The sequence below is a fragment of the Deferribacter desulfuricans SSM1 genome, from assembly GCF_000010985.1.
Taxonomy (GTDB): Bacteria; Chrysiogenota; Deferribacteres; order Deferribacterales; family Deferribacteraceae; genus Deferribacter; species Deferribacter desulfuricans.
The window spans coordinates 1,969,762-2,085,104 of sequence record NC_013939.1 but is presented as its reverse complement, the minus strand read 5'-3'; the positions used below and the strand labels follow the sequence as shown (position 1 = coordinate 2,085,104).

Annotated in this window: 113 protein-coding genes (2 of these 113 only partly in view); 62 read left to right on the top strand and 51 right to left on the bottom strand. The window is 31.4% G+C overall.

Annotation, left to right across the window (positions count from 1 at the left end; translation table 11 throughout):
• The 13 genes in view from cbiR to cobJ are tightly spaced (at most 12 nt apart) and all read left to right on the top strand, a layout consistent with a single transcriptional unit that may run on beyond the window.
• On the top strand, positions 1-242 hold the 3' portion of the coding sequence (cbiR, locus tag DEFDS_RS10345; protein WP_013008746.1) for a cobamide remodeling phosphodiesterase CbiR. Its footprint begins 466 nt before the window's first position; the window shows 242 of its 708 coding nt (coding positions 467-708); its start codon lies beyond the left edge, outside the window; the stop codon is at positions 240-242.
• On the top strand, positions 214-711 hold the full coding sequence (gene cobU, locus DEFDS_RS10340; RefSeq protein ID WP_013008745.1) for a bifunctional adenosylcobinamide kinase/adenosylcobinamide-phosphate guanylyltransferase: 498 nt from the start codon (positions 214-216) through the stop codon (positions 709-711). Before cbiR ends, cobU begins: the two co-directional genes overlap by 29 nt.
• Before the next feature lie 12 nt (positions 712-723).
• The gene (cobT, locus tag DEFDS_RS10335) at positions 724-1,797 is read left to right on the top strand and encodes a nicotinate-nucleotide--dimethylbenzimidazole phosphoribosyltransferase (RefSeq protein WP_013008744.1); all 1,074 of its coding nucleotides are present in this window, start codon (positions 724-726) and stop codon (positions 1,795-1,797) included.
• Complete coding sequence (gene cobS, locus DEFDS_RS10330) at positions 1,775-2,500, top strand: adenosylcobinamide-GDP ribazoletransferase (RefSeq protein WP_161595892.1); 726 nt, start codon at positions 1,775-1,777, stop codon at positions 2,498-2,500. The genes cobT and cobS overlap by 23 nt, the downstream gene beginning before the upstream one ends.
• Positions 2,493-3,554, top strand: a complete 1,062-nt coding sequence (locus DEFDS_RS10325) for a pyridoxal phosphate-dependent aminotransferase (protein ID WP_013008742.1) — start codon at positions 2,493-2,495, stop codon at positions 3,552-3,554. The genes cobS and DEFDS_RS10325 overlap by 8 nt, the downstream gene beginning before the upstream one ends.
• On the top strand, positions 3,544-4,989 hold the full coding sequence (locus DEFDS_RS10320; protein ID WP_013008741.1) for a cobyric acid synthase: 1,446 nt from the start codon (positions 3,544-3,546) through the stop codon (positions 4,987-4,989). Before DEFDS_RS10325 ends, DEFDS_RS10320 begins: the two co-directional genes overlap by 11 nt.
• Positions 4,982-5,929 (top strand): adenosylcobinamide-phosphate synthase CbiB, encoded by a 948-nt coding sequence (cbiB, locus tag DEFDS_RS10315; protein WP_013008740.1) that lies wholly within the window; start codon positions 4,982-4,984, stop codon positions 5,927-5,929. Before DEFDS_RS10320 ends, cbiB begins: the two co-directional genes overlap by 8 nt.
• On the top strand, positions 5,910-6,365 hold the full coding sequence (locus DEFDS_RS10310; protein ID WP_013008739.1) for a precorrin-2 dehydrogenase/sirohydrochlorin ferrochelatase family protein: 456 nt from the start codon (positions 5,910-5,912) through the stop codon (positions 6,363-6,365). Before cbiB ends, DEFDS_RS10310 begins: the two co-directional genes overlap by 20 nt.
• Positions 6,362-7,336: a cobalt-precorrin-5B (C(1))-methyltransferase CbiD gene (cbiD, locus tag DEFDS_RS10305; protein WP_013008738.1), complete on the top strand. Its 975-nt coding sequence runs from the start codon at positions 6,362-6,364 to the stop codon at positions 7,334-7,336. The genes DEFDS_RS10310 and cbiD overlap by 4 nt, the downstream gene beginning before the upstream one ends.
• Entirely contained in the window at positions 7,329-7,967 is a 639-nt protein-coding gene (gene cbiE / locus DEFDS_RS10300) for a precorrin-6y C5,15-methyltransferase (decarboxylating) subunit CbiE (RefSeq protein ID WP_013008737.1), read from the top strand. The genes cbiD and cbiE overlap by 8 nt, the downstream gene beginning before the upstream one ends.
• Positions 7,964-8,746 carry a precorrin-4 C(11)-methyltransferase gene (gene cobM / locus DEFDS_RS10295; RefSeq protein WP_013008736.1) on the top strand — a complete coding sequence of 261 codons (783 nt, stop codon included), beginning with the start codon at positions 7,964-7,966 and terminating at the stop codon, positions 8,744-8,746. Before cbiE ends, cobM begins: the two co-directional genes overlap by 4 nt.
• Positions 8,706-9,491, top strand: a complete 786-nt coding sequence (locus tag DEFDS_RS10290) for a cobalamin biosynthesis protein (protein ID WP_013008735.1) — start codon at positions 8,706-8,708, stop codon at positions 9,489-9,491. The genes cobM and DEFDS_RS10290 overlap by 41 nt, the downstream gene beginning before the upstream one ends.
• Entirely contained in the window at positions 9,484-10,215 is a 732-nt protein-coding gene (cobJ, locus tag DEFDS_RS10285; protein ID WP_013008734.1) for a precorrin-3B C(17)-methyltransferase, read from the top strand. The genes DEFDS_RS10290 and cobJ overlap by 8 nt, the downstream gene beginning before the upstream one ends.
• 25 nt (positions 10,216-10,240) lie before the next feature.
• Here the strand turns inward: cobJ and DEFDS_RS10280 are convergent, their stop codons facing one another.
• The gene (locus DEFDS_RS10280; RefSeq protein ID WP_084742563.1) at positions 10,241-10,540 is read right to left on the bottom strand and encodes a BadF/BadG/BcrA/BcrD ATPase family protein; all 300 of its coding nucleotides are present in this window, start codon (positions 10,538-10,540) and stop codon (positions 10,241-10,243) included.
• Positions 10,541-10,858: 318 nt separating this feature from the next.
• Between DEFDS_RS10280 and DEFDS_RS10275 the strand changes: the two genes are divergently transcribed.
• The 5 genes from DEFDS_RS10275 to DEFDS_RS10255 all read left to right on the top strand — a co-directional run bounded on the left by DEFDS_RS10275 (position 10,859) and on the right by DEFDS_RS10255 (position 19,136).
• On the top strand, positions 10,859-14,683 hold the full coding sequence (locus tag DEFDS_RS10275) for an HmuY family protein (protein WP_013008733.1): 3,825 nt from the start codon (positions 10,859-10,861) through the stop codon (positions 14,681-14,683).
• Between the two features lie 94 nt (positions 14,684-14,777).
• Positions 14,778-15,365: a DJ-1/PfpI family protein gene (locus DEFDS_RS10270; RefSeq protein WP_013008732.1), complete on the top strand. Its 588-nt coding sequence runs from the start codon at positions 14,778-14,780 to the stop codon at positions 15,363-15,365.
• 78 nt (positions 15,366-15,443) lie between these two features.
• Positions 15,444-16,376: an AAA family ATPase gene (locus DEFDS_RS10265; protein ID WP_013008731.1), complete on the top strand. Its 933-nt coding sequence runs from the start codon at positions 15,444-15,446 to the stop codon at positions 16,374-16,376.
• A gap of 8 nt (positions 16,377-16,384) precedes the next feature.
• Positions 16,385-17,260: a DUF58 domain-containing protein gene (locus DEFDS_RS12740; RefSeq protein ID WP_013008730.1), complete on the top strand. Its 876-nt coding sequence runs from the start codon at positions 16,385-16,387 to the stop codon at positions 17,258-17,260.
• Complete coding sequence (locus DEFDS_RS10255) at positions 17,247-19,136, top strand: transglutaminaseTgpA domain-containing protein (RefSeq protein WP_041223743.1); 1,890 nt, start codon at positions 17,247-17,249, stop codon at positions 19,134-19,136. Before DEFDS_RS12740 ends, DEFDS_RS10255 begins: the two co-directional genes overlap by 14 nt.
• Positions 19,137-19,334: 198 nt before the next feature.
• Here the strand turns inward: DEFDS_RS10255 and DEFDS_RS12735 are convergent, their stop codons facing one another.
• Positions 19,335-22,445 carry a choice-of-anchor C family protein gene (locus tag DEFDS_RS12735; RefSeq protein WP_013008728.1) on the bottom strand — a complete coding sequence of 1,037 codons (3,111 nt, stop codon included), beginning with the start codon at positions 22,443-22,445 and terminating at the stop codon, positions 19,335-19,337.
• A 705-nt stretch (positions 22,446-23,150) separates the two neighbouring features.
• Between DEFDS_RS12735 and hemW the strand changes: the two genes are divergently transcribed.
• Together hemW and DEFDS_RS10240 are read left to right on the top strand one after the other, a co-directional pair.
• Positions 23,151-24,221: a radical SAM family heme chaperone HemW gene (gene hemW, locus DEFDS_RS10245; protein ID WP_013008727.1), complete on the top strand. Its 1,071-nt coding sequence runs from the start codon at positions 23,151-23,153 to the stop codon at positions 24,219-24,221.
• Positions 24,218-24,478: a hypothetical protein gene (locus tag DEFDS_RS10240; RefSeq protein ID WP_041223996.1), complete on the top strand. Its 261-nt coding sequence runs from the start codon at positions 24,218-24,220 to the stop codon at positions 24,476-24,478. The genes hemW and DEFDS_RS10240 overlap by 4 nt, the downstream gene beginning before the upstream one ends.
• A gap of 3 nt (positions 24,479-24,481) precedes the next feature.
• On the opposite strand, the gene DEFDS_RS10235 is transcribed toward DEFDS_RS10240, so the two are convergent.
• Positions 24,482-25,075 (bottom strand): hypothetical protein, encoded by a 594-nt coding sequence (locus DEFDS_RS10235; protein WP_013008725.1) that lies wholly within the window; start codon positions 25,073-25,075, stop codon positions 24,482-24,484.
• Positions 25,076-25,182: 107 nt separating this feature from the next.
• Between DEFDS_RS10235 and DEFDS_RS13115 the strand changes: the two genes are divergently transcribed.
• From DEFDS_RS13115 to DEFDS_RS10215, 5 genes are read left to right on the top strand one after another with little or no spacing between them, the layout of a single operon-like run.
• Positions 25,183-25,335 (top strand): 30S ribosomal protein S27ae, encoded by a 153-nt coding sequence (locus DEFDS_RS13115; protein ID WP_013008724.1) that lies wholly within the window; start codon positions 25,183-25,185, stop codon positions 25,333-25,335.
• Between the two features lie 9 nt (positions 25,336-25,344).
• Positions 25,345-26,154 carry a transporter substrate-binding domain-containing protein gene (locus DEFDS_RS10230; RefSeq protein WP_013008723.1) on the top strand — a complete coding sequence of 270 codons (810 nt, stop codon included), beginning with the start codon at positions 25,345-25,347 and terminating at the stop codon, positions 26,152-26,154.
• Positions 26,155-26,211: 57 nt separating this feature from the next.
• Positions 26,212-27,153: an amino acid ABC transporter permease gene (locus tag DEFDS_RS10225; protein WP_013008722.1), complete on the top strand. Its 942-nt coding sequence runs from the start codon at positions 26,212-26,214 to the stop codon at positions 27,151-27,153.
• A complete protein-coding gene (locus tag DEFDS_RS10220) occupies positions 27,146-27,883 on the top strand; it encodes an amino acid ABC transporter ATP-binding protein (RefSeq protein ID WP_013008721.1) in 738 nt (245 codons plus the stop codon). The genes DEFDS_RS10225 and DEFDS_RS10220 overlap by 8 nt, the downstream gene beginning before the upstream one ends.
• Positions 27,884-27,890: 7 nt before the next feature.
• Complete coding sequence (locus DEFDS_RS10215) at positions 27,891-29,426, top strand: 2Fe-2S iron-sulfur cluster-binding protein (protein ID WP_013008720.1); 1,536 nt, start codon at positions 27,891-27,893, stop codon at positions 29,424-29,426.
• Positions 29,427-29,594: 168 nt separating this feature from the next.
• On the opposite strand, the gene DEFDS_RS10210 is transcribed toward DEFDS_RS10215, so the two are convergent.
• Positions 29,595-29,837 carry a hypothetical protein gene (locus DEFDS_RS10210; protein ID WP_013008719.1) on the bottom strand — a complete coding sequence of 81 codons (243 nt, stop codon included), beginning with the start codon at positions 29,835-29,837 and terminating at the stop codon, positions 29,595-29,597.
• Between the two features lie 316 nt (positions 29,838-30,153).
• On the opposite strand from DEFDS_RS10210, the gene DEFDS_RS13340 reads away from it, so the two are divergent.
• The 10 genes from DEFDS_RS13340 (at position 30,154) to DEFDS_RS10175 (ending at position 39,701) form a co-directional block, all read left to right on the top strand.
• Entirely contained in the window at positions 30,154-32,550 is a 2,397-nt protein-coding gene (locus tag DEFDS_RS13340; RefSeq protein WP_013008718.1) for a flagellin, read from the top strand.
• Positions 32,551-32,565: 15 nt separating this feature from the next.
• Positions 32,566-32,736: a DUF2292 domain-containing protein gene (locus DEFDS_RS13005; protein WP_153801493.1), complete on the top strand. Its 171-nt coding sequence runs from the start codon at positions 32,566-32,568 to the stop codon at positions 32,734-32,736.
• A 204-nt stretch (positions 32,737-32,940) separates the two neighbouring features.
• Positions 32,941-34,161, top strand: coding sequence for an ATP-binding protein (locus DEFDS_RS10200; protein ID WP_013008717.1), 1,221 nt, complete (start codon positions 32,941-32,943; stop codon positions 34,159-34,161).
• Positions 34,162-34,780: 619 nt separating this feature from the next.
• Complete coding sequence (locus tag DEFDS_RS10195) at positions 34,781-37,108, top strand: flagellin (RefSeq protein WP_013008716.1); 2,328 nt, start codon at positions 34,781-34,783, stop codon at positions 37,106-37,108.
• A 57-nt stretch (positions 37,109-37,165) separates the two neighbouring features.
• Positions 37,166-37,513 (top strand): flagellar protein FlaG, encoded by a 348-nt coding sequence (locus DEFDS_RS10190; protein ID WP_013008715.1) that lies wholly within the window; start codon positions 37,166-37,168, stop codon positions 37,511-37,513.
• Between the two features lie 350 nt (positions 37,514-37,863).
• A complete protein-coding gene (locus tag DEFDS_RS10185; protein WP_013008714.1) occupies positions 37,864-38,151 on the top strand; it encodes a nucleotidyltransferase family protein in 288 nt (95 codons plus the stop codon).
• Positions 38,144-38,407, top strand: coding sequence for a HepT-like ribonuclease domain-containing protein (locus DEFDS_RS13185; RefSeq protein ID WP_013008713.1), 264 nt, complete (start codon positions 38,144-38,146; stop codon positions 38,405-38,407). Before DEFDS_RS10185 ends, DEFDS_RS13185 begins: the two co-directional genes overlap by 8 nt.
• 24 nt (positions 38,408-38,431) lie before the next feature.
• Entirely contained in the window at positions 38,432-38,569 is a 138-nt protein-coding gene (locus DEFDS_RS13180; protein WP_197530225.1) for a hypothetical protein, read from the top strand.
• Positions 38,570-38,734: 165 nt separating this feature from the next.
• A complete protein-coding gene (locus tag DEFDS_RS13060) occupies positions 38,735-39,118 on the top strand; it encodes a hypothetical protein (protein ID WP_161595891.1) in 384 nt (127 codons plus the stop codon).
• The gene (locus DEFDS_RS10175; protein WP_013008712.1) at positions 39,000-39,701 is read left to right on the top strand and encodes a nucleotidyl transferase AbiEii/AbiGii toxin family protein; all 702 of its coding nucleotides are present in this window, start codon (positions 39,000-39,002) and stop codon (positions 39,699-39,701) included. Before DEFDS_RS13060 ends, DEFDS_RS10175 begins: the two co-directional genes overlap by 119 nt.
• Positions 39,702-39,808: 107 nt before the next feature.
• Here the strand turns inward: DEFDS_RS10175 and DEFDS_RS10170 are convergent, their stop codons facing one another.
• The 10 genes from DEFDS_RS10170 to DEFDS_RS10125 form a co-directional block, all read right to left on the bottom strand.
• Positions 39,809-40,801 (bottom strand): NAD(P)H-quinone oxidoreductase, encoded by a 993-nt coding sequence (locus DEFDS_RS10170; RefSeq protein ID WP_041223740.1) that lies wholly within the window; start codon positions 40,799-40,801, stop codon positions 39,809-39,811.
• Between the two features lie 180 nt (positions 40,802-40,981).
• Positions 40,982-41,254, bottom strand: coding sequence for an EscU/YscU/HrcU family type III secretion system export apparatus switch protein (locus DEFDS_RS10165; RefSeq protein WP_013008710.1), 273 nt, complete (start codon positions 41,252-41,254; stop codon positions 40,982-40,984).
• Positions 41,241-42,041 (bottom strand): DUF72 domain-containing protein, encoded by an 801-nt coding sequence (locus DEFDS_RS10160; protein WP_013008709.1) that lies wholly within the window; start codon positions 42,039-42,041, stop codon positions 41,241-41,243. The genes DEFDS_RS10165 and DEFDS_RS10160 overlap by 14 nt, the downstream gene beginning before the upstream one ends.
• Positions 42,038-42,382 (bottom strand): cupin domain-containing protein, encoded by a 345-nt coding sequence (locus tag DEFDS_RS10155; protein ID WP_013008708.1) that lies wholly within the window; start codon positions 42,380-42,382, stop codon positions 42,038-42,040. Before DEFDS_RS10155 ends, DEFDS_RS10160 begins: the two co-directional genes overlap by 4 nt.
• Positions 42,383-42,530: 148 nt before the next feature.
• Positions 42,531-43,904, bottom strand: a complete 1,374-nt coding sequence (locus tag DEFDS_RS10150; RefSeq protein WP_013008707.1) for a CheR family methyltransferase — start codon at positions 43,902-43,904, stop codon at positions 42,531-42,533.
• Positions 43,888-45,264 (bottom strand): hypothetical protein, encoded by a 1,377-nt coding sequence (locus tag DEFDS_RS10145; RefSeq protein ID WP_013008706.1) that lies wholly within the window; start codon positions 45,262-45,264, stop codon positions 43,888-43,890. The genes DEFDS_RS10150 and DEFDS_RS10145 overlap by 17 nt, the downstream gene beginning before the upstream one ends.
• A complete protein-coding gene (locus tag DEFDS_RS10140; protein WP_013008705.1) occupies positions 45,261-46,244 on the bottom strand; it encodes a chemotaxis protein CheB in 984 nt (327 codons plus the stop codon). Before DEFDS_RS10140 ends, DEFDS_RS10145 begins: the two co-directional genes overlap by 4 nt.
• Positions 46,241-48,148, bottom strand: a complete 1,908-nt coding sequence (locus tag DEFDS_RS10135; protein ID WP_013008704.1) for a hybrid sensor histidine kinase/response regulator — start codon at positions 48,146-48,148, stop codon at positions 46,241-46,243. The genes DEFDS_RS10140 and DEFDS_RS10135 overlap by 4 nt, the downstream gene beginning before the upstream one ends.
• A gap of 1 nt (position 48,149) precedes the next feature.
• The gene (locus DEFDS_RS10130; RefSeq protein WP_013008703.1) at positions 48,150-50,222 is read right to left on the bottom strand and encodes a methyl-accepting chemotaxis protein; all 2,073 of its coding nucleotides are present in this window, start codon (positions 50,220-50,222) and stop codon (positions 48,150-48,152) included.
• Entirely contained in the window at positions 50,219-50,632 is a 414-nt protein-coding gene (locus DEFDS_RS10125) for a chemotaxis protein CheW (RefSeq protein WP_013008702.1), read from the bottom strand. The genes DEFDS_RS10130 and DEFDS_RS10125 overlap by 4 nt, the downstream gene beginning before the upstream one ends.
• A 46-nt stretch (positions 50,633-50,678) precedes the next feature.
• On the opposite strand from DEFDS_RS10125, the gene DEFDS_RS10120 reads away from it, so the two are divergent.
• Complete coding sequence (locus DEFDS_RS10120) at positions 50,679-51,713, top strand: AI-2E family transporter (RefSeq protein WP_013008701.1); 1,035 nt, start codon at positions 50,679-50,681, stop codon at positions 51,711-51,713.
• A 5-nt stretch (positions 51,714-51,718) separates the two neighbouring features.
• Here DEFDS_RS10120 and argJ read toward each other — a convergent pair whose 3' ends face one another.
• From argJ to mobB, 4 genes are all read right to left on the bottom strand, one after another.
• Entirely contained in the window at positions 51,719-52,927 is a 1,209-nt protein-coding gene (gene argJ / locus DEFDS_RS10115; RefSeq protein WP_013008700.1) for a bifunctional glutamate N-acetyltransferase/amino-acid acetyltransferase ArgJ, read from the bottom strand.
• A 253-nt stretch (positions 52,928-53,180) separates the two neighbouring features.
• Entirely contained in the window at positions 53,181-53,969 is a 789-nt protein-coding gene (thiD, locus tag DEFDS_RS10110; protein WP_013008699.1) for a bifunctional hydroxymethylpyrimidine kinase/phosphomethylpyrimidine kinase, read from the bottom strand.
• Positions 53,959-57,441: a DNA polymerase III subunit alpha gene (locus DEFDS_RS10105; protein WP_013008698.1), complete on the bottom strand. Its 3,483-nt coding sequence runs from the start codon at positions 57,439-57,441 to the stop codon at positions 53,959-53,961. Before DEFDS_RS10105 ends, thiD begins: the two co-directional genes overlap by 11 nt.
• Positions 57,441-58,067 carry a molybdopterin-guanine dinucleotide biosynthesis protein B gene (gene mobB / locus DEFDS_RS10100; RefSeq protein ID WP_013008697.1) on the bottom strand — a complete coding sequence of 209 codons (627 nt, stop codon included), beginning with the start codon at positions 58,065-58,067 and terminating at the stop codon, positions 57,441-57,443. Before mobB ends, DEFDS_RS10105 begins: the two co-directional genes overlap by 1 nt.
• Positions 58,068-58,131: 64 nt before the next feature.
• On the opposite strand from mobB, the gene DEFDS_RS10095 reads away from it, so the two are divergent.
• The 4 genes from DEFDS_RS10095 to DEFDS_RS10080 are packed head-to-tail and all read left to right on the top strand — an operon-like array spanning position 58,132 to position 61,195.
• Positions 58,132-59,763, top strand: a complete 1,632-nt coding sequence (locus DEFDS_RS10095; protein ID WP_013008696.1) for a ComEC/Rec2 family competence protein — start codon at positions 58,132-58,134, stop codon at positions 59,761-59,763.
• Complete coding sequence (gene thiF / locus DEFDS_RS10090) at positions 59,744-60,550, top strand: sulfur carrier protein ThiS adenylyltransferase ThiF (RefSeq protein ID WP_041223992.1); 807 nt, start codon at positions 59,744-59,746, stop codon at positions 60,548-60,550. The genes DEFDS_RS10095 and thiF overlap by 20 nt, the downstream gene beginning before the upstream one ends.
• A 10-nt stretch (positions 60,551-60,560) precedes the next feature.
• On the top strand, positions 60,561-60,761 hold the full coding sequence (gene thiS, locus DEFDS_RS10085; RefSeq protein WP_013008694.1) for a sulfur carrier protein ThiS: 201 nt from the start codon (positions 60,561-60,563) through the stop codon (positions 60,759-60,761).
• The gene (locus DEFDS_RS10080) at positions 60,761-61,195 is read left to right on the top strand and encodes a TlpA family protein disulfide reductase (RefSeq protein ID WP_013008693.1); all 435 of its coding nucleotides are present in this window, start codon (positions 60,761-60,763) and stop codon (positions 61,193-61,195) included. The genes thiS and DEFDS_RS10080 overlap by 1 nt, the downstream gene beginning before the upstream one ends.
• A gap of 146 nt (positions 61,196-61,341) precedes the next feature.
• On the opposite strand, the gene DEFDS_RS10075 is transcribed toward DEFDS_RS10080, so the two are convergent.
• The 10 genes from DEFDS_RS10075 to rpsF all read right to left on the bottom strand — a co-directional run bounded on the left by DEFDS_RS10075 (position 61,342) and on the right by rpsF (position 68,933).
• Complete coding sequence (locus tag DEFDS_RS10075; protein ID WP_041223738.1) at positions 61,342-62,496, bottom strand: RsmB/NOP family class I SAM-dependent RNA methyltransferase; 1,155 nt, start codon at positions 62,494-62,496, stop codon at positions 61,342-61,344.
• Positions 62,486-63,343: a zinc metalloprotease HtpX gene (htpX, locus tag DEFDS_RS10070; RefSeq protein WP_013008691.1), complete on the bottom strand. Its 858-nt coding sequence runs from the start codon at positions 63,341-63,343 to the stop codon at positions 62,486-62,488. The genes DEFDS_RS10075 and htpX overlap by 11 nt, the downstream gene beginning before the upstream one ends.
• A gap of 64 nt (positions 63,344-63,407) precedes the next feature.
• Positions 63,408-64,340 (bottom strand): methionyl-tRNA formyltransferase, encoded by a 933-nt coding sequence (fmt, locus tag DEFDS_RS10065; protein WP_013008690.1) that lies wholly within the window; start codon positions 64,338-64,340, stop codon positions 63,408-63,410.
• 215 nt (positions 64,341-64,555) lie between these two features.
• Positions 64,556-65,785 (bottom strand): LL-diaminopimelate aminotransferase, encoded by a 1,230-nt coding sequence (locus DEFDS_RS10060; RefSeq protein WP_013008689.1) that lies wholly within the window; start codon positions 65,783-65,785, stop codon positions 64,556-64,558.
• Positions 65,786-65,809: 24 nt separating this feature from the next.
• Positions 65,810-66,724, bottom strand: a complete 915-nt coding sequence (locus DEFDS_RS10055; RefSeq protein ID WP_013008688.1) for a cation diffusion facilitator family transporter — start codon at positions 66,722-66,724, stop codon at positions 65,810-65,812.
• Positions 66,711-66,986, bottom strand: coding sequence for a DUF1844 domain-containing protein (locus DEFDS_RS10050; RefSeq protein ID WP_013008687.1), 276 nt, complete (start codon positions 66,984-66,986; stop codon positions 66,711-66,713). The genes DEFDS_RS10055 and DEFDS_RS10050 overlap by 14 nt, the downstream gene beginning before the upstream one ends.
• Positions 66,979-67,854 carry a DUF2232 domain-containing protein gene (locus tag DEFDS_RS10045; RefSeq protein WP_013008686.1) on the bottom strand — a complete coding sequence of 292 codons (876 nt, stop codon included), beginning with the start codon at positions 67,852-67,854 and terminating at the stop codon, positions 66,979-66,981. The genes DEFDS_RS10050 and DEFDS_RS10045 overlap by 8 nt, the downstream gene beginning before the upstream one ends.
• Positions 67,855-67,896: 42 nt before the next feature.
• On the bottom strand, positions 67,897-68,127 hold the full coding sequence (rpsR, locus tag DEFDS_RS10040) for a 30S ribosomal protein S18 (protein WP_013008685.1): 231 nt from the start codon (positions 68,125-68,127) through the stop codon (positions 67,897-67,899).
• Between the two features lie 22 nt (positions 68,128-68,149).
• On the bottom strand, positions 68,150-68,554 hold the full coding sequence (gene ssb, locus DEFDS_RS10035; protein ID WP_013008684.1) for a single-stranded DNA-binding protein: 405 nt from the start codon (positions 68,552-68,554) through the stop codon (positions 68,150-68,152).
• 1 nt (position 68,555) lies between these two features.
• Positions 68,556-68,933: a 30S ribosomal protein S6 gene (gene rpsF / locus DEFDS_RS10030; protein WP_013008683.1), complete on the bottom strand. Its 378-nt coding sequence runs from the start codon at positions 68,931-68,933 to the stop codon at positions 68,556-68,558.
• Positions 68,934-69,085: 152 nt separating this feature from the next.
• Here rpsF and DEFDS_RS10025 point away from each other — a divergent pair, with 152 nt between their 5' ends.
• From DEFDS_RS10025 to DEFDS_RS09950, 16 genes are all read left to right on the top strand, one after another.
• Positions 69,086-69,994, top strand: a complete 909-nt coding sequence (locus DEFDS_RS10025) for an RluA family pseudouridine synthase (RefSeq protein WP_050742525.1) — start codon at positions 69,086-69,088, stop codon at positions 69,992-69,994.
• Positions 69,995-70,108: 114 nt separating this feature from the next.
• Positions 70,109-70,462, top strand: coding sequence for an NADH-quinone oxidoreductase subunit A (locus tag DEFDS_RS10020; protein WP_013008681.1), 354 nt, complete (start codon positions 70,109-70,111; stop codon positions 70,460-70,462).
• Positions 70,453-70,929, top strand: a complete 477-nt coding sequence (locus DEFDS_RS10015) for a NuoB/complex I 20 kDa subunit family protein (RefSeq protein ID WP_013008680.1) — start codon at positions 70,453-70,455, stop codon at positions 70,927-70,929. Before DEFDS_RS10020 ends, DEFDS_RS10015 begins: the two co-directional genes overlap by 10 nt.
• Positions 70,930-70,937: 8 nt before the next feature.
• Positions 70,938-71,432 carry an NADH-quinone oxidoreductase subunit C gene (locus DEFDS_RS10010; protein ID WP_041223737.1) on the top strand — a complete coding sequence of 165 codons (495 nt, stop codon included), beginning with the start codon at positions 70,938-70,940 and terminating at the stop codon, positions 71,430-71,432.
• Positions 71,433-71,441: 9 nt separating this feature from the next.
• Entirely contained in the window at positions 71,442-72,644 is a 1,203-nt protein-coding gene (gene nuoD, locus DEFDS_RS10005) for an NADH dehydrogenase (quinone) subunit D (RefSeq protein WP_050742524.1), read from the top strand.
• A gap of 9 nt (positions 72,645-72,653) precedes the next feature.
• The gene (gene nuoE / locus DEFDS_RS10000; protein WP_013008677.1) at positions 72,654-73,169 is read left to right on the top strand and encodes an NADH-quinone oxidoreductase subunit NuoE; all 516 of its coding nucleotides are present in this window, start codon (positions 72,654-72,656) and stop codon (positions 73,167-73,169) included.
• A gap of 9 nt (positions 73,170-73,178) precedes the next feature.
• Positions 73,179-74,969: an NADH-quinone oxidoreductase subunit NuoF gene (gene nuoF, locus DEFDS_RS09995; protein WP_013008676.1), complete on the top strand. Its 1,791-nt coding sequence runs from the start codon at positions 73,179-73,181 to the stop codon at positions 74,967-74,969.
• A gap of 15 nt (positions 74,970-74,984) precedes the next feature.
• Complete coding sequence (locus DEFDS_RS09990) at positions 74,985-77,276, top strand: molybdopterin-dependent oxidoreductase (protein WP_013008675.1); 2,292 nt, start codon at positions 74,985-74,987, stop codon at positions 77,274-77,276.
• Positions 77,277-77,298: 22 nt separating this feature from the next.
• Complete coding sequence (gene nuoH, locus DEFDS_RS09985) at positions 77,299-78,282, top strand: NADH-quinone oxidoreductase subunit NuoH (RefSeq protein ID WP_013008674.1); 984 nt, start codon at positions 77,299-77,301, stop codon at positions 78,280-78,282.
• Positions 78,283-78,291: 9 nt separating this feature from the next.
• Positions 78,292-78,753 (top strand): NADH-quinone oxidoreductase subunit NuoI, encoded by a 462-nt coding sequence (gene nuoI / locus DEFDS_RS09980; RefSeq protein WP_013008673.1) that lies wholly within the window; start codon positions 78,292-78,294, stop codon positions 78,751-78,753.
• A gap of 1 nt (position 78,754) precedes the next feature.
• Entirely contained in the window at positions 78,755-79,255 is a 501-nt protein-coding gene (locus DEFDS_RS09975) for an NADH-quinone oxidoreductase subunit J (protein WP_013008672.1), read from the top strand.
• 12 nt (positions 79,256-79,267) lie between these two features.
• Positions 79,268-79,573 carry an NADH-quinone oxidoreductase subunit NuoK gene (gene nuoK / locus DEFDS_RS09970; protein WP_013008671.1) on the top strand — a complete coding sequence of 102 codons (306 nt, stop codon included), beginning with the start codon at positions 79,268-79,270 and terminating at the stop codon, positions 79,571-79,573.
• A 10-nt stretch (positions 79,574-79,583) separates the two neighbouring features.
• Positions 79,584-81,491, top strand: a complete 1,908-nt coding sequence (nuoL, locus tag DEFDS_RS09965; protein WP_013008670.1) for an NADH-quinone oxidoreductase subunit L — start codon at positions 79,584-79,586, stop codon at positions 81,489-81,491.
• 10 nt (positions 81,492-81,501) lie between these two features.
• On the top strand, positions 81,502-83,001 hold the full coding sequence (locus tag DEFDS_RS09960; protein ID WP_013008669.1) for an NADH-quinone oxidoreductase subunit M: 1,500 nt from the start codon (positions 81,502-81,504) through the stop codon (positions 82,999-83,001).
• 10 nt (positions 83,002-83,011) lie between these two features.
• Positions 83,012-84,442, top strand: coding sequence for an NADH-quinone oxidoreductase subunit N (locus tag DEFDS_RS09955; RefSeq protein ID WP_013008668.1), 1,431 nt, complete (start codon positions 83,012-83,014; stop codon positions 84,440-84,442).
• Between the two features lie 10 nt (positions 84,443-84,452).
• Positions 84,453-84,917: a ferritin-like domain-containing protein gene (locus DEFDS_RS09950; RefSeq protein ID WP_013008667.1), complete on the top strand. Its 465-nt coding sequence runs from the start codon at positions 84,453-84,455 to the stop codon at positions 84,915-84,917.
• Positions 84,918-84,942: 25 nt separating this feature from the next.
• On the opposite strand, the gene DEFDS_RS09945 is transcribed toward DEFDS_RS09950, so the two are convergent.
• Complete coding sequence (locus DEFDS_RS09945; RefSeq protein WP_013008666.1) at positions 84,943-85,221, bottom strand: late competence development ComFB family protein; 279 nt, start codon at positions 85,219-85,221, stop codon at positions 84,943-84,945.
• A 48-nt stretch (positions 85,222-85,269) separates the two neighbouring features.
• Here DEFDS_RS09945 and DEFDS_RS09940 point away from each other — a divergent pair, with 48 nt between their 5' ends.
• From DEFDS_RS09940 to DEFDS_RS09915, 6 genes are read left to right on the top strand one after another with little or no spacing between them, the layout of a single operon-like run.
• On the top strand, positions 85,270-86,259 hold the full coding sequence (locus DEFDS_RS09940) for an NAD(P)H-dependent glycerol-3-phosphate dehydrogenase (RefSeq protein WP_013008665.1): 990 nt from the start codon (positions 85,270-85,272) through the stop codon (positions 86,257-86,259).
• A 13-nt stretch (positions 86,260-86,272) separates the two neighbouring features.
• Complete coding sequence (locus DEFDS_RS09935; RefSeq protein WP_013008664.1) at positions 86,273-87,193, top strand: branched-chain amino acid transaminase; 921 nt, start codon at positions 86,273-86,275, stop codon at positions 87,191-87,193.
• Positions 87,190-89,559: a DNA polymerase I gene (polA, locus tag DEFDS_RS09930; RefSeq protein ID WP_013008663.1), complete on the top strand. Its 2,370-nt coding sequence runs from the start codon at positions 87,190-87,192 to the stop codon at positions 89,557-89,559. The genes DEFDS_RS09935 and polA overlap by 4 nt, the downstream gene beginning before the upstream one ends.
• The gene (locus DEFDS_RS09925) at positions 89,556-90,626 is read left to right on the top strand and encodes a sensor domain-containing diguanylate cyclase (protein ID WP_013008662.1); all 1,071 of its coding nucleotides are present in this window, start codon (positions 89,556-89,558) and stop codon (positions 90,624-90,626) included. The genes polA and DEFDS_RS09925 overlap by 4 nt, the downstream gene beginning before the upstream one ends.
• Entirely contained in the window at positions 90,610-91,890 is a 1,281-nt protein-coding gene (gene hisD, locus DEFDS_RS09920; protein WP_013008661.1) for a histidinol dehydrogenase, read from the top strand. Before DEFDS_RS09925 ends, hisD begins: the two co-directional genes overlap by 17 nt.
• Positions 91,880-93,208, top strand: a complete 1,329-nt coding sequence (locus DEFDS_RS09915) for a two-component system sensor histidine kinase NtrB (protein WP_013008660.1) — start codon at positions 91,880-91,882, stop codon at positions 93,206-93,208. The genes hisD and DEFDS_RS09915 overlap by 11 nt, the downstream gene beginning before the upstream one ends.
• On the opposite strand, the gene DEFDS_RS09910 is transcribed toward DEFDS_RS09915, so the two are convergent.
• The 22 genes from DEFDS_RS09910 to DEFDS_RS09805 form a co-directional block, all read right to left on the bottom strand.
• The gene (locus DEFDS_RS09910) at positions 93,205-93,801 is read right to left on the bottom strand and encodes a MarC family protein (protein ID WP_013008659.1); all 597 of its coding nucleotides are present in this window, start codon (positions 93,799-93,801) and stop codon (positions 93,205-93,207) included. The genes DEFDS_RS09915 and DEFDS_RS09910 overlap by 4 nt on opposite strands.
• Positions 93,798-94,208 (bottom strand): SoxR reducing system RseC family protein, encoded by a 411-nt coding sequence (locus DEFDS_RS09905; protein WP_161595890.1) that lies wholly within the window; start codon positions 94,206-94,208, stop codon positions 93,798-93,800. Before DEFDS_RS09905 ends, DEFDS_RS09910 begins: the two co-directional genes overlap by 4 nt.
• Positions 94,198-95,436 carry a M48 family metallopeptidase gene (locus DEFDS_RS09900; protein WP_013008657.1) on the bottom strand — a complete coding sequence of 413 codons (1,239 nt, stop codon included), beginning with the start codon at positions 95,434-95,436 and terminating at the stop codon, positions 94,198-94,200. The genes DEFDS_RS09905 and DEFDS_RS09900 overlap by 11 nt, the downstream gene beginning before the upstream one ends.
• A gap of 4 nt (positions 95,437-95,440) precedes the next feature.
• The gene (locus tag DEFDS_RS09895) at positions 95,441-95,881 is read right to left on the bottom strand and encodes a DMT family transporter (protein ID WP_013008656.1); all 441 of its coding nucleotides are present in this window, start codon (positions 95,879-95,881) and stop codon (positions 95,441-95,443) included.
• 9 nt (positions 95,882-95,890) lie between these two features.
• Positions 95,891-97,153 (bottom strand): glycerate kinase type-2 family protein, encoded by a 1,263-nt coding sequence (locus DEFDS_RS09890; RefSeq protein ID WP_041223733.1) that lies wholly within the window; start codon positions 97,151-97,153, stop codon positions 95,891-95,893.
• Positions 97,134-97,745 carry an SAM-dependent methyltransferase gene (locus tag DEFDS_RS09885; protein ID WP_161595889.1) on the bottom strand — a complete coding sequence of 204 codons (612 nt, stop codon included), beginning with the start codon at positions 97,743-97,745 and terminating at the stop codon, positions 97,134-97,136. The genes DEFDS_RS09890 and DEFDS_RS09885 overlap by 20 nt, the downstream gene beginning before the upstream one ends.
• Before the next feature lie 79 nt (positions 97,746-97,824).
• On the bottom strand, positions 97,825-99,102 hold the full coding sequence (serS, locus tag DEFDS_RS09880; RefSeq protein WP_013008653.1) for a serine--tRNA ligase: 1,278 nt from the start codon (positions 99,100-99,102) through the stop codon (positions 97,825-97,827).
• Positions 99,103-99,816: a tetratricopeptide repeat protein gene (locus tag DEFDS_RS09875; RefSeq protein WP_013008652.1), complete on the bottom strand. Its 714-nt coding sequence runs from the start codon at positions 99,814-99,816 to the stop codon at positions 99,103-99,105.
• Positions 99,817-99,818: 2 nt separating this feature from the next.
• The gene (locus DEFDS_RS09870; RefSeq protein ID WP_041223732.1) at positions 99,819-100,565 is read right to left on the bottom strand and encodes an outer membrane protein assembly factor BamD; all 747 of its coding nucleotides are present in this window, start codon (positions 100,563-100,565) and stop codon (positions 99,819-99,821) included.
• Entirely contained in the window at positions 100,546-101,895 is a 1,350-nt protein-coding gene (rimO, locus tag DEFDS_RS09865; RefSeq protein WP_013008650.1) for a 30S ribosomal protein S12 methylthiotransferase RimO, read from the bottom strand. The genes DEFDS_RS09870 and rimO overlap by 20 nt, the downstream gene beginning before the upstream one ends.
• The gene (locus DEFDS_RS09860; protein WP_013008649.1) at positions 101,886-102,803 is read right to left on the bottom strand and encodes a bifunctional riboflavin kinase/FAD synthetase; all 918 of its coding nucleotides are present in this window, start codon (positions 102,801-102,803) and stop codon (positions 101,886-101,888) included. Before DEFDS_RS09860 ends, rimO begins: the two co-directional genes overlap by 10 nt.
• Before the next feature lie 46 nt (positions 102,804-102,849).
• Positions 102,850-103,143 carry a hypothetical protein gene (locus DEFDS_RS09855; protein ID WP_013008648.1) on the bottom strand — a complete coding sequence of 98 codons (294 nt, stop codon included), beginning with the start codon at positions 103,141-103,143 and terminating at the stop codon, positions 102,850-102,852.
• Positions 103,144-103,255: 112 nt separating this feature from the next.
• Positions 103,256-104,716 (bottom strand): Asp-tRNA(Asn)/Glu-tRNA(Gln) amidotransferase subunit GatA, encoded by a 1,461-nt coding sequence (gene gatA, locus DEFDS_RS09850; protein WP_013008647.1) that lies wholly within the window; start codon positions 104,714-104,716, stop codon positions 103,256-103,258.
• A gap of 12 nt (positions 104,717-104,728) precedes the next feature.
• Positions 104,729-105,025, bottom strand: coding sequence for an Asp-tRNA(Asn)/Glu-tRNA(Gln) amidotransferase subunit GatC (gene gatC, locus DEFDS_RS09845; protein ID WP_013008646.1), 297 nt, complete (start codon positions 105,023-105,025; stop codon positions 104,729-104,731).
• 16 nt (positions 105,026-105,041) lie between these two features.
• Complete coding sequence (locus tag DEFDS_RS09840; RefSeq protein WP_013008645.1) at positions 105,042-107,093, bottom strand: ATP-dependent helicase; 2,052 nt, start codon at positions 107,091-107,093, stop codon at positions 105,042-105,044.
• Positions 107,090-108,835, bottom strand: coding sequence for a chloride channel protein (locus DEFDS_RS09835; protein WP_013008644.1), 1,746 nt, complete (start codon positions 108,833-108,835; stop codon positions 107,090-107,092). Before DEFDS_RS09835 ends, DEFDS_RS09840 begins: the two co-directional genes overlap by 4 nt.
• The gene (glmS, locus tag DEFDS_RS09830) at positions 108,832-110,646 is read right to left on the bottom strand and encodes a glutamine--fructose-6-phosphate transaminase (isomerizing) (protein ID WP_013008643.1); all 1,815 of its coding nucleotides are present in this window, start codon (positions 110,644-110,646) and stop codon (positions 108,832-108,834) included. Before glmS ends, DEFDS_RS09835 begins: the two co-directional genes overlap by 4 nt.
• Positions 110,647-110,648: 2 nt before the next feature.
• Entirely contained in the window at positions 110,649-112,016 is a 1,368-nt protein-coding gene (gene glmU, locus DEFDS_RS09825; RefSeq protein WP_013008642.1) for a bifunctional UDP-N-acetylglucosamine diphosphorylase/glucosamine-1-phosphate N-acetyltransferase GlmU, read from the bottom strand.
• A gap of 76 nt (positions 112,017-112,092) precedes the next feature.
• Complete coding sequence (gene thiI, locus DEFDS_RS09820) at positions 112,093-113,262, bottom strand: tRNA uracil 4-sulfurtransferase ThiI (RefSeq protein ID WP_013008641.1); 1,170 nt, start codon at positions 113,260-113,262, stop codon at positions 112,093-112,095.
• Complete coding sequence (locus DEFDS_RS09815) at positions 113,259-114,365, bottom strand: cysteine desulfurase family protein (RefSeq protein WP_013008640.1); 1,107 nt, start codon at positions 114,363-114,365, stop codon at positions 113,259-113,261. The genes thiI and DEFDS_RS09815 overlap by 4 nt, the downstream gene beginning before the upstream one ends.
• Entirely contained in the window at positions 114,362-114,619 is a 258-nt protein-coding gene (locus tag DEFDS_RS09810) for a hypothetical protein (protein WP_041223730.1), read from the bottom strand. The genes DEFDS_RS09815 and DEFDS_RS09810 overlap by 4 nt, the downstream gene beginning before the upstream one ends.
• Positions 114,606-115,343: the final stretch of a molybdopterin-dependent oxidoreductase gene (locus DEFDS_RS09805; RefSeq protein ID WP_013008639.1), read on the bottom strand. 939 nt of this gene lie beyond the right edge of the window; only the last 738 of its 1,677 coding nucleotides appear in the window; its start codon lies beyond the right edge, outside the window; the stop codon is at positions 114,606-114,608. The genes DEFDS_RS09810 and DEFDS_RS09805 overlap by 14 nt, the downstream gene beginning before the upstream one ends.

Here is a 115,343-nt window from a genome sequence, read left to right as displayed (position 1 = left end):
TTATTAAAAAGTATGGTGAAAAAATAAAATATATACATTTACATGGTGTTAATGCTGATAAAGACCATCAGGAAATATGCCATTTAGATATAAACCTTGTTAAATACATTTTCGACTTTGCTATAGATTACAATATAACAATATCAATAGAACTTTTTGATTTCTCAAAATTATTAAACAGTCTCAATTATTTATTGGAGGTATTTAATAAATATGGTTACTCTTATCACAGGTGGAATTAAAAGTGGTAAAACTGATTTTGCTTCTAAATTGGCTTTAAAATATACCAACCGGGCATACTTAGCTACTGCAGAGCCGATTGATGAAGAAATGGTAAAAAGAATCAATAAACATAAAGCTGAAAGAGGTAATCTTTTTCATACATTAGAAGAGCCCATCGACATCCATAAAGCATTAAAAAACAGTAGTGTTTTTGAAGTTATTCTAATTGATTGTATGACTACATGGCTTGCAAATCTTTTTCACTATAAGAAAGATATTGAAGAATACACTACTTATTTATTGCAGACAATAAGTAGTCTAAACTTTGATATAATAATCATTACAAATGAAGTTGGTTTTGGAGTAATCCCATTAGATAGCATGACAAGAAAATATGTGGATACACTAGGCATATTAAATCAAAAAATTGCAGCTTTGGCTGATAAATGTTTTTTGTTAGTCGCGGGTATCCCAATAAAAATAAAATAAAAAGGAGGGTTTATGCGTTTAGAAAATATTTTAAAAGAAATAGCACCAACAAACCAAGAAATTTTTGAAAAAGCTAAAGAAAGGACTTCAAATTTGATAATGCCTTATAGAGCAATGGGGATGCTCAATGATATTTCTGAAAAAGTCTGTGCAATTAAAGAAACATTAAAGCCATCAGTTAACAAAAGAGCAGTTTTTGTAATGGCTGGTGACCATGGAGTGGTAGAAGAAGGTGTGAGTGCCTTTCCCCAGCAGGTAACTTGTGAAATGATAAAAGCTTTTGTAAATGATATAGCCACAATCACTGTTTTGGCAAGGCAAAACAATTGTAGCACTATCGTTGCTGATGTGGGTTCAAAATGTAACATCAGTGAAAAGGAGCTAAAAGGTTCTAACAAATTCATAGTAAAAAAAGTAAAATACCGCACAAACAACTTTACAAAAGAACCCGCAATGACAAGAGAAGAGGCTGAAAAATCCATAATGACAGGTTTTGAAATTGCATCAGAAGAGATAAAATCTCAAAAGTTAGATGTAATAGCTACAGGGGACATGGGGATAGGAAATACAACCCCATCTTCAGCTATTGGAGCTGTCATAACAGGTAAAAGTGTTGAAGAGATGACAGGAAAAGGGACAGGTATCACATCTGATTTATTACAAAATAAGATAAATGTTATTAAAACTGGGATAAATTTACACAAACCTAATCCGGATGATGCAATAGATATCTTGTCAAAAGTTGGTGGTATCGAAATAGGTGCAATTGCAGGTGTAATTCTTGCTGGAGCCTACCATAAAATCCCAGTTATTATTGATGGATTAATATCGACAGCTGGTGCATTAATTGCTTACAAACTTTGCCCAACTGTGAAAGAATATATGTTTGCTGGGCATATATCAGAAGAACCAGGGCATAAATATATGCTGGAATATTTAGGATTGAGCCCATTATTAAGACTTAATATGAGGCTTGGTGAAGGGACTGGAGCAGTATTGGCAATGCATATATTAGATGCTGCTGTAAAAATCATCACCGAAGTTGCTACTTTTGAAGAAGCAGGTGTTAGTAAAAGTGATATTTAAAGATTATTTTGAAAAGTTTATAAACGCACTGTCATTTCTTACTATAATTAGAATTAACCAAAAATCTTTTGATGCCAGTGGCTCTTTACTATTTTATCCTCTTGTTGGTTTATTAATAGGTTTATTAGTTTATTTAGCTGGGTTGATAAATCAAAGTTTAGCCCCCCTGTTTATGTTGCTAACATCGGTGATAATCACCGGGGGGCTTCATCTTGATGGGCTGGCTGATACTTTTGATGCCTATTTTTCTCACAAAGACAAAGATAAGATGCTTGTTATTATGAAAGATAGCAGAATTGGGGTAATGGGGGCTTTAGCACTAATACTTGTTATGCTATCAAAATTTGTAGCCTTCGCCAATTTAAATAAACCTTTAACTATCATTCTGCCATTTGCATATTCCAGAGGTAGTATGATATTTTTAATTGATTCATTACCTTACTTAAGGGAAAAAGGGACAGCAAAAGCCTTTTTCGATAACTCTAATACAAACAACAAAGTTCTCTTTTATTTGATATCTATATTATCTATATTTTGCGGAATAAAATTTTTTATACTTTTCAATTTAGCTTTTATAATCACCTTTGTTTTACTAAGAAATTATCATCTTAAAAAGGTAGGTGGAATAACTGGGGATATCATTGGTGCTACCTGCGAAATAATCGAAACAGCTTTGTTAGTTATTGGGGTGCTAATTGGATAGTTTCACACATGGCGGCAATATATACTATTATTCTAAACTTTTGGGATGTAATGCCAATGAAATTATTGATCTAAGTAGTAATATTTCTCCTTTTGTTGATGAAAATATATTTGAATTCATTAAAAATCAGATATCAAGTTTAAAAAATTTACCTTCCTCAAATGCTATTATTCTAAAAGAGGCTCTTGCTAATAAATATGACAAAGAAATGGAAAACTTTGTTGTTGGTGCTGGAACAAGTGAAATTATAAAAAATTTATGTTTAATTAATAGTGGGAAAAAAGCCCTAATAATAGCTCCAACATATATCGACTATGAAAGATACTGCAAACTGTATAATCTTCAAATAAATTTTCATTTTGCCAGTGAAAAGAGAAATTTTGCTATTAACTTGCAAGAGTTAGATTTTTCCAAATTCGATATAGTGTTCATTTGCAATCCAAACAACCCCACAGGGTATTATATAGAAAAAGATGATATATTGAGGATTGCTAAACGGTTTGAAAACTGCATGTTTGTTATTGATGAATCATATCATCCATTTATGAGTAATAGCGATAATAAAAGTTTACTTTTTGAAAAAAGTAAAAACATTATTGTCTTAAGGTCATTTTCAAAAATTTACGGACTTGCAGGTCTGAGAATTGGCTATGCCTTCTCTTTTAATAAAGAAATTATAAGAGAAATTGAAAAGCATTGTCTCGAATGGGGGGTAAACAGCTTAAGTGAGGTAGTAGGAAAATACCTTCTTTCTATAAAAACAGATAAAATTGCATCAAAAATAAATGAAATTAAGAATTATCTTTACGAAGAATTAAAAGATTGTAATAACATCAAGCTTTTTTCCTCCGCTACAAATTTTGTTTTAATAAAATTATATCATCTAAATAGTGAAGAGGTTTTTACTAAACTTTTATCAAATAAAATTTTAATTAGAGATTGCAAAAATATCAGAGGGCTTGATGATTCATTTATTAGAGTTGCAATAAAAGATTTAGATTCTATGCGGTATTTTTTAAGCATTTTAAAAAAAATAGTGGGGTGTGAAAATTAAACACATAATGATTCAGGGCACAAGCTCCAATGTGGGTAAAAGTATAATAACTGCAGGGATCTGCAGGATGCTTGCAAATAAAGGTTATAAAGTAGCTCCCTTTAAAGCACAAAATATGGCACTGAATTCAGGAGTAACTTTCGATGGGTTAGAAATGGGTAGAGCTCAGATACTTCAGGCTGAAGCATGCAAGATTTTACCAGATGTTAGGATGAACCCCATTTTATTAAAACCAACAGGGGGTGGGAAATCTCAGGTAATCAGGCTTGGCAAACCTTATAAAATAGTCTCTTACAAAGATTATTATAAAATGTATGAAGAAAACTTAAAAATAGTAAAAGAAGCATTTTATTCACTTTCAGAGGAATTTGATATCATCGTATTAGAAGGAGCAGGCTCTCCAGCAGAAATTAACCTCCAAAAATTTGATATAGTAAATATGAAAATGGCAGAGATTGCTAATGCCAAAATTTACATAGTTGGTGATATTGATAGAGGAGGTGTGTTTGCTGCATTTAAAGGTACTTATGACTTAATACAACCTCAATACAAAAAACTTGTAAAAGGGTTTATTATCAATAAGTTTAGAGGGGATTTGTCTCTTCTCAAACCTGGTATCGATGAATTTAAAAATTTTTGTGATATACCTATAATAGGAGTTATCCCATATTTTGAGCATAATTTAGAAGATGAAGATTCACAAAATCTTTTTACAAAGAAAAACATAAAAAGTGGTGAAAAATTATTAAATATCGGAATAATAAAACTACCTCACATTTCCAATTTTACAGACTTTCAACCTCTTGAAAATATAGAAAAAATCAATGTATCTTATGTTACAAAACTTGAAAACTTAGAAAATAATGATTTTATTATTATACCAGGTTCTAAAAACACAGTCTCTGATATGGATTATTTATTAAAAAACGGTTTTTATGAGCAACTTAAAAATTTATACGGCAAAAAATGGATTATGGGAATTTGTGGTGGTTTTCAAATGCTTGGCAAAAAAATTATTGATAGTTTAGGCGTTGAAAATAAAGGTGATATAGAAGGCTTTGGCTTTATAGATATGATTACGGAAATGGAAGAAGAGAAGATATTAAAAAGAGGTGAATACTTACCAGCAAATGGTTTCTTAAATAACAGTATTCAAGGCTATGAAATACATCATGGAAATACTATCATTAATGATAGAGATGTAATAGATATTTTAGAAAACAAAGGATTACTCGTTTTTAATAAGAAAAATAGAATAATTGGCACTTATTTACATGGGATTTTTGAAAATTCTGAATTTTTACAATTTATTTTTAAACTTTTTGATAAACAAGTAGTAATAAACAAAACCTATAATGAGCTAAAAGAAGAAACCTTAAACAAACTAGCAGATTTAATTGAAAATTGTATCTTTGGAGATCTCATTAATGACTGACATATTGGTGTTAGCCATTTTGATAGATATAGTCTTTGGTGAGCTACCAAATAAAATACATCCTGTGGCAATTATCGGTAAATTAATATCAATATATGAAAACTTTCTTCACAACTTCAAAAACAAATTTTTAGGTGGTTTTTTACTTTTTATCTCAACACATTTTACAATATTTATTGTCATTTTTTTGTTATTAAAAATTATAAAATCAAATTATCTACTTTTTGCGCTTAAAGTATTTATTGTGTATTCTTCTATCTCTGTTAAGGGGATGTTAGATCATGCGTTGAAAATCTATCAAGCTTTATCGATGGACATTAATTTAGCAAAAGAGAATTTAAAACTAATTGTTAGTAGAGATGTGGAAGAAATGAATGAGCAGGATATTATAAAATCAACAATTGAATCTGTTGCTGAAAATTTTAATGACGCTTTTTTTGCACCAATTTTCTATGGAGTAATTTTTGGTATATACGGTATTATTTTTTATAGAATTACAAACACACTGGATGCAATGGTTGGGTATAAAAATGAAAAATATATAGAATTTGGTAAGTTTTCAGCCAAAAGTGATGATATTCTAAATTTTATACCTGCAAGGTTGCAAATAATTGTTATGTTGCCAGTTGCTCAAATTTTGTTTAAAAATGGATTAAACGCATTAAAAATTTACAAAAAATTCAGAAATACCTTACCAAGTCCAAATGCAGGTTGTGGGATATCCCTTTTTGCTGGAGCACTAAACATAACTCTTGGTGGAAATACATATTATTTTGGAAGGTTAGTAAATAAGCCTTTGATAGAAGGTGGTAGCGATTTACTTACAAAACAAAAGATTTTAGATGCCATTTTCCTATATCTTTACAGTGCAATTTTTACTGTATTACTTATTATTATTTTTAAATTGTTATGGAGTCCAAATGTTCCCTTTACTCTTTAAATTATCTGATAAAAAATTGCTTTTTATCGGCGGAGGAAATGTAGCAAAACGAAAACTTTTATCAATTTTGAATCAATCAAGCCCTGAAGTGACAATAATTTCCAAAGAATTACACCCTGATATAAAAAAGCTTTTATCTTCAAATAAAATAACTTGGATAAACTCGAACTTCAAAGAAGAATTATTAAAAGAAAAATACTACTTTGCTTTTATCTGCACAGATGATAAAGAATTAAATAGAAAAGCAGCTTTAATTTTAAAAAAACTGGGAACTCCTGTAAATATTTGTGATAACAAGGAGTTATCAGATTTTTTTATGCCAGCAGTAATCTCACAAGATGATATTACTATATCAGTATCAACAAAAGGGAAATCGCCAGCTTTTGCAAAACAGCTAAAAGAAGTCATATCAAAAACCTTAAAAGGGTTAAAATGAAAACGGGGATAACAACAGGCACAGCAGCAACAGCAGCAGCAAAAGGTGCTCTAATCTATAAGTTAACAGGAAATATTGAAAAAGAGGTGGAAGTAGTTTTACCTGATGATAGTATTGTAAAAATCCCTCTCATTTTCAAAAATAATCTTGTAGGTGTAAAAAAATGGAGTAGGGATGACCCTGATGTTACAGATGGGATAGAGATTTTTGCATCTGTAAAGATATTAAATGAAAACCGCATTATTATAAAAGGTGGAGAAGGTGTAGGTGTTGTTACCAAACCTGGTTTACAGATACCTGTTGGTGAGGCTGCAATAAATCCAGTTCCAAGAAAGATGATAGAAAAAAACTTAAAAACTGTTTTAAACAATAATAAAGGGGTAGAAGTTACAATAATTGTGCCAGAAGGGAGAAAAATTGCAAAAAAAACCTTTAATGAAAGGCTTGGAATAATAGGTGGTATATCCATCATAGGGACAACAGGAATTGTAAAACCGATGAGCATTGATGCCTTGATTGAAAGTTTTAAGTGTGAAATCGATGTTTTGCTTGCGCAAAAATACAATTTATTGTGGCTTGTTCCTGGAAATATTGGAGAAAAATGCTTATCAAAAGAGAATATATCCCCATCAGTTATGGTGAGTAACTATTTTAATGAAGCATTCAGGTATCTTAAAGATAAACACATCAAGGAGATAGGTGTAGCAGGGCATCCAGGGAAAATAGCAAAGCTTGCAATGGGGTATTTTAATACACATTCTAAAAATTCACCTCAGGCAAACCTTTTTGTAAAAGAAGTTTTAAATATTGATTATAATTTTAATACGATAGAAGAGATATGTCATAAATACTCTTTTGATAAAATAGCCTATTTAGTAAGTAAAAAAATAAAAGAAAGGTTTCATTTTACAAAAGTATCGGTAAAACTATTTGATGTGAAATGCAATAAAGTAGGAGAATACCTTGAATAAAAACATTTATATAATTTCTGTTGGTTGTGGTAGCAAAGACTATCTCACATTAAGAGCTATTGAGATTGTTAAAAAGGTTGATTTTTTAATCGGTGCAGAAAGGTTTAAAAATTTTTTCTCAGATAAAAAGTATATTATTTTAAATAATCTTATAAAAGATACCATCAATATCTTAGAAAATGAAAAAGATAAAATTGTAGGTGTTGTAGTATCAGGTGATGCTGGTTTCTTCTCTTTAGCTAAAATAATTTATACAAAATTTAAAAACAGAATAATTGAGGTAATACCTGGTATTTCCAGTATGCAGCTTGGTACGGCAAGACTGTTTAAAACCTATGAAAATATTGAGTTTTTCTCATTACACGGTAGAAATACCCCATTTGAAAATTTTAAGAATAAAATAGATCTATGTCTAAAGCAAAAAAAAGATCTTTATGTATTAGACGATGGTAACAACCAATTTTTCGAGTTTTTATCCAAATATAAGGGGATTTTAACCCATTTCGATATCTATATTTTAAACAATCTTGGTTTACCAAACGAAACCATATATAAGTTAAAATCTTTAGATGATCTTAAAAACATCAAATTAGAATTATATGCCATCTATCTGGAGGTAAGAAATAAATGAACAAAGTTTTTTTTATAGGCGCAGGGCCAGGGGATCCAGAACTAATTACTGTAAAAGGGATGAAAGTGCTCATCAGATCAGATGTTGTTATTTATGCAGGTTCACTGGTAAATAGACAAATTTTGGGGTATACACCAGTACACTGTAAAATTTATGATTCTTCAAAAATGAATCTAACACAGATTATAGAAACAATAGAAAAACATTATCTTGAAGGAAAACTTATTTCAAGATTACACACTGGTGATCCATCAATTTATGGTGCAATATATGAACAGATGTTAGAACTTGATAAAAGAGGTATCCCTTATGAAATTATACCAGGGGTAACAGCACTATTTGCAGCAGCAGCAAAACTAAAACTTGAGCTAACAGCTCCAGAAATTTCACAAACTGTGACCATTTCAAGAGTTGAAGGGAAAACCCCAGTCCCACAAAAAGAAACATTAGATTTACTTACAAAGCATGGAGGCACTTTTGCTTTTTATCTATCAGCTTCTAATGCAGAAAAGATAAAAGAGATCTTTTTAAAAAACGGGTGGGAGGAAAATACGCCAGTAGCAATATGTTATAAAATTTGCTGGGATGATGAAAAGATTTTAAATACCACTTTAGGTAATTTAGTAAACACACTAAAAGAAAACAGTATTAAAAAGCATACACTTATTATTATTGGCAAGATTTTAGATAGAAGTAGCATAGTTAAATATTCAAAGTTATACGATGAGGATTTTGAGCATGGATATAGAAAAAAAGATAGCAGTAATAGCAATAACTGAAAAAGGAGCTTTATTAGCCAGTAAAATCGCTGATGAGCTAAATGGCACTTTATTTTTACCTGATAAATTTAGAGGAAGGATCGCAGCTACATATCTTCAAAAATTACAAGAAACTTATAAATTCTGTTTTGATAATTTCAAAGGTATTGTAGCAGTAATGGCTCAAGGGATTGTTACAAGGATGATAAATAGGCTCATCAAGAGCAAATATACTGACCCTGCTGTAGTGGTTTGTGATGAGGTAGGCAGATTTGCTATCAGTATGTTATCTGGACATGAAGGAAGGGCAAACGAGCTAACCTTTTTGGTAAGCTCAATTACAGGTGCAGAACCAGTGATAACTACTGCAAGTGAGGCAAATAAAATTTATGTGGCAGGTATAGGCTGTAGAAAAGGTGTAGATAAAAAAACTATCATTGAAGCAATATCTTATGGCTCAAATTTGGCTAATATTTCCACAAATGACATAAGGGTAATTGCCTCCTGCTGGCACAAAAAGAATGAAACTGGGTTAATTGAAGCTGCAAAAGAGCTAAATTGCTATCTTAGATTTTTACCGAAAGAGTTATATCAAAATAACTTGTACTGTTTTAATGAATCAACAGCCAAAAAATATTTAGGAATTAAAAGTGTAGCTGAGCCTTCAGCTTTACTTGCTGCAAGAAATCCTATTTTAGTTTTAAATAAAACAATTTTTAATGGTGTCACTATAGCAATTGCTAAGGAGAATTTAATAAATGGGTAAATTATTTGTTGTAGGTATTGGTCCTGGCAAACATGACCTTATAACCAAAAGAGGATTAGATGCCATTTTATCAAGCGATTTAATCTGTGGTTATAACAAATATATCGATCTGATTGACTCTTTAATTGGTAATAAACCCACCTTTTCAAATGGGATGAAAGGGGAAATTGAAAGGGTTAAGTTTGCATTAAACAAAGCAAAATCTGGCAAAACAGTATCTTTAGTATGTGGTGGAGATTCATCTCTTTATGCTTTAGCATCACTTGTTTTTGAGTTATGTGAAGATTTTGAAAATATCGAAATTATACCAGGTATCACAGCTGCTTTATCAGTCAGTGCAAGGCTTGGTGCCCCAATCTGCGAAGATTTGGTCATCCTTTCTCTATCTGATTTACTAACCCCCTTTGAAATCATAAAAAAACGGGTAGATGCCATAAATATAGGAGATTTTGTAACAGCAATTTACAACCCCAAAAGTAAAAAAAGGGATAAATATTTAAAAGTGGTATTGGAATCCTTCTATCAACAAAGAGGAAATTTGATTTGTGGTATAGTAAAAAATTGTGAGAGAGATAATGAGATTGTCAAAATCACTAAAATTACTGATTTTGACTATGATATCGTAGACATGTCAACTGTCGTAATTGTTGGTAACACTAAAACCTATCTAAAAAATGGAAAAATGATAACCCCCCGCGGCTATTTGAGAAAGTATGGAAGTTAATATGTGATAACTGATCTTAAATTCATTATAGAGTTTTAGCTATAGAATATTCTAAACCTGTAATAGCTGCTCCCAAAGCTCCTATAAATTGAGGATACTCTGGGACGAATATATTGAACCCCAGTTTTTTACCTACCAAATCTACAAGTAAAGAATTAAGAGCACCGCCACCCGTAAAAACAACCCTTTCTTCGGGTTGAATACTTTTAGCCATAGCCACTAATCGCTCGGCTATAGAATCAATTACACCATATCCAATATTTTCAGGTTTCTCTTTTTTTGCTATTAAAGAAATGACTTCAGATTCAGCAAAGACAGCACACATAGATGATATAGATACGAATTCTGTAAGTGTTAAAATTTAATTTCTGATTTTTTAACTTACAAATAAGTTATAGTTAGTGATTAGTTTAGGCGAAATCTCAATAAATGTGCTATAATCATAATGAGGATGTTGCACAAAATACTATTGTAGTGATAGTTTTTGCAGTAATGAGATTGCTTCGGTAACTTTTGTTGCCTCGCAATGACCTCAAAATTCCACCATTGCGAGCGTCAGCTAAGCAATCTGGGAGCTTGAGCAACTGATATTGTGTAACAGCCTCATAGTATTTTTTAGAAAATTGTTTTTGGAGTTGATAAGATGTTTTTTAAGATTTTCAAAATGATAGTTATAATTTTAGTGAATATTTTAATTGTTTGTAATGGGTACTCATTTGATGAAAATTATATAAAGAAGATGGCGATTGATAATGTAAAAGATGAGCTTCATTCACAACTTGAAGATTTAGTTGGGACTGATATCCCTGTGGAAAGTATTTTGCAAGGATTAGATCATTTGTATTACGGTGAAATAAAGAAAGCAAAGCTTGTCTTGACTGAAGAAGCTTTAAAACAGCTAATTGGTGTGCTTGTAGGTAGTAGTGCAGGAACAATTCTGACAACTTTATGGGATATAGATAAAGCGATTTTTACATCGATACAAAAATGGGGGGAGGATCAAGATAGAAAAATTTTTTATGAGAGTTTTTTAAAGGAGCAAATTAAAATTTGGAAAACTGGAAATGTCCCTAAATGGCAAGTAGTTGCCGCACAGCTAAATAATTGGTTTAATGAAAATGAGTTTTTCCTTGGGAGAATAAAGTTATATTCTGAAAGAAAAACTTGGGCTGAAACTTTGAAATCTGAAATGTGGGCTAAGACTCTTGAAATACATACAAAATATAAAAAATACTTTTACTTAAAAAAGAAATTACAAGAGGCGGCAAAGCGGGCAAAAGAGAATTTTGAATGGAAAGTTTTGTTAGTTCATATTAATTATAAAAAAATTGCCCGTTTACTCGAATTAGCTCAAGAAAAGGTTACAAAGGAAAATATAGAAAAATACCAAAAGAACAAAAATTATAGAATTTTGGTTAATAGAGTTGCTCATATAAACTCTTTAACAAAACAGAGATTCACTATAAATGATTATTTAAAATTATTGAAACGGTTTGATAAAGTAAATTTAAAGCAGATTAAAGAAGCTATATCATCATTACAAGGGGCTCAACTGCCTGCAAATTTACAAAATATCAGATTTTATTTAACAGATTTTAGATACAAAAGTTTTGTAGATAAATTAAGAAAAGATAAGAAAGAGTCTGAAGCTTCAGATGATACTGTAAAAAAAGTTGCATCTTCATTGATGAATATAAAGTCGAATGAATTTATTGAATTAGTTTCTAACAGTAATAAGAGTCTAACTTTATTAGAGTTGGTTAATCAAATAAATGATAGAATTAAGAACATAACAAAAAACAATATTAAAAATGGAACTCAAATTCAAATTAAAGTAAGTACTATTGTTAACCCCTTAATTAATTATTATAGAGAATCTGTTTCAAACTATTTGGCAAATGAGATCTCTTTTAGCACTCTAATAAACACAAGGCATAAAATTTTACAATATTGTTCTGATCTATTATTTGAATATCAAAATATTTTAGAAAAAGGTGCAATATATTCAGATGTTTTTAACGAATTTGTAAAACAGATATTATATTTAGAAAAAGATGTGGTTAATATAAGATATGAAAAATTTGAGCAGTATATAGCTTTAAAAAAAGAGATTTGCAATAATGATAACATATTAGAGAAATTAGGTAAAATTCAAAAAGAAATCGCTGAACTGCAAAAAGAAAATAGTGTAGATTTAGGTCTAATAAAGCTGTTGAAAGCAGAACCCCCTTTTGAGCATGATACAAGATCATTTAAACTTTTATCTGGTTGGGATAAATTATCAAGTGATTATGTAAAGAAAACAATTCCAAAAATAGAAAAAAATATTAATAATTTAAATATAAATATAAAAACAATTTCATTAAAGTCGTCATATTTAAAAAGTGAGTTACAGAAATATTATTTAAAAGAGGTTTCGCTAATAGATAAATTAAATAATTTTTACATAGAAAATTCCAATTTTTTAGATGGTTTTCCTCTTATTCAAGGGTCGATTTTATTTAATGGATTTGACAGTGTGCAAGGGTATAATGATAAAAGGTTAATTGATGATAGTTGTAAAATTGATGTTTTAAATCATTATAAAGTCGCTGTTAATAAATTAACAGAATTTGAAAACAGATTATTTGATTTGCAACTGGCTTTATCAGAAAATAAGGAATATCTCCCTTTTATAGAAAGTCAATTAAAATATAATGAAAGTTTAAATTCATTAATTAGTTATGACACAGATAAAGATTTAAAATATTTAAAACAGATACAAGAGTATGAAAAAGAGTCTGATAATGCTTCTCTACTGTTTAGTAAAATAGATAATTTATATGAAAGAGGGCTAAAAGATTTAAACTCTAACTTTATCCCTTATGAAGATGTTATAAAATATGTTAAAAATGAAAGTATAAAAAATAAACTCAATATACCTTTTAGTGCGTTGAAAGGTTTTGTTGATAAAACAGAAACTAATTTTAATAAATGTAAAGAGGTTAATCAAAAAAATGATATACTTTATAAGGAAATAAATTTTCTAAGAGACTCAACTATAAATTTAGCAAAAAATATAAAGTTATGGATGGATGGTAATCATAATAGATTTTCAGGTTTTTTAAATGTAACTTCAGGGAAAAAAGCCGGTGAAAATAGATGTTTGTCACTTGAAAATAAGTTGATATGGCAAAGAGAATTTATAGATAAATATGAAAAAATTCAAAATGATTTAGTGGTAGAGCTTTCCAAACCTATAAACTCAGCTTATAACTACCAACAATTAATTTATAAAGCAGAAATTTTGCCTTTTATACCCATATTTGATATCAATCAATATAAACAGAAGTTAGCAAACTATATCAAAAATACCACTGTTTATTCTGCTCCAAAAATAGATTCTATCTATTATAACAAAAGGAAGGTTTATGAAAGGGTGAGAGTTTCACCAATAAATCTTGAAAATGGAGAGGTAAAGTTTGTTGTCGATGTAAGTAGCACATGTGCAGATGAAAAATGTAAGCCAAAAGAGGTGAGTATTAGTTATGAAAAAAATAAATGGAAAAGATGCAAGAAAGTGTCCAATAATCGTTTTGTTTGTATCTATAAGCCTAAAATAAATAGTGGTGTATATGTTGCTTTTGTGGCTAAAAATCTGACTAATAATGCCTCTAAAGAAAGATTTATAAATGTAGTTTATAAAGATTATGGAGAGAACTTAACTAAATACTTAAAAAGCTTTGAAAACGATTATAACAGAGGTAAAAGTATATACAATTATTTTCCAAGAGGTTCAACTATTGCAGAAAATTACAGCTTAATAGCTGATAAAAATAGAAAAGAATACCCACATAAGCTGGTTTTTCAAAAATTTAGGTTACTTAATTTCAAGGATTTTGAAAAGGATGTTGATAATACAATTTATAAAGCTAAAGTTTCAACAACTTGGAAATTATCAGGTAAAATTAACAAAAACGGTTCATCAATATTTAACATAGACTGTTACGAGAGTATCGGAACTCAAAAGAAGTTTTGTAAAATTAAGCAGATTGAGGGGGATACTTTTATTTTTGAGGTAAAAAATAACAGAAATAAAAATATTACTAAACAGGTTAAAATTGGGATTATAAGCCATGTCCCTGGGAAAAAGAAAGGTGGTTATTCTATAGATTTTGAGACAGGGAAATATTTTAATAGTGAAAAAGATCTTGCTGCTGGCTTTGTAAATCCAAAAGTAAAAGGGTATGACAAGCCTTATTTTAATGTGGGTAATATTAAAGATATGGGTGTTATAAATTTTAAAGCTCTTAAATCGTGTCCTAAGTATGGATATTCTGATTACTATTCTGGTATGAGAGCAATAGAAAGGCATGTATATTGTGTGAGAACGCTTGAAGGTAATTATGTTAAAATAGAAGTTTTAGAAACAGGTGGTAGTATGGAGAAGGCTTATATTAAATTTAGATGGCAATTTTTGGGTAGGTAATAATTTGTGAGAGTATAATTGAAAAGCTTTTTAGCAAGCTTATATTATAATTTGTAGTTTTTATGAGTGCCAAAAATTTATTTGGAGGTGTCTTATGGGTGTAAAAAGAATTTTGATGTTAGTTGGTGATTATGTGGAAGATTATGAGGCAATGGTGCCTTATCAAATTTTGACTATGGTGGGGCATAAGGTTGATACTGTTTGTCCTGGTAAAAAACCTGGAGAAACTGTAAAAACAGCTGTTCACGATTTTGAAGGGGACCAAACTTATTCTGAAAAGCGCGGGCACAATTTTCTTGTAAATGCTGATTTTGATAAGGTGGATGTAAACGATTATGATGCACTCGTTATCCCTGGTGGAAGAGCACCAGAATATTTGAGACTTAATCAAAGATTGATAGAGATTGTAAAGGAGTTTGTTGCTCAGAACAAACCTATTGCCTCAATTTGTCATGGTCAGCAGATACTTGTAGCAGCTGGAGTATTAGAAAATGTAGCCTGTACAGCATACCCAGCAGTGATGCCTGATATTGTAAAAGCTGGAGGAAAATGGTGTGATGTTAATGATACCTTCACTAATGCTATAGTAGATAAAAATTTTGTAACAGCTCCAGCATGGCCAGCTCATCCTGAATGGATGAGGAAATTTTTAGAACTTTTGGGTAGCAAAATAGAGCCATAAGATTTTTTTGAAGTTTAAAAAGATGCATAAGGGCTTTTGCTCCCTTGTGCATTCACAAAAAAACTAAATGGTAAAGAGATGGATAAAATAATTGGTTTGGTAGATAGATTATTTAATTATTATAAAAAATTTCTTCAAGGCAAAGACTTAGGTATAAAACTATCTTTAATAGCCTTTTTGAGCAGAGGACATATTTTGATTGAAGATAGCCCTGGTCTTGGTAAAACTACCCTTGCAATAGCAATAGCTAAATCGATGGGGGTTACTTTTAGCAGGATACAGTGTACCAATGATCTTTTACCCACTGATATTACAGGACTTAATATATTCAATAAAGAGACTGGGGAGTTTGAGTTTAAACCTGGCCCCATTTTTAACAATATTTTACTTGTTGACGAAATTAATAGGGCTACTCCGAAGACTCAAAGTGCGCTTTTAGAAGCGATGGGTGAAAAACAGGTCACCATAGAGGGGAAAACTTTTAAACTTAGCCAGCCTTATTTTGTAATTGCTACTCAAAATTCTGTTGAATCTTACGGGACATTCCCTTTACCAGAATCCCAGCTTGATAGATTTATAATGAAGATTAATCTAGGCTATCCCACAAAAGAGGAAGAGCTTGAGATATTAAAAGGGGGCAGCTCAAGGTCTAAAATTTATGAATCTGAGCCAGCTATTAGTAAAGATGATGCTTTAACTTTGATAGAGTTTGTTAAAGAAAAAGTTAAGATTGATGATACTATTTTGGAGTATTTGATAGAAATTGTAGATAAAACAAGACATCATAGCAAAATGGTAACAGGGCTTTCCACAAGGGCAGCTTTATCTATCGTAAATGTGGCAAAAGCTTTAGCATTGATAAATAGAAGGGATTATGTGATACCTGAAGATATAACTGATTATTATAAATACACCATGCTACATAGAATCACTTTTAAAGGTGCTTTATCTAATGAAGAAAAATTAGATATTTTAGAAAGTATTATTAAATCCGTTAAATTACCCTATTAGAGGTTGTTTTGTCTGTTATTAAATTTACTAAGGCTGGCTGGATTTATATTATCCTTACAATTTTAATGGGTTTTTCAGCAATAAATACCAATAATAATCTTGTTTTTATAACGGTATCATTGATGCTTGCTGTTATGGGGGTGTCTGGTTTTTATGGTAGATCAAATATAGAAAAACTTTCTTTTGATTTTTCCTTTGAAAATGAAATATATGCAAGAAAGAAAACCAACATAACAGTCTTTGTAACAAACAGGAAAAAGAAACTTATTTCATCACTGCTCAGCATTGAAGTATTAGGAGAAAGAGGTGTTATAGATTTTATAAGCCCAAGAGAAACAAAAAATTTTAAAATTTCAAAGAGTTTTGAAAATAGGGGGGTGGTAAGCATTGATAAAATTGTTGTTAGCTCTACATACCCTTTTAATTTTTTTATAAGGAGAAAGGTTTATCATATAAAAGAAGATTTTATTGTTTTTCCAGAATTGATAAAAACTAATATCTCTTTTAGTGGTAAGAATGAGATTGATAATGCAGATTTGAGCGGCATAGATGAAGCAAAAAATCAGGAAGAGATAAGCAATATAAGAAGGTACAATAACGACCCTTTAAATAAAATTTTCTGGAAACATTTTGCAAAGGATGGAAACCTCTATGTAAAAGAGTTCAGTTCGAGTGATGAAAGCTACTCCTATTTATCTTTTGATGAGCTATCAAAAAAATTTAATACAGAAATGGCAATTAAGGTAGCTACAACGATAATTTATGAAATGAATACCTGGAGAAAACCTTTTATTTTTGAGCTTGATGGTGAAAGATTTAATATTTTACGCTCCACAGAGAAGTTGGAAGCACTAAAAAGGCTTGCTCTTTATGGTAAAGATTGAAAATTTGTTAAACTTATTAACAATTTTGATGATATTAGTCTCATTGCTTAGTGTGATTAAGTATGTCAGTGTGATCTTTTTTACATTGCTTATTCTGACTATGATATTGTTTCTTTTAAATCTAAAATATCAATTTTTAAAACCAAATAGAAAAATATTAACTCTTTTGTCGTTTTTGGTTTCGGGTGTTATAGTTTTAAAAACAAACTCAAATAATTTAGTCTTATCTTTAGCACATATTCTTATCATTTTCCTCTGTGTAAAACTGCTCGAATATAAAAAATACAGAGATTATATGCAGATTCTTGTTTTATCTATTTTTTTGACCACTGCTTCAGGTTTATTTAATCTAAGTATGATATATCTGGTGTTTATCCTTTTAAGTATCGTTTTTGGCTATTTTTTAGCAATTTTTGCTACTTTTTATGATTTTCAAGAAAGTATAATTTTAAATAAAAGTGAGATTAAAGAGTTAATTTTTAAGGGGTTGAAGTCAATAATTCTGACAATCCCATTAGCTACTTTGATATTTATTATTTTGCCTAGGACAAACTATCCTCTTTTTAGCTCATTAGGATATAATGTAGGCTCAACATCTGGGTTTAGTAGTGAAATAGGTTTGGGTGATGTAAATACAATACAAGAAGATAATAGGATAGCTTTTAGAGTGGTAATGGATAAATTGGATGAGCCACTTTATTTTAGAGGGGTTGTTTTTGATGTTTTTGATGGAAGAAAATGGAAATCTGCAATTTCAAAGAAAAGGGATTTTGTTATAGAGATAAACGGCAAGGTGGTTAGATATGAGATTTACCTTGAGCCACATTATGAAAACTTTTTAATAATGCTTGATTACCCTTATAAAGTGAGGATAAAGAAAAAGAAATTTTATTTTACAAATAAGCTTGAGGTTAGAGTTTATAAATCTGTTAATAAAAAGATAAAATATAGTGGTGAATCAATTATCTCAAATAGATTTAAAGATGATGTGGATATCCCTTTTTATACAGATGTCTCAAAGGTCTCTAATAGAATAATTATTTTTGCAAAGAAATTTAAAAAAGAAAGTAATATGGCTACAGCAAAGGAGATATTAAATTATTTAAAAACTAACTTTGAATACTCATTGAAAAATTTACCCACTGGAAAGGATTCTCTTAGTAAATTTTTATTTGAAGTAAAAAGAGGAAATTGTGAATTTTTTGCATCAAGTATGGCATTGATGTTAAGAGTAAATAAAATTCCTGCAAGGCTTGTGGGCGGTTTTAAAGGTGGATATTACAATGAAAATGGTGGTTATTATGCTGTGGCTAATAAAAATGCTCATGTCTGGGTAGAAGCTTTTATAGATGGTTACTGGGTTAGGTTTGATCCCACACCTGCTGCCATAGAAAATTTTACAGATAAAAATAGATTACCTTTTGCTCTTAAAATGCGACTTTATTTTGACTATATCTCTTATTATTGGACAAAGTTTGTTATAAATTATGATTTTGATAAGCAGGTGAGTATCATTAAAAATGTTTCTTCATCTTTTAAAAATATCAAAGTTAATAAAAAATATTTTATAAAATTGGTATTTATCTCAATTATTGTATCTGTTTTCATTTATCTTTCTGTAAAGTTTAGGAAAAGATATGAAGCAGATTATTATCTAAACAATTTTTTGAAATTTTTAGCAAAAGAGGGGGTTGTGATAAAAGAGAACGAGCCGCTTAAAAATATTGTAAAAAAGATTGAGGATGAAAGCTTAAAAATTGCTGCAGAAGAGTTTGTAGATGAATTCTATAAAATGAGATTTAAAGATAATCATGTGGATTACAGAAAATTAAAAATGTTAATGTGTAATATCAAAATGCACAAAAAGAAAACCTGAAACCAGATATTATAATCTAACTCGATATTGTAGATTGTAAGATTGAGGTCGTTCTATAAAGGTTGAAAATAAAGATTTAATAATCAAGAGATTGCTTCATTGCTTACCTTTGTAATTAATATTTTTTAATTGCTATCATCAGTGAAGCAATCTCAATAAGTTTTACTGCTTTTCGTGCAACAACCTCACAATATTGATTTATTTCATATTAAAATTAATATTCTTTAAAGGCAACCCCTTATTTGTTAAAATTATTTCATATTTTCCTTGTGGCCAAGTTTTTTCAGGAGGCATTTCTATATAATAAGTTATATATCCTGAGTAGTTATCCTTTGTTATTTTATATGGATAGTTGGCAATGAAAAGTTTTTCCCCATTTGGTTGATAATAATACCATTGAGCTACAATTTCGGTGTTTTTAGGTACATTGTTTATAGCACATGTTAGGTAAACTTTTTTTATATTGGGATTTAGAGTTTCTGGCATCAGTTTTGGAATATATTCCCCTTTAAATTGATACAATCCACAATCAGATATTTTAAAGCTATTTGAGGTATTGACAGTATTTGTAATATTGGTATTGTTTTTACTATGAACTTTGATATCGATCCAATCCACCTGTATATCATGACCGGTATACCAGCCATAAGAATGCATAATAAACCTTATATAAGGGGATGTTAAGTCTGCAGTAAATACTTGAGCAGTCTGACCATTTATTTTGTATATTGCTATGTTACTACTTGAATCATAGACTATTTCTTCTTCAAACCATCTATCCCATATTGGTTGAAAAACTTTATAATTTTGTTTATTACGCCAATCATAACCAGCTATTACAAATCCATGTTTTGTGGGCACATACTGGGTTACTCCCGGTTTTTCATAGTAATAATTGTAGTAGGTTACCTGAAATAAAAATCTTCCTAATTTATTGCTCCATTGAGATAGGTTTGCAGCAGGAGTTAGGTCTGGGTTATCTGTTTGATAAAACCATATTCCACCTTCAAAATATTGGTTAGCATAATGTACTTTTACTCGTCTTTTGATAGTTATTATGTCCCCTTTATCTATTTTTATTGCTTTTGAAGCTAAAAATCCACTTCTGTCGGTATAGTTGCATTTTAAATCAAGAATACCGTTGTTTATATAAATTTTATTTGGTGCATATTTAAGAGTTTGCCACTCTAAAGGTAGCCAAAAATCTTTATTTAAAAAATTGAAGTCGTCGTGATAATCGATTTTTGATAAAGGTTGATGGTTTGTATTTTGAGGATTTTCTTTTTTAACACCTGATATGGTAAAAGTGTTTAAAACTGGATTTGGCACTGCATATTTGAGCCAGCAGCGCGGATTTGGCCCTTGATAACCGGGCTTAACAAAAGTCCATGCTTTACATTTTGGGTCATTATCGCATGCCTGCTTACATAACATAGCATTGTTTTGTGGAAGATCGAAGTTTTTATAATCATAGCCAGGCCTGTCAGTACTATATTCAAATCCATTTTCTGTGTATTGAGTATTGATAAATTTAATTTCGTCTATAAAGGCATACTCAAAATACCATCCATTAGCTTTTATGTATAAATCTACATCGATTGTTTGCCCGTAATATTTTTGCAGAGGTATTGTAAGTTCATACCACTTTTTCCCATCAATAACTCTTTCAAAGGCTTTTACTCCATTTATCCTAACTTCCATTACCCAGTCACCATTTTTGTTACCTGCAACTCTGAACATTAGTGATTTATCGTTTGAATTTACATAGTATTTACCTTTTAAATGAGTTGGTTCAGTTGTTGAAATTGGGTGGAGATATAATGCAGCTCCATGAGCTCCTTCAGGTGGCATAGCATCCCCAATTTTTTTTACAGGGTAATACCAGCCAAATCTATTATTTACTCCTGCTATTTTTGCTACAGTTCCATCAGGTAATGTACCTGTTTTTATAACATTCCAGTTTTTAAACCAGTCTTCTGCATAAGGTGAATTTTTAAAATAATCATTTAGATAATTGTCAGAATTTGTTTTTTCTGAATTAGCTGAGTTAGTTGAGACTTTTGTACCATTCCAATCCCCATTCCAGATATTTCCTCCAAAACCGTATCTCCATTTACCAGTAAATTTTGTCCCATCTTTTGAAAAAACAAACTGTAAATCACCGGCATCGTGAGGTGGCTTATAAGAAGGATATTCGCTCCATTTTCCAGTTAAAACATTTCCATTGATTGTTCCAGTTAATCGCCCTTTATCATGAGTATAACTGCCTGTTACTGTATTACCCCTTTGTATTAAATTCATTTTACCAAAATTTGTATCCCAGCTACCAGCTACATTAATTGTTGTTAAAGCATGATTATTTATGTTGTTAGATGTGTTTATATTAGATATTCTTACGATTTTTACATTATCTATAGCAGGTCCCCAAGCAGATGGGTTGTTATCAAGAGCGATGAATGAGATATTTGTTATGTTTGATGTTGCAGTAAAAGTAAGAGATTTTTTAATCCACCCCATATTTCTTTTATTTTTACCTGTTGTGTTAAATTGGAATGTTTTTGAAACTGAACCAGCAATAACTTTTAGATATTTTATCCCTTGATTATCAGGATTACCTGCCAAATCAAATGTGAGTTGGTATGTAGTACCAGGTGCTGTATTAATATTTTGACTAATAGCTCCACATGTGGAACCACACATATCTATTGACCTTTTCCCATGACTGCTTTGCCAGTAATTTTCAATCAAATCTATGGATCCTTTGGTAATTGTCCAATTATTAATTTTGTTTGAGCCTTTTGATAGAGTTAGCCAGCTTCCTACATGTTGTGGACCAAGTTCAAAGCTACCATTTTTTATTAAATTTGTTTTTCCATTTATGTTTGTTTTTGGTGGCTTTATATTTGATGCAAGGTAAACGCTATTTGCCCATGTCCCCCCACAAATTTGGTTTTGGTCACCTGAACACTTCATATTGCAATTGTTGGCAACTCCATATTTCCCGTAACTATTCCCACAAAAACATTGAGTAGAGTATTGTACCCCTGCGTATTTAAACCCTTTTTGAGCACACAAGTTGATACACATCTGAGGTGTCATTTGATTGGAGCCATACATAAAACCGTCTAAATCTCTACCTTTTGTACCAAAAGGATCCCCTTGATCCTTATAACAGCCAAGAAAATTATATTGATTATCTAAAAAATTTTCCCCTCCTAATGAACTGTCATAAATTATTTTGTTATTTTGTGCATAAGTGAATCCATATAATGATATTAAAAGTATACATGCTAATATTATTTTTTTCATTTTTGACTCCTTTGAAATATATTGTTATTTAATTATATAATATTGTAAGTACTGTTCTCAACAAAACTTGTAAAAAATCTATAATTTTTTTTGAAAAATAGTCTATAAGCTCAATTGCTGCTTAATTTTAGATAGTTGATTTTTTTAGCTAATCTTATATTTAAGGATACCTATAAAATTATGTTGATTTATAAATGTCTTATGAAGTTTTCTTCAAAGTATCAAAAGTGAAAACTTAGTCTCTTCAAGGGGGATAGCAAAATTGATTAAAATTTAGGCAAATTGGTGAAATAAAGCAAAATGTCTACATTTTTATTTTTTGATAATTATTTAAAACAGTTATCCAATAGTTTAATTTTCTGAAATTAAAGTAATTTTATGATTACTTCGTCACTTATGCTTCTTGCAATGGGCATATTTTGTCATTGCGAACGAAGTGAAACAATCTCAGGTTTTGTCACTGCGAGAAACAAAGTGACGTAGCAGTCTATATGTCGGAAGTAGTGAATCGTGAATAGAGAATAAAAAAAAGAGATTGCTTCGTCGCTTACGCTCCTCGTAATGTCTCACTTCTACAGTTATTGCGAACGAATTGAAGCAAATTGAGGACATTTTTATAAAACATTATAGATTTTTGAAAAACTGTGGAAAGATTGTAAAAAATTTTTGATTGCTTTGGTAGATGTGTTTTATTAATTTATAAAAATGCTTGGACTGTATATTCATATCCCTTTTTGTAAAAGTAAATGTAAATATTGTGGATTTTTTTCCATATCTAATTTTGATACTGATATTGTGAAGAATTATTTACATGCAATAGAGAAAGAGCTTTCTGTTTATACAGATTATCTGTTTGACACTATTTATATTGGTGGTGGGACGCCATCGGTTTTAGATTATGATGAATTAGAAAATCTCTTAAAAGCTATTCAAAAGCTAAATTTAAAGAAGTTGAAAGAGTTTACATTTGAGGCAAACCCAGAAAGCATAGATGAAACAAAAATAAAAATTTTAAAAGATTGTGGGGTTTCTAGAATAAGTATTGGTGTTCAATCTCTCGATAACAATGTATTGCAGTTTTTGGGTAGAATACATCAAGTAAAAGATGTTTATACTTGTATCTATTTTCTAAAAAAACATAACTTTAATTTTAATGTGGATGTAATTTTTGATATCCCCACTGTTTCTTATAAAAAGATTTATAACACATTAACTAAACTCTGTGATTTAAATCCAAATCATATTTCTGCTTATTCTTATTCATATGACACAGCTTTTTTGTCTGAGTATAAAGGTGATATGAAATCTCACTTAATTGAAATAGTGGATTTTTTGAAAGATAGGGGTTATCACAGATATGAGATTTCCAATTTTGCAAAAAAAGGTTACGAATCTCTCCACAATATAACCTATTGGAAGATGGGTGATTTTATAGGTGTTGGAGCAGCTGCACATTCTATGAAAAATCTGAAAAATTGTAGAGTTAGATATTCTCATCCTGCTGAGGTGAAAAGATATATTGAAAACAGTTTTTGTTTTGATAATATTGAAATAATAAGAGATGAAAAAGAAATATTGTTAGAAAACTTAGTGTTTGGCTTGAGACTCACTTCAGGTGTTGAGTTAGAAATTTTTAAAAAGTTGGATATTTTAGATTTATTGTCATATTTAATAAAAAAAGGATATTTAGAAAATAATGAGGATAGAGTATGTTTAACAAAAAAAGGAACTTTGTTTTTGGATTATGTACAGGAATATTTGTATTCCAACTCATGATATTTACAGTTAATTCGTATCCTTCAGGATGTGCTGGAGATTGCATGAGTTGTCATGAATCTTTAAAAGGTGATGAAACGCATATCTCTATGACAATGTGTGCCAACTGCCATAATAAATCCAGTAGTGAATTGTCAATTACTTCATCAATGAATGATGGATGTGGTGACAGATGTTTTGATTGCCATGATAAATGGCCAAATGATGGTTATCATGCTGATTTACAAAAGTGTATTGATTGCCACAGTAAAAAATAATTTTCATTTTAGTTGATAAAATCTATATAACGATATTAAAAATATTTTTGAGTAATTGATTTCCCCTTTTATAAATTTTGAAAATGTTTCTTTAGTAATATAATATTCTGCAGTTTGATATTTTTTAGGTGATAATATTTCTTTTATGTTGTCACTTACTCCCCAAACACCACTTATTAAAAAACCTTTAAAATGGTTATCTTTAATAAGCCTATCTAATTTACAGTTTTTTAAAACAAAAAGGATGTCTTTTGTTTTATTTTGTAAAATATCTTTTATTTTTATATTTATGTTTTTTTCTATTAAAGCATTTAAATTTTTCCCTTGAAAATTGATGAAAAGCCAAAAATCACCCGGTTTATTATCGCATTTTTTGCAGTCGGTTGCACCAGTGAAACCTATCCCATCATTTACAATATTCAAGTTTAGAATCTTAATATTTTCTACAATATTGTTTAATTCAATGGTGTATTTTGATTTTAAAAACCTTGTGTAACTATTTTTTGGGTTTGCAACAGTATTTACATAATTAACTTGTGAAGGTTTGGAGCAACTTGTCAAAATGACAACTAATAGTAAAATTGTTAAATATTTCATGAAAACACCTATTAATAATTTTGCATTATTCTAACAAATTACTTGCAAAAAATGCAATAAATTTTTAAAGTAGTGTGGATTTAGTAATCCTAAACGTGGGAGGATTTATGAGAGATAAGATTGAGGCAGTGGAAGTAAAATGCCCAAAATGCAATAGAAAACAGATAGTTTACATACCAAAGGAACCAATACCAAAGTGTCCTGATTGTGGGACACAAATGGTAATTAGTGAACTTTTAGATGAAGGAAAATCATATTAGGAGGATGCGATGAGAAAGTTTTTTGTTTCACTGTTAGTTTTTCTTTTTGCAGCAACTTTTCTTTATGCTGCAGATAATTCCCTTTGGGAAAAGTCCACTCTAAATCAAATTTTAAAAAGAGGTGAATTAAGAGTTGGACTTGAATCCGGTTATAAGCCATTTGAAATGACTGCAAAAAATGGCGAGATTATAGGTTTTGATGTGGATCTTGCAAAAGTAATGGCAAAAGCTATGGGTGTAAAACTCAAAATAGTTAACACCGCTTGGGATGGAATAATCCCTGCATTAATTACTGACAAGTTTGATATTATTATGTCTGGTATGACAATAACTCAAAAGAGGAATCTGCAAGTAAATTTTGCTGATCCTTATATTATTGTGGGACAAACACTATTAATTCATAAAAAAGATGCTGGGAAAATCAAATCATATAAAGATTTGAATAATCCAAAATATGTGATAGCTTCAAAACTTGGCACGACAGGTTATTTTGCTGCTAAAAAGTATATACCAAAAGCAAAAGTAAATGCTTTTGAAACTGAGGCAGATGCTTTTCAAGATTTTATAAATGGTAAAGCTGACGCTTTTGTATATGATCTTCCACTTTGTGCATATTACTATTCATTATACAAAGACAGAGTTGTGTTTTTAGATAAGCCTTTTACATTTGAGCCATTAGGTTGGGCTATCAAAAAAGGAGATCCAGATTTCTTAAACTGGTTAAATAACTTTTTAAGACAGATTAAAGGTGACGGTACTTACGACAGAATCTATAAAAAATGGTTCAAAAGCAAATCTTGGCATAAACAAGTTCAATAAACAATCTAAAGCCCCCAGTCTTTGGGGGCTTAATACATATACAAGAGAGGATAGAAAGTGAATAGAAAGAAAAACGGATTTTTATGGAATATTGTGTTTGTTCTCATCTTGATATCAATTGGTGCATTTTTTTATTTTTCTACAAAACAGATTAACTATATCTGGAGATGGGACAGAGTATTACAATTTGTTTGGCACACCTATGATAAAGAGATTAGAGCTCCTTTTGATGGGACTGCCGAGATTGATGGTGAAAAGCTTATTATAGTGGCAGATGATGGAGAAAAAGAGCTTATTAAAGGGTTTACTAAAATAACGGTTTCAAATGGTGATCTTGTATTTGAAGGTGATGTTGTTGCTAAAAAGAGGGTTAGTGAACCAGGCCCATTACTAATGGGGCTTTATGTTACTTTAAAACTTTCAATTATTTCGATATTTTTTGCAATCATAATTGGGATAATTACTGGTTTAATGCGAATTTCTGAAAATCCTGCTTTAAAAAAACTTGCTATTACTTATATTGAATTAATTAGAGGGACTCCTCTTCTTGTTCAAATATTTATTTTTTACTTTTTTATCGGTACAGTTTTACAATTAAATAGATTTACTGCTGGTGTTGCTGCGTTAGCTGTTTTTGCAGGTGCATACGTTGCAGAAATAGTAAGGGCAGGTATCCAGTCTATACATCGAGGTCAAACAGAGGCAGCAAGGAGTCTGGGTATGAACTATTTCCAGACCATGAGATATATTATTTTGCCGCAGGCACTAAAGAGAACTATTCCTCCTATGGCAGGGCAGTTTATATCCTTAATAAAAGATTCTTCTCTTGTATCTGTTATTTCTATTACTGATTTAACAAAGGCTGGTAGAGAGGTTGTTACATCTACATTTCAACCATTTGAGGTGTGGTTTACTGTTGCAGCATTGTATCTAATTCTTACAACTACCCTGTCATTTTTAACACAATTACTTGAAAGGAGGTTGGCAGAAAGTGACTGATTATATAATTGAAGCCACTAATGTGCATAAAGTTTATCCAAATGGGGTGCATGCCTTAAAAGGCGTGACTTTAAAAGTAAAAAGACAGGAAGTGGTGGTTATTATTGGACCAAGTGGTTCGGGGAAATCAACTTTTTTGAGGACATTGAACTTGTTAGAGACAATAAATGATGGTAAAATTATAATAGATGGTGTGGATTTGACTAGTCCAAAAACAAATATTAATAAAGTGAGAGAAGAAGTTGGGATGGTTTTTCAGCAATTTAATCTTTTCCCACATATGACAGTCCTTCGTAATATTACTCTTGCGCCAATGGTTGTGAGAAAAATGAAAAAGGAAGAAGCAGAAGAGATTGCAATAAAGCTATTAGAAAAGGTGGGGTTAGCTGACAAGGTTAATAGTTATCCTTCACAGCTTTCTGGTGGACAGCAACAAAGGGTAGCAATTGCAAGAGCTCTTGCTATGAGACCAAAGATAATGCTTTTTGATGAGCCAACGAGTGCACTTGATCCAGAAATGATTGGTGAAGTACTTGATGTTATGAAGACATTGGCAAAAGAAGGGATGACGATGGTTGTTGTTACTCATGAGATGGGGTTTGCAAGAGAGGTTGCTGATAGAGTAGTTTTTATGGATGAAGGTGAGTTGATTGAGGAAAATACACCTCAGGAAATTTTTAGTAATCCTAAAAATGAAAGATTAAAACAGTTTTTAGGACAAATATTATAGGGGTGTCATGTTTTTTAGTAAAAAGGTAAAAATTAATGTTAAAAATAAAAACCTTATTATTGAAGCAAAAAGTGGCTCTAATTTATTTGAGGTATTAATAAACAATGGTATCCCTATAGAATCTTTATGTAAAGGCAGTGGACAGTGTGGTAAGTGTAAGGTTAAAATAGTTTCTGCAGATGGAAAAGAGATAAATAAGCCAACAAAAAAAGATAGGTTGATTTTAGCAAAAATTAATCTTGATAACGGGTATAGACTTGCCTGTCAATATATTGTTAAATCAGATGTAATTGTAGATACTGAAGAATGGATTGTGGAAGAGGATCCAAATATTCTAAAAGTTACGGTAAAAAAAGTAGGCCAAGAAACTAAAACAGATGAAGTTGCAGATGATGATTCTAAAGATTCTGAAAAAATTGAGAAAAGTAATAAAAATGTAGTTGAAGAGTCTGAAGGTGAACTTAAAGAGTTAAAGGATGGTTTGATACTGATTCAATATCCAAAGGGTATTAAATATTTTGTCTATAGTGCAAGTATTGGGACTATTTCTTTTGATGGTTATGTAAAGACAGATGAGCCTCTGATTGATTTAATTGACAACAATCTGCTCTCTGATTTTATTTACAATAATGTTGATGTGCCAGACATTGATAGAGTTTTGATAATTCTCGATAAAGCATATTATCAGGGAGATAACCTTCTAAATTTGATAAATTATTATTCTTTTGAAATAGGGGAGATGTTTTGTGAAATAGTTCAGCCGCTTGAAAAGCCTTCTGATCTTTTGACTTTTTTTAGACTATTAAATCTACAAGATGGCTCATTACTAATTCCTATAGATAATTTGAACGCTTCATATTTTAAGTTGGATAACAAGCTTTATTCTCTTGATTTAAAATATCTTTCAAACAGAATTGATATGAGCTTTTTGTTTCAAAGCGGTATTAACCCTATTATAGATATTTCAGATGATTTTAAAGAGATATCAATAAAAGATACATATTTTGAACCAGATTCAATAAGTCCCAAAGCTATTTTGAAAACTGTAAATAACTTGGTAAATATGGGGATAGTAGATGACCAATATCGTATAAAGGATAGAAATGAGCTTTTAGACAAGGTGCCAATAGAAATTTTGGTAAAAATAAATAAAAAAGGTGATGAGAGCAGGTTTAATGTTTACAGAAAAAAAGAGGTTACTTTATTTGTTTCGGATAAAGATTTAATTAACTTTTATGAATTAAGAAAACTTATAAATTCAATTATAATTTATACAGAAAAATTTCTTGGCAAAATATCAAGCATTGTATTGTATTCTTACACGGATATTGAGGATGCTGTTAATGTGCTGATTAATTTAGGTGTTTTTCCTAAAAAGTATTCTAAAAAAATTACATTTTTTAGTGGTGATCCAGCATTATTATCAATCAAGTTTTTTGGCTATAAAAATGTTCCGTCATTTTTGAATAAAAACTTTAATGAGCTGAATTCTATTGAGCTATATAAAAACGAAAACTATAACGCTATTCTTAAAAAATTCTAACCTGTTGCACAATAAAAAATAACATTTTAGATTTTTTCTCAAACACTTGAAAAAACGAAAAGCAGTCTTTGCGAGGAGCATAAGCCCCTAAGCAATCTCAAAAATACAATGATATCAAAAAAATTGACTCATTGTGCAACAGCCTCAAATATTGTATACTATACTAAACTAAAAAATAGCTTTAGTTACAATTTCATCCAGGTTTTCTTTTGAATCAAGTTGTATCTTCTTCTTTTTATCAATAATTACTACTGGTGGGTTGAGAATTCCATATTCTTCAGGGATTTTTTCTTTCTCTGTATCTATTAAAATCACTTCAATTTTATCGCGATATTTTTCTGCAAGATTTTTTGCAATTTCTGGTGTATTAGTGTCTTTTGAACCATTATAAAAAAATTCTACTTTTATCATCCTTCCCTCCCTTTTTTCTTAATTATAACATGATTATTAAATTTTTTCATTTTAAATTATCATTGTGGATATTTTACAATAGACTAACGTTTTTATAATTAAAACAATCATTAGATTACTTCTGCAAAATATATTTTCTCGCAAAGAGTAAGGCTGTCATTGCGAGGAGTGAAACGACGAAGCAATCTAAAAAGATTTTTATAAAATTTTTTCTAAAGAAATTTTTATTCATTCCGATTTTTAATCTGACGCAAGGAAGCGTAAAAAAAATTAAATAGGGGAAACATCCTCTATTGAAACAATCAAGGAGGATAAGATGGCACTAACAATTTATCAAAACATCATGTCTTTGAATTCTCAAAGACACCTTGGCGGGACTCAATCCGCACTTAGCAAATCACTCGAGCGTTTATCAAGTGGTTTAAGAATCAACCATGCAGCAGATGATGCTTCAGGTCTTGCAATCAGTGAAAAGTTGCGTGGTCAAATCACAGGTCTCAAAAGAGCGGTAATGAATGCACAAGATGGTATTTCAATGCTTCAAACTGCAGAAGGGGCATTAGAAGAAGTATCTTCAATGCTTCAAAGGATGCGTGAGCTTGCTGTACAAGCATCAAATGGTACTTATACCACAAATGACAGAGTTGAGCTACAAAAAGAGATTGAACAGCTAAAAGCAGAGATTGATAGAATATCAACTGCCACAGAGTTTAACACTAAAAAGCTATTAAATGGTGATGGGACAGCTCTATGGTCAGCAAGTGATAATAAAATCTCAGCAATAATAAGAGGTAATGTTCAAGAGGGAAATTACAAAATAAAAATGGAAAGCCTGAGTGTTGGCCAAAATCAAGTCTTCCAAACCGATATCATGACAGTATCTGAAGCAGAAAATGGAGTAACAATTACTCATAATCCATCAACGAGTAATGGTGTAGAAGAGATAAAAGATCTTGTTAGTAGTAATTCTGATAATATATATCGAGTGACTGTAGACGGTGCAACAACTGCGTCAGATGGTTATTATAAGGTTTCTACATATGATGGAGGGGATAACACGTTTGATTCGACAGTTGATGGTGATGTTATAGGTAGTGCTTTAAACTCTACAAATGGAACTTATTATATAGAAGTTATATTTAATAATGATTTTGATGGGACAACTTATGATAGTACATCAAATGATGGTGATGCAAATAGGAGTACACTTGGAAATGCATATATTAATATTTATAATTCAGATGGTACTGCATTTCAGACAGGAATTATTGCTAATATAGAAGATACCACTACAGGTGATGGTGGTGGTAATGTTATTTTAAATATGAGTAATGTAAGTTCAGCTACAAGTGGAGCGATATCATTTAATGATATATTATTAGATGATGGATCGACAGAATTAACTATTAGTGCAGGGGAAAAAGTCCTTATTTCAGTATATAATGCCTCTATACCTACAACAGCAACTGGTGGATATTTTGATGTTTATGCACCAGTTACAAGTGGTACACCATCAAATCAAGTATTAAAAGTTACAGCGGATAGTGGATTAGCTAATTCTGAACATCAAGTAGCCTTACTAGGGTTTGATACAAATGGTAATTTACAAACGACAGATTCTTTTACATTAAAGATTGGATCAGATTCTAATGGATTTTTAGATCCTGATGATGCAACATTTCAAGGTTATACTTTAAATCCTGGAGATGTTGCTAATGAAAATACTAAATTGAGCAATATCGCTAGGTTTATAGATGCTGATGGAAATAACCTATTTGAGAATAAGCAAGAACTTACAATCTGGGGAAATGGTAAATCAACAACAATTTATTTAGAAGCAGATGATACAGTAGCAGATTTAGAAAAGAAATTGACTGATGCCATAGTAAACAATCTAGGAATGGGATCTGATGATCCGACTGTCAATGAGCATTTAGTGGATTATATCACAACAGCTGATCCAAATAGTAAATTTAGAACTGTTGCAGGTACATTTGTTATTCAAACTGCTATGGTTGGGGAGCAGGGTGAAATTGCATTTTCTGGTGATCAAAGGTTGATAAATGCTTTATCATTAGCAGAAGTGCAAAAAGCTGAAAGTAGTAGTGTAAAAGTGACAGTTTACGATGCCACTACAGGCGATTTAATAGGCAGTGACGAAACTGGTAACGATAGGGTTGACGGTGTAATACAAGGTATTGAGTTGGTAATAGATTCAAGAACAAGTGTAAATTCTCAATTAAATTCATCAAATGAGTTGGAATTTGTGGAAAATCCAAATTTAACAAATGAGGATTATTATTTACATGTGGTAGATAATTCTACTGATTTGCAGATTGGTTCAAATAAAGGGCAGGATTTATCAGTATCAATTCCACAGCTTAATACTGTTGGGCTTGGTGTTGATAAAATTTGGGTAGTTTCTCAAGAATTAGCTAAAAGAGCGATTCCTGATATTGATAATGCCTTGAGTCAAGTTGTGACAATTAGGGCGACAATTGGTGCTCAAATAAACAGACTTGAGCATACTGTAAATAATTTGAATGTTGCGCATGAAAATATGACAGCAAGTGAGTCAAGGATTAGAGATCTTGATGTGGCAGAGGAGATGGCTACATTTACACGCTATCAAATTCTATCTCAATCAGGTATTGCGATGCTTGCTCAGGCAAATCAAATACCTCAAATGGCTCTTCAACTACTTCAAGGATAATGAAAGGGGGCTGATATGGGTGCATATCCATTAAAAGAAGTTGACACAAAAAGGAAGATGCAGCTTAATGAGCTTTATAAAATGCTCAAGGAGATGTTTGACTCAAATTTTTATGGGTCTATTGAAATAAAGTTTGAGGCTGGAAAAGTTACCATTGTAAAGAAAACAGAGAGTATCAAAATCTAAAAGGGGGCTTTAAGCCCTCTTTTTTTGTAAAAAATTAAATGCAGTCATTGCGAAAAAGCGTAAGCTGACGAAGCAATCTCTAAATTGAGTTAGCTTGACAAACTTTCACTATTAAGTAATATCATTAAAAATTGAAAACGACTATTTTCTAGCTAATCGAAAATTAGTCTTGACTATTTTCGAGTATAATATAAATTTGTAAATATGATAAGCAGAAATATTGAAGATTTTGTATTACAAATTTTACATTCATATAATAAAATTTGTTTTATTAGTGGCCCCAGACAATCTGGTAAAACCACATTTTCAAAGATGATATTGGAACATTTTCAGCAGAGTTCATACATAAATTGGGATATAATTAACCATCAGAAAAAAATTATTAAAGATCCATACTTCTTTGAAAATGAAAATAGAGATTTACAAAAAAGATTTTTAGTAGTTTTTGATGAAATACATAAATATAAAGATTGGAAAAATTATCTAAAAGGTTGTTATGACGGCTATAAAGATGACTTTAATTTTTTAGTTACTGGTAGTGGTAGGTTAGACCTTTTTAAAAAAGGTGGTGACAGCCTTTTTGGTAGATATTTTGCTGTAAACTTATTTCCTTTTACATTAGGGGAGCTTGAAAATAAAAAATTTATTTCCTGGGATGAATTTGAGCAAATATTATTAAATGGATTTGAGCTTAAAAGTTTTAAGACTACTTATGAGCAACTTTGGAGCTTTTCTGGATTTCCTGAACCTTTTTTGAAAAATAATATAGAATTTTATAATATTTGGGCTAATGAAAGAAAGAAAACAGTTATAAAAGAAGATATCAGAGATGCATATTATATTAAAGATATTTCAAATATTGAAATATTATCAACTCTTTTACCATTCAAAGTGGGATCACCTTTATCAGTTAATTCTATTAGAGAAGATCTAAATGTAGCTTTTGATTCAATAAAAAAGTGGTTATTAATTTTAGAGCAATTTTATTATATTTTTACAGTAAAACCTTATAGTAAATCTTTGCCAAGAGCGATTAAAAAGGAAAATAAAGTTTATCTTTATGATTGGGTAGAAATTGAAGATAATGCAGCAAAATTTGAAAATCTTGTTGCTCTACATCTTTTTAAAACAATAACATTGTGGACTCAAACTGGAAAAGGGAATTTTGATTTGTATTACCTCAGGGATAAAGAAAAAAGGGAAGTGGATTTTTTAGTAACTAAGGATAATCAGTTGCTTTTTTTAGTAGAAGTAAAATTAAACGATACTGATTTATCTAAAAACTTACTTTATTTTCAAGAAAAGTTGAAAGTTCCTTATGCAATACAGGTTGTTTCAAAAAGTGGTGTACTTAAAAAACTTAAAAGAAATAATTATGTGCAATACATAATTTCGGCTGATAATTTTCTTTATTATTTATTATAAAATTAATAAAATTGGAAGTCTTGTACAATATCTGCTAAATATCCCAGATTGCTTCGCTGACGCTCGCAATGACAAAAATAGTAGTCATTACGAGGAGCGATAGCGACGAAGTAATCTCTTTTTTATCTTTTCACGTTTCACTATTCACTGTTCACGAGATATAGACTGCTTCGTCACTATCGTTCCTCGCAGTGATAAAAAACCGAGATTGCTTCACTTCGTTCGCAATGACGGTCTTGTTGGTCATTGCGAGGAGTGAAACGACCAGCAATCTCCTATTAAATTTTTTCTAAAGTTTTTATGTGATTGTTCGATTTATAAATCAGAAAAATTGAATAAGCGGTACTGAAACATTCAGGCCGGTGTAACTCGATTAGAGTTGCATCGGCCTTTTTTGTTTTGGTGCCAAAAAAGTTGAAAAGGGGGTGATGGAAAGACGGTGATTAGTGAATGGTGAATAGTAGAGAGATTGCTTCGCTGATGCTCGCAATGATGGCTCGGCAGTCATCGCGAGGAGCGGTAGCGACGAAGCAATCTCAAGCAACAGTTTAACGTAGAACTTAGAACTTAGAACAAAAAAAGGCAGGGAAGCCAAAAAACAAAACAAGGAGGTAGTGTTATGGCACTAAGAATTTACAACAATATTTCTTCCCTTAATGCACAAAGATACTTAGGTATCACAAACAGTCAAATGTCAAAATCACTTGAGAGATTATCAAGTGGTCTTAGAATCAACCATGCGGCAGATGATGCATCTGGTCTTGCAATCAGTGAAAAATTGAGAGGCCAAATCAGTGGTCTTAAAAGAGCAAGTATGAACGCTCAAGATGGTATCTCAATGCTGCAGACTGCTGAAGGTGGTTTGCAAGAGATTCAAAGCATTGTTCAAAGAATGAGAGAGCTTGCAGTACAGGCTGCAAACGGTACCTATACTGCAAATGACAGAGCAGAGCTTCAAAAAGAGGTTGACCAGCTAAAATCAGAAATCAACAGAATATCCGCATCAACAGAATTTAACACCAAAAAATTGTTAAACGGTGATGCATCAGCTCTCTGGTCAGCAAGCAGCAACAAACTTGAAGCTATTATCAAAGGTAAAGTAGCTGAAGGTGAATATTCTGTATCTGTAACATCAAGTGCTGGTAAAAATTATATCTATAAAACTGATATTATGACAATTGGAGAAACAAATAGTTATGGTGAGGTAGATAGTTCATCTGGAGCAAGTTGGAAAAATGCAGTGAAATCAATAGATAATATAGAAGGGTTTGATTCTGGTTCTAGTGTAACACTTGCAAAAGTTGATACAGATGGTACTACAAGTGATGATGCCGCTGCTGTTTTAGGTTATACTGGTGGGGCAAATGTTAGTTTAGCAAATAATGGGACAGCTTATGATGTAAGTGCTAGTGGATATTTGGAAGTTGAATTTTTGGCTGCTACTTCAGCAAATGAGAATGACACTAGTACAAGTAGTTCTACACAGACAAGGATTGCTAATGCTGCAAGAGTTAGGTTTTATAATGCGGAAACAGGATATGTTAGTGATTGGGTAAATGTTGATTTGGATTACATTTCTGGTGATGGTTCAAATGATACTAATCCTGATACCGAATTTATTGAATTAAATAGTTCTTCTGGATTAACAACTGATGGCTCAACTAATTTGTTCTCAGCTGGTGGATTAAGGATAATTACTACTAATGATAATATTGGTGTAGGAGATAAAGCAGTAATTAGCCTATCCGATTATGATAAAACAGATAGTGCTACTGATATAACTGTAAAATATACGACATCAGCTAATCATCCTGAAGTTACATATGCTAATGCAATAAGTAGTACTTCAGAGAGTAGTACCAATGTATATGTTGGAAATTTTGATACAAGTACAGGAACTTTTAGCTTGAATAGTTTTAGAATAAATTTTAATCCTGTTTCATCTATTACAAATGGTGAAAATCTTATTTTTAACGTTCTTGGAGAAGGGGATGTAGCAACATCTACAACTAAACTAAAAGATGTACAGAGGTTTGTTAATGATGATGGTAGAAACATTTTTGATAATACTCAATCATTGACAATATTTGGTAATGGTAAACAGACTACAATTTATCTTGAAGGTGATGATACTTTAGCAGATTTTGAATCTAAATTGGAAGATGCGCTTGTAAATGATTTGGAAATGGGAGATTCTTCTATTAAAAATGACTTAGTATATTATGATACTACTGCAGGTACATTTAAAATCCAAAGTGGTTTAATAGGTGAAGACAGCAAGATTTCTTTCATCGGTGACCAGAAACTTATTGATGGTTTATCCTTGACTACAGTTCAAAAAGGTGAAAACTCCTCTTTAACTGTAAGTGTTACAAAAAATGGAGCTACCGTAGGTAGTGATACTGTAAATGATTACACATTAAGAGGAGTAATTAGTGGTGTTGAATTGAGCTTTGATAAAAATTTGGGAGTTTCAGTTTCAGGAGATAGTAGTGGAAATCTTACATTTACAGCATCAGGTACAACAACTATTGAATTACACCTTGTTGATAATTCAACTGCGCTTCAGATAGGAGCAAATGAAGGGCAAGACATAAATGTAAGTGTTGCTCAGATTGATACTAAATCATTAGATCTTGACAATGTCTTAGTAGTTGACCAAGAATCTGCTCAAAAAGCAATTACGAAGATTGACAGGGCATTGGAGTTTATCTCTGGTGCAAGGTCTACTATTGGTGCTCAGGTTAACAGGCTTGAGCATGCGATTACAAACCTTGACACAGCAAGGGAGAACTTGACAGCTTCTGAGTCCAGGATTAGAGACCTTGATATTGCTGAGGAGATGGCTAACTTTACAAGGTATCAGATACTTCAGCAGTCTTCTACTGCTATGCTGGCACAGGCTAATCAGCTTCCTCAGCTCGCTTTACAACTTCTGGGTAGGTAATAAAAGGATTGGGGCTTTTGCCCCTTTCCTAAAATAAAAGAAAGGTGGTGATGAGCTATGTTAGAGGCAGTAAAAAATTTAACAGTTGCAACAGTAGATAAAGCATCATCAACCAGTGATGTAAAAAACACCCAGAAGGTTGTTGAGCAGAGTGCAAGGCAGCAGGCTCAAAAGCAGGTAAGCGAGCAGGAATTAAGGAAACAGATGGAAGAGCTAAATAAGGCTCTCGATATGATGAATATCAAACGAGAGTTTGAGGTGGATAAAGATCTTGGGGAAGTAGTAGTAAAGATAGTTGATACCCAAAATGATAAAGTGGTAAGGCAGATTCCACCTGAAGAAGTATTAAAGCTTGCAAAAAACATAAGAGAGATGGTGGGCTTGTTATTTGACAAGACCACATAAACAGTTAAAGAGATTGCTTCGGCAACTTTTGTTGCCTCGCAATGACGGCTCGGCAGTCATTACGAGGAGCGGTAGCGACGAAGTAATCTCTTGTAAAACATTGAATTGGAGATTGCTTCGCTAGCGCTCGCAAAGACTAAAAGTTGTCATTGCGAGGGGCGTAAGCCCCGAAGCAATCTCTTTTTTTATTTTCTTTTCACATTTTACAATTCACTATTCACGACATACAGACTGCTTCGTCACTATTGTTCCTCGCAGTGACTGAAACCTGAGATTGCTTCGCTATCGCTCGCAAAGATTTATATAAGTTATTCATTGCTGATTTAAGCTTTTTTTGCTATAATTTTATTATGAATAAGGAATTAATTGAAAAATTAAAAAAGCTTAAACCTGTGTTGAAAGAAAAATTTGGTATTGAGGAGTTTGCTGTATTTGGTTCACAGGTAAGAGATGATTTTCATAAAAATAGCGATATTGATATAGTTTTGATTAAAGTAGCAAAAAAAGATTATTTTAACAGACTAAAAGCAAAATATTTTTTAGAAAAAGTTCTAAACGTTAAAGTTGATCTTGGTTATTATGATAGTATGCGAGAGATAATTAAAGAAGAAATAAGTAAAGATATTTTTTATGTCTAAAAGAATAAAAGAATTATTTTTATTTGATATTTTAATTGCTGTTTTGAAAATTGAAGAACATGCAAAAAGATATAAAAATGCGTATGAGTTGAAATTAGCTTATCATGATTGGGATTTTATAATTAGACAATTTGAAATTATTGGTGAATCAACTAACAAACTTATTAAATATTCTTATTTTTCTGATGATAAAAGAGAAATTGTTGATTTTAGAAATGTATTAATTCATGAATATTTTGGTATAGACCATGAATAAGTTTGGGATATTATAAAAAATCATTTGTCGAAATTTAAAAATGAAATTTTGGCTAAAATAGATGAGCTAGATTATGAATTAAAGGAAAGACTGATAAATTCTCTCTTAAAAGAGTATAAGCATATTTCATTTGTATCGGATGCACTTATTGCTTTAAAATAAAGAGTTTTTTAAACATTAAGTATTGAGATTGCTTTGCTAGCGCGCAATGACAAAAAGTGGTCATTGCGAGGAGTGAAACGACGAAGCAATCTATTAAGCGTAAAATATAATTCGAAAATCATTAAAATTTGTTGCAAAATTATTTAATTTTGTAATTTTATGTATATGGACAAAGACACATTAAAAGCCTACGAAAAACTAATCAAAAAAATTATATGGGACTATAATATTTCACCTAAAAATCTTTTAGATGTTATTTTTAAGAAGAAAATAAGTTATCAACACTTTACTTATGAAAAATTGGTTTTGAGAGCACTGGAAAGGTTATCATATTATGACTTACTTTTTTTATTTGGAGTGGATGGATTAAAAGAAATTTTATCTGATAAGTATTTGAAACAATTAAGAGATAAAGAATTAAGAGGAAAATATGAGCGATTACGTAAAATATTATCTGGAGAACCTATACCCTTTTCAAGATGGAATCCTGAATATATTAAAAAAACTCAAAACACCCTTTTATTTAACAGGTGGAACAGCATTAAGTAGAATATATTTTAATCATAGATTTTCCGATGATTTAGACTTTTTTGTAAATTCGCAGAAAGATTTTGATATTTATTGTTCATTAATTTTGGAAGAACTCTATAAGTGTGCTGATGAATTAGAGTATACTTTTGACAGTGAACGGATTAAAAAAAGTGACACTTATGTTCGTATTTATTTGATTAAAAGTGAAATTGAACTAAAAATTGATTTTGTATCGGATGTAAACTTTAGAATTGATAGACCTTTTTTTTATGAAAATTATGGTTTAGTTGATACATGGAAAAATATTCTTGTAAATAAAGTGAGTGCTTTATATAGGTTTGAGCCAAAAGATATTGTGGATTTGTGGATGCTTGCAAAGAATTTTTTATTTGATTGGAGGATTGTTTTTAAGTATGCATCAAGAAAGGATGCTGGTATTGATCCACAAACTGTATTTGAAATTATAACAACTATTCCAAAAGAATATTTAAAATCATTAAAATGGATACAAGATGTTGATATTGAAGATATTTATAATGATTTAAAACATATTGGTAATGATATCATAAATGGTAATATAAATACATTATTCTCAGAATGATTTATTAATTGAGATTGCTTCACTACGCTCGCAAATACAAAATGTGGTCGTGTAGAGGGGCGAGAGCCCCTAAATATTCTATTATGTAGCTATTTCTACGGTTAAAGTTATAGATCTGCTATTTTTAAGACAATTTTTCCAAAATGTTTGTCTTCTTCCATTGTTTGATGTGCAAGTTTTACTTCTTCTAATGGAAAAACTTTGTAAATAATTGGAACGATTGTTCTATCAGCAAATTTTGGCATAACCTGTTCGTTAAATGCTTTTATTATTTCAGCTTTTTCTTCAACAGGTCTTGATCTTAAAACAGAGCCGATAATTTTATGTCTTTTTACCATGACAAGCCCGAGGTTTATTTCAGCTTTTATTCCGCTTGTAACTCCAATAATTACAAGTCTACCCCCATAGGCTAAAGATTTTATATTTGGCTCTAAATAAGCTGCTCCAATGTGATCTAAAATAACATCTACACCTCTTTTATTTGTAAACTCCCTTATTATTTGTGAGAAATCAGGGTGTTCTTTGTAATTAATTAATAGATCAACACCTAATTCTTTTACTTTTTCCATTTTTTCTGGTGAAACAGTTACTATAATTTTTACATCGTTTCTAATTGCCCTTGTAATCTGAATAGCAGCAGTATTTACACCGCCACCTCCACCATGAAAAATTGCATAATTGTTATCTTTTAATTCGCCAAGAAGAATTACATTTAAAAATGCAGTTATATATGATTCGCAAATACAAGCAGCTTCTTCAAAGGTCATACTGTCTGGTATTGGGATTAAATGATCTGCGTATGCAACGGCATATTCGGCATATCCTCCACCACCGACAAGAGCAGCTACCCTATCACCTTTTTTCCAACCTTTTACATTTGATCCAACCTCTTCTATGATACCTGCAACTTCTAATCCTAAGATTTCAGATTCTCCAGGTGGAGGAGGGTATTTCCCTTCTCTCTGGACTAAATCTGGTCTATTTATGGAAGTTGCAGCAACTTTGATTAATACCTGATTTTCTTTTGGTTTAGGAATATCAGTGTCGATTATTTTTAAGACATCAACTCCACCAAAACCATCACAAATAACAGCTTTCATAATTACACCCCCACATAATTTTATCAATTACAATATATTGGCAGTTGCACAATAGCTAGTAATTACCATAATTATGAGATTGCTTCGTCACTTATGCCCCTCGCAATGACACCAAAATTCCATCATTTGCTGTGCAACGCCATTTATAATTATAAATTATTTAAGAAAAAAATCTATGAGTTAATTTAAATTTTTGATTTTGTTATTGATTTTATAGACTTCTACTAATATGTTGGCTATTGCCTGATAAAGTTTATCTGGTATTTCTTCGAAAAGGTCTAATGTGGATAAAATTTCAACAATGTCTGGATCTTCTTTTATAAAAACACCATGTTCTTTAGCTTTTTCGATAATTTTCTCAGCAATTAAGCCTTGCCCTTTTGCTACTAGCTTAGGCGCTTTATCTTTATTGGCATCATATTTTAGAGCAGCGGCCTTTTTAGTTTTTTTCATTTTGAACTATTATATCATAAAATTGTTTCGCATTTTTACATGCTTTAGCATCTATGACATTGCAAAAGCTTATAAAAACTTTTTTACTTGTAAGGGACAACACTTTTAAATCGTTATAAAATTGCTCTAATTCCTGTTTTGAGTATTCATAGTCTAAGATTTTGTCTTCTGGAGTAAGCCATAATTTACTTCTTCCATACAACCTAAAATAAGTATAATTGTTTGATGAAAAGGGGTAATATGGAGCTAAACCTTTTATTTGAGGCATGTCTAAAACAATTAAGCCTATCCTTTTTTCTTGAAAAAGCTCTAAAAATCTATTTTTATACCATGTTCTGTTTGGCAACTCAAAAAACAGAGGGAAATCTTTAAAATCATTGGACAGTTTTTCTAAATGCTCAAAGTTTTCTTTTGAAGCAGAAAATGCATAATTAAAGTCCGCAAAAAAAGCAGCAAGTTTACCTTTTTCTATTATTGGTGTTAAACCGTGCAAAAAATCTTTTATATCTTGCTGATTATATCTCCCTTTTAAAAATCTTTTGTTTAACCTTACTGAAAAGGTTAAGTCTTCACCTCTATCAACGATACTTTTGATAGTATTTAAATAGGGGATATTGTAAAAAGTAAAAGTCATCTCTAAAAGGTTGAGATAATCCTTTTTAGTATAAAAAGGTAACATATGATAGTTTGATATACCTTTAGGGTAAAATTTTCCAATCCAATCTTCAAATTTGTAACCACTTGTTCCTATGAAAACGGGTGTTTCGTTGATACTTATTTGTTTCATTCTATAATAACCGCTAAAAATGTAATTGGTTCATTGGTTTTATTTTCTATTGAATGCCCTTCCCCTTTTGGAGTGATAAGCATATCTCCAGGGTTTAAAAGTTCTTCGGTTCCACTATCATTTACTACTGCTTTTCCATCAAGTATTAAATATATTTCCATATCATTTTCATGTATATGGTAGCCTACTTTTGAATCAGGTTTTAATTCAACTACAGAAAACATTTTGATTTGTCCACCAAACTTCGTGGCAGCTTCATAGCCAAAATTTATTAAACTCCCTCTTCCATCTTTAGGTTTTGTTACCTCTTTAGGTTCAATATTATTTAGTCTTACAATCATTTTTACCTCCTAACAGAAACAATTAATCAAGTATAATAAAATAAATAAAAAAGCAATAAATTATTGGGCTGCTTTGTCACTTACGTTTCTCGCAGTGACTAAAACCTGAGATTGATTTGCTACGCTCGCAAAGACAAAAAAATGATCTTTATAGTTGAGAGAGATAATAATTAATTATGTTTTTAAGACCTTCGCCAGAAAGTTCACTTATATAAAATAAACTATTGTCAACATTATTATCAATAAACATTAAAGCTTTTTCGAAAGCACGTTTGGCTTCCATTTTTTCATTTAATTTTAATAATGTTAGACCATAATAAAACCAGGATGCTGATGAATCAGTTTTTAGGTAAATGGATTTTCTCAGTTCATTTTTTGATGTTTTATAATTGCCTTTTAGAAAATGTATTATACCTTTTATTAAAAAAATCTCATAAGAAAAAATGTTTTCTTCGAGTGAGAATGTAATAAACCTTTCTGCCTCATCCAGTTGATTTTCTTTTATTAAGCATATTAAATAAAATATTTTTGCACGTAAGTTTGTTGGATTTAGTTCATTTAAAATTTTCTTAAATAAAATAGAAGCTTCTTTAAAATTATCATTAAACATAAAATTGACTGCTTTTTCAAAGAGCTCAGTTTCAGGTTTTTCTGAGATTTTCCTGGTTCTGACCTTTATATCTGTAACGAAAGGATGGTTTTCAAGTCTATTTATATTTTCTGATGTTTTCTTTATTAACTCATTTTTTATTTTCTTCTTTCTAAAAACTGTGACACCGTTAATCTCATATCTTTCAAATGTATTTGTTGGGATGGTTAATATATCTGATGTGCCAAAAATGATAGTACCATACTCATTTGTTAACTCATCAATTTTTTTTATAGTTTTGTCAGTATCTTTTTTATCAAAATACATTAATATATTTCTGCAATAAACGATATCATACTCAGCATCATCAAATTCAAAAAGGTTTTTGTGTAGCAGTGTGACAGAGTTTTTTACAATATCTTTTAATTTATAATTGTTTTCATCAAGCTTTATAAAATATTTTTCAATAATATCGTTTGGGGTATTTCTTAAGTACCATTTTTGGTAAATACCTTTTTTTGCATATTCTATTTGATTTTGATTTATATCGATGCCCACAATTTTTATATTATCGGTTTTTCCAAATTGTTCTAATATTTCCATTGCGATTGTGTATGGCTCACATCCATTTGAACATCCTACAGATAAAATTTTGATAGTTTTTGATGGTATATGATCTATAATCTCTTTTAAAATAGTAAATTGACTTTTGTTTCTATAAAAAAATGACTCATTTATAGTTATTTCTGCTAAAAAATCAAAAAGAGCTGTTCTATCGTTCTTTAATAAATCAAAAACAGTTTGCGGAGTTTTATAATGTTGCAACCATTTTGATAAGGTTTCATTAAACTTTTCTTCTATAGAACCAGTAAGATTTAAACCGGAGAATGATTTTACTAAGCTTTTGATATTTTCACTATAATTTATTGTCATACAACACCCTACTTATTAAATCTTTTCTCTCCCCCTCAGAAATAAGAATGTAATCTGGAAGGTGTATATATTTAGAAGATTTATCTATATTTAACAATTTTACATCTATGTCAAGATTTTTGTACATACCAAAGTATGGGTTTTTACAAAATATTAAATCTTTGTTGTTATAATCAATTAAAGGCATATCATTTGTGGCACAAAAAGATAGAGTATTTTTTTCTATCTTGATTAGTGAAATTGGTATTGGGAGGAATTTAAGTAAGTTTTTATGAATAAAAACATTTAGTTTTAATGCAATATCATTAAAATCTATATTTTGATTTGCTAAATGATAGGTATAAAATGTCAATAGAGAATGGTTGTAAAAACTTGTATGAGATGAAATTATATATAAATCATTATTTACAGCAAATGATGAGGTATTAGTTTTGTAATTAATAATTTTGATAAGTTCTGGAGTTGGTTCTTTAAAAATATTATCCATTATTATTTTAATTTTATCTACATCTATACATTTGTTTTTAAAAGTTTCTCTGTAAAGGGTTGTACTGAGATAAAAATAGAATTTTCTTAAAATATTTAATAGTGTGGTATTCAATTCAATGAAGGTTTGATCAGTTTCATATTCATTGTAGATGATATGCATGCATCCTTTTTGTATTCCATTTATACTTATATGGATCTTATAGTGTGCTTCATTTTCCTCTATATTATGAGTTTGCTCAGTATAAAAGATTTTTTTCCCTTGAATATCGGATACAAATTGTTCAAGAAAATTTTTATTTATTGTAGTAAAAATAAATGTGCCGTTATCTGTGGTAAACTCAATGATGATTTTTTTTATATTAAAAGCTATTTCGAGCATATTTACAAGTTCATAAAAGTAGTTGTTCATATCTAATATGTTGTCTATGATGTTTATTGAGTAAACCTCTAAAAATTTTTGTTTAATAGTTTTCTCAAAAAGTTTGTTTTTAAGAAAATTGTGACTTTTGCAAAAAGTAAAATCGATTTCACCATAAAGCAGCCTTGGTAGATAATTTATGATTTTATCAGGGGTTGATACTAGGATATTTGGAATTGTTAAGGAGTAAATATCTCTTAAACTGTTGCTAGAAGTTATTAGTAATACACTATTTTTATTGGTTTTATTAAATTCAGATAAAGTGATGATAAATCCAGGATTTATTTCCGACAAAAAGCTGTTTTCTGCTATAAATATAGCGTTTTCAACTTTTTCTAAAGGAAGTAACTCTTCTATAGAATTTATAGCTATAATATTGTCATTATCGAAATAATTGTTGATAACAGTTTTAACTAACTGACTGTTTACAGCTACTATTATGTTTTTTTTCATAGATACTTTATTAATTCTTCCGGCTTTATAATATGATCTGCATACGGTAAAACTGATTTAGGCATACTTTGGGCTACAGCGGTTTCTGGATCTTGCGCAATTATCTTTGCACCAAGGTCTTTTGCTGTTTTCACACCGTTTAGTCCATCAAATCCCATCCCTGTTATCTGAAATATAGTGCATTTATTTTTATAAAACTTAGCCACAGACTCATAAACTTTATCTATATGAGGAAAATATATCTGTTTTTTATCAATAGGGGTTAATTTGAAATGATTATTTTCTATTATAAAATTGTAAGCTGTAGGAGCTATATAAATTTTATCATCAACTGGGATATTATCTGATATCAAAACGGTTTGTTTCTTTGCTAAACTTGCAATCCAATCTCTTAACTGAATTTCGAATCCAACTTCGTAATGATTTGCAATGATAATGGGTAAGCTTTTAATAGTGGATATTATTGGTATTATTGTCTTTAATATTTTAGGACCACCTGTTGAGCCTCCGATAACTAATACTGTATCAGCTTCTTTACTGTAAACATTTACATCTGGAGTTGTAATAATTCGTTCATGTTTTATATTTTTGACTTGGAAAGGGGAAGAATCTTTTATCTTTGTATAAAGCTTTTCCACAAATCTTTGATCAATCTCTAAAGGTTTTTTTATTATATCAACAAAATAATCTACGTTTAATACAAAGCTTTTTTCTATTTCAAAATCTGAGAGTGAAGTCATAATGATTATTGGGGTTGGATTTATGCTCATTATTGATTCAGCTACTGCATCACCATTCATTTTTGGTAGCATTAAATCCAAAAGAACTACATCAGGTCTTAATTCTGCAAATATTTTTACAGCAGTTATTCCATCAGTTGCATAGCCAACTATATTTATATCCTCATATTTTGACAACATATCAATGAGTGTCGTTCTAAAATAAGGGGAGTCTTCAATTACTAAAATATTTTTTTTCATAACAGCTCTTCTACCTTTTTTATAAGGTCATTTTTATTGAAGTCTTTTTTTACAAAGTAAGCGTTTGCACCTAATTCTAAGCCTTTTTGAATATCGCTTTTTTCACCTCTGGAAGATAATATTAGTATCGGAATTTTTTGATTATCTTTGCGAATTTTAGAAATTAACGTAAATCCATCCATTTCAGGCATTTCGATATCTGTGATAAGCAGATCTACTTTATTTGATTTTAATATATTCAGTGCTTCTATACCATTGTTTGCTTTGATAATATTATATTTGTTTTTTAATATATTTGTTAAAGTTTCTAAGATTATTTTGTTATCGTCTGTTATTAAAAGTGTTTTATTTGAGTTTGTTATAGGTTGTTGATACCCAGATTTTATGAAATTATTATTTTTATCAATATCTAATTCGGACGGTCTTATTATAGCTATGGGTTTGTTTTTATAAATAGAAAATCCTATAAAGTATTTATATTGTCCGTTAACCCCTTTTATATTGATTATATCCAGCAACACGTTATCTTTTATAGATTCTGACAACAGTGCTGATTTTGCATTTTTAAAAAATATCAAGAACTTTTCTTTTTTACTATCCATGTTTAATAAATTTGCCAAGCTTATGACTTTAAAAAGCTTATTTCTGTGTTGATATAAAAATTTGTCCCTCTTTTTTATGACTTTATCTTCTTTAAATTTTTCTACGACATCTATAAATGTTATGGGTATTGCTATATCATAATTATTTGAAGAAACAATTTTTGAGAGAATACTTTGAAATGTAAAAGGCACATTCAATAAGAATCTGGTAAATTTATTTTTTTCGGTTTCTATCTCAAGTAAACCACCAATACTTTCTATTTTATCTTTTATGATCTGCATCCCTATACCTCTACCGCTGATTTCATCAACGGTTTCAGCGGTAGAAATTTTTTCTGAGAAAATCAGGTTTATTATATCATCTTCCTTTAGGTGTTTTAAATCTTCTTCACCTATAATTTTTTCATCAATTGCCTTTTTTAATATCTTTTCTAAATCTATCCCTTTTCCATCATCTTCTACTATAATTTGGATTCTGTCATTTGATTGCGTATAGCGTATGGTTATTAACCCTACTTCATCCTTTTTTAATTTTTTTCTTTCTTCTGGTTTTTCTATGCCGTGATAAATAGCGTTTCTAATCAAATGAGTTAAAGCTTCATTTACAATATTTATAATCTCTGTATCAGCTTCAATTTCTGAGTTTTCAATTAAAACTTTCACTTTTTTATTGAGTTGAGATGATGTGGAATAAGCAATATTTTTTATCTTTTCATCCAAAATAGAAAAAGAAGATAAGTTTAATCTATTTAGTTTATAGCCTAATGACTCTAATTTTTTATAGATTCTGTTTTTGATATATTTTTCTATATTTAAACCTTCTAATAGTTGATGGATTTCATTAGATATTTCAAAATAATCTTTTTTTAATGAATTTATCTTTACTGGGTCTATTTTATTTTGTGTTTTTATTTCTGTTGATGGCTTTAGCTGATTTAAATTTGTGTTTTTTTTGTCGGATAATATATCTTTTATTTGGTTACTAATTTCTTCTTGGTTTTCCAGATGTGAAGGTATTTTTTCTATGAGTTCTATTAGTTGTACAACTTTTATTTTATCAGATTCTGAAAGATTATCTTTGATTTTGTTGAAATAATTTTCTAATTCATGAAAGATATCAGTGAGTTCTTTTAAACCTAAAATGGCTGACGAGCCTTTTAACGTATGAAAATCTTTTATTATTTTTCTAAAAACAGTGTTATCTTCTGTTTCAAAAAAAGTGTTTAAAGATGCACGTATATTATTTAAATGTTCATTTAATTCTTCATTAAAAATATCAAATAAATTTTTATTAGCGCTCATTTTAGTATTTTAAATTTTTTATTACTTCTATAGTTTCTTTTAAAGTTTTAGTAACAGCTTTAATATCTTGCGCGGTTTGCAAAGAATCATTTGCAGCGCTTAAAGCATCTTTCATAGCAGATGTCATTTCATTTGAGCTATTTGAAATATCATTAGTTGCTTGCTTTAAGTCTTTAACTGAATTTATTATTTCGTGTAAATTTTCATTTAAATCTTTTAGTGATTCGAATATTTGCTCGAAATTTTCTGAAAGGGATTTAATATCGTCGTATCTTTCATTTATGTCTTTTATGGTTTCTTCAGCTATCATCACTGAAGTTGTTGTAAATGTATTTATATTTTCAATGTTATTTTCAATATCAGAAGTAAATTTATAAGTTTTTTCTGCGAGGTCTCTTATTTCATCTGCAATAATTTTGAAACTTTCGTTTGTTGAAGTTTCTCTAACAGCTTCGATGGAAGCGTTTAAAGATAAAATATTTGTCTGCTCAGAAATTTCGTAAATAGTTTTTAATATTTTGCGAATTTCAGTAGTTTTAGTGTTTAGTTTATTTATTATGTCAAAAACCTCTTGAATTTTTGATGTTAATTCTTTCATCCCTTCGTTGGATTCAATGACAGAGTGTTCTGTTTTTTGAGTTATGTCGTTTATGGTATCACTTTTTTGAGCTATCGTATTTAAGGTTGCAAGAATTTGCTCAGTGAATGTATTTAATTCCATAATTGATGTATTTGATTCAGAGATTGTGGCATTTTGCTGGGCTAACATAGCACTCAGATTGTTTGCATTAGTTTCAAGTTCTGAAGATGAACTTGTTAGATGGGTTACAACTTCTTCAATATTTAATACAATCTTTTCGAGCTTATTTGCTCTTTCTTCTTGTAATTTTTGTTCAATCTTTTGGTTAGTTATATCGTGGAAAGTGATAAGGTATCCTAAGAGTTTGTTTTCCGCATCAAATAACTTTGTAAATCTGACAATGTAGTAATTATTGAATTTTTTGTCATAAAGCTCAAATTTTGTTTTTTGTTTGATGGAGTTTATAAATTTATCTAAATTTTCTTCTAAAGATTTTAGGTTGTCAGGAATTATATTGTAAAAATTATAATCTTTATCTTTATCTAGATTGAATAATTCATCAAAATACCTGTTTTTAAAGACAATATTTAAACTTTTATCCAACATTGTCACTGGAATTGGTAGCCTGGATAAGATTGTTAAAACTTTTAATTCGTTTGATTTTAATTCTGAAAGTGTTTCTTCTGCGGCTTTTGCAATCAAATCGTATTCAAAAATGTTAAAATCTTTAAAATGCACCTCTTTTTTACCTTTTTTAATCTCTTTAAAGTTTGTGAAGATTTCAAATAGAGGTTTTGTTGAAAATCTAATAAATAAAAGCTCTGTAATCAACCATATCAAGTATAGAATTACTGTTAAAATTAATATGGATAGTATTTTGTGAGATGAGATTAAAAATTTATTTTTTTCTTTAAAATAAATGTCCATTTTTATATCAGGCAGACTTAATGTGTAAGAATAATCAGAGCTGTTTAATATATTAGCAGAGCTTAGTTTATGATTGTTTACATCAAAAACAGTGTCATTGTACTTAATGATAATATCTGCTAAGGAGTCATTAAGCTCTATTTTACTTTTATAAATAAATTGAAATATTTTGTCGTTTAACAATAAATATCTGTTTATTATAAGATTGTCATTTGTCAAATATATAAACTTAATATTGCTATTTTTTTCTATTAAAGAGATTAACTCTTTTGGTAGAGTGTTATCCGCTCTTTTGTAAATTTTTAGCTGATAAGGGGGGAGTTTTTCTTTGGTTATTGTATAAATGTTTGTAGAGTGTATTATATTATCATAGATTGCTGCTTCAGAATCTATTTTGGAGTTAATTGCTTGCTTTAAATTGCTGGCGTACTGTTTGATAAGGTTTTCGGTGACATGTTTAATTTGATTATCAATTACAGAATAAAATATATAAGCAAATAGTGTAAAAAGTATTGTCAATGCAATTATTCTTAAAATAAGTATGTTTTTTAGGCTAACTTTTGTCATTTTGCCTCCTTGAGCAGTGTATTGTTAATTTGGTCTTTGATTTTGTTCAAATTTAAAAGATTAATTATTTTTCGGTTGCATTTATAGTTTGCTTTTATAAACTCATTTTCTAAATTTGTTTCAATCTTTTCACCTGGCTCATTTTCAATGAATATTTTCCCATCGCTTGGTATTAGAAAGTTATATCCATTTTGAAATGAAATGAGTTTTTTTGATGCTGAAATAAAATTATCTTTGAAAATAGTGTTTAAATTAAAAACGGGCAATAACTCCCCTTTAATATTTACTAAACCCAATAATATGTTGCCAATAAAAGGTAGAGGGTAGATATCTTCAGTCAAAACGATATTTTTAACATCGTATAAATTGACTGCAAGTGTTTTTTGGTTGTAATCAAACAATAAAAACATTTTAATTATACTTTAAATAAAAACTAATTTATGATACAATTATAGCATGGATTTCTTAAAAATAGAAATAAATTTTAAAAACTTTTTAATAATTTTATCAACCATTTTAATTCTTTTTCTGATTTTTAAAATAAAGAATATCCTTACACCTTTTGCTATAGCTTTTTTTATATCTTATCTTTTAGATCCGGTGGTAGATAGACTTGAAAATCTTAAATTTAATAGGACATTATCAGTGTTGATAGTTTTCGTTTTATTTAGTTTAATAGTGATTGCTATAATACTTTTTATTTTCCCTGTGATGATAAATGAAATAAATATTTTGCTAAAAAAGATACCTGTGTATTTACAAATGTTAGACAACAAGATTAAAGAGTATAATTATTATGCTATAATCCAACCTTATATAAATGAGATAAAAAGTTTTGTTGTTAAAAACTTAGGTAAAATATCAAATATTCTCTTAGATATTTTTAATGTGCTTAGTGGTTATTTGGGTAATTTCTTAAATTTTGTATTACTTTATTCTATTGTACCTATATTAATTTTTTACTTTTTAAAGGATTTTGACTCAATTGTGGCTAAAACAAAAACTATGTTAGAGAAAAAGGGCTTTCTCAACGTGGTGGATAAAAGTGAGGAATTTAATAGTATTTTGAAGAGTTACTTTAGAGGGCAGTTTATTGTATCTGTATTGTTGGGTATTTTATACAGCGTGACTCTTTTGATTGTGGGGATAGAAGGCGCAGTTTTTGTAGGAGTTTTATCTGGTATATTAAGTATGGTCCCATATTTAGGTTTTATAGTGGGGTTTGTGACTTCACTCCTTTTAGCTTTTATTCAGTTTCAAGATTTATTTCACCCTTTATTTGTTGTTTTGGGTTTCACTATTGTGCAGGTTATTGAAAGCAACTTGATTACACCGAAAATAGTTGGTGAAAGTTTGGGGTTACACCCCGTTGCAGTAATTTTTGCCATTATGGTAGGTGGTTCACTTTTTGGTATTGCGGGGATGATTTTTTCTCTCCCTATTGCAGCCCTTATCAAAGTATCATTTATGGATAATCTTTTAACTGATTAAAATTATCAGGTTCTGTAATCTGCATTTATTTTTACATAATCGTATGAAAGGTCACAAGTATAAACAGTTTTGTTAGCATTGCCGGCTTTTAAATCTATAGTGATAACAAAACTATCTTTTTTCATAATTTCATAGGCCTTATCTTCTAAATCATCAGAGATTAAAAGTCCATTTTCCACATATTTTAAATCATCGAAGAAGATATCAACCTTATTCTCTTCAAATTCTATCATAGCAGAGCCAATTGTGGCCATGAGTCTGCCCCAATTTGGATCTGAACCAAAAAACATGGTTTTGCAAAGTGGGGAATTTGCTATTTTAAAGGCGCATTTTTTGGCATCTTCATAATTTTTTGCATTTTTGATATTTATTGAAACAAACTTTGTTGCTCCTTCACCATCTTTTACAATCATTTTAGCAAGGTCTAAGCAAACAGCTTTTAAAGCTTCTTTAAAAAGCTCAAGGTTTTTACTATGGTTTACTGATATTCCGCTCATCCCATTTGAAAATAGAAATACAGAATCATTTGTACTCATATCACCATCTACTGTTATACTGTTAAAACTGTCTTCAACTGCAAGCCTTAAAACTTCATCCTGTATGTTTTTATCAACAAGAGCGTCAGTGGTTATAAAAGCCAACATTGTGGCCATATCTGGAGCAATCATCCCTGCTCCTTTTGCGATACCACCTACAACAAAAGCTCCATTTCCAGTTTCTACAAGGTATGCGGATTTTTTAACTACAGTATCAGTTGTAAGTATAGCTTCTGCCAAGTTGTTGTCTGTATCATCAAGCTCATCTACAATCTCATCTACGTAGTTTAACATTTTATCAACAGGGAGTTGAACCCCTATAACACCAGTTGATGCCATGAGCAATGATTTATTATCAAGTTGTAGTTTATTTTCAAATGCTTGACATATTGTTTCAGTGTTTTTTAACCCTTGGTTTCCTGTACAGGCATTGGCATTACCACTATTTATTACAATCCCAAAAAATTCATCTTTTTCTGACAGAAGATTCATATCATAAATAACTGGTGCTGCTTTAACTCTATTCTTTGTAAAGGTTGCTGATACTGTTGCTGGGACATCACTAACAAGTAAACCAAAATCTTTTTTAGCGCTATTATTCCCTTTTATATCTGTACAAATTGCTGATGATTGAAAACCAAGTGGTGTAGTAACCCCACCAAGATTTATTTTTTTCATAATTGCCCCCTATAAATATTCAAAATTAGGATGTTGCACAATAGTTTAATATATTGATGCAATTAGTACAATCATTAGATTGCTCCGGCGCTTTTTCCTCGCAATGACCATTTTTAGTCATTGCGAACGAAGTGAAGCAATCTCCAGCTTCAAATGTTTTATTTGAGATCGCTTCGTCAGCTTACACTTCCTCGCGAATGACTGTTTTGCTGTCATTGCAAGCGTAGCGAAGCAATCTCAAAATGTTATTTTTTTATTGTGCCACATCCTCAAAATGTATTAAAGGTCCTCTACCTTTTCCTAAATTTAGTCCTTTAGCTCTTTGCATCGATTTTAGCAAAAATTCTTTAGCTTTTCTAATGGATATTACAAGATTTTCACCTCTAGCAAGATATGATGTTATGGCAGAAGATAATGTACAACCAGTCCCATGGGTATTTTTGGTTTTTATCTTGTCTGCTATGAAATATTCAAACCCTTTTCCATCGTAAAGAATATCTATAGCTTTATCCCCTTTTAAGTGCCCACCTTTTAAAAGAACATTTTGTGCCCCTTGATTGTAAATTAATTTAGCAGCTTGTTCCATATCTTCTATGGTTTGAATTTTTACCTCTGCTAAAATAGAGGCTTCATCTAAATTTGGTGTGATTAGATACGCACCATTTACTATTTTTTCAGCATTCCCTTCAAAAAGAGGGGTTCCGGAAGATGATTTAAGTACTGGATCGATAATATATTTGCTATTTTTTTCTTTTAAATAATTTAGAGTAAACTCAGCAATGTCCTTGGTTGCAAGCATCCCAATTTTTACATAAGAGATATCAAAATCTGCATAAAGGATATCCAATTGCTCTTTTAATAAATTTAAAGAGACAGGATGAATTTGTTTTACCTGTCTGGTGTTTTGGATTGTGATTGCTGTTATTACCGTAAGGCCATAGACACCTAAAGCCGAAAAGGTTTTTAAATCAGCTTGTATTCCAGCTCCACTACTACCATCAGAGCCTGCTATTGTCAAAACAACGGGGATACTATTGCCCATTTTCTACTATTACCTCATATCTATTTTCACCTAATATACCATCTATCTGTTTAAAAAAAGCTAATGTGGGTGAAATTTTAAAGTCTTCAGAAGCTTCAAGAGTAACCACCCCTTTTTTAGGAACACTGACTTCAAAGAAAAGTTTTTTCTCCCCTTTTTCTTTTAGGATTACATTTTTTAGTTCTTGACATAGCTTTTTATTGAATCCTGTTGAGGTAATTTTTAGTTTTACACCGTTTATTAATTCTTCAAAAGCTTCTTCTATACCAAAAATCTCTTCTGCTACGATAGAATATGTGTCATCTTTAAAATTGACAACACCTTTAACAATTATTATAGCGTCTTCAACTAAGTGCCTTACATTCTCTTTATAAAGTTTAGGGAACACGACCACATCCATTGTTCCTTCTAAATCTTCTAAAGTTACAAATGCCATCCTTTCGTTTGTTTTTGTGATATAATTTTTAACCCCTTTTACAATTCCTCCTACCATTATTAAATTATTCTCATCAGTAGTCTCGATATCGCTGGATCTTTTAGTAAAAATATCAAGAATATTTGAATAATTTACTAAAGGGTGATTTGTGAGATAAAATCCTAAAACCTCTTTTTCAAACTTTAATAGCTCGTTTTCTGGCATTTCTTCAACATCTGGATAATGTTCCTCTTCAATCTCATCTATCCCATTCTCTTTTAAAATATCTTCTATGGTAATGATACCTTCATTTTTTAGTTGCTGCTCTTTTTGTCCGCTTTCAATGGCATCATCGAGTACCTGAAGATGCTGTCTTCTGTTTTTGCCGAAAGAATCAAGTGCTCCGGCCTTGATGAGAGATTCAAGTACTTTTCTGTTGACTGTTCTGAGGTCTACACGTTTACAGAGGTCATAAATACTCTTGTATTTACCATTTGTTTTTCTCTCTTTTATGATTTCATCTATTGCTCCAAAACCTACATTTTTTATAGCGCCTAATCCAAATCTGATAGAATCACCAGTTATGATAAAATCTCTAAATGATTCGTTTATATCAGGTTTTAAAACCTTTATCCCCATTTTTTTACATTCATCAATAAAACCAACTACTTTATCCCCTTTTTCAAGTTCATTTGATAAAAGTGCTGCCATATATTCAACAGGGTAATGAGCTTTAAGATATGCAGTCTGATAACTCACCATTGCATAAGCTGCAGAGTGACTTTTGTTAAATCCGTATTCTGCAAATTTTGCCATTAAATCGAAAATCTCTGAAGCTATTTTTTCATCAAAACCTCTTTTTACAGCGCCTTCTATCCCTAATTTTTCATCACCATAAAGGAATATCTCTCTATGTTTTGCCATCTCTTCTGGTTTTTTCTTACCCATTGCTCTTCTAAGTAAATCCGCACTTCCAAGTGAGTATCCAGCAACAATTTGGGCAATCTGCATTACCTGTTCTTGATAAACAATAATACCGTAAGTCTCTTTTAATATCTCCTCTAACTCAGGTAATGGGTAAGTAACCTCTTGAAGACCATGTTTTCTTTTTACAAAGTCATCAAGCATCCCACTACCAATAGGGCCAGGTCTATAAAGGGCCACTAAGGCTATTATATCTTCAAAGGTTGTTGGTTTTAATTTTTTGAGAAGGTTTTTCATCCCGCTACTTTCAAGCTGGAATACACCTGTTGTTTCTCCACTTGATAAAAGTTCAAAGGTTTTTTTGTCATCTAATGGGATTGAGGATATGTCAAAATCTGAATCTTTTGTTTCTCTTATCAGTTTAGATGCATAATCTATTACTGTGAGGTTTTTTAATCCTAAAAAGTCAAATTTAACTAGCCCAACTTTTTCAAGTGTATCCTTTTCAAATTGAGTTACTACTTCATCATTTTGCCCCTTACAAAGAGGTACATATTCTACCAGTGGTTTATCAGCAATTACCACACCTGCTGCGTGCATCCCTGCGTTTCTTAGTAATCCTTCTAATTTTAGTGCATGATCTAAAAGCTCTTTCCCCTTTTCTATACTTTCTATATTTGGTTTTAATTCTGAATCCATTTCCAGCGCTTTTTTCAAAGTGAGGCCTGGCTTTTCAGGGATCATTTTGGCTATTTTGTCCACAGTTTTTAATGGGATTTCCAATACTCTTCCAACATCCCTTATAACACCTCTTGCAAGCAATTTACCAAAAGTGATGATTTGAGCTACTCTATCATGCCCATATTTATTTCTCACATAATCAATTACTTCTTCCCTTCTATTCATACAGAAGTCGATATCAAAGTCGGGCATGCTTTTACGTTCTGGGTTTAAAAATCTTTCAAAAAGTAGTTTATATTTTATAGGATCAATATCTGTAATCCCTACGGCATAGGCTACAAGAGAACCAGCACCAGAGCCTCTACCAGGGCCAACTGGTATTTTATTTTTTCTTGCATAATTTATAAAGTCCCAAACTATTAGATAATAACCGTCATACCCTTTTTCGTGTATTATTTTAAGTTCGTATTCTAATCTTTCGTAATATTTTGAGTGTAATTCTAATGGCACTTTTGCAAGTCTTTTATGAAGCCCTTCTTTTGAGATATGTTCTAAATAGGTTTTTAAAGTGTATCCTTCCGGAACATCATATACAGGAAGATGTAATTCACCAAATGTCATTGAGACATTACATCTTTCGGCAATTTTAACAGTGTTTATTAAAGCTTCTTCAACTTCATTAAAGGATTTCCACATTTCTTTGGGTGATTTTACATAAAGTTCTGATGAGTGAGAATCTCTTCTATTTGGGTCATTTAAAGTTTGCTGATATTGAATACACATTAAAACTTGATGAGAATAATAATCTTCTCTGTTTAAAAAGTGGCAATCGTTGGTTGCTACAAGTGGTATTCCTGTCTCTTTGGATATCTCTATTAATTTTTTATTAACTAAATTTTGTTCATTAATTCCATTGTCTTGGATTTCTAAAAAATAGTTATCTTTCCCCATAATTTCATAGTACTCAAGAGCCGCTTTTTTTGCTGCTTCATACCCTTCGTTTAATAGCTTTCTTGCAGGCTCACCAGCTAAGCAAGCGGATAGGGCAATTAACCCTTTTGAATGTTTTGCAAGAAGCTCTTTATCAATTCGTGGTTTATAATAAAACCCTTCAATATGGGCTTTTGAAACTAAATATTGAAGATTTTTCAATCCTGTATTAGTCTGAGCTAATAGGACTAAGTGATAATTTTTATCCTCTTTTTTATCATAGTTTTTATTAAATCTTGAATCCGGGGCTACATAGACCTCACATCCTATTATCGGTTTTATATCATTTGCTAATGCCTGAGTATAGAAATCCACTATCCCATACATTGTTCCATGATCGGTGATGGCTACGGCTTTACTACCGTTTTCTTTCAATTTTTGCATAAGTTCTGAAATATGGATTGCTCCATCTAACAATGAATATTGTGTGTGGAGGTGTAAATGGACAAAATCTTTACTCATCAATCAAACTCCACATTTATCTTTATTTTTTGTACGTGACTGAAAAATTTTAGATTTTTACATTTATCTATTAATATGTTTTTTAAAATTTCATCATCGCAATTGATTTCTATATCTATATCTTGTATATTTGCAATTGTTAAAATATATTCTGCAACTTTTTCGTAATCATTTAATAAGAATTTTCTAACATTTGTATTGATATTACTATCAGTGATAACCCCTATCAAAGTTTCATCATTTAAGCATAAAGGGTTTTTACCGTTTGCAATTCTGTAAACTTCAAATTTAGGGATACTACTTTTTTTATATCCTTCAGTTATGATTATGTCACACTCTGTAAAGTATTTTAAAATTAGCTCTTTTAAGGGGATGTCTCTATTTGTATCAATAACCGCTGCTATTTTTTCTTTTGATGATATCAATACCTGTTTTGCACCAGCATGTTTTAATCTGTAGGAATCTTTCCCAGGTTTATCAATTTCAAATTTATGTGCATCATGCTTTATAGCACCAACTTTTAACCCTTTATCAACAAAAATTGGTATAAGATTTTCGATAAATGTTGTTTTGCCACTGCCTGAACTACCCACAAAAGTAAAAAGTGGTGGAAATTTCTTATTCATATTAACTCCAAATAAGGTATAATATAAATTATCTTTATAATGTGTTTAAAGGTTATAAAATTAGATGATAAAGTTATCAAGTCTTAAATTTAAAACTGAGATTTTTCTTTTATTTTCCATTATATGTGGATATTTCGCACATCTTTTTGATATACAACAAAAAAACTTTTATTTATTTTTATACCTAATTTTTATTGCACTTGGTTTAAGATTTTTCATAAAAAGTAAAGCTTACTTTATTTTTCTAAGTTTAATTGTTGTTTTTAATATTTTTTTACCAAAGATTCAGGTTATTACTGAAGCTAAAAATATCTATTTTGACGATGCAAAAAGAGGGGTTCCTAAGGCGGAGCTTAAAGGTGGTGAGATAATTTATGGTGATAAAATTATCTATATACCAGTTATTTCCAAGATTATTAAAAAGCGGAATAAGGTCTGCAGGAAGCTTTACATTTTATCTGCTGGTAATATAAAAATTTTACAGGCAGCGCTATTTGGAAATAGAGATTATCTGAGTAGTGATTTAAAGGATAAGTTTATAATCACGGGTGTTTATCATTTATTGGCAATTTCTGGTTTGCATGTGGGGCTTATAATTTCTATAATTTATTTTCTGTTTTCATTTTTGCCTGTTAAATTTAGATATTTGATTGTTTCGTTATCATTAATTATTTTTATTATTTTGACAGGATTTAAAATCACAGTCATAAGAGCTGCTACTTTTGCAATAATTATATTTGTTGCATTATTTTTAGACGTTAAAACTAGCTTGTTGAAATTGGCACTGTTTCTTTGTGGATTATTTATCCTATTATCACCAGAAACGTTATTTGATATTTCATTTATTTTATCCTTTTCAGCTGTTTTTGGTATAATTTTAGTTGTAAGTAGTCTCAAAAGGTATCAATTTATAGCAGTTCCTATAGCTGCAACAGCATTTACTATGCCTTTTATTTTATATTTTTTTGGAAACTTTAATTATTTAGGAGTAATTAATACGTTTTTGGTGCTGCCGTTTATCTATATTTTGCTTGTATTGGGATTGTTTTTGCCATTGGGAATTAATTTTATAATCCCATCTGTTGAACAGATAGAGCTATTGATAGAAAAGCTGGTGAGTACTTTATATAATTTTAGTTACTCATTTTTTATTTTGCATAAGATTGATGTTTTACTGTTTATTGTTTTGATAATGTTGATAGCTCTTTTTATAAAATTTAGAAAAATATGGATACTTTTGCTGGCTTTTTTGATCCCTTTTATCAACATGAAGCAAGAAAATATAATAATTTTTCCAAATATGGTGAGATCAAAGGGGTTTGTAGATTTAAGGGAGCCTACTCAAGTTTTTTTTAAAGGTTTTTATAATGACTTCAAATATAAGTTTTTACCTATTGTTGCAAGATATGGAAATAAAGTCTTTGATAATGGAGAAATATTTATTTATGATGGTAATAATTACTATTTGAAATATAGGAATTTTAGTATAGAAAAGATTTGTATAAATGGAAATAAACCAAATTGTGAGATAGTTTATATGACAAGGTCAAATTCAATAAATACACCTTTAAAAGATAAACTTTATATAATTTATAGAAATATAGTAAAGTCAAACAATATAATAGAGCTATACAATACTAGGTGTGTTACTATTATTAACGGGAGCTTAAGTTATGATGAAGATTTTTGTAAATGAGAAAGAATATGAAATTGATGATGAGATAACACTTTATCAGTTAAAGGGTAATTTAAAACCTGATGCAGATATTATAATTTATAATGGTCATATTGTTAATACAGATATAAGGCTTAAATCCGGAGATAAAGTGGTTTTTATTAAAAGAGGTGAAAAGCCATCTAAAGAAGAGCTTGAATACTTGATGGTGGCAAGGCATACCCCAGGTGTACATGAAAAATTGAAAAAAGGGAGAGTGGCTATTACTGGTCTTGGTGGTCTTGGTTCTAATATTGCTGTTTCTTTAGCAAGAATGGGCGTTGGATTTTTAAGGTTAATAGACTTTGATGTGGTGGAACCATCAAATTTAAATAGACAATATTATTTTATAGATCAAATAGGGTTGAAAAAAACAGAAGCATTGTTGGAAACTTTATTGAGAGTTAATCCTTATATTACATATGATGCTATTGATGTATTAGTAGATGAAAATAATGTTAAAGATTTATTTGATGATGTTGATGTTATAGTTGAGGCCTTTGATAAGGCTGAAACGAAAGCTATGCTTATAAAATCGTGTATGAAACTTTTTCCTGATAAGATTATAATTGGTGCAAGTGGGGTTGCTGGGGTGCACGATACTTCGCTATTAAGGGTTGAAAGGATTGGTAAGAATGTTTATATTGTTGGTGACTTTATAAATGAAGCAAAGCCAGGGGAAGGGTTGATGGCTACAAGAGTTGCAGTAGCAGCCAATATGCAAGCAAATTTAGTGATTAGATATCTACTTGGTTTGTTAAAAGATTAGAGGTGTGTTAATGGAGATAAAAATAAATGGCAAAACTAAGATAGTTGAAGATAATCAAACAGTTGCAGATATTATTAATAATTTAAAACTTAATGTTGATAGAATTGTCATAGAATACAATGGTGAAGTATTAGATAAAAAAAATTATGATAGTATAGTGTTAAAAGATGGTGATGTTTTGGAGTTGATTCAATTTGTTGGAGGTGGTTAATGAAAAAATATTTAATTTTATTGTTGATTATTTTTATTGCTGATATTTCCTATTCATCAAATAGGCTTTCTGTGAAAGAATATGAAGGGATAATAAAAGGGGAAAAATCAGATGTAATAGTTGTTTTTTGGGCTTCATACTGTCCATATTGTAAAAAAGAGATAAAAGAGTTGCATGAAAATAATCTGTTTTTGAGCAAAAAAAATATAAATGTTATTCTTGTTGCAATTGACAAAATTGAAAGCAGCGCAAAACGAGCGTATAAAAAACTAAATGTTAATTACCCCTTTTACTTGGCTTCGGAGGAATTAGTAAACCATATTAACGCGAGATTTGTACCAATAACTGCAGTTTACAATAAAAAAGGGGAACTCGTTGATATCGCACCTGGTTACAAAACATTTGATGAAATTTTAGAAATGCTTAAAGAATAAAGTATATGAACAATAGACTAACTTTAAGACTACTTCGTCGCTAAAGCTCCTCGCAATGACCACCATCTTTCGTCTTTGCGAGCGGTAGCGAAGCAAACTGGAAAACTTGAGCAATTATTATTGTCCTATTGGTAGGTTATAATAATTTATTCAGTTTTTGTTAGAACTGCTGCAAAAAAACCATCCCCTTTTGATAAATGAAAAGGTGTATAGAAAAAGTCTTTTTCTTCTGAATTTAAAGGGATGGTAGGTTTTAAAAGTTTTACATTTTTATATTTGTTTATAATATAGTTTATATTATTAATCCCTTCCTCTTTTTCAAGTGAGCAGACACTGTAGATTAATATCCCATTATTATTTAAGAGAGATAACGCTTTATCCAAAAATCTTTTTTGAATTTTAGACATTTTATTTATATCTTTATCGTTTTTAAGCCATACTACTTCAGGATGTTTTCTGATGGTTCCAAGTGATGTGCAAGGAGCATCGAGAAGTATAAAGTCGAATTTTTCATTAAATTTATAATCTAAGAAATCTGCAAGTATTGGTGTTACATTTTCTAATGAAAAGTTTTTTATGTTATTTTTTAAAAGTATTAATCTTTCTCTTGATTTGTCCATAGCAGTTATTTTTGATTCTGGGTACTTTTTTGATAAAATAATTGTTTTACCGCCTGGTGCAGCACAGCAATCTAATATTTTTTGAGGGTTTTTAACTTCATAAAGTAAAGGTATTCTTTGTGAGTTTATATCCATTGGGTAATATCTTTTTTTATCAAAATCTTCAAAGTATGGAGTTGGTTTTAATGTGTCTACTTCAAGTAGATAATATTCAGGTTTTTCATGTATAGATTTTAAAAACTTTTCAAAGTCTTCTTGATTATTAAATTTGTTTTTCCATCTATCGATAAAATATTCAGGGAAATCATATAATATTGAGTATTGCTTTAGAATAGCTTCTTTATTTGAAGCTATTCTTCTTAAAACAGCATTAACAAGTGATTTTTGTTTCCCTTTTACAAGGTTTACCGATTCATTTACAGCAGCATATTCAGGGATATCAGATAAAAAAAGGATTTGTGCTGTGCCTAATGTAAGTGCTGCTATCGATTCTATCGGTGTTTCTTTTTTTAGATAACTAGTCAAAATGTATTGAATGAAACCAAGATGTTTAAATGTTTCAAAGTATATTTTTCTATAAAATTTTCTATATGGTGAGTCATGAAAAAAATCTTCTTTTAATTCCCCTTTAAAAAAAGAAAGGAGGAGGTTAAAAAGCCTCCTCCTATTTTTATCTGGCATAGGCCATTTGTTCAAGTCGTTTTATTCGCTCTTCAACTGGTGGGTGAGTAGAAAAAAGGTTTAATATATTTCGGCCTGAAAGTGGGTTCATGATAAACATGTGAGCTGTTGCAGGGTTAGCATCCATAGGTGCTGCTTGCACACCGTAAGCTATTTTTCTAAGAGCGTTAGCAAGAGCCAGAGGTTTGCCTGTGAGCTTTGCACCTCTTTCATCTGCAAGATATTCTCTTGATCTAGATACAGCCATCTGTATCAAAAGTGCCGCAATGGGAGCTATAATCATTGCAATTAATGCAGCAAAAGCTCCAACAGGATTATCATCATCATCTGATCGAAATCCACCAAAAATAAATGCCCATCTAGCCCAATCTGCAAGCATCATAACAGCTCCAGCAATACTTGCTGCTATTGTGGAAATAAGGATATCTCTACCATAGATGTGGGCAAGTTCGTGTCCTATAACCCCTTCGAGCTCATCTTCATCAAGTAGTTCTAATATACCTGTTGTTACAGCTACTGCAGCATGACTTGGGTTTCTACCTGTAGCAAAAGCATTTGGGGTAGGGGACTGAATAATATAAATTTTTGGCATTGGTAGACCAGCTTTTTGTGTCAGCCTTCTCACTATTGCATAAAGTCTTGGAGCTTCAGATTCTGTTACCTGTTTTGCTCTATAAAGGGATAATACAATTTTGTCGCTAAACCAGTAAGAAAAGAAATTCATACCTAATGCAAAAATGAATGCTATCATCATTCCTGTTCTACCGCCTAATAGCCCTCCGATAAATATAAATAACACAGTTAACAACCCTAAAAGTAGAGCTGTTTTAATCGTATTTAGATTCATATTGTTTACTCCTCCTTAAAATTGGTTCTGTTTTTAATTAAAGATAGAAAAACTTATTTTTGGTTCAAGAGTTTTTGCCAAGTTTTAAACCGTTCTCTAATTTATAGCCACTTAAAAACGCTGCTGTATTCATACGTTTTTTCCCTTCAAATTGCAATTCTTTTATAACTAACGCATCACTTTTGCATTTAACTTTAAAGTTTTTTTTGGTGATATCAAAAATTGTTCCAGGTTCAACCTCAGTATTATCTTTTACAACATCTGCTTCAAAAATTTTCAGTATCTTTCCATTTAAATAGGTGTACGCTGATGGCCATGGTTGAAGCCCTCTTATCTTTCTTTCAATAATAGTGGCATCTTCATCAAAGTTTATTATCCCATCCTCTTTTTTTAGAATAGGAGCATAAGTTGCCTGCTCATCATCCTGTTTTATAGGCGTAATGTCATCAAAATTTGTCAATGTTTTGATTAGTAGCTTTGCCCCAGTAATGGATAGCTCATCTAATAATTCTGGAGCAGTTTTTTTATCAACAAAAGTTTCTTCTTTTAAAAGGATATCACCTGTGTCGAGCCCTGTATCCATAAGCATAGTTGTTACACCAGTTTTTTCTTCACCATTTATGATAGCCCAGTTTACAGGTGCTGCTCCGCGATATTTTGGTAAGAGTGAAAAATGAACATTGATTGGTCCTTTTTTAGGGACATCAAGTATTTCTTTTGGTAAAATTTTTCCATATGCTACTACTACTAAGAAATCTGGATTACAGAATTTAATTTTATCATAAGCTTCCTGATTATTTTTAATTTTGTCTGGTTGATAAACTTCAAGATTATGTTGTAAAGCAAACTCTTTTACAGGAGGGGGTGTGAGTTTCTTACCTCTTCCTTTAGGTTTATCCGGCTGGCAAACTACAAGACTCACATTTATATCATTATCAATTAGTTCTTTTAATGTTGGCACAGCAATTTCAGGTGTTCCCATAAAAACAACATTCATTTTTTATCTCCTGTCTATTATTAATAAAGGCAAACGGGTAACCACCGTTATTTTTGTAACTACTTTATATAATATATAAAATGCCATCATAGATTGCTTCGCTACGCTCGCAATGACTGATGTTTTCACGTCATTGCGAGGAGCAAAATCGACGAAGCAATCTCATTTTTATACAAATTTGAACTGGTTAAACCACTTGCAAAGACCTCAATTTGTTAAAAAATATATTTTTCTTCAGATAATCTTTTAGCTACTTCGTCAATAATTCTTTTTTCATCATCTAAATCCTTAGCTTCAAAAGTAACGGTAAATCTTAAATAATGGCCAGCATCATCCCAAGGAACTGATGATATCAACTTTTCCCTTATTAAATAATCGCAAAACTCCTCAGCACTGTTAAATGTCCTACCACTTTTTGTCCCTTTTGGAATTTCAAAATATAAGTAAAATGTCCCTTTTGGTTCGTTTACATAAAAACCTAAATCTTTCAAAACATTTGCAAGTGCATTTAGTCTTCTTTGATACTTTTCTCTTACATTGTCTATTAATTCTGGGTGTCTTAATGCATATGCTGCAGCTTTTTGAATTGGTATAAACTGTCCAGAATCGTTGTTATCTTTGACAGTTGCAAAAGCCTGTACAAGCAATTCGTTACCACATACAAAAGCCATTCTCCAACCGGTCATATTATAAGATTTTGAAAGCGAATGAATCTCTACACCTACCTCTTTAGCACCTTCTACTTCTAAAAATGATGGCTGTCTTTCTCCATAAGTGAGCTCTATGTATGCAGCATCATGTATTACTGCAATATTATTTTCTTTTGCAAATTTAACAACTTTTTCAAAAAACTCTTTTGGTGCTAAAACACCAGTGGGGTTATTTGGGTAATTTAAATAAAGGATTTTAGCCCTTTTCCTGATGTCTTCAGGGATACTATCTAGATCTGGTAAGAAGCTGTTTTCCTTTGTTAATGGTAGATTATAAACATCTCCACCCAAATATTTTGTGATTGTTCCAGTTACTGGATAGCCTGGTACAGTCATAAGAGCAATATCGCCAGGATTTATAAGGCAAAATGGTATCATAGCAAGAGCAGGTTTAGAACCAATGGCGTGATTTACCTCTTTTACAGGATCAATATCTACTCCAAATCTTTTTTTCATATACTCTGCAGCTGCATCTTTAAACTCTTGAATACCGTTATCAGCATAAAATCTATTCTCTTTTTTTGTCGCTTCTTCTTGTAAAACTTTAACAATACTCATATCAGCCATATCGTCTGGTTCACCAACGCCAAGGTCAATTAACTCCTTTCCTGGGTTAGCCTCCATTGCAGCTCTTTTTGCTCTTTTTATCTTTTCGAATTTGTAAATTTTGGTATCTTTTCCAAACATTTTGCCGCCTAATCTTTCGGCTATTACATTTTCCATAAACTCTCTCATCCAATCCTCCACTGTTTGTTTTATTTATATTTTATCTAAACGTATTTTGTGATTATTGCAAGCGTCAAAACCTGGGCAATTTTTTACATCGCATGGATCCATATGGATTGTTACATCTAAATCTTCAATATTTTCTTTGAGTCTGTTTTCTATTAGTTGAGTTATTTTGTGAGCATCTTCTAATTTTAGATTTCTACATAATGTAATATGCATATCTAAAAACTTTTTATTACCTGCTTTACGTGTTCTAATTTTATGCGTATCAAGATGATATTCATCAAACTCTTTTAATATGTTTAAAATATCCTCTTTAATCTCAGGCGGGATTTCTGCATCCAAAAGATCCATACTGACTTTAATATTTAACTTGATAGCAGAATATATTATATAGAAAGCAACAAGCATTGAAAGGATAGGGTCTATAATTTGAAAATTAGTAAACTTGATTATAATTAGTGCCACTAAAATCCCTGCATTACTTAATATATCAACTTTGTAATGAAGTGCATCAGCTTCAATTATTGAAGATTTTGTTTTTTTGGCTACACGTGTTAAATATGAAACTAAGAAAAAAGTGGTGATAAGGGAGAGTAACATAATGTAGATACCGGTATTTAAGTCTGTTATTGCTTGTTTATGTATAATTTTTATTATACTTTTATAAAGGATGAAACCGCCTGATATAAGGATAATTAATGATTGAATATATGTGGCCAATGATTCAAATTTTGCATGTCCATATGGATGCTTTTCATCAGGAGGTTCTTCAGCTTTTTTTATCGCAATATAGTTAATGGATGAAGATATTACGTCTAATATGGAATCTGCAGCAGAAGAAACAATTGCCATTGAATTAACAAGAAAACCAAAAGCAACTTTAGTGCATGCTAAAAAAAAAGCGACTATTATTGCAACTTTCGGTGCGTTAGCTTTTTCCATTCAGTTTTAACTCTTCAACATAATTTAGTTCTAAATTTGTGATTGCTGCTGTTAAATGTTTTTCCTCTTTTTCAGAAAGATTATTTTTTGTTCGATCTTTAATCATCCTTAAAATGTCTATATTCATTTTTGCCGCATCTAAATCCTTTTCCAGTTTACCTGTTACAGGATTACTAATTTTTCCCATTGCAATCAGTGCGTTTGTTTCAAAAGTGGTCACGAGAGAGAAAAATAGTGTTTCAAAATAGCTTTTTTCATCCATTTTCCCCTCCCACTTTATTTAATTTTCTAAAATCTATCCAAACGTCAAAAAGACCGAAAATACTCACAATTACGGTTAATGGTGGTTCTAATATGACAAAAAAGTAAACTAAATATTTTAAAATTAACGGTATTTTCATTTTTTTCAACCAGTATTCCAAAACTTCAATCCCTTGTAAAAAGAAAAGTACGAAAAAGATGATCAACGTGTTATATGATATCATTTTAGTGTAAAACGATTTTGATAAAATAAGAAACCCACCTATTACAAGTATTGGAATAAACTTGAAAGGTACAGTAAAAGGCTTTACTGTTTGCTTTTTCAATCTCAAATAAAAACGTTTGTTTATATAAGTTATAAAAACGATGTAGCCATAACTCAATGAGGGCATAAGATAAACAAATATTTTAGCTATTTGATTTACATTTTTACTTATTTTTTCAATATAAAAAAGCTTCTCTACCGGCGCACTGCTTTTTAGTATTTCTAAATAGGAATTGATATTACTTATCATAGTTGAGATAAACATATCTCTTATATTTGGTAAAAACAAAATAATTATGATTGTAACAATTAAAGATGGTAACCCTGCAGTGAATTCAGCTTTTTCTTTTCCTTTAACAATAAATATTACTGGGAGTAAAACAAATAAAATGTAATATAAAGCGATTATTTTAAATAAATAACCGTAAATTAATAAAGCTACAATTAGCTCAATCTTAAAGTTGCTTTTGGATATATCAAAATAAAAAATTAAAAAAAGTGGTGATATAAGGCCTAAAAAAAGCCCAAAATACGGGTTATAAATATTAAATGTAAATAATGTGAAACTTACAAATAAGTGAAAAATAGAAATAGGATTTATCATCTTTCAGATCAAGAAAGAAGGGGGTAGCCCCTTCTATTATTATTATTTGTTTAATGTAAAAGGTAGTAAAGCCATTATCCTTGCAGTTTTGATAGCATCTGCTAATCTTCTTTGATGCTTAGCACAGGTTCCTGTTAATCTTCTTGGCATGATTTTTCCACGCTCAGTTGTAAACTGCTTTAATAAGTTAGCATCTTTATAATCTATATCAATATGCTCTGTGCAAAATTTGCAAACTTTTTGTCTTTGAAATCTTCTTCTAATTACAGCCATATATTTTCCTCCTTATTTTTTCTTAAAATGGGATATCGTCTTCATCAAAAGTGTCACTGTTTGTATCATCCAAAAGGTCAGATGCATCAGCAGTTCTATCTTTTCTCCAAACTAACTGGATGTTTTCAGCCACAATTTCGTGCTTGCTCCTTTTTTGTCCATCTTGTTCCCATGTTCTATAGCTTAATCTTCCTTCTACTAAGATGGATATCCCTTTGGCTACATATTCACCAGCAAATTCAGCTAGTCTTGAAAATGCTACAATATCTATAAAACAGGTTTCTTCTCTTGTTTCATCACCTTGTTTATACCTTCTATTTACGGCAAGACCAAAAGTTGCCACTGGAGTACCGCTACCTGGGATATATCTAACTTCAGGGTTTCTTGTCACATTCCCCAGCAATATTACTTTGTTTAAAAATCCCATATTATTCCTCGTTTTTAGCTTCTTCTACTGTCTCTTTTGGCTCTTCTGGAGTAGTTTCCTCTTTTTTAGGTTGATTTCTCAATTTGAATTTTTTCCCATCGATTTTAATTACTATAAAGCGTATAACACTTTCGTTTAATCTAAATCTTCTTTCTAATTCTTTAGGAAAATCAGCTTCTGCTTCAAAATTGATTAAGAAATAGTACCCTTCGCTAAATTTCTGAATTTTGTAAGCGAGTGTTTTTTTGCCCCAAACTTCTTCATGCAAAATTTTGCCATTGTGTTTTACGATGAGTTCTTTGAATTGCTCAAATACTTTGTTGGCATCTTCCTGAGATAAATCAGGCTTAACGATAAATAGTGTTTCGTATACTCTCATTATTCCTCCTTACGGTTTTTTAGCCATGTGCCCTTATTGTCACATAGCAAGGTGGTTGTAGCTATTATCAGTTGTTCGGTACTTTGTCAATAATTTCTTTATAATTAATATTCAACTTTACTTTTAAGTAAAAAATGGATTAAATCAAGATTATGATCGAAAGAGAGATTGAGATTTCTTGCGAAACTTCAGATTTGCGCATAGATACGTATTTGTCTGAAGTTATTGGAAAATCTAGAAGCTTCTGTTCAAAAATTATAAAAAAAGGGTTAGTTTTAGTTAATAATAAAACTGTTAAACCTTCATACAATGTTAATTTAGGGGATGAAATTTTAGTAAAAATCCCACAAGAAGAAAAACTTGATTTGAAACCAGCTAATATTCCGCTTAATATCATTTATGAAAATCAGTATTATTTGATTATAAACAAACCGGCAGGTTTATGTGTTCATCCTGCACCAGGCAATTTTGATAATACTTTGGTAAATGCTTTGTTATATCATTTTCAAATAAATGATGATAATGATGTGAGACCAGGGATTGTTCACAGACTGGATAAAGATACTTCTGGTTTAATTTTGGTGGCTAAAAATAGAGATGTAAGGGAAAAAATGTCAGAAATGTTTAAAGAGAGGGAAGTGGATAAAAAGTATTTGGCTATATGCTATGGTAATCCAAAATGGGATGAAATTTTGGTTGAAAACAGTATTGGGAGACACCCAGTAGATAGAAAAAAAATGGCTGTTGTTGAAAACGGAAGATATGCTAAAACTAAAATAACTGTTCTAAAAAGGTATGATAATATTTTTTTGGCAGATGTAAAAATATACACAGGCAGAACTCATCAAATCAGAGTGCATTGTTCATATTTGGGTTGTCCAATAATAGGTGACAAGGTTTATGGAAATAAATTGAGTAATAAAATTAGATTTGAAAGGCAGGCTTTACATGCGTATTATCTTGCATTTGATTGCCCTTTCACTAAAGAGAAAAAAATATTTGAAATTGATATGTCTGAAGATATGAAAGCTTTTTTGGGATCGCTAAATACAAATAGCTGATATAGATAATCATAATATTTAACGAATGTTTATTAAAACGATGTTTATAGTTGACACTTTTATAATGATGTGTTAGATAAAGTGCATACTGTATACAAAATACAGAGGTGGGTTATGAGTCCTTATTTACCGATAGCATTAATGCTAATAATTTCAGCTCTAATAGGAGCTATTACAATCACAGTTGGTGTTTTAGTAAGACCTAAGAAACCTGAGAAGGTTAAGTTGAGCGTTTATGAATGTGGTATGCCAGAGTTTTCTGACGCTCGTAAGAGGTATAGTGTAAAGTTTTATATCATTGCTATGCTGTTTGTGATATTTGACGTGGAAACTGTCTTTCTGTTTCCGTGGGCAGTAGCGTTTGATATGATTGGGCTGTTTGGGTTGGTTGAAATGATAATATTCATAATAATCCTAGTGTTTGGTTATTTTTATGCTTGGAGAAAAGGAGCGTTAGAATGGGCTTAATCGAGCATAAGTTTTCAGACAACATTATTACAGCAACAATTGATGGAGTAATTAATTGGGCTAGAAAATCATCTATATGGCCAGTTACATTCGGTTTGGCTTGTTGTGCGATTGAAATGATGGCTGCCGGTGCATCTAAGTATGACCTTGATAGGCTTGGTGTTATTTTTAGAGCTACACCTAGACAGGCTGATTTGATGATAGTAGCTGGAACCGTTACAAGGAAGATGGCTCCAGTGGTTAGGAAGGTGTACGATCAGATGCCTGAGCCAAAATGGGTTATAGCGATGGGGAGTTGTGCGACAAGCGGAGGTATTTTTAATACTTACTCAACAGTTCAAGGCGTTGATGAGATTGTTCCTGTGGATTTTTATATTCCTGGATGTCCTCCTAGACCTGAGGCTTTACTGGATGCGATAGTTGCTCTTCAAGAGAAGATTAAGCATGATAAGATATTGAGGAAATGAGGTGCATTATGGTGTTTGATGATATAGTAAAATATTTTTCAGAAAAGTATCCAGGCAAAGTTTCAGGTAAGGTAGAGTTTAAATGCAACTTCTTGACAGTGGACAAGTCGATTTTCAAGGATGTTCTCCGTGAAATGAAAGAAAAATTTTCATTTAAATATATTGTTGATGTGGTTGCAACACACTGGCCAAATAGAGATATGAAGTTCGATGTTGTTTATAACATATATTCTATAGAAAATAATATAAGGGTTTTTGTTAAAGTTATGATTCCTGATGAAAAGATTGAGACAGTTACAGATATATGGAAAGGTGCCAACTTTATGGAGAGGGAGCAGTATGACCTTGTTGGTGTAGTTTTTGAAGGTCATCCTGATTTAAGAAGAATATTGCTTCCTGATTTCTTTGAGGGCCATCCTCTCAGAAAAGATTTTCCGTTGAAAGAGCGTAAGTGGTTTAATAAGGCTGATGAGCAGAATTTAGGTATAAGGTTTACAAAATAGGGGTTGGTTATGGAGAATGTTAGAGTTAAGGATAATAAAGACTATTTAGGCGAAGTTATAACAGTTAACATGGGGCCTCAGCACCCCAGTACACATGGTGTTTTGAGGTTAGTTGTTGACTTAGATGGTGAAACAATTGTAGATGTTAGACCCGATATTGGTTTCCTTCATAGAGGAGTTGAAAAACTTGCTGAAAACAGGACATACCATCAGTTTATCCCTTTGACAGACAGGTTGGATTATCTTTCACCTTTATCAAACAACCTCGCTTATTGTTTAGCTGTTGAGAAGTTTTTTGATGTGAAAATACCAGAAAGAGCTGAATATCTAAGGGTTATATTTGCTGAATTAGCAAGGCTTGCAAGCCACTTGGTTTGGATTGCAACACACGCTTTAGATATTGGTGCTATGACTGTTTTCCTCTATGCATTTAGAGAGAGGGAAATGATTTTGGATATGTTTGAAATAGCTACTGGTCAAAGGATGACTAGTTCCTGGATTAGAATAGGTGGTATTAGAGACGATGTTCCACCTGAATTCTTTGATAGGTTAAGAGAGTTCATTGAAATATTTGAAGAACGTGTAGATACATATGAAAGGTTGTTGACTAAGAACAGGATATGGTTAAAGCGTACCAAAGGTGTTGGTTATTTGTCTCCAGAGGATGCTCAAGATTATGGTGTAAGTGGCCCAATTATGAGAGGTTCTGGTATACCTTTTGATTTGAGAAAGGCTGAACCTTATTCAATCTATGATAGATTTGATTTTGAAGTGGCATGTTTTGATGGGTGTGATATCTATTCAAGATACCAGGTTCGTATGAAGGAGATGAGAGAATCAAGAAAGATATTGGAGCAGGCCTTAGAGCAGATTCCTGAAGGTCCAGTAATGACTGATGATCCAAGAATCGGTTTTCCATCACATGAAGAAGTATACGAAAAGATGGAAGCTCTTATTAGAAGATTTTATCTCATTTCAAAAGGTTTTAAAACACCAAAAGGTGAAACATACGCTTGTGTTGAAGCGCCAAAAGGTGAGCTTGGCTTTTATATAGTAAGTGATGGTAAAGAGAAACCTTATAGATTGAAGATTAGAGCTGCATCATTTGTGAATTTAGGGGCATTACCAGCAATGTCTAAAGGGTATATGATTGCTGACTTAGTTGGTATTATAGGTAGTATAGATATAGTCCTTGGCGAAATAGATAGATAGGGGAAGCCTATGGCTGAGAATATAGTAGAAAAAAAAGAACAAGAAGAAGTAAAAGAGGAATTAGATTTAAGTGCAATCGATGAAATATGTGCTGAGTACAAAGGGAGAAAAGGGGCTACTATCCCCGTGCTTCAAAAAGTACAGGAGCATTATGGCTACCTCTCAAAAGAGATGGTAGATAGGATTGCAGAAAATCTCAATATGTCACCGCATACTATCTATGGAGTAATTACATTTTATGCTCAATTTTATACAACACCTAGAGGAAAGTATGTAATCAGAGTGTGCAGGGGTACAGCTTGTCACGTAAAAGGTTCTGGTCGTATTTCAGAAGTTGTGACAGAAGAGTTTGGTATAAAAAATGGTGAAACATCAAGCGACCTTAAATTTACATTAGAAGAGGTTTCTTGTATTGGTGCTTGTGGTATGGCACCTGTTATTATGATAAATGATAAAACTTATGGTAATTTAACCCCTGAAAAGGCCAGAGAGATTTTTAGGGAATACGCTAAAAAAGATGATTAGGGGTAGGATATGAGTGCTCAAAATCTTGATAGAATAGAAGTTCATGTTTGTATGGGTACAGCTGGCGTGGCCTCAGGTGGTGCTGAGGTTATGGCAGCATTTGAAGAAGAGTTTAAAAAACATGGTCTTATTGGGGAAGTTAAAGAGAGAAATTGTAAGGTTAAAGCAACTGGATGTAGAGGATTGTGTGCAAGGGACGTTTTAGTTGACATACACATCCCAGGGCAAGAAGAAGTTACTTATGAGCATGTTACACCAGAAATAGTTCCTACTATTGTTGAAGAGCATATTTTAAAAGGTGAAGTTGTTAAAAAGTGGGCAGCTAAAAAAGATTATTACGATTTTTATAAACTGCAAAAACGTTATGTATTAGCAGATTGTGGGAAAGTGGATCCTGAAGATATAGATGATTATATAGCTCATGGTGGTTATGAGGCAATCAAAAAAGTTTTAAAAGAGATGACACCTGAAGAAGTTATTGAAGAAGTTAAAAAGTCAGGATTAAGAGGTAGAGGGGGCGGTGGTTTCCCAACTGGTTTAAAATGGACATTTTGTAGAGCATCAAAAGGGGACTTGAAATATCTTATATGTAATGCAGACGAGGGTGACCCTGGTGCCTTCATGGATAGAAGTATTATTGAGGGTAACCCACACGTAGTAATTGAAGGGATGCTGATTGCAGCTTATGCCATAGGTTGTAAAGAAGGGTATATTTACTGCCGTGCTGAGTATCCTCTTGCAATAAAAAGGGTTAAAAAAGCTCTAAAAATTGCAGAAGAAAGAGGTTTCTTGGGTAAAAATATACTGGGTACAGATTTTGAATTTCACCTTCACCTTAAAGAGGGTGCCGGTGCTTTTGTTTGTGGTGAAGAGACTGCACTGATAGCATCTATTGAAGGTGAAAGAGGAATGCCAAGGCCAAGGCCTCCATTTCCAGCTGTTAAGGGGCTTTGGGGTAAACCTTCAAATGTGAATAATGTGGAAACTTTTGCTAATTTACCATTGATAATAAATAATGGTGCTGATTGGTATGCATCCATAGGTACTGAGAAGTCAAAAGGTACAAAAATCTTTGCTTTAAGTGGTAAGGTTAAAAGTACAGGTCTTATAGAAGTTCCAATGGGGGTTACTGTAAGGCAGCTTGTTTTTGATGTTGGTGGAGGTATCCCTAAAAAAAGGAAAATAAAAGCAGTTCAGCTTGGTGGGCCATCTGGTGGTTGTCTTCCAGAGAGTCTACTTGATACGCCTATAGATTATGACTCATTGATTGCTGCTGGAGCCATGATGGGTTCTGGTGGTGTGGTTGTAATGGATGAAACAAACTGTATGGTTAATGTTGCTAAGTTCTTCTTGACATTTACTCAGCGTGAGTCCTGTGGAAAATGTATCCCTTGTAGAATTGGTACAAAAACAATGCTTGATATTTTAGAAAGAATTTGCGCTGGTGAAGGTAGGGAAGGTGATATTGAACTGCTAGAATCATTGGCAATGGATATTAAAACTGCATCTCTCTGCGGTTTGGGACAAACGGCACCAAACCCAGTTCTTACAACTATTAAATATTTTAGACATGAATATGAAGCTCATATAAAAGATAGAAAGTGCCCGGCAAGAGAATGTCCTGAGCTGATAGAGTTTGTTGTGGATGAGGATAGATGTAAAAAGTGTGGTATATGTTTTAAAGTTTGTCCAGTAGGTGCAATAAGCTGGGAAAAAGGTAAACCTGCTTATATAGATAAAAGTAAATGTGTGAAATGTCGTGAATGTATAGTAAATTGTCCATTTAACGCTATAGACTAATAGTGAGGTTGAGATATGTTGACCGTTAAAATAGACGGAGTAGAAGTTAAAGTAGAGCCAGGAACAACAATTTTAGAAGCAGCTGAAAAAGCAGGTGTGCACATACCAATCATGTGCCATCACAAAAATCTAAACCCTTTTGGTGCATGTCGTGTATGTCTTGTTGAAGTTAAAGGTAGTCCAAAGCTTATGACAGCTTGTACCACACCTGTTGCTGATAATATGGAAGTTATAACAAATACTGAAAAGCTTCAAAATATAAGAAAGACGCTAATAGAATTATTGTTAATAAATCACCCACTAGATTGTCCTGTTTGTGATAAAGGTGGTGAATGTTTACTCCAAGATTTAACTTATGAGTTTGGTGTAACAAAAGTAAGGTTCGATGAAAAACCTAATAATAATCCAGTTGATCATACAAACCCTTTTATTGAAAGGGATATAGACAGGTGTGTTCTCTGTGGTAAATGTGTAAGGATTTGTGATGAAATTGTAAATGTTGAAGCTATATCCTTTATTAATAGAGGTGTGGAAACATATATAGGTACAGCTTTTGACCAGCCATGGAACTGTGAATACTGCGGCCAGTGTATGAGTGTTTGCCCAGTAGGTTCTCTCAACAATAGAGTTTATTTATTTAAAAACAGACCATGGCATCTTGAGCATACAGAAACAATTTGTGGATACTGTTCATGTGGATGTACTGTTATCGTGGATTATGAAGATAATGAAGTTTATAGAATTAAAGAAGATGTTGATAAAGGTATAAATAAAGGTTTGCTTTGTGCTAAAGGTAGGTTTGGTTATGAACTTATTAATTCTACAGAGAGACCAGTAGCTCCAAAAGTGAAGGAATCAGGGGAATTTAAAGATGTAGATTATGATGGAGCAATAAATATAATTTCTGACAAGCTAAAATCTGTTGTTGAAAAATATGGAAGTGATAGTGTAGCTGTACTAGTTTCTCCAAGATTAACCAATGAAGAGGCCTTTTTAGCACAAAAATTTGCTAGAGATATAATTAAAACCAATAATGTTTATTCATTGGAAACAGCTGATGTTTTACCTGATGGAAACTACGCAGATGTAGAGTCTAGTGATACATTAATAGTATTCAATATTGATATAACTGAGTCAAATCCTGTTTTAGGCTATTCTGTAAGGGTTGCAGGTAGGAGAGAAGACTCAGATCTATATGTATTTTATCCAAATCTAACACCACTTAAAAGAGTGGCATCAGAATTTTATGTTTATAAACCAACTGAATTATACAAAGAAGCAGAGAAGCTTTTAAAAGCTTTAGATGGTGAAAATAATGAATATAGCGAATTAGCAGATAAGTTTAAGAATAGCGAGAAGCCAGTATTCGTGTTTAATCCATATAATTTGAAAGATGTGGAAATAGCAAAACAGATTTCAGAAAAAGTTGAAAAAGTAAAATTAGTACCTGCCAAAGCAAAGAACAATTCCCAAGGTATAGTAGATATGGGATGTGTCAATGGACTCAAACCTGGATTAGTAGAGACAGAAAAAAGCTTTGACCTTAGAGAAGGTATTGAAGGTGATAAAATAAAAGCATTGCTGATATTTGGAGAGAATTTAGCAGTAAAACCTGAATATTTTGATATAATAAATCTTTTAAATGACTTAGAGCTTGTAGCTGTGACTGATCCATTTTTCAGTGAAACTGCTGAGTTAGGAAATGTGTATATCCCTGTAGCAACATTTGCTGAGAAAGATGGCTCATTTACTAATTTTGAAGGTAGAGTACAACAGCTCAACAAAGCTGTAGATAAAGGTGTGTTCTCTGATAGAAAGGTTCTAGTAGACCTTATGAACAAATTTGGTTTTTCTGTAAAAGATGATGTAAATGAAATTAGATCTTTGATAGAAGAAGAGAATCCTTTGTATAAAGGGATTGATTGGAATGGTGGTTTAGTTAAATATCCTTATAGAATTAAAGATGGTATTAGTGCAGAATTTAGTATTAAAGGTGATGGTGAATATGAGCTTTATCCTGCATTTTTAAGATTGCATAGTGGTTCTTATACGAGAAGATCTTATGATCTTAGCAAGGTGTATGGTGAACCATTGTTAGAGATTAATCCAGAAGATGCTAAGAAATTAAATGTGAACGAAAATGATTATGTAACTGTAAAATTTGGAAAAGACTCATATAAGTTTAGGGTTAATATTGATAAGAAGATACCAGCTGGAACTGCTGCACTACCAAAAGACTTTAAAGAAACTGCACCTCTATTTTTTGAAGGCAGTTATTTGAAAGTAGATTTAATAAAACATATATAAAAATATTTGAAGAGGTAAGGGTATGTTAGTGGGGATAATTTTAACAGTCATTAAGATTCTAATTGTAATAACAGTTGTATTACTGAGTGTAGCTTATATGACATGGGCAGAGAGAAAGGTAATTGGTCATATGCAAGTGAGACTTGGTCCTACTCATGTTGGTTGGAAAGGTTTACTACAGCCAATTGCTGACGGGCTAAAGTTGTTGATGAAAGAAGATTTGGTTCCAGATATGGTCGATAAGCCAGTATTTATAATAGCTCCACTACTTAGTTTAATTCCTGCATTAAGTGCTTTTGCAGTTATACCATTTGCTGATAAATTTGTGATTTTTGGAAAAGAGGTACAACCTTATATTTCAGATATAAATATAGGTCTTTTATATATTTTAGCACTTTCTTCAGTTGGTACTTACGGTATTATAATGTCAGGTTGGGCTTCAAACTCAAAATATGCTTTACTTGGTAGTTTAAGATCATCTGCTCAGGTAATTAGTTATGAAACAGCAATGGGGCTATCACTAGTTGGTCCAGTTTTATTAGCAGGTTCTTTGTCTTTGAGAGATATAACTATAGCACAAAAAGGGTTATGGTTTATAGTTCCCCAGATTGTTGCTTTTGTGGTTTATCTTATATCAGCTATAGCTGAAACAAACAGAGCTCCATTTGACTTGCCAGAAGCAGAAACAGAACTTGTAGCTGGTTTCCATGTTGAGTACTCAAGTATGAAGTTTGCACTGTTTTTCTTAGCAGAATACGCAAATATGTATGTAGTATCATCAATCGCAACAATAGTATTTTTAGGTGGATGGAATGGACCTATATTACCAGGTTTTGTTTGGTTTGTGTTAAAAGTATTATTTTTCATGTTCTTGTATTTATGGTTGAGAGCAACTCTGCCAAGGTTAAGATTTGACCAACTCATGTCCTTAGGTTGGAAGGTCCTGATACCAGTGGCTTTGGCAAATCTGCTGGTAACTTCAATAATAGTATATATTGTGAGATAGGGGTGTAATATGGCTAAGAATAAGAATATATTTGACTACGTATTTTTTACTGAAATTCTACAGGGGATGGGTGTTACACTTAAGCATATGTTTAAAAAGCCTGTGACATACAAGTACCCTTATGAAGCCACCCCTATTTTTGAAAGATTTCGTGGTGTCCATTACATGAAAACTGATGAAGATGGCAATCCAAAATGTGTAGGTTGTTATTTATGTGAAAGAGTATGCCCTTCTGAGTGTATACATATAGAAACTGATGCAGGGCCAAATGGTGAAAGATTAATTAGAAAATATGAAATTGAATTGGATAGATGTATATATTGTGGATTTTGTGAAGAAGCTTGTCCAGTTGATGCAATCCATATGGGCAGAAGTTATGATGTTGTTAGACCAACGAGAGAAGGTTACAGGGTTAATATGAAGTTTTTAGTAGACAAATATAAAGAATATTTAAAAGATAAAGGAGAATAAAATGGAACAGGTAGCGTTTTATATCCTGGCATTTTTAGCTATTGTATCAGCGTTGTTTATGATAACTAGAACAAACCCTGTACATTCAGCCCTATGGATGCTGCTGACATTTTTCAGTGTAGCAGGTATTTTTGTTCAGCTTGATGCTGAATTTATCGCAGCGATTCAGGTTTTGGTTTATGCAGGAGCTATTTTAGTTCTTTACCTATTTGTAGTGATGCTGCTTAATCCAAAATCTCATGGATTTATTAAAATACCTTTTAGATATGCAATAGGTACAGTAGTTTCAATTATAATCGTTATACAAACATTGATAGCTGTTAAAACAACTGATGTATTAGGACAAAAGGGTGATATTACTGATACAGTGATTTCGCAATATGGAAATGTCAAGTTGTTTGGTAAAGCGTTGTTTACTGATTTTCTTGTGCCATTTGAAATAGCTTCTATCCTTTTGTTGGTTGCTATGATTGGTGCGATAGTGTTGGCTAGGAAAGAATAGGGGAGGTGGAGAATGACTTTAACACTACAGCATTATTTAGTTTTAAGTGCTATTCTGTTTGGGATTGGTATGACTGGTGTATTGATAAGAAGAAATCTCATAGTAATGTTTATGTCATTGGAACTAATGCTGAATGCAGTTAATATAAATCTTGCTGCTTATTCGAAATATTTGCATACTATGACTGGTCAGATATTCATTGTCTTTGTGATGTGTGTGGCTGCTGCTGAAGCTGCAGTGGGGCTTGCTCTTATTATTACTCTATTTAGAAATAAATCCACAATAAATGCAGACGAAATTAATTCACTAAGAGGATAGGAGTAGGGATATGATTGAATTAGGGATACTTTTAGGACCTTTAGCAGCATTTTTGATAAATGGTATTTTTGGTAGACTCTATATAAAAAAGAAAGCTCACTATATAGCTATTGCAGGTGTGTTGGTTTCTCTAGCACTTGCTATATTTACATTTTTTAGAGTGGCAAATGGGTATAGGCTTGATGCAACAGTATATGAGTGGGTAATTGCTGGTAAGATAACGATACCATTTGGAATATTGATAGACCCACTTTCTTCAATAATGCTAATTGTTGTAACATTTGTAAGTACAATGGTTCATATTTACTCAATTGGGTATATGGATCATGATCCAGGTTATTGGAGATTCTTTACTTATCTGTCAATGTTTACACTTTCAATGCTTATCCTTGTTCTTGGTAATAACTTCCTTATGTTATTCGTTGGTTGGGAGTTGGTTGGTCTATCATCCTACGCATTGATTGGTTTCTGGTTCCATAAAAAGAGTGCGGCAGATGCTTCTAAAAAAGCGTTTGTTGTTAACAGAATTGGTGACTTTGGATTTTATATTGGGATCTTATTAGTTATAATGACATTTAAAAGTTTAACATATCATGATGCTTTTGATTATGAAATAATAGAACATATAAAAAATAGTACTTTTAACATCTTTGGATTGGATTTAAGTCTTTTAGATTTGATGACATTTGGTCTTTTCTGTGGTGCAATAGGTAAATCAGCTCAATTTCCATTGCATGTTTGGTTACCTGATGCGATGGAAGGTCCTACACCAGTTTCTGCATTGATTCACGCAGCTACAATGGTTACTGCTGGTGTTTATATGGTTGCTAGATGTAACCCACTATTTTCTGAAGCTCATACAACAAGTAACATTGTAGTTTTTGTTGGTGCTGCAACTGCATTTCTTGGAGCAACAATCGGTTTAACACAGTTTGATTTCAAAAGGGTCCTTGCTTACTCTACTGTCAGCCAGCTTGGTTACATGATTATGGCTACAGGTGCTGGGGCTTATATAGCAGGTATTTTCCACCTATTTACACACGCATTTTTTAAAGCGTTATTGTTCTTGTGTTCTGGTAGTGTAATGCATGCTATGCAGGATGAGCTTGATATTAGAAAGATGGGTGGTTTGCTGAAAAAGATGAAGATTACAGGTTATACATTTTTAATCGGTTGTGTTGCGATAGCAGGTATACCACCATTTGCAGGATTCTTCAGTAAGGATGAAATCTTAGCAATGACATATGCAAGTGGGCATAAATTTGCATGGTTTGTTGGAACTGTTGTAGCTTTTATGACAGCTTTTTATATGTTTAGATTATGGTGGTACGTATTTGTTGGCAAACCAAGAGATCAGCATCTTTATGATCATGCTCATGAATCACCATGGCAGATGACATTACCATTAATTTTGCTTGCTATCATGTCTGTATTGGCAGGATTTTTTGGATTCCCACCAGAGCATGGATTCATTCATAAATTCCTTGAGCCAGTTTTAGTACCAGAACATATGCATATTCATCACTTATCAAGTAGTACAAGTACTATTCTTATGATAATATCTGTTATTTTAGCTGCTGCTGGTATTTATGTATCTTATTTATACTATGTTAAAATGCCTGAGCTTCCTGCTAAAACAGTTAAAGCATTTAGACCAATACATAAGTTCTTCTATCATAAATGGTATTTCGATGAACTTTATGATGTGCTTTTTGTTCAACCTATAATTATGATCTCTAAGTTTCTATGGAAAGGGTTTGATGCAAACTTCATTGACTTTATCGTAAATGCTTTTGGATGGGTTGCACAGTTTCTTGGTAGATTCTTCAGAATCATACAGACAGGTAGGATTCAGACATACATATTTACCTTTGTGCTTGGCGTAGTAATACTACTAACAATTTTCTATATGGTGTAGGGGGCAGATTATGATGGGCAATATTTTAACAATTCTGATTTTCTTCCCAGTGTTTGCGGCATTAGTTATATTTGCTCTCTGGAGAAGTGGAAAAGCGACAATGTGGGCAGCATTTGTAGCTAGTGTAATTGAGTTTATATTAACAATGCCATTGATGTGGAATTTCGATAAATCAACTGCAGCTATGCAGTTTGTAGAAAAATATAGCTGGGTCAAAGCATGGGGAATCAGTTACTATGTTGGTGTTGATGGCATCTCAATTCTCATGGTATTTTTAACTACATTACTAACTATGATCTCTATATTAGCATCATTTAAATATATTGGTAAAAGGCAGCGAGAGTTTTATTTAGCTATGTTAATATTAGAAGCTGCTATAGTTGGTGTTTTTGTAGCACTAGATTTCTTCCTATTTTACATTTTCTGGGAAGCGATGCTAATCCCAATGTATTTGATAATTGGTGTTTGGGGCGGTCAGAGAAGAATCTATGCTGCAATTAAATTTTTCCTTTATACATTAGCTGGTTCAGTATTAATGATGTTGGCAATTATAGCATTGTATTTCAAACATGGACAATTAACTGGTGAATACACATTTGATATCTTGAAAATTACAGCAGCAAGTGCGCAATATTCAGTAGGATTTCAGACTATAGTGTTCTTAGCATTCTTTTTAGGGTTTGCTATTAAAGTCCCAATGTTCCCATTCCATACATGGTTGCCAGATGCTCACGTTGAGGCGCCTACAGCAGGTTCAGTAATTCTTGCTGGTGTGCTTTTGAAAATGGGTACATATGGTTTTTTAAGATTCTGCTTGCCAATTACACCTGTGGCTTCTGTTAAATTTGTTCCATTAATAGCTGCATTATCAGTTATAGCAATAATATACGGTGCGTTAGTGGCTATGGTTCAAGAGGATGTGAAGAAGCTTGTAGCTTATTCATCTGTTAGCCATATGGGTTTTGTAACATTGGGGATTTATGCATTAAATCAGGCTGGTATAGAAGGTGGTATATTACAAATGTTTAACCATGGTATCATTACTGGTGCACTCTTTTTGTTAATCGGTTTGATTTATGAAAGAACACATACAAGATTGATTGCAGATTATGGTGGAATAGCTAAATATGTCCCTGTGTATGCAACAATATTTGCAATATTTTCATTTGGTTCTATAGGATTACCAAGCATGGGTGGATTTATTGGTGAGTTCTTGGTATTGGTAGGTTCATTTAAGTCTCTATCAAATTATGCAATAGTAGCTGCATCAGGAGTAATATTTGCTGCTGTTTATATGCTTTGGATGTACCAGAGGGTATTTTTCCAAACACCAAATAGCAGATGGGAAGGGATAGAGGATGTAAATGTTAGAGAGTTTATTTACTTATTCCCTCTCATTATTTTAGTATTCTGGACAGGTTTATATCCTGAAACATTTACATCATACATGCATGAAAGTGTAAGAAGCTTGTTAGAGCATGTAAATACAGTGAATATAGCGCTTAAGTAGGAGGATTGGGATGGCTCAGAGCATAGTTTCAATTTTACCAGAAATACTAATGACGATATTTGGGTTATTGCTTATAGTAATAGATGTATTGGCTGCTGAAGATAAGAAAGCTGGAGTTGGATATTTTGGGATTGCATTTATAATTTTAGCCTTATTAGCATCCATCCCTCCCTTTAATGGATTTAAGATATTTGGATTCAATAAAATGATAGTTTGGGATGTATATTCATATGCTTTTTTTCTGACTTTCTCATTTGCTTATATATTAAGTACTTTAGGATCAGTAGATTACCTTAAAGAGCGTGGCATTAACAAAGGTGAGTATTATATTGTAATGTTTTTTAGTGTAATTGGAATGATGTTTATGGTAAGCGCCACAGATCTTACTGTTTTCTATCTTGGATTAGAGACTATGGCAATTTCAATGTATATACTTGCTGGCTACAATAAAAAAGATTTACTATCCAATGAAGCAGGAATTAAGTACTTCATCATGGGTGCATTTTCATCAGGTATATTTTTATATGGTTTAACATATGTATTAGGTTATACTGGAAGTACAAAGTATCATATTATTGCAGAATATATTAGAACTAATGGGTTGTCTCACTATAGTATTATATTTGGTCTAATTTTGATGTTTGCTGGGTTTGCATTTAAAATATCTGCAGTACCATTTCATATGTGGGCACCAGACGTATATAACGGAGCACCTACACCTGTAGCAGGGTTTATGACTGTTGCTCCAAAAGCAGCAGCATTTGGTGGTATGATAAGATTTCTAATGATTGCTGGTATGCCAGCTAGTTCAAAGTGGCAGCTATTCTTTGCAATTCTAGCAGTTTTGACTATGACATATGGTAACTTAGTTGCTATTGCGCAGAATAATGTTAAAAGGATGCTTGCTTATTCTGCTATTTCTCATGCTGGATATATGTTGATAGGTTTAGTTGCTGCTAATGACTATGGTTATAGAGCAATAGCTCTATATACAATGATTTATGCTTTTATGAATATAGGGGCGTTTACATTACTTGGTGTGTTGAAGAATAAAGGTATTATAGATGATGAGAGATTAGAAAGTTTTGCTGGATTAGCTAAAAAGCATCCATTATATTCACTAGCAATGCTTATCTTTATGTTTTCATTAGCAGGTATTCCACCTTTGGCAGGATTTATTGGGAAGTTTTATATTTTTATGGCAGCAATTAAGGCAAAAATATACTGGCTTGCTATTATTGGTGTGTTAAACAGTGCTATAGCATGCTACTATTATATGAGAGTTACAGTTTATATGTACTTTAGAGAAGCAGAATATGAGGTTGAAGCTAATGTAAGACCTGCTGCTTTTATAGCAACATTTATAGCAACTATTGTTGTATTGTTGTTAACAGTTTTCCCAAGCACATTTATAAATATTGTTAAAAATATGATTGTTTAAAGGTGAGACAATGAGTGAAATTACACTTAAAGAAGCTCTTGAGGATGCATTGCACAAAGAGCAGATGGCATATGAATTTTATATGCAACTTCATGATATGCTGAAAGATCTTGGTGCAAAGGCTATTATTAAAGAGCTTGCTAGTGAGGAAGTAAAACATAAAGAGATGATTGAAGAAGCTATTAAGACTGGTAAAATTGAGCATATAGGAATGGAAACAAAATATTATTCATCTGATTTAGGTATATCAAAAATGGTGCTACCACAGGTTATTACTGATGATATGTCAGTGCAGGATGTTTTAAGAATTGCTATGAAACATGAAGACAATTCACGAGTGTTTTATGAAAAATTAGCTGAAAAGTTTGCAGGTTCAGAAGCTGAAGAATTTTTCAGAAGGATGGCTGTAGAAGAAGCCACACATAGAAACAAAATTCAAAATATCTATGATGATATAGTTTATAATGAAAATTAGATAAAGGCCCTTTAAGGGCCTTTTTTTATATGTGATGTGGATACTTTGATACCCTAATTGCAGCTTCTAAGATTACTTTAAGTATTTCCTCATCACTAATCTTTTTAATGGCTGTACTTATGTCATCTGACACTTGATAATGTGGAGGAATTGTATTCAAAGTGATAGCAGCAACATCTAATACACAATCTCTACATGTACAAAATTCAGGGTGCTCTTCATAAAAATTTATTAGTAACTCCCAAACTCGTTTTTCATTAATATTTTTTATCTTATCAATATCATAAATGTTGATTTTAGACATAAATCCTCCTAAAATAATTTTAGTTATATTAAAACAGGAGGAGTTACTTTGCAAGAGGTTATTGCAGTAATAGGTGGAGGCAGTTGGGGGACAGCATTAGCAAATTTATTGACTGATAATGGGCATAAGGTAACATTATATGTACGAGAATATGAAGTTGTGGAATCAATAAATAAAAATTCTGAAAATAGTGTTTTTTTAAAAGGTATAAAGTTAAATGATAGTCTAAATTGTAAACAGTTTGATGACTTTGATGGGAATTGTGATAAAATTGTATGGGTTGTTCCTACTCAGTTTACGAGAGACACAATAGTCAAATTTGGTGAGAAGCTGATAAAAAAAAATATTATTGTAGCTACTAAAGGGATTGAAATAGAATATAAAAAATTTGTAAATGAAATATTTGAAGAAATATTAGGAATTGATGTTTCGGTGATTTCTGGGCCATCATTTGCCAAAGAAGTAGCTAAGAGGATGCCAACTGCTGTGAGTATTGCATCAAAAGATATAAATAAGGCCATAGAATGGCAAAAAATATTTTCAAATAAATATTTTAGATGTTATGCTGTTGATGATGTTATAGGAGTTGAAGTTTGTGGCTCTTTAAAAAATGTAATTGCAATTGCTACAGGGATATCAGATGGCTTAGGATTTGGTCATAATGCAAGAGCTGGTATTATTACTAGAGGCCTCAGGGAAATAACAAGATTGGGGCTTAAAGTGGGTGGGAAACTGGAAACATTTATGGGGCTGTCAGGTGTGGGTGATTTGGTTTTGACTTGCACTGGGGATTTGAGTAGGAATAGAACTGTGGGTATTAAAATAGGTATAGGGGAAAAAGCTGAAGATATTTTGAAAGATATGAAGATGGTAGCTGAGGGTGTTTTTACTACTAAAGCTGTTTATGAACTATCAAAAGATATAGATGTTGAAATGCCAATTACTGAAGAGGTATATAAAATTATTTATGAAGGTAAAGAACCGATTAAATCGTTTTATGATATAATGGAGAGACCACTCAAGGTAGAAAATATATAAAACAGGAGGAGTTATGTTTGAAGGTGGTAAGTATATCTGGAAAGATGGAAAATTATTGAAGTGGGAGGATGCCACAACACATGTATTGACTCACACTCTGCATTATGGAGTAGGCGTTTTTGAGGGGATAAGATGTTATGAAACAGATGAGGGACCAGCAGTATTTAGGCTAAAAGAACATGTTAAACGACTATTAGAGTCAGCGAAGATCTTTTTGATGAATGTGAATTATACCGTTGAAGAATTAAGTGATGCTATATTAGAGACTATTAAGGCAAATGAATTAAAGAGCTGTTATATAAGACCAATAATTTATTATGGTTACAAAAGTTTGGGGTTAGCAGTTGATAATAATTATCCTGTAGAAACAGTGATTGCTGCATGGAGTTGGGGTGCATATTTAGGAGAAGAAGGTTTGCAAAATGGTATAAGAGTAAAAACATCAAGCTTCAATAGATTTCATGTTAATACAATTGCAACAAGAGCTAAAGCATGTGGAAATTATATTACATCTGTTCTTGCAAAAAGAGAAGCACTGATGTCAGGTTATGATGAAGCTCTATTTTTAGATCCAGATGGGTATGTTGCAGAAGGTAGTGGAGAAAATGTTTTTATAATCAAAGATAATGTTATTAGCACCCCACCTGTTACATCTATTCTTAAAGGTATTACAAGGGATTCAGTAATGAAAATTGCTAAAGATTTGGGCTATGAAGTAGTTGAGAGACGATTTACAAGGGATGAAATGTACATTGCAGATGAAGCTTTTTTTACAGGAACAGCAGCTGAGGTAACACCTATAAGGGAGCTTGATGGGAGAGTAATTGGTGCTGGTAAAAGAGGACCAATTACTGAAAAGATACAAAGTATGTTTTTTGATATAGTAAAAGGTAAAGTTGAAAACTATAAGAACTGGTTAACACTGGTTAAATGATTGTTATTATTGATGGTCATTCAGTAAGTTATAGAATATTTTACAAGACTCCCCTTTTAAATAACTCAAAAGGGGAGCCTACCTCTGTTTTGCATTCTTTTATAAATTTGATTATTTCATTGAAAGAAAAGCTAAATCCAGAAAAAATATATGTTGTATTTGATAGTAAAGGTGAAACTGAAAGACATAAGATTCATAAAGAATACAAAGCACAAAGAGAAAAAACACCTGAAAACTTGATTCCACAAATAGAAAATCTTAAAAAAATATTACCCTATTTTGGAGTATACGTAGCATATCAAGATGCAACTGAGGCAGATGACATAATTTTTACTCTAATACAAAAGTACAAAAAGGAGAATATATATTTAATTACTAAGGATAAGGATTTGTTTCAACTTGTTAATGATAGGGTTTTAATTTATGACTATCAAAATGAAGAGATAATTAATAGGGACAAAGTAAAAGAAAAGTTTGGCGTATATCCTGAGCAAATTAAAGATTATTTAGCTTTAAGTGGAGATCAATCGGATAATATCCCTGGAGTAAAAGGGGTTGGTGTAAAAACTGCTGAAAAATTGATCAATGAATTTGGTAGCTTAGACAACGTGTATCAAAATATTGAATCGATTCAGGGGAAATTAAAAGAGAAACTTTTAAAGGGCAAAGATGAAGCATATTTTAGCTTGGAATTAGTAAATTTACAGTACATTGAAAACTTAGAAGTTTACCCGCCAGTAAATGACGATAAGGGATTAAAAAATATTTTAGAACATTTTGAACTAAAAACAGTGATTAAAAGATTATTTAACGAGGATATAACTGAAACAATTGATGAATATGAATTAGTAGATATAGTCTGTGAAATAGAAAATAAGTTAGTAGGGTTTATAGATAAAAAAGTAGTGTATAAAATTGATGACGTAAAGGATATTGAATATTTTTATGATTTAAAAGAGATAAAAAAGAAAGTAGAATTGGATATAGATGAAAATTTGAAAGATATAAAAGTAATTTCATGGATAAATGATCCTGATTCAGGAGGGATAAAAAAGCATAAAGATGAGCAAATAGAGGTTTTTGTAAAAAGGGTTTCTTCACTAGCTAAAAGTGAATTTAAAAAATTAAAAGAGAACAAATTAGTAAAGCTTTATAAAGAGATTGAACTGCCTGTGATTGATATTTTATTTGAAATGGAGAAGCATGGGATAAAAATAAATGAGAAAAAAGTTTATGAAATTAATGATGAATTAGAAGAAAATTTAAAAGAGATAGAACGTAAAATTTTTGATTACTGTAAGGAGGAGTTTAATTTAAATTCACCAAAGCAGTTATCCTTTATACTTTTTGAAAAGTTAGGCCTGGAGCCTGCTAAAAAAACTAAAACAGGTTTTTCAACATCAGAAGAGGCACTACAGGAGCTTAAATTTAAAAATCCGGGACACGTTGAGTTGATAGATTATATTTTAAAATACAGAGAATTAAGCAAATTAAAAAGTACCTATACGTTAAATTTGCTAAACTATATGGCTGATGATAAAAGGATACATACAACATTTAAGCAAACAGGAACAGCAACAGGGAGAATAAGTTCTATAAACCCAAATTTGCAAAACATTCCTGTAGGTTCTATTTATGGAAAAAGGATAAGGGAGTGTTTTGAGGCAGAGAAAGGGTATAGATTTGTCAGTTTTGATTATTCACAGATAGAACTTCGGATTCTTGCAAGTCTTTCTAATGACGAAAATTTAATTGATGCATTTATAAATGATGAAGATATTCACAATAAAACAGCAAAAGAAATTTTTGGTGTAGAAGAGGTTGATCCAAAACATAGAAGACTTGCAAAAGCAGTAAATTTTGGAATTATTTATGGATTGAGCCCATATGGGCTTGCTCGGGATACAGGGATCACACAAAGTGAAGCTAAAGTGTTTATCGAAAGATATTTTAATTTATATCCTGGTGTTAAGAATTATATTGATTCCATTATTAAAGAGGCCAAAGAAAAAGGTTATACAGAAACTATTTTGGGAAGGAAACGGTTTATTAAGGATATAAATAGTGCAAACAGAATGCTGAAACAAAGAGCAGAAAGGATTGCCATCAATGCACCTATCCAGGGATCTGCTGCTGATATTATTAAACTTGCGATGATTAATATATATAAATATTTACAAAAAACACAAATTGATGTTAAAATGATATTACAGATACATGATGAATTATTATTTGAAGTAAAAGAAGATATTGTAGAAGATTTTGTGCAAGAGTTTAAAAATAGGATGGAGAATGTTATTAAACTCAAGGTTCCTTTAAAAGTGAATTATTCTACAGGAAAAAACTGGGGGGATCTGAAAAATTGAGTAAACTCAACAATATATTAAAAGAAAATCAGGAACTAAAAAGGGAGCTCGAAGGTATTTTGGAGCTCATAAAAGAAAATGAGATTAAGCAAAAAGGGTTTAAAGTTATAGAGTATGCATTTCTCTTATCGGAAAGTATAGAAGATTTGGCAGAAAAGCCTTTAAAATATTTAGAAGAAATATTTGAAATCGATAGAGCGACACTATTTATTGATAGAGAAGTTTTTAATTTTGATAGGGAAGCAGATGAAATAAATGATAGAGTTTATTTTGTAAATGGAAAGATTTTTAAGTATTTTTTTCTTGAAAAAAGAACATATTCGGGGATGGGGAGAGCAAATTTTATTTCTGAATTTGATGTTTTCAAGGAGATGAATTCATATCTTATTTCTCCTATTATTGAAGATGGCAAAATTATTGGTTCTCTAAACCTTTATTCGAGAGATCCTAAAAAGTTTATAGAGACAAGAAGTACGGATTTTGTTAAAGATCTATGTTTTAAAATTTCAATTGCCTTAAGAAAGCTATACGATTCTGAAAGGCTTTCAAAACAGATGCTTTTAGATTTTCTCACCGGTTCTTTCAATAAACTTGCACTTTATGATTTTTTAGAGCGTTTTACTAATATGTTTAAAAGATACAAAAAGCCATTTGCCTTTGTATTATTAGATATTGATAATTTTAAATGGATAAATGATAACAAAGGGCACCTTTTTGGTGATGAATTTCTAAAAAGTTTTACAAGCGTATTACAAAATTCTTTTAGAAAAGCGGACATTATTGGAAGATTTGGTGGTGACGAGTTTTATCTCATTTTGCCAGAAGCTAATTTGGAAATGGTAAAGGGCGTAAGCCAGAAAGTTTTTCAAGTGTTAAATGAAATATTAGAAGAGTTTGATCTAGTAGATAAAGTTGGTGTGTCAGGTGGGTTTGTGTTGATTCCTGATGATGAAATTAATGATGTTGATCCAGAGGCTATTTTGAAATTAGCTGATGAAAGGTTGTATAAGGCAAAAGAGAAGGGTAAAATGGCTATAATAGGGGTAAACGATGATATTTTTCCCTGATTCTGAGAAGATAAAAGATATAATAAATAGAGGAGAAGTATTAGAAGCGGATTATTTAGATACAGTGCAAGATATTTTAAATGATGTAAAATTAAATGGTGATAAAGCACTGATAAAATATACAAGCCAATTTGATAAATATAATTTAGAAGAAAAATTCTATTTTGATAGAGAAGAGTTAAAAGTTTTTTTTGATGAGATCCCAGAGGATTTAAAAACAGCTTTTGTAAATGCAAAAGGCAATATAGAACTTTTTCATAGCAATCAAAAAGAGAAAACTTTTTTAGTGGAAAGTAAGGGAGCTATTTTAGGACAGAAGGTTACACCTATAGATAGTGTGTCCGTCTATGTCCCTGGAGGAAAGGCGAGTTATCCGTCAACTGTTTTGATGAATGTAATACCAGCAAAAGTTGCTGGAGTAAATAGAGTCGTTATGACAACCCCTGCTTCAAATGGTGAAATTAATAGACTTGTTTTAGGGGTAGCGTATCTTGCTGGTGTGGATAGAGTTTATTTAATTGGTGGGGCTCAAGCTATTGCAGCTGTTGCTTTTGGTACAGAATCTGTAGAAAAGGTTGATAAGATTGTTGGTCCAGGCAATATCTATGTGGCTTTAGCAAAGAAGTTGGTTTTTGGATTAGTAGATATAGATATGATAGCTGGGCCAAGTGAAATTTTGATAATTGCTGATGAAAGTGCAAACCCGAAATATGTTGCTGCAGATATGCTTTCTCAGGCTGAGCATGATGAGCTTGCAAGTGCTATCACTATCACATGGGATAAGGAACTTGCTATAGAAATAGAAAAAGAGTTAGATTTCCAGCTAAAAAAATTAAATAGAGCAGATATTGCAAGGAAATCGCTGGATAAATTTGGTGGGATACTTTTGGTTGATAATTTAGATGAAGCTATTGAGTTTGCAAATTCGATAGCTCCAGAGCATTTAGAGCTAGCAGTAAAAAACCCTTTTGAACTACTTTATAAGATAAAGCATGCTGGGGCAATTTTTATGGGACACTTTACTCCTGAGGCCATTGGAGATTATTTTGCAGGACCAAACCATACATTACCTACAGGTGGTACTGCAAGATTTTATTCGCCACTTGGTGTTTATGATTTTGTTAAAAAAAGTAGCATAATTAACTGCTCTAAAGAGTATTTAGACAAGTATGGCAAATTGATTGTTAAAATGGCTGAGAGTGAAGGGCTCGAGGCTCATGCAAATTCTATAAAAGTGAGATTAGAGGGGCGGGATGGATTTTAGTGTTTTTGATAACTTTAATGATCCTGTAGTTATTACCGATTTGGAGTTTAATAAGGTTTATGCAAATGAGTCATTTATCAAAATAAAAATTGGTGATGAGCTTTTTGATAAATCAGTAAAAATCTATAAACAAACTGGAAAAAGTTTATTAGACGTACATGTGGATAGAAGTAATTTTAGAGTAAAAGTTAGTCCTTATAAAGACAATTTGATTTTTGTTTTTGAAGATCGTAGTAACATTAACCAGTTTGTGGAAAAGTTTTTTACTTTGAATTCTATTATAAACCAGGCTCCAGTGGGGATTATTATCACTGATAAAGATGGAAATATTAAGTTTGTAAATAACGGTTTTGAAAAAATGACAGGATTTACATTTAATGAAGTTTGTGGAGAAAATCCTAGAATTTGGAAAAGTGGAGAGCACAGTAGAGAATTTTATAAGCACTTGTGGGATACAATTTTATCAGGGAGAAAATGGGTTGGTGAGTTTAAAAACAAGAAAAAAGATGGTACTTTTTATATGGATAGAAGCGTTATTTTCCCAATAGTTGATTCTAATGGTGAAATAATAGAGTTTTGTGGGATAAAACAGGACATTACTGAGATGAAAAGGCTTGAGAAGAATTTGATTCAAAATGAAAAGAATATAACACTTGGGAGATTTGTAGATAACATTGCTCATGATCTAAAGAATATGTTAACTGGAATATTTTCTATATGTGATTATTTAAAGAGTAAAACGCTGAGTGAAGATATAAAATGTATGGTGGAGCAGATTTATAAGTATACAAAAGTGATGGATGAGTTTATTTCTACTATGAGAAATGTTGGGAATAAAAAAGATATTATTGATATAGATTTTTGTAGGTACTTATCAGAAAATAAAGATTTTTACAGAAGGATAATAGGTAAAAACATAAAGATAGATGTACAGTGCGACTGTCATTGCTGTGGGTTTATGAGTAAGACACATTTAGACCAGATATTTTTAAACCTTTTAGTAAATGCTAGAGATGCAATTATGGAGAAATATGAAGATGGAAATGGTGGTCTGATTACTATAAAGATTAATTGTATTAGTGAAAATATATTTATTGAAGTTACAGATAATGGAAATGGTATACCTGATGATATTATCGATAAAATATTCTCATTAAGTTTTACCACGAAAGATGAAGGGACAGGGGTTGGACTTTTTATAGTAAAGAGTATTGTTGAGCAGTATGGTGGCAGTATAGAAGTGGAATCAGGATTAAATAAAGGGACAACTTTTAAGGTTAAGCTACCGGTTTTAGATAAAGTGTGTAGTTGCGATTAACTTTTAAATTGATTTATTACTCCGAGAATACCTTCTCTGATATAATGTATCGATATAGCTGCCAGAATAAGACCTATAACCTTTGTTATTACATCAGCTACATTTTGACCTAAAAGTTCTAAAATCTGTCTTCCAAAATATAGTATAACATATGTTAGAATAAAAGCAATTATCCCAGAAATTAATGTGGGTAATACTCCCACGGTTCCTGTTAACACTATTGTTGCAGTAATAACACCAGGTCCGACCATTATAGGGGTTGCAAAAGGGACAATACCCGAAATCTTTTCGCCATATTCAGACTCATTATTACCAAAAATTATTTGGATGGATATTAATAAAAAAAGTGCACCGCCAGCAATTCTAAAATCATGAACATCTATCCCAAAGAGCCAAAGGATACTACTACCTGCTACTGTAAATATTCCGATTAGAATAAAAGCTACAATTATAGATTTATTTAAAAGACTTTTTCTTTCTTTAACCGTCATCCCTTTGGTTAAAGCCATATATACAGGGATGATACCCACTGGATCAATGACTAAAAATAGTGTAGTAATGGACTTGAAATATAAAATTAGAATTTCTTTCATAATTTCTCAACTTTCATATCTATTTTTTTATTGCGAAACTTAATCCTTAACAGAACAAAATAAATTGCAGTAACAAGTAAAGTTGCAATAGGTGTCAAAATCTCTCCCAAATTTAGTTTAGTAGATATTATGTTTGAAACAATAGCTGTAAATAATATTAAAATTATAGGGATGATGTAAATCAAAAGAGCAGATTTATAAAGTGTTTTCTCTTCGATTGAAACAATAACATTATCACCCACATTAAAACCTTCTTGTAGTTCAAAATCAAAACTATTTGTTTCTTCAGTTATTCCACATGAGTCTTTATGCTCACAGCTACTACAACCAGCCTCTTTGGCAAACTGTATATACATTTTGTTGTTCTCTATTTTTACAATTGTTCCAATATGTTTTTTAATTCCCATAATCATCAATCCTTTTTATTCTATCAAGTAATGGTGGATGTGAATAATAAATTTTTACATACAAAGGGTGTGGAAAAGGGTTTGAAAGGTTATCTTTGTAAAGTTTTATTAAAGCGTTTTTAAATGATGTTGTTTGTTTGATTAGAGACAATGCATAAGCATCAGCCTGGTATTCAAATTTTCTTGAAATAGCAGAAAATATTGGTGAGATAATAAATTTTGCTGGAGATAAAAGAATTGAAATTATGAAAAAACCTGTAGCCAAAGATTTTTGAAAACCAAAAATCTCGTATATGAAATCTTTGTTTATTAAAGTATATGTGATATAAAAAGATGTGGTTATTATTAGAAAAGAGATGATTATATTTTTTACAATATGTTTGTGTTTAAAGTGGCCAAGTTCATGGGCAAGTACTGATACAATTTCATCACTGTTAAGTTTGTCCAAAATAGTGTCAAAGAGTACCACCCTTTTTTTTCTACCAAATCCTGTAAAGTAGGCGTTCCCATGTGTACTCCTTTTTGATGCATCCATTTTAAAAATTTTGTTCAAATCAAAGCCACTTTTTGTGGATAGCTCGTTTATTTTTTCAAGTAGCTCAGAGTCAGTAATTGGCTCGAATTTATTGAAAAGAGGAGCAATAAGTGTAGGATATAAATAGTTGATTATAATGATAAAGAAAAATACAAAGATAGAGCCTATAATCCACCAACTTTTTTCAAAATAATTGATAAATGAGATGATAGCAAAAAGTATTATTGAAAAAATGATAAAACTTATAATTGAAGAAAGAATCAAGTCTTTAAAAAATAAAGCAAGATTCATTTTGTTGAAGCCAAATCTTTCTTCAATAACAAACTGTTTATATAGAGCAAATGGTAAATCTATGAACCCCATTACTAATTGTATTCCAAATAAGAAAATTAGGGCCTGGATAAATTCTTTTGAAGAAATTGATAATACATAATTTGCGTATTGTTGTATAAGCCCAGAAACAAAAATGAAAATGATAAAAAGTGTATCGATAATAGATTTGAATGTTTCAAGGTTTATGTTTGCAGATTGATATTCAAGACTTTTATTCAAATCTTCCTGATTTAAAAAAGAGGGGAGTTGGTTATTTTTGCTTATTTTTTTGGCATAATTAATATTGATTTTATCTAAAATTATTTCCGCAATATCTAAAAGAGCTAAAATTAATAAAATTATATAACCTGCTAATGTCATAATTTTACCTGTTATATGTAAGCATTATTACACCAATTATTGTCAATACAACACCTAGAATATTGTATATGGAAACTTCGAAGCTGTTTATAGCAAATGGGTTAAATTTATCAAGTAGTAAACCGAGAATAAGTTGAACAGCAATTGTGATGCTTAAAGCTGCACTGACACCTATTTTTGGGACAGAATAAGTGATAACAAAAACAAAAAATGCTCCAAGGATACCACCAGTTAGATAAATTGGTGGTACTTCACCAATATGTTTAAAGCCTGAAAAACCTTTGAAAAAAAGAAAGATCAAAAGTGTAATGGTGCCTACAAAAAAAGATACGAAAGCACTTTCCAAAAAGCCTACATATTTAGCAAGTTTTGCATTTATTGATGCTTGAAGAGAAACAAATGTTCCAGCTACAGCAAGCAGCAGCATTACCAAATATTTGTTCATCTAACCTCCCTATAAAACAAGAAGACAGGTTATATCACAAACATTTGTGCCTGTCGGACCAGTTTTTATTAGACCGTTTACTTCTCTGAAAAAGTTGTAAGAGTCTGAATTAATCAAGCATTGTTCCATATCTAAATCTGCTTTTTTTACTTTTTCATAAACTTTATAATCAATAAATGCGCCTGCAGCATCTGTAGGGCCATCTATTCCATCAGTACCAAAGCTGAAAAACAAGCTGTTTTTTTCAAAACATTCTATTGAGTTTAAGAAAGATAAAACTAAATGCTGATTTCTGCCACCTTTACCACTACCTGTAACATTTACGGTGGATTCACCACCAGCAATAACTGCAACAGGTTTTTTAGAAGGGAAACCATCAAATAGTATATTTTTATAAATCCCAGCAAAAAGCGCTCCAAGTGTTTCTGCATCTTTTTGATAGTAAGAAGTGATAACTATAGTTTTAATACCTGATTTTTCTAGATATTTTTTTGCAAACGTTAGTGCTTCTTTATTACTTCCAATAATATGGTGATCTGGGGTAGATAATTTAACCTTTTCGTTTGTTTGTAAAAGGTTATATAGATTTTCAGTGAGAACTTTATTTAGATTATATTTTTTTAAAATTTTAGAAGTATTTTCATTTGATGGGTAGAGTGGTGCTGAGCCGATAAATTCTAATTTATCATTAACTACATCAGAAAGCACCAAGACAACAGTTTCTGATTTGATGAATTTTAGTAATTTACCACCTTTTACTTGTGACAATTTTTTTCTTATGCTGTTTAATTCGTTTATTGTTAGTCCTAGATTCATTAGTTTTTTTGTGATTTCATTTAATTCGTTTATAGAGATTTCATCAGTAGGTAATTCTAGTAGGGCTGATGTGCCACCACTTAAAAGATATATAACAAAATCATCTTTATCAAGGGAGCTTAAATAATCTATAAGTTTTTTTGTAGCATTAACAGATTTTGTATCTGGATAAGGGTGAGAGCCTACTAAAACATCTATCTTTTCAAGCTGATAAGGGAAATTTGAAATGATTAATCCTCCAGCAAGTTTTTCCCCGAGTATTTCAATTAAACCTTTTGCCATGTAAACAGATGCTTTACCAGAGCCAACTATATAGATTTTCTTATCTTTGATGTCATATTTTTTATCGTTAATTACTAAAGTATTACCATCAACTTTTACCTTTTCTTTTACCAGATTTGCTGGCGATATATGGTTTATTAGATTTTTTAAGAGATCATCTAAAAGTTTTTTCATTTTTTTGGCCTTCAATAACTATGACAAAAGGTTTTTTTTCAAAATCTTTTGTTTTTTCTAATAATTCTTTCGCTTTTCCTCTAAGTGTTATCTCATCTTTCAAACCTAAGTTAAAAGAGATGGAAATCCTTCTGTTTATAAACTGTAGTTCTTCTAATATTTTTTCAAGAGTATATGGTCTTTCCATCAAAACAACAGTCTCTTTTTTATCAGCAATTTTCTTTAGAAATCTTTTTCGTTGAGGTTCCTTTTTTGGAGGGAATCCTGCAAAATAAAATTTTTCTGCATAAAAACCTGATACTGAAAGTGCTGTGGTAATGGATGATGGCCCTGGTAGTGAAATAATATTTACGCCTTTATTGTGGGCAAGGTCTATTAATCTGTATCCAGGATCGGCCACAGCAGGTACACCCACATCTGAAAAGATTACAGCCTTTTCATGCTCGAAAATTAAATCTAAAGCAAAAAGATAGTCATCTTCTCTTGAATGCTCATTAATCTGGATATATTCGCTACCTCTTTTATTTAAAAAAACCAAGAGTCGATGAATAAATTTTTTTTCTTCACCAATAAATAGAGAAATATTCTTCAAAATTTCAATTTGATATTGAGGCAATTGGTCAAATTGTTGAGATAATGGAGTTGCTAAAACGTATAAAGTTGTCACATTTCTATTCTGGCTTTATAACTTCTATCCCACCCATATATTTTCTTAAGACTTCAGGAACAACAACAGAACCATCTTCTTGCTGATAATTTTCTAATATTGCAAGGAACGTTCTACCTACAGCAAGTCCTGAACCGTTTAGCGTATGTGGGTATTCTGTCTTTTTGGTATCTTTTCTTCTAAATTTAATATTTGCTCTTCTTGATTGAAAATCTTTAAAATTACTGCAAGAAGAAATTTCTTTATAGGTGCCAAGGCCTGGGAGCCATACTTCTATATCATAAGTTTTAGCAGCAGAAAAACCTAGATCACCACTGCAAAGTGTCATAACCCTATATGGAATTTCTAATAGTTGTAATATTTTTTCTGCATCTAAAAGTAACTTTTCGAGCTCTTCATCTGAATCTTCCGGTTTAACTATTTTTACAAGTTCAACTTTATTAAATTGATGCTGTCTTATGAGCCCTCTAACATCTTTTCCATGACTACCAGCTTCTCTTCTAAAACATGGTGTATAGGCAGTCATATAAAGAGGAAGATCATCTTCACTTAAAATCTCATCAGCATAAATATTAGTAACTGGAACTTCAGCAGTTGGGATAAGATAAAGGTTATCCCTTTCACATTTAAATAGTTCTTCTTCAAACTTTGGAAGCTGACCTGTGCCAGTCATTGTTTTTTCATTTACAAGAAATGGTGGAATGATCTCTTGATATCCATTCTCACTTTGGACATCCAACATAAAATTTATAAGAGCTCTTTCGAGCTTTGCTCCAGTACCTTTATAAAGAGAAAATCTTGATTTTGCTAATTTTACTCCTCTTTCAAAATCTACGATATCAAGTTTTTCTGCAATATCCCAGTGAGGCTTTGGGTTAAAACTGAAATCCCTTTTAGCACCCCATTCTTTATATAAAACATTTGCAGATTCATCTTCCCCTATAGGTACAGAATCATCTATAAGGTTTGGAATTCTAAGTAAAATGTAATTTATTTGCTCTTCAATCTCTTTTAACTTATTATCTAAAATTTCTATCTCTTCTTTGATAGCTTTTACTCTTTGCTCTAAATGAGAAGAATCTTTTTTCTCCCTTTTTAGTTTGCCTATCTCTTTTGATTTTTCATTACGTTCTTTTTTTAATTCTTCTACTTTTTGAATTGTTTCCCTTCTTTTTTTGTCTAATATTAATAAGTTATCTAAATCAATTTCGGTATAACCTCTTTTTGCTGTTTTATCTTTAACAAGGTCTATATTTGAAATAACAAATCTTAAATCGAGCACTTATTCAACCTCCTTTGAGTTTTCTAATAGATATAAAAATGCTTGTAAGTTTTTATTATTAGCATCGATAAGTTTTGCTTTTTTTAATGCTTCTAGGGCAAACCCTAGATAACCAAGTTTATAAAATGTTATTGCTTGATTTATTAAGGCTTCAATGTATTTTGGTTTTCTTATTAACACCTGGTCATATTGAAATATGGCTTCTTCCAGTTTATTAGCATCTCTTAAAGCGTTTGCATATGCAAGTCTGATATCAGGAAATTCTGGTGCAAGCTTTAATGCCTTTTCATATTCTTCCAGGGCTTCATCATACATAAAAAGAGACAAATATTTTTTAGCTAATTCTGCATGTATATTAGCAAGTTTACCTATACAGTGTTTGTCAGCAATCCCTTTAATATTCTTGTTCTCTTTTAACATCTTAAAATACTTTTCAGCTTTTTCGTATTCTCCAATGCTATGATAAATAACTGTGATATTCATTAATGCTTCAGTATAATATGGGTTTAACTCTATGGCTTTTTCGTAAAAGTCAATTGCTCTGTTAAGATCATTGGAAATATAATATATAAAACCTAAAAAATTATAAACATCTGCAAAGTTATCTTTGTATTTGAGAAATTTTTCTAAATATTGTCTTGCTTTTTCATAATCTCCGGCTAAGAACTCTTCTTTACCTTTTTCATAAAAATAAAAGTAATTGTTGTTTTCCATTTTTACCCCAAATGCTTCTTTAAGTCCTTTAGTATCTTATTTATTTCAGGTAGTAATCTTGGGTCTTTTCTTTCCTTTAATAACTGGCTAAGGACTGAAACAGCTTTATCAGGCTTTTTAATATTAATTAATACTTTTGCATATAAAAGAGCTGCCTCTGGATAAACTTTTGTGTCTTTGTATTCTTTTAATATTTTTTCCAACCTTACTATTGCAGCTTTATCTTCACCGATCCTTACATAAAATTTTGCTACATAGAAATCTTTTTCTGCGAGCATATTTTTCAATTTTCTAAGTTTTGCAGGGATATTATATTTTTTTGAGAATTCAGGATATTTTGCATTTAATTTTAAAAAGGTATTGTAAGCTTCTCTAGTGTAAGATTGATCTCTGTCGATTGGTTGTAACATAGCATAATATGATAACCCTAGTCTTAGTAGTGCTCTTTTTGCATCTGGCTGATTTTCATATAATTCGAGATAGGATTTGTATGCAGCAATTGCATCATCATATTTTTCGTCTAAATAGTATGAGTCAGCCAAAAAGAGCTGAGCTTTTGCAGCCAATTCGGGCGTGTCAGCTTTTTTTAATGCTTCTTCAAATGCAGCTGCAGCTTTTTCATATTTTTTGTTTTGAAAGTAAGTTAAGCCTTCTTTAAAGTACGTTGCAGCATCTTTGTTTATCTCTTTTTTACCTGCGCATGCAAAGAGTAACAGTGTTATTATAAAACTAACAAGAACTTTTTTCATCTGTAACCTCATTTATGTATGGAGATTCTATTTTACAATATAAATCAGGATATACAACCCTTTTTATCTTGCATAAATATGGTCCAACTCCTGAGTCAGCAACACCATCTATGATATATACTTTACCATCTATATCAGGTGTTTGAAAGATAGCTCTACCCTCTACAATAAAATCAAAGTCGTCATTATATTTTTCTGCAAAGCAGAGTATTTTTTCTTTTTTGAGAGATTTGAGCCTTTCTGAAGTTATCTTTTTTTGAATTTTTTCAAGTTGCTTCACTCTTTTATTCTTTTCTCTTTTAGAAATTTGTCCATCCATAGTAGAAGCTTTTACTCCATCTTCTGGATAAAATGGGAAAAATCCAGCAAAATCTGGTTTAAATTCATGCAGAAAATCTATTATCTCATTAAATTCTTCTTCAGTTTCAGATGGGAAACCAACAATAAATGTGGTTCTTATAAATGCATCCTCACTTTTTTCCTTAATTAGTGTAAATATTTTTTTGATATGGGATGAGTTGAACTTTCTATTCATTAGCTTTAATATTCTGTCATTTATGTGTTGGATAGGTATTTCAAAATAATTTATAATTTTAGGGTTATTTAGTATTATATCGATAAGCTCTCCATCTACACCATCAGGGTTTAAGTAAAGGGTTCTAATATAGAAATCACCTTCTAAAGATGAAAGTTTTTCCAATAGAGGTTTTATCATAAAAGAGCCGTAGATATCTATCCCATATTTAGTGGTATCTTGAGAGATGAGTATAAGCTCTTTTACTCCTCCATCTATTAATCTTTGTGCTTCCTCTAATATATCTTCGATTTTTCTAGATTTTTGAGTTCCCCGTATTGATGGAATAGTGCAGTAAGAGCACCTATTCCTACAACCATCCGCAATTTTAAGATATGCAAAGCTTTGCGGATTGAGAATAACTCTGTTTTTAGAAAAGTATAAATTTTTTTCTGTTTGCTTAGGTTTAGAATTATTTTTTAGAAAATCTATAACAGATTTTAGTTCTCCCACACCTGTATAATAGTCCACAAAAGGGAATTCTTTTTCAAACTCATTTTTGTATCTTTCAACCATACATCCAGTTACTATAATTTTTTTCCCTTTTTCTTTGTATGATTCAAATTCTAAAATTGTTTCCACAGCTTCCATTACTGCTGGTTCAATAAAACCGCATGTGTTTATAATAATTGCGTCAGCTTCATCTGGATTATTTGTAAGCATAAAATCTTCATCAGTCATTTTACCAAGGAGAACCTCAAGGTCCACTTGGTTTTTTGGACAACCTAAACTTACTGAAGCTATTTTTATCGACATAAAATTTCCTTTGCTTTTTCACAATCTTTTTGAATTTGTTTTATTAAACTATTTACATCTTCAAACTTTTTTTCTTCTCTTATATACGAATGAAATTCCACTTCTATGAAATTGTCATAAATATCTTCATCGAAATCAAATATATGCGTTTCTACTCTAACTTCGTTTTTATTTACTAATGTTGGTCTTATCCCAATGTTTGTAACACTCAAATATTTTTTATTGTTTATAATGGTTTTAGTAGCATAGATACCGTTTGCCGGGATGAGTTCATTTTTCACAGATAAATTTGCAGTTGGGTAACCTAATAACCTGCCATATCCATCACCTTTTACTACCACCCCTTCTAATGTAAAAGGGCGTCCCAGCATTTTATTTGCAAGTTCCACATCCCCTTTTGATAACAGAGACCTGATGTTTGTGGATGAAACAATGATATCATCTATTTTGACAGGTGGTATTTTAAAAGCAGTGTATCCGTATTTTGTTTCCAGCATTTTCAGTAGCTCATAATCACCTTTTCTTTTTCTGCCAAAACGATAATCATAACCTACCACAATAAAACTTGCTTTAAGCGATTTTACAAGAAATTCTCTAATGAAAATCTCTGGATCCATGTTTGCTATACTTTCGTTGAAAGTTAGATTAAAAAAATAATCGATACCCAAACTTTCAAAAATTTTAATTTTCTTTCTTTCTGTCATAATTAGTTTGATATCTTTATTGAAAAATTTTATAGGGTGTGGAGAAAAAGTAACCACTCCTGATTTTAGGTTGAACTCTTTTGCTAAAGATAGGACCTTTTTAATGATAGTTTGATGGCCAAGGTGCACACCATCAAAATTACCTATGGTAATAATAGTAGATGAGTCAATCTTCCATTTTGATAAATCTTTTATAACTTCCATTGTAGGTGGAAAATATGCTAAATGATGATATTAATCAACAACTTTTTTATTCTAAATTTTCAATTATATCCTTTTTTAATGCTTTTAACTGATCTTCTGAGAGTTTTGATAGATCGATACCATCTAAAAGTTTTTCTATATCAGCCTTAGAAATCTCTTCGGAGTTAATTTCAGCTAAGACATCAGTTATAAAAAGGAGCTTTAATGCTTCTGGAGATAAAGTAACTTTGTCTAAAGATTGAGCAGGTGCTTTACTTAAAGTATCAGTTACTTTCCCAAGCTTCAACTGTCTATTGTATGTTCTTATAATGTTCGAAAGATTACTGAACTCAATTGACATCTTTTACCTGCTCCTATTAATATTTTAGGTTACTTTAAATCAATCGGCAATAACTTTTAAAACTTTAGAAAAAAAATAATGGGCTACCTAAATTTTTAGGTAGCCATCTTAATTAGCTAGCAATTGATGGTAGTTTTTTATGAAAATCCGTTATTTGCTGGAATTTATGCGCAAGATTCAATACTTTTTCCTCTTCAAAATAGTTACCCATTATCTGTAATCCGATTGGTAAATTGTTGTTGTCAAAACCACATGGGATTGAGATCCCACAGCCACCAAAAAGGTTTAATGATATGGTATAAATATCACTTAAATACATTTGCAATGGATCTGATGATTTTTCCCCTATTTTAAATGCAGTTGTCGGGGATGTTGGGGTTATTATTACATCTACTTCTTTGAAAGCATTTAAGTAGTCATTTTTTATTAATGTTCTTACTTTTTGTGCTTTTAAGTAATAGGCATCGTAATAACCTGCACTAAGAACATAAGTTCCAAGCATAATTCTTCTTTTTACTTCGTCTCCGAATCCAATTGATCTAGTTTTTTCATACATATCGATTAGGCCTTCTGCTTCTGCCCTAAAACCGTATCTGACTCCATCATATCTTGCAAGGTTACTAGAAGCTTCAGCAGTAGCAATAATATAGTAAACTGCAACAGCGTATTCTGTATGTGGGAGTGAAATCTCTTTTATTTCACATCCTAAACTTTCAAACTGTTTTATTGCCTCTAATACTTTTTCTTTTACTTCAGGTTGTATCCCTTCTCCAAAGAACTCTTTTGGAACCCCTATTTTTAAACCTTTTATATCTTTGTTTAAATTTGCTGTGTAATCTTTTGACTCAAATTTTGCAGAGGTTGAATCTTTTTCATCATGTTTTCCGATAATGCTAAGAAGTAGAGCTGAATCTTCAACATTATGTGTCAATGGTCCTATCTGATCTAAACTTGAAGCAAAAGCCACTAAGCCATATCTTGAAACTCTGCCGTAAGTTGGTTTTAAACCGCATACATTACATAGTGAAGCTGGTTGTCTTATTGAACCACCTGTATCACTACCCAAAGTGGCTGGAGCTAATCTTGCAGCAACAGCAGCAGCTGAGCCCCCAGATGAACCACCAGGGACTCTTTCCAAATCCCATGGGTTCTTAGTTTTCTTGTAATAGGAATTTTCACATGAGGAACCCATTGCAAACTCATCCATGTTGAGCTTCCCAAGTATTAAAAACCCCTTTTCTTTTAATAATTCCACAACTGTGGCATTATAAGGGGAATCGAAATTTTCGAGTATTTTGGAAGCACAGGTTGTAGGCATCCCTTTCGTTACCATATTGTCTTTTATTGCTATTGGGATACCTGCATATTCAGGTAGTTTTTCCCCTCTCGCTCTTTTTTCATCGATAATTTTTGCTTCATCTAAAATTGACTCATTTAAATAAAGATAGGAATCTATCTTTGTGTCGATATTTTTTATTCTGTCTAAATAAAACTTGTTAAGTTCATATGCAGATATTTGCTTTGTTTCAAGAAGAGTTTTTAGCTCATTGATTGTTTTATTAAGCAAGTCCATAGCATTATCCTCCTAACCTTCAATTACTCTTGGAACTTTAAAATGTTCATACTCTTTTTCAGGAGCATTTTTAAGTGCTTCTTCGTTGGCTAAAGACTCTTTTACTGAGTCATCTCTAAAAACATTTGTTATATCTAAAACGTGTGATGTGGGTTCTACATCATCTGTGTTAAGTTCATTTAGTTTATGGATGTAGTCCAAAATTTTATTGAGCTCACCAGTAAATTTTTCTATCTCTTCATCATTAAAAGTTAATCTTGCAAGTTTTGCGATGTGTTTTACATCCTTTTTGGAAATTATTTCAGACATTTTACACCTCTTCCCTTTATATAAATTTTAAAAATTTTAATGCCATCTTTTTTATACCAGAATTTTCAAAAATTACATCTGCTTTTGCATCATCACCGTTACCTTTTATAGAAATAATTACACCTTTTCCATATTTGGGATGTATAACTTTGCTACCATCCTTTTTTGTTTGATCCCCTTTTATCTGATTTATTCTCATTTCGTCCAAAAATTGAGAAGGGTAACAATCCTGCCTTTTTCCATAAATAAGCCTACTTTTTGCATAGGTAAGATAAAGGAATCTTTTCGCTCGGGTAATACCCACATAGCAAAGCCTTCTTTCTTCTTCTAACTTTTCATCTTCATCCATACTGCTAAAAAGTGGGAAAAGTCCATCTTCTAATCCAACTAAAAAGACAGCTTCAAACTCTAACCCTTTTGCAGAGTGTAATGTCATCAATTTTACAGAGCCGTTATCCATTTCATCAGTTGATGTCTGTAATGTGGTTGTAGCTAAAAAGTCTGTTAATGATATGTTTTCTGTTGACTCTTCATAACTTACAGCAGAGTTTATAAGCTCATTTATATTGTAAATTCTGTTATCTGCCATAAAAATATCTTCTGTTTTTTTAATGTGATTGATGTAGTCTGTTTTATCGACAATATGTTTTATCATATCAGAAATTTTTGTATGCTGTTTTATTCCATCTATAATATCGATAAAATTTTGAAGTCTTTTTGAAGCTGCAGCTGTTTTTTTACTGGTTAACAGTACTATTGAATCATAAGCTGATAAGTTTTTTTCATTCATTATTTCGATAATTTGTGCAATAGTTTTGTCTCCGATACCTTTTGGAGGGTTTTTCAAAGCCCTTATCATTGAGGTAGTGTCAAATTTGTTATTGTAAAATCTTAAATAACTTAAAATATCTTTGATTTCTTTCCTTTGGTAAAAGGATATACTACCTATTACTTGATAAGGGATATTTTTATGATTTAATGCAACCTCAAAATTTCTTGATTGAGCATTTGTCCTATAAAGGACAGCAATTTCGTTTAGTGGGATAGAATATTCTTGTACCAATTTCTCTATCTTTTTTACAACAAAATTTGCTTCATCTTTTTCGTCTAAGCAGCTATTTAATAAAATTTCAGCATCAATGTTTATTTCAGGTTTTAGAGATTTTCCTTTTCTAAACTTGTTATTTGATATGAGATTATTTGCTAGATAAAGTATTTTAGGTGCACTCCTATAATTGTTTTCAAGCCTTATAATCTTTGTATTTTTAAAATATTTATCAAAAAATACAATATTACCAACTTCGGCACCACGCCAACCGTAAATTGATTGATCATCGTCACCCACAACGCATATTTTATCTTTTAATATTCGTAATGCTTTTAAAAACTCAAATTGAATATTGTTTGTATCCTGAAACTCATCAACTAAAATATATTCAAAAAGGTGTGAATAAAATTGTAAAATATCTTTATTTTCATAAAACAATCTTAGAGTGAGTGAAAGCATATCGTCAAAATCGATTAAAGCAGATCTTTTCAACTCTTCATTATAGAGATAAAATACATCATTAAATCGATAGATATATTCCTGAGGGTCAATTTTTTTTACAAAATTTATGGAATTTTTATAATTACTGATAATGTTTAAATACATTTTAGGTGGGTATTTTTTGTCATCAATCCCAACCCTTTTTAAAATATTTCTGATTAGAGCAAGTCGATCATCTTGGTCAATAATTGTAAAATTTGATGGTAATCCCAATAGATGTCCGTCTCTTCTAAGTATTCTTAATGCGTTGGAATGAAAAGTTCCAAGCCAAATATCAAAAGATTTTTCACCTATTAAGTCGTAAATCCTTTTTTTCATTTCATCAGCAGCTTTATTGGTAAAGGTTACTGCAAAAATCCTCTCTGGTTGTGCAATTTTTTTCTTGATAAGATATGCTATTTTATAGGTTATGACCCTTGTTTTACCTGTCCCTGCACCTGATAGCACTAAAAGGGGGGAATCAATATATTCTACAGCTTCTTTTTGACTTTCGTTTAGGTTTTCTAAAAGTGATATCATTTGTTCTCCATAAATTGTGTGAGTGCTTTGTTATAAGCTAGGATTATATCACTTCTTCTTAGAAGTCCAATCAATTTTAATTTTCCGTTTTCATCTTCAACTACTGGAATTGCTCCCAAATCTTTAATACCTAATTTTTTCAGCGCTGTGGATAATGTGTCTTCAGGATATACATAAATCAGGTTTTTATTCGTACAGATTTCACCGGCAACAACTATATCTTCCAACCCTTCTTCAAAAAGCACACTTTTTATATCATCAAGTGATAACATACCTGTTAGGTAACCTTCAGAATTTAATACTGGATAGTAAATATGTTTTGCTGTCTTAACCCCTTCTAAGATTTCTTTAAATGGTGTATTTTCTCTAAATGTGACAATGTCTGTTAACATAACTTCTTTAACTTTTATAGAGTCTAAAATTTGCTCTTCTGCACCTTTTCTGATTCTTACTCCCTGTTTTGTTAGTATCCAAGTAAAAATAGATTCTTTTTCGATAGCTGAAGCAGCAATATGAGCAATAATGGTAGATAACATTAAGGGCAAAATAATTTGGTAATTACCTGTTATTTCAAAGATTATCAATATTGCAGTTAATGGTGCTCTCATTGTAGCTGCAAGCATAGCACTCATAGCCACAAGCCCGTAAGCGCCACTATTTGCAGTAATTGTTGGAAAGAGTGTATGAAAAACAGTCCCTGCTACTCCACCAGCAGCCGCACCAATAAACAGTGCAGGAACAAAGAGCCCACCTGAGCCACCAGATCCTAATGTTAAAGATGTAGCCACCATTTTTAGAAATATGAGTAAAAATATGAGGATAAATGGAGCTTTACTATATAAAATATCATCTATGGTATCATAACCTACGCCCATAACCTCTTTTGTAAAAATTCCCATAACTCCAAGAAGTAAACCACCCAGGGCAGGTTTGACAAAAGAAGGTAATTTTAAGTTTTCAAATTTTTCTTCAAAGAAGTAAAAGGTTTTGATAAACATTACACCAATAACAGCACACCATAAGCCCAAAATGATATAGAAAATGAACTCTATTGGGCTTACAACCTGATAAGGAGGAGCTAGAAATGTGATACTGTTTCCTAAATATGCTCTTGAAATAGTTGTTGCTACTACAGAGGAAATAATAATAGGGGAAAATGTCTTTATCCCAAATTCTCCAAGTAAAACTTCAGCTGCAAACATTGCTCCACCGATTGGAGCGTTAAATGTGGCAGCAAGACCACCTGCAGCACCTGCAGCAATAACGCTTTTCATCCTTGATGATGAAAATTTAAAGAGTTTACCTACTCCTGAACCTAAAGCTGCACCTATTTGAACTATGGGGCCTTCCCTACCAGCTGAACCACCTGTCCCAAGAGTTATTGCAGAAGAAACGGTTTTGATTACAGCTACAAATGGTGAAATGGATCTATTTAATGCTATAACCTTTATCACATCAGGGACACCGTGCCCTTTTGCTGATTTAAAGATCATAGCAATAATACCCACTAATAACCCACCAATTGCTGGTATTAATATAATTTTGTATAATTGAGCGTTTTCTAACACCTGTAAGAAATATTCAGAATCAGAACCGTAGAAAAATTTTTGTATAAAACCGATCATATATCGGAATATTAAGTTACCATATCCAGCCAATAATCCTACAAGGGTAGAAATCAGTATAAGATATAAGTCTTCATGATCACTTAAGAAATTGTTTAAAGATTTTTTTATGTTCATTCTACCGTCACACTTTTAGCAAGATTTCTTGGCTGATCCACATCAAGCCCAAGCAGATTAGACGCATGATAAGCAAAAAGCTGAATTATTATTGAGTTTAAAAATGGGGTAAGCTCTTCTAATGTGACTGGCAGTATAAAACTATAATCAGATTTGGATATGATATCTTTATCCCCTTTAGTAACAGTGGATATCACAATCCCATCCCTTGCCTTTACCTCTTCAACATTTGCAAGTATCTTGTCATATACTCTAGATTTTGTCCCCAACACAAATACTGGCATCTCTTTGTCTATCAGAGCTATTGGGCCATGTTTCATCTCTCCTGCAGGGTAACCCTCAGCATGAATATACGAAATCTCTTTTAATTTTAAAGCCCCTTCAAGGGCTATTGGATAATTGTAATGTCTTCCAAGATATAAAAAGTTTTTATATCTTACAAACTCTTTTGCTATATCCTCTATCTGTTTGTCATGTTTTAAAACTTCTTCAATCTTTTCTGGTAGTTGTATCAAATCGTTTAAAATAGATTTTATTTCACTTTTTTCTAATACCCCTTTCTTTTGACCAAGGAATAATGCAAAAAGAAATAATGAAGCAAGCTGGGTGGTAAAAGCTTTTGTTGATGCTACACCTATCTCTGGACCAGCATGGGTATAAATTACTCCATCTGATTCCCTTGCTATTGTGGAGCCCACCACATTGCAAATAGATACAACTTTCGCACCCATCTTTTTACTCATCCTGAGAGCTGCTATTGTATCTGCAGTCTCCCCTGATTGAGATATGGGGATCAAAAGGGTTTTATTTGTAGCGATAGGGTTTCTATATCTAAATTCTGATGCTATATCTACTTCTACTGGTATCTTTGCAAAATTTTCGATGTAAAATTTACCAACAAGACCTGCATGCCAGCTAGTACCACAGGCCACAATAGTTATCTTTTCTATATCTTTTATTGTTTCATAATCCACTTCACCAAAATAAATTTCACCTTCTTCTAATGAGTATTTCCCTCTTATTGTATCTATGATTGCTCTTGGCTGCTCATAAATCTCCTTTAGCATAAAGTGTTTATATCCAGCCTTTTCTGCCATTACAGGATTCCAATCTATAACCTTTATCTCCCTTTTTACCTCTTTGCCGTTATTTTCAATATAGACAGAGTTTTTTGTGAGTGTTGCCACATCCCCTTCTTCCAAAAAGATAAACTTTCTTGTGTAACTCAACACAGCTGGGATATCGCTTGCTGTAAACATCTCATTTTCGCCAACCCCTATAACAAGTGGGCTATCATATCTTGCTACAACTATTTTATCTGGTTCATTTTCAGAAATTACTGCTATAGCATAGGAGCCTTTGAGCTTTTTTATGGCGTTTTTGACAGCTTCAAAAAGATTATCTTTATATAGGCTATCAATTAGATGAGCAATTACCTCAGTGTCAGTTTCAGAGGAAAATTCATAACCTTTGTCGATAAGCTCATTTTTTAACTGTAAGTAATTTTCTATTATACCATTATGGACAAGAGCAATTCGTTTTGATTTGTGTGGGTGAGCGTTTTCATCTGATGGCTTACCGTGTGTCGCCCATCTTGTATGCCCTATACCTATTTTGCTATCTATTTTTTTATCGCTGATCAGCTCTTTTAAAACAGATAATTTCCCTTTTGACCTATAAATTTCAATTTCACCTTTGTTTAAAACAGCGATACCTGCTGAGTCGTACCCTCTATATTCTAATCTTGCTAATCCCTCGATTAATACATCTTTTGCCTGTCTATTCCCAATAAAACCTACAATACCACACATATTTATTTCTCCTGCTTTTTAGATTTTTTGGCTTTCCACTTAGGAACCCACCCTTCAATATTTTTTTGCTCAGCTCTTGTAATAGCTAGGGCATCTTCTGGTACATCTTTAGTAATTGTTGAACCAGCTGCAATGAGAGCGCCTTTACCTATCTTCACTGGAGCTACAAACTGTACATCGCTACCAACGAATACATCATCACCTATTACTGTTTTATGTTTAGAAAATCCATCATAGTTGCAGGTAATAGTTCCACAACCCACATTTACATTTTTACCTATTTCTGCATCTCCAAGATAGGTTAGATGACTTGCTTTTGACCCTTTGCCAAAGGTAATTTTTTTGGTTTCTACGAAATTACCTATTTTGTTATCCCCCTCTAAAATAGAGCCAGGTCTAAGATGTGCCATTGGGCCTATTGTGGAGTTTTCCCCAACATTAGATTCTTCTATCAGGGTATTATCCTTTATTGTGCAGTTTTGCTTTATTATGCTATCTATTATTCTAACCCCTGGATAGATTGTGCACCCTTCTTCTATTGTGGTGTTGCCTTCAAGGTAAACATTTGGATAAATTGTAACATCGTTTTCAATTTTTACATTTTCATCAATATAGCAGGTTTCTGGATCAATTATTGTTACCCCATTTTTCATAAAGTTTAGAGCCCTTTTACGATAAATTATCTTTGACGCATGAGTTAGTGCTATTCTATCATTTATTCCGATAAATTGTTCGCTTTCTTCCACTGGAAAAACAAAGCTACCTGGTTCAACAATGTCAGTAAGATAATATTCCCCTTGCGCATTGTTATTATTTAATTTTTCTAGAGCAGCTTTTAAATATTGAAAATCAACTAAGTAAATCCCAGTGTTTATTTCGTTAATCTTTTTTTCTAACTCATTGGCATCCTTTTCCTCTACAATTTTTAAAAAATCTTTTTTACCATCTCTAATTATTCGTCCATATCCTGTAGGATCATCCATGAATGTGGAGATTAAGGATACTTTATTCTCTTTACCCTTATCTATAAATTCCTTTAATGTTTCAGCTTCTACCAATGGCATGTCTCCGCAAAGTATCAATACTTTTCCATTATACTCAGATATAGTTTTAACTGCTGCTTTGACAGCATCCCCTGTGCCAAGCTGATTTTCTTGAAAGGCAAAATCTATATTTTTGTTTTGTAAATGGCTTATTAGTTCTTGTTGTTCGTTGTTTACAACAACAATTATTTTATTGGACACATTTTTGGCAGTATCTATCACATAATCAATCATAGGTTTTCCAGCTACTTTGTGTAAGACTTTCTCTTTTTTTGATTTCATCCTAGTCCCTTTTCCAGCAGCAAGGATTATGGTAAGTATATTCATACTAAACCCTCCTAGAAAATATCAATCTTTAAGATTAAATACTTTTTTTAGATAAAATCAACAGAAAATTTTTAATTTAAAAAGGGGTGATATGTTTCGTTTCGATTTCATAAGGGAGTTCATAATTTAGAGCTTTCAAAACTTTTTCTTCTTCCTCTTTTACCATATCAATTTTACCCCTTGTTTCAGGATTTTTTGGTGAGAATAGATGACAACAATCTATCCCTTCTTCAATCGATATGGGGTAAGTGCCAATTTTTTTTGCAAGATTTTCTATCTCCTGTTTATCAAAACCTATCAATGGTCTAAAAACAGGTAGGTTTGAAGCTTCATTTACACAATAAAGATTTTCTAAAGTTTGACTTGCCACTTGGCCTAAAGCATCACCTGTGATTATACCTAATGCATTTAAATTTGTAGCTATATTATTTGCAATTTTAAGCATAAATCTTCGAGAAAGTATTGTAGTAAATTTATCATGGGCATATTTTTTAATGGCAATCTGTATTTGAGTAAAATTAATCATATAAAGTGTAATCCCATTTACACTATAAAGAGAGAGTGTTTTTACAAGTCTTTCAATTTTATCGGTTAATTTGTTACCAGTATATGGCGGAGTATGAAAATGTAATGGTATAACTTCGCACCCTCTTTTCATCATAAGCCATGTGGCAACAGGTGAATCTATCCCTCCTGATAAAAGGGAAACAACCTTTCCTGCAGAACCATAAGGGAGTCCACCAATACAATCAATGATTTTAGTCATGATAAAGCTAAAGTTTTTGTGAATTTCTACAATTATCTCCATGTCTGGGGTATGGACATCAACAGTTAGTTCTGGAAAATTATCTAAAATATAGCCACCAAGCTCTCTATTTATTTCCATAGAGTTTATGGGAAAACTTTTATCTGCTCTTTTTGCTTTGATTTTAAAAGTTTTTACACCTTTTTTTTCTATTGTAAGCGCTTTTGCAGCTAAACAGATTTTATCAAAATCTTTATCTGTTTTGTATCCAAGAAAGATTGATTGAATCCCGAAGATTTTTTCAAAGTATTCCAGACTTTTTTGCAGTTGAGATTCATTATCTATTTCTAAATAAAAGCGACCTCTTATAAACCAGGTTTTTCCAAGATTAAAATATTTAGCTATATTGTTTATATGGTGATAAAGTTTATCTTCAAAAAATTTTCTATTCTTTTTTTTTAGAGATATTTCAGAGTAGTTGAAAACTAAAATCTTTTTCATATAGCAAACCTATCTATGCACTCTAAAAGCTTATTTTTAAAACAATCTATTTCTTCAAAAGTGGTATCAGGATGAATGGATACTCTCAAAGAAGTATTTACTATGATATCAGAAAAACCAAGATTTTTAAGTACTGAAGAGCTTTTTCCTCTATCACAGGCTGAGCCACTTGAAATTGCAATATCATTGTCAGAAAGGTAATTAATTACAGCTTCACTTGGTAATTTTAAAGTGGAAAAGTTGAAAATATAAGGCACAGAATTTTCAGGGGAGTTTATTACAAAACCATTTTTCTTGCAAAAATCTACTAAATCATTTCTTATTGTTTCTAATTTATCCCAGTTAGCATTAAATTTCTTCTTAGTAATTTCTAAGGCTTTTGCAAATGAATAGGCGCCGAGCACATTTTCGGTACCACTTCTTATATTGTTTTCCTGTCCGCCACCTTCAATCAAAGGGTGGATGATATCTTTATTTTTTATGTATAAACCAGCGATCCCTCTCAATCCTCCAATTTTATGGCTGCTAAAAGTGGCAAAATCTATATTCTCAAGATTTAGCTTTGTTTTACCAAAGCTCTGCACCATATCACACATAATCAAAATATTTCTATCAAAGCTTTTGATAGCTTCAGCAATCTCTTCAATATTGTTTAATGAGCCAAGTTCATTATTTACATGCATTATACATACAATTTTAGTATTACTATCAAGATAGGGAAGAATTGTATCTTTTGTGATAAAGGGTTTTCTGTTATTTATGATGTGGATGTCTGCACCTAAATCTTTTAAAAATTTATCCTGCTTTAATACTGATTTGTGTTCAAGAGCCCAAATTATAACTTTGCTTCTATCTTTATAATTTAGACCTTTTAAAACAGTATTATTTGATTCTGTAGCAGATGATGTAAAAACGATATTATCAGCAGAAACATTTAGATAATCCGCAATATATTTTCTCTGATTTTCATAAAAATTCTTTGTTTTTATTGCTTCTTTATATCTACCAGAAGGGTTAAATGGATATTGTAGTGCAATTGAGGGTAAATCGTTTGCTATTTCTTTGTAAATTGGAGTTGTTGCAGAGAAATCAAGATAGGTCATGGTAGAAAGCTAAATTTTTTAATGGGTTTCAAAGCTTTTGTAATTGGTAGTTTACCTTCTAAATTTTTGTACTCTTCTTTAGTAATTATGATTTTTTCTACAAGTTTTCCATTATTATCAAATATGTATAGCTCATATTTATCTACTGATCTGTTGTTATAACTGATAAGAAGCATTAATATTACTATTATTACAAAAGCTGTATACCAGTATTTAAGATATTCCCCGCCAAAATATTTGTTAAATTTTTTCATACGCTTTTTTTACCTCGACAAAAGTATCGTAAATTGCAACCGCATTATCACTATCAGTAGGAATAGATTTTGTCAAGAGATTAAGGGGTTGGTTGTCATAACATCTATTTTTATAAATCATAATATAACCAGCGCTAACTTTATCACTTATTTTTGCTTTAACTTTTACTTTGCCCAAATAGTTTTGAAGAACAATTTCATCTCCATCATTGATATTCAAATTTAGAGAGTCAGAAATACTTATATAACAAACATCTTCTTTTTGATAGTTTTCAGCAAGCTGGGAATTTAAATAGAAATAGTTTGAGCAGGTAATAAGTCTAAATTTATTGGTTTCAATATAAGGCTTTTCTAATTTTGGAGCAGAAGATTTTTTATAAACTCTCTTTAGTGATTTTTTAGTTAAAGGGATGTTGCTTATTTTTGGTATTTCGATATTAATGTTTAGGTGTTTTGCAAGTGATTTAATTACATCGATATCGTTGTTTAATGTAGCAATTGGTTTTTCTCTAAAATTGTCAAAATTGAAAAAATAACTTCCCATAGCATCAGGTTGAGCAAACATCCCGCCTACTTTTATGAAAAAGTCAGCAAATCTTGATGTCTCTGTAAAATTTGTATCTATGACGATAACTTTAGAATTTTTCAAAGCTTTATGCCAAAGATTTGATGTGGGGTGAGTAACTAAAGGGTTTGCAGCTACAATGACTATAATATCAAAAAA

Bases quoted from the DNA above. Each gene is read 5' to 3' on its own strand.
- DEFDS_RS09860 (WP_013008649.1), bottom strand. From the start codon at position 102,803: ATGGAAGTTATAAAAGATTTATCAAAATGGAAGATTGACTCATCTACT.
- DEFDS_RS10050 (WP_013008687.1), bottom strand. From the start codon at position 66,986: ATGGATGAAAAAAGCTATTTTGAAACACTATTTTTCTCTCTCGTGACC.
- thiF (WP_041223992.1), top strand. From the start codon at position 59,744: ATGAAGATTTTTGTAAATGAGAAAGAATATGAAATTGATGATGAGATA.
- htpX (WP_013008691.1), bottom strand. From the start codon at position 63,343: ATGAATCTAAATACGATTAAAACAGCTCTACTTTTAGGGTTGTTAACT.
- DEFDS_RS09990 (WP_013008675.1), top strand. From the start codon at position 74,985: ATGTTGACCGTTAAAATAGACGGAGTAGAAGTTAAAGTAGAGCCAGGA.
- DEFDS_RS09855 (WP_013008648.1), bottom strand. From the start codon at position 103,143: ATGTCAATTGAGTTCAGTAATCTTTCGAACATTATAAGAACATACAAT.
- glmU (WP_013008642.1), bottom strand. From the start codon at position 112,016: ATGAATATACTTACCATAATCCTTGCTGCTGGAAAAGGGACTAGGATG.
- thiD (WP_013008699.1), bottom strand. From the start codon at position 53,969: ATGGGCAATAGTATCCCCGTTGTTTTGACAATAGCAGGCTCTGATGGT.
- thiS (WP_013008694.1), top strand. From the start codon at position 60,561: ATGGAGATAAAAATAAATGGCAAAACTAAGATAGTTGAAGATAATCAA.
- DEFDS_RS10045 (WP_013008686.1), bottom strand. From the start codon at position 67,854: ATGATAAATCCTATTTCTATTTTTCACTTATTTGTAAGTTTCACATTA.
- gatC (WP_013008646.1), bottom strand. From the start codon at position 105,025: ATGTCTGAAATAATTTCCAAAAAGGATGTAAAACACATCGCAAAACTT.
- cbiB (WP_013008740.1), top strand. From the start codon at position 4,982: ATGACTGACATATTGGTGTTAGCCATTTTGATAGATATAGTCTTTGGT.
- DEFDS_RS09945 (WP_013008666.1), bottom strand. From the start codon at position 85,221: ATGTCTAAAATCAACATTTATGATATTGATAAGATAAAAAATATTAAT.
- cbiD (WP_013008738.1), top strand. From the start codon at position 6,362: ATGAAAACGGGGATAACAACAGGCACAGCAGCAACAGCAGCAGCAAAA.
- DEFDS_RS09810 (WP_041223730.1), bottom strand. From the start codon at position 114,619: ATGAAAAAATTTAACAAATATTTTGGCGGGGAATATCTTAAATACTGG.
- DEFDS_RS10060 (WP_013008689.1), bottom strand. From the start codon at position 65,785: ATGAGAGAGTTTATGGAAAATGTAATAGCCGAAAGATTAGGCGGCAAA.
- DEFDS_RS10310 (WP_013008739.1), top strand. From the start codon at position 5,910: ATGTTCCCTTTACTCTTTAAATTATCTGATAAAAAATTGCTTTTTATC.
- cobU (WP_013008745.1), top strand. From the start codon at position 214: ATGGTTACTCTTATCACAGGTGGAATTAAAAGTGGTAAAACTGATTTT.
- argJ (WP_013008700.1), bottom strand. From the start codon at position 52,927: ATGAAAAAAATAAATCTTGGTGGGGTTACTACACCACTTGGTTTTCAA.
- DEFDS_RS10125 (WP_013008702.1), bottom strand. From the start codon at position 50,632: ATGTTTTTATTGTTTGATTACAACCAAAAAACACTTGCAGTCAATTTA.
- DEFDS_RS10210 (WP_013008719.1), bottom strand. From the start codon at position 29,837: ATGATAAAAGTAGAATTTTTTTATAATGGTTCAAAAGACACTAATACA.
- DEFDS_RS10010 (WP_041223737.1), top strand. From the start codon at position 70,938: ATGGTGTTTGATGATATAGTAAAATATTTTTCAGAAAAGTATCCAGGC.
- DEFDS_RS10175 (WP_013008712.1), top strand. From the start codon at position 39,000: ATGAGCGATTACGTAAAATATTATCTGGAGAACCTATACCCTTTTCAA.
- DEFDS_RS09815 (WP_013008640.1), bottom strand. From the start codon at position 114,365: ATGACCTATCTTGATTTCTCTGCAACAACTCCAATTTACAAAGAAATA.
- DEFDS_RS10170 (WP_041223740.1), bottom strand. From the start codon at position 40,801: ATGAAAGCTGTTATTTGTGATGGTTTTGGTGGAGTTGATGTCTTAAAA.
- DEFDS_RS10255 (WP_041223743.1), top strand. From the start codon at position 17,247: ATGGTAAAGATTGAAAATTTGTTAAACTTATTAACAATTTTGATGATA.
- DEFDS_RS10230 (WP_013008723.1), top strand. From the start codon at position 25,345: ATGAGAAAGTTTTTTGTTTCACTGTTAGTTTTTCTTTTTGCAGCAACT.
- DEFDS_RS10130 (WP_013008703.1), bottom strand. From the start codon at position 50,222: ATGACAAAAGTTAGCCTAAAAAACATACTTATTTTAAGAATAATTGCA.
- nuoD (WP_050742524.1), top strand. From the start codon at position 71,442: ATGGAGAATGTTAGAGTTAAGGATAATAAAGACTATTTAGGCGAAGTT.
- DEFDS_RS10025 (WP_050742525.1), top strand. From the start codon at position 69,086: ATGATCGAAAGAGAGATTGAGATTTCTTGCGAAACTTCAGATTTGCGC.
- cobJ (WP_013008734.1), top strand. From the start codon at position 9,484: ATGGGTAAATTATTTGTTGTAGGTATTGGTCCTGGCAAACATGACCTT.
- DEFDS_RS09905 (WP_161595890.1), bottom strand. From the start codon at position 94,208: ATGGGAATTAAAAAACATATTGGAACAATTGTAAAAATAGAGAACAAC.
- DEFDS_RS09910 (WP_013008659.1), bottom strand. From the start codon at position 93,801: ATGAAAGAAATTCTAATTTTATATTTCAAGTCCATTACTACACTATTT.
- DEFDS_RS10140 (WP_013008705.1), bottom strand. From the start codon at position 46,244: ATGAAAAAAAATATTTTAGTAATTGAAGACTCCCCTTATTTTAGAACG.
- DEFDS_RS09870 (WP_041223732.1), bottom strand. From the start codon at position 100,565: ATGAAAAAAGTTCTTGTTAGTTTTATAATAACACTGTTACTCTTTGCA.
- DEFDS_RS09915 (WP_013008660.1), top strand. From the start codon at position 91,880: ATGGATTTTAGTGTTTTTGATAACTTTAATGATCCTGTAGTTATTACC.
- DEFDS_RS09960 (WP_013008669.1), top strand. From the start codon at position 81,502: ATGATGGGCAATATTTTAACAATTCTGATTTTCTTCCCAGTGTTTGCG.
- DEFDS_RS10155 (WP_013008708.1), bottom strand. From the start codon at position 42,382: ATGATTGTAAGACTAAATAATATTGAACCTAAAGAGGTAACAAAACCT.
- DEFDS_RS10145 (WP_013008706.1), bottom strand. From the start codon at position 45,264: ATGAAAAAAAACATAATAGTAGCTGTAAACAGTCAGTTAGTTAAAACT.
- DEFDS_RS13005 (WP_153801493.1), top strand. From the start codon at position 32,566: ATGGGTGCATATCCATTAAAAGAAGTTGACACAAAAAGGAAGATGCAG.
- DEFDS_RS10015 (WP_013008680.1), top strand. From the start codon at position 70,453: ATGGGCTTAATCGAGCATAAGTTTTCAGACAACATTATTACAGCAACA.
- DEFDS_RS09900 (WP_013008657.1), bottom strand. From the start codon at position 95,436: ATGACATTAGCAGGTTATATAATTTTATTAATTTTAGCTCTTTTAGAT.
- DEFDS_RS09890 (WP_041223733.1), bottom strand. From the start codon at position 97,153: ATGAAAAAACTTTTAGATGATCTCTTAAAAAATCTAATAAACCATATA.
- nuoH (WP_013008674.1), top strand. From the start codon at position 77,299: ATGTTAGTGGGGATAATTTTAACAGTCATTAAGATTCTAATTGTAATA.
- DEFDS_RS13115 (WP_013008724.1), top strand. From the start codon at position 25,183: ATGAGAGATAAGATTGAGGCAGTGGAAGTAAAATGCCCAAAATGCAAT.
- thiI (WP_013008641.1), bottom strand. From the start codon at position 113,262: ATGAAAAAGATTTTAGTTTTCAACTACTCTGAAATATCTCTAAAAAAA.
- DEFDS_RS13060 (WP_161595891.1), top strand. From the start codon at position 38,735: ATGGACAAAGACACATTAAAAGCCTACGAAAAACTAATCAAAAAAATT.
- DEFDS_RS09835 (WP_013008644.1), bottom strand. From the start codon at position 108,835: ATGAACATAAAAAAATCTTTAAACAATTTCTTAAGTGATCATGAAGAC.
- DEFDS_RS12735 (WP_013008728.1), bottom strand. From the start codon at position 22,445: ATGAAAAAAATAATATTAGCATGTATACTTTTAATATCATTATATGGA.
- fmt (WP_013008690.1), bottom strand. From the start codon at position 64,340: ATGAATGTTGTTTTTATGGGAACACCTGAAATTGCTGTGCCAACATTA.
- DEFDS_RS13185 (WP_013008713.1), top strand. From the start codon at position 38,144: ATGTCTAAAAGAATAAAAGAATTATTTTTATTTGATATTTTAATTGCT.
- cobT (WP_013008744.1), top strand. From the start codon at position 724: ATGCGTTTAGAAAATATTTTAAAAGAAATAGCACCAACAAACCAAGAA.
- DEFDS_RS10080 (WP_013008693.1), top strand. From the start codon at position 60,761: ATGAAAAAATATTTAATTTTATTGTTGATTATTTTTATTGCTGATATT.
- nuoE (WP_013008677.1), top strand. From the start codon at position 72,654: ATGGCTGAGAATATAGTAGAAAAAAAAGAACAAGAAGAAGTAAAAGAG.
- DEFDS_RS10055 (WP_013008688.1), bottom strand. From the start codon at position 66,724: ATGGAAAAAGCTAACGCACCGAAAGTTGCAATAATAGTCGCTTTTTTT.
- DEFDS_RS10120 (WP_013008701.1), top strand. From the start codon at position 50,679: ATGGATTTCTTAAAAATAGAAATAAATTTTAAAAACTTTTTAATAATT.
- DEFDS_RS10280 (WP_084742563.1), bottom strand. From the start codon at position 10,540: ATGTGTGCTGTCTTTGCTGAATCTGAAGTCATTTCTTTAATAGCAAAA.
- DEFDS_RS10135 (WP_013008704.1), bottom strand. From the start codon at position 48,148: ATGAGCGCTAATAAAAATTTATTTGATATTTTTAATGAAGAATTAAAT.
- nuoL (WP_013008670.1), top strand. From the start codon at position 79,584: ATGATTGAATTAGGGATACTTTTAGGACCTTTAGCAGCATTTTTGATA.
- DEFDS_RS13340 (WP_013008718.1), top strand. From the start codon at position 30,154: ATGGCACTAACAATTTATCAAAACATCATGTCTTTGAATTCTCAAAGA.
- gatA (WP_013008647.1), bottom strand. From the start codon at position 104,716: ATGGACTTGCTTAATAAAACAATCAATGAGCTAAAAACTCTTCTTGAA.
- DEFDS_RS09950 (WP_013008667.1), top strand. From the start codon at position 84,453: ATGAGTGAAATTACACTTAAAGAAGCTCTTGAGGATGCATTGCACAAA.
- DEFDS_RS10185 (WP_013008714.1), top strand. From the start codon at position 37,864: ATGAATAAGGAATTAATTGAAAAATTAAAAAAGCTTAAACCTGTGTTG.
- glmS (WP_013008643.1), bottom strand. From the start codon at position 110,646: ATGTGTGGTATTGTAGGTTTTATTGGGAATAGACAGGCAAAAGATGTA.
- DEFDS_RS10195 (WP_013008716.1), top strand. From the start codon at position 34,781: ATGGCACTAAGAATTTACAACAATATTTCTTCCCTTAATGCACAAAGA.
- ssb (WP_013008684.1), bottom strand. From the start codon at position 68,554: ATGGGATTTTTAAACAAAGTAATATTGCTGGGGAATGTGACAAGAAAC.
- DEFDS_RS10020 (WP_013008681.1), top strand. From the start codon at position 70,109: ATGAGTCCTTATTTACCGATAGCATTAATGCTAATAATTTCAGCTCTA.
- DEFDS_RS10095 (WP_013008696.1), top strand. From the start codon at position 58,132: ATGATAAAGTTATCAAGTCTTAAATTTAAAACTGAGATTTTTCTTTTA.
- DEFDS_RS10240 (WP_041223996.1), top strand. From the start codon at position 24,218: ATGATATTTACAGTTAATTCGTATCCTTCAGGATGTGCTGGAGATTGC.
- polA (WP_013008663.1), top strand. From the start codon at position 87,190: ATGATTGTTATTATTGATGGTCATTCAGTAAGTTATAGAATATTTTAC.
- DEFDS_RS10105 (WP_013008698.1), bottom strand. From the start codon at position 57,441: ATGAGTAAAGATTTTGTCCATTTACACCTCCACACACAATATTCATTG.
- DEFDS_RS10075 (WP_041223738.1), bottom strand. From the start codon at position 62,496: ATGCCAGATAAAAATAGGAGGAGGCTTTTTAACCTCCTCCTTTCTTTT.
- nuoF (WP_013008676.1), top strand. From the start codon at position 73,179: ATGAGTGCTCAAAATCTTGATAGAATAGAAGTTCATGTTTGTATGGGT.
- rimO (WP_013008650.1), bottom strand. From the start codon at position 101,895: ATGTCGATAAAAATAGCTTCAGTAAGTTTAGGTTGTCCAAAAAACCAA.
- DEFDS_RS10290 (WP_013008735.1), top strand. From the start codon at position 8,706: ATGGATATAGAAAAAAAGATAGCAGTAATAGCAATAACTGAAAAAGGA.
- mobB (WP_013008697.1), bottom strand. From the start codon at position 58,067: ATGAATAAGAAATTTCCACCACTTTTTACTTTTGTGGGTAGTTCAGGC.
- hemW (WP_013008727.1), top strand. From the start codon at position 23,151: ATGCTTGGACTGTATATTCATATCCCTTTTTGTAAAAGTAAATGTAAA.
- nuoI (WP_013008673.1), top strand. From the start codon at position 78,292: ATGGCTAAGAATAAGAATATATTTGACTACGTATTTTTTACTGAAATT.
- DEFDS_RS09955 (WP_013008668.1), top strand. From the start codon at position 83,012: ATGGCTCAGAGCATAGTTTCAATTTTACCAGAAATACTAATGACGATA.
- DEFDS_RS09875 (WP_013008652.1), bottom strand. From the start codon at position 99,816: ATGGAAAACAACAATTACTTTTATTTTTATGAAAAAGGTAAAGAAGAG.
- DEFDS_RS09895 (WP_013008656.1), bottom strand. From the start codon at position 95,881: ATGAACAAATATTTGGTAATGCTGCTGCTTGCTGTAGCTGGAACATTT.
- DEFDS_RS09975 (WP_013008672.1), top strand. From the start codon at position 78,755: ATGGAACAGGTAGCGTTTTATATCCTGGCATTTTTAGCTATTGTATCA.
- DEFDS_RS09840 (WP_013008645.1), bottom strand. From the start codon at position 107,093: ATGATATCACTTTTAGAAAACCTAAACGAAAGTCAAAAAGAAGCTGTA.
- DEFDS_RS09935 (WP_013008664.1), top strand. From the start codon at position 86,273: ATGTTTGAAGGTGGTAAGTATATCTGGAAAGATGGAAAATTATTGAAG.
- cobM (WP_013008736.1), top strand. From the start codon at position 7,964: ATGAACAAAGTTTTTTTTATAGGCGCAGGGCCAGGGGATCCAGAACTA.
- DEFDS_RS10235 (WP_013008725.1), bottom strand. From the start codon at position 25,075: ATGAAATATTTAACAATTTTACTATTAGTTGTCATTTTGACAAGTTGC.
- DEFDS_RS10265 (WP_013008731.1), top strand. From the start codon at position 15,444: ATGGATAAAATAATTGGTTTGGTAGATAGATTATTTAATTATTATAAA.
- DEFDS_RS10190 (WP_013008715.1), top strand. From the start codon at position 37,166: ATGTTAGAGGCAGTAAAAAATTTAACAGTTGCAACAGTAGATAAAGCA.
- rpsR (WP_013008685.1), bottom strand. From the start codon at position 68,127: ATGGCTGTAATTAGAAGAAGATTTCAAAGACAAAAAGTTTGCAAATTT.
- DEFDS_RS10215 (WP_013008720.1), top strand. From the start codon at position 27,891: ATGTTTTTTAGTAAAAAGGTAAAAATTAATGTTAAAAATAAAAACCTT.
- DEFDS_RS10160 (WP_013008709.1), bottom strand. From the start codon at position 42,041: ATGAAACAAATAAGTATCAACGAAACACCCGTTTTCATAGGAACAAGT.
- nuoK (WP_013008671.1), top strand. From the start codon at position 79,268: ATGACTTTAACACTACAGCATTATTTAGTTTTAAGTGCTATTCTGTTT.
- hisD (WP_013008661.1), top strand. From the start codon at position 90,610: ATGATATTTTTCCCTGATTCTGAGAAGATAAAAGATATAATAAATAGA.
- DEFDS_RS10270 (WP_013008732.1), top strand. From the start codon at position 14,778: ATGGGTGTAAAAAGAATTTTGATGTTAGTTGGTGATTATGTGGAAGAT.
- rpsF (WP_013008683.1), bottom strand. From the start codon at position 68,933: ATGAGAGTATACGAAACACTATTTATCGTTAAGCCTGATTTATCTCAG.
- DEFDS_RS10200 (WP_013008717.1), top strand. From the start codon at position 32,941: ATGATAAGCAGAAATATTGAAGATTTTGTATTACAAATTTTACATTCA.
- DEFDS_RS10165 (WP_013008710.1), bottom strand. From the start codon at position 41,254: ATGAAAAAAACTAAAAAGGCCGCTGCTCTAAAATATGATGCCAATAAA.
- DEFDS_RS10275 (WP_013008733.1), top strand. From the start codon at position 10,859: ATGTTTTTTAAGATTTTCAAAATGATAGTTATAATTTTAGTGAATATT.
- DEFDS_RS10150 (WP_013008707.1), bottom strand. From the start codon at position 43,904: ATGACAATAAATTATAGTGAAAATATCAAAAGCTTAGTAAAATCATTC.